Origin of the sequence: Pseudomonas sp. ADAK21 (genome assembly GCF_012935735.1) — a bacterium.
Lineage (GTDB): Bacteria > Pseudomonadota > Gammaproteobacteria > Pseudomonadales > Pseudomonadaceae > Aquipseudomonas > Aquipseudomonas proteolytica.
Genome location: NZ_CP052857.1, coordinates 1,427,065 through 1,541,926, shown reverse-complemented (window position 1 = coordinate 1,541,926; position 114,862 = coordinate 1,427,065). Strand labels below are relative to the sequence as shown.

Annotated in this window: 100 protein-coding genes, 1 tRNA gene and 1 pseudogene (2 of these 102 running past the window's edge); 46 read left to right on the top strand and 56 right to left on the bottom strand. The window is 61.5% G+C overall.

Translation table 11 applies throughout. From position 1 onward, the window contains the following. On the bottom strand, positions 1 to 222 hold the beginning of the coding sequence (locus HKK57_RS07040) for a polysaccharide lyase family 7 protein (RefSeq protein ID WP_029297342.1). The gene continues 444 nt to the left of window position 1, outside the view; 222 of the gene's 666 nt are visible here — the first part of the coding sequence; its start codon is at positions 220 to 222; its stop codon lies off the left edge, out of view. 318 nt (positions 223 to 540) lie between these two features. On the opposite strand from HKK57_RS07040, the gene HKK57_RS07035 reads away from it, so the two are divergent. From HKK57_RS07035 to HKK57_RS07025, 3 genes are read left to right on the top strand one after another with little or no spacing between them, the layout of a single operon-like run. After that, positions 541 to 2,661 (top strand): putative bifunctional diguanylate cyclase/phosphodiesterase, encoded by a 2,121-nt coding sequence (locus HKK57_RS07035; protein WP_029297339.1) that lies wholly within the window; start codon positions 541 to 543, stop codon positions 2,659 to 2,661. A 42-nt stretch (positions 2,662 to 2,703) separates the two neighbouring features. Continuing rightward, positions 2,704 to 3,204, top strand: coding sequence for a M48 metallopeptidase family protein (locus tag HKK57_RS07030; protein ID WP_070993951.1), 501 nt, complete (start codon positions 2,704 to 2,706; stop codon positions 3,202 to 3,204). A 17-nt stretch (positions 3,205 to 3,221) separates the two neighbouring features. Then, a complete protein-coding gene (locus HKK57_RS07025; protein WP_159909040.1) occupies positions 3,222 to 3,518 on the top strand; it encodes a winged helix-turn-helix domain-containing protein in 297 nt (98 codons plus the stop codon). A gap of 96 nt (positions 3,519 to 3,614) precedes the next feature. On the opposite strand, the gene HKK57_RS07020 is transcribed toward HKK57_RS07025, so the two are convergent. Further along, positions 3,615 to 4,067 carry a GNAT family N-acetyltransferase gene (locus HKK57_RS07020; protein ID WP_169389972.1) on the bottom strand — a complete coding sequence of 151 codons (453 nt, stop codon included), beginning with the start codon at positions 4,065 to 4,067 and terminating at the stop codon, positions 3,615 to 3,617. Positions 4,068 to 4,322: 255 nt separating this feature from the next. On the opposite strand from HKK57_RS07020, the gene HKK57_RS07015 reads away from it, so the two are divergent. Further along, positions 4,323 to 5,060 carry a substrate-binding periplasmic protein gene (locus HKK57_RS07015; protein ID WP_029297330.1) on the top strand — a complete coding sequence of 246 codons (738 nt, stop codon included), beginning with the start codon at positions 4,323 to 4,325 and terminating at the stop codon, positions 5,058 to 5,060. Between the two features lie 91 nt (positions 5,061 to 5,151). Here the strand turns inward: HKK57_RS07015 and yccS are convergent, their stop codons facing one another. From yccS to betI, 11 genes are all read right to left on the bottom strand, one after another. Next, entirely contained in the window at positions 5,152 to 7,335 is a 2,184-nt protein-coding gene (yccS, locus tag HKK57_RS07010; RefSeq protein WP_029297327.1) for a YccS family putative transporter, read from the bottom strand. Positions 7,336 to 7,571: 236 nt separating this feature from the next. Further along, positions 7,572 to 8,750 (bottom strand): NAD(P)/FAD-dependent oxidoreductase, encoded by a 1,179-nt coding sequence (locus HKK57_RS07005; protein WP_029297324.1) that lies wholly within the window; start codon positions 8,748 to 8,750, stop codon positions 7,572 to 7,574. A gap of 159 nt (positions 8,751 to 8,909) precedes the next feature. Further along, positions 8,910 to 10,247, bottom strand: a complete 1,338-nt coding sequence (dbpA, locus tag HKK57_RS07000) for an ATP-dependent RNA helicase DbpA (protein ID WP_232545553.1) — start codon at positions 10,245 to 10,247, stop codon at positions 8,910 to 8,912. A 131-nt stretch (positions 10,248 to 10,378) separates the two neighbouring features. Further along, the gene (gene mdtD, locus HKK57_RS06995) at positions 10,379 to 11,806 is read right to left on the bottom strand and encodes a multidrug transporter subunit MdtD (RefSeq protein WP_029297321.1); all 1,428 of its coding nucleotides are present in this window, start codon (positions 11,804 to 11,806) and stop codon (positions 10,379 to 10,381) included. Between the two features lie 36 nt (positions 11,807 to 11,842). Next, the gene (locus tag HKK57_RS06990; RefSeq protein WP_029297319.1) at positions 11,843 to 12,733 is read right to left on the bottom strand and encodes an alpha/beta fold hydrolase; all 891 of its coding nucleotides are present in this window, start codon (positions 12,731 to 12,733) and stop codon (positions 11,843 to 11,845) included. A gap of 399 nt (positions 12,734 to 13,132) precedes the next feature. After that, a complete protein-coding gene (locus HKK57_RS06985) occupies positions 13,133 to 14,449 on the bottom strand; it encodes a TldD/PmbA family protein (protein ID WP_169389971.1) in 1,317 nt (438 codons plus the stop codon). Further along, positions 14,449 to 15,891 (bottom strand): TldD/PmbA family protein, encoded by a 1,443-nt coding sequence (locus tag HKK57_RS06980; RefSeq protein ID WP_169389970.1) that lies wholly within the window; start codon positions 15,889 to 15,891, stop codon positions 14,449 to 14,451. Before HKK57_RS06980 ends, HKK57_RS06985 begins: the two co-directional genes overlap by 1 nt. Positions 15,892 to 16,000: 109 nt before the next feature. Next, positions 16,001 to 16,696, bottom strand: coding sequence for an RraA family protein (locus HKK57_RS06975; protein ID WP_029297314.1), 696 nt, complete (start codon positions 16,694 to 16,696; stop codon positions 16,001 to 16,003). A 217-nt stretch (positions 16,697 to 16,913) separates the two neighbouring features. Then, positions 16,914 to 18,611, bottom strand: coding sequence for a choline dehydrogenase (gene betA / locus HKK57_RS06970; protein ID WP_070994075.1), 1,698 nt, complete (start codon positions 18,609 to 18,611; stop codon positions 16,914 to 16,916). 132 nt (positions 18,612 to 18,743) lie between these two features. Further along, the gene (gene betB, locus HKK57_RS06965) at positions 18,744 to 20,216 is read right to left on the bottom strand and encodes a betaine-aldehyde dehydrogenase (protein WP_029300682.1); all 1,473 of its coding nucleotides are present in this window, start codon (positions 20,214 to 20,216) and stop codon (positions 18,744 to 18,746) included. A 93-nt stretch (positions 20,217 to 20,309) separates the two neighbouring features. Beyond that, positions 20,310 to 20,903 carry a transcriptional regulator BetI gene (gene betI, locus HKK57_RS06960; RefSeq protein ID WP_010207128.1) on the bottom strand — a complete coding sequence of 198 codons (594 nt, stop codon included), beginning with the start codon at positions 20,901 to 20,903 and terminating at the stop codon, positions 20,310 to 20,312. Between the two features lie 378 nt (positions 20,904 to 21,281). Here betI and HKK57_RS06955 point away from each other — a divergent pair, with 378 nt between their 5' ends. Beyond that, a complete protein-coding gene (locus HKK57_RS06955) occupies positions 21,282 to 23,219 on the top strand; it encodes a BCCT family transporter (protein WP_232545555.1) in 1,938 nt (645 codons plus the stop codon). Between the two features lie 184 nt (positions 23,220 to 23,403). Here the strand turns inward: HKK57_RS06955 and choV are convergent, their stop codons facing one another. The 3 genes from choV to HKK57_RS06940 all read right to left on the bottom strand — a co-directional run bounded on the left by choV (position 23,404) and on the right by HKK57_RS06940 (position 26,439). Then, positions 23,404 to 24,582, bottom strand: a complete 1,179-nt coding sequence (gene choV, locus HKK57_RS06950; protein ID WP_029300678.1) for a choline ABC transporter ATP-binding protein — start codon at positions 24,580 to 24,582, stop codon at positions 23,404 to 23,406. Further along, complete coding sequence (gene choW / locus HKK57_RS06945; RefSeq protein ID WP_029300676.1) at positions 24,579 to 25,424, bottom strand: choline ABC transporter permease subunit; 846 nt, start codon at positions 25,422 to 25,424, stop codon at positions 24,579 to 24,581. Before choW ends, choV begins: the two co-directional genes overlap by 4 nt. Before the next feature lie 67 nt (positions 25,425 to 25,491). Next, positions 25,492 to 26,439, bottom strand: coding sequence for a choline ABC transporter substrate-binding protein (locus tag HKK57_RS06940; RefSeq protein WP_029300674.1), 948 nt, complete (start codon positions 26,437 to 26,439; stop codon positions 25,492 to 25,494). Positions 26,440 to 26,866: 427 nt separating this feature from the next. On the opposite strand from HKK57_RS06940, the gene HKK57_RS06935 reads away from it, so the two are divergent. Both HKK57_RS06935 and HKK57_RS06930 read left to right on the top strand, forming a co-directional pair. Beyond that, on the top strand, positions 26,867 to 28,243 hold the full coding sequence (locus HKK57_RS06935; protein ID WP_029300672.1) for an L-serine ammonia-lyase: 1,377 nt from the start codon (positions 26,867 to 26,869) through the stop codon (positions 28,241 to 28,243). A gap of 497 nt (positions 28,244 to 28,740) precedes the next feature. Next, positions 28,741 to 29,844 (top strand): GlxA family transcriptional regulator, encoded by a 1,104-nt coding sequence (locus HKK57_RS06930; protein WP_029300670.1) that lies wholly within the window; start codon positions 28,741 to 28,743, stop codon positions 29,842 to 29,844. Between the two features lie 110 nt (positions 29,845 to 29,954). On the opposite strand, the gene HKK57_RS06925 is transcribed toward HKK57_RS06930, so the two are convergent. The 5 genes from HKK57_RS06925 to HKK57_RS06905 all read right to left on the bottom strand — a co-directional run bounded on the left by HKK57_RS06925 (position 29,955) and on the right by HKK57_RS06905 (position 34,187). Beyond that, on the bottom strand, positions 29,955 to 30,218 hold the full coding sequence (locus HKK57_RS06925) for a hypothetical protein (RefSeq protein ID WP_029300669.1): 264 nt from the start codon (positions 30,216 to 30,218) through the stop codon (positions 29,955 to 29,957). A gap of 365 nt (positions 30,219 to 30,583) precedes the next feature. Continuing rightward, positions 30,584 to 31,057, bottom strand: coding sequence for a thioesterase family protein (locus HKK57_RS06920; protein WP_169389969.1), 474 nt, complete (start codon positions 31,055 to 31,057; stop codon positions 30,584 to 30,586). A 117-nt stretch (positions 31,058 to 31,174) separates the two neighbouring features. Continuing rightward, positions 31,175 to 32,140 (bottom strand): L-carnitine dehydrogenase, encoded by a 966-nt coding sequence (locus HKK57_RS06915; protein ID WP_029300666.1) that lies wholly within the window; start codon positions 32,138 to 32,140, stop codon positions 31,175 to 31,177. A 146-nt stretch (positions 32,141 to 32,286) separates the two neighbouring features. Beyond that, a complete protein-coding gene (locus HKK57_RS06910) occupies positions 32,287 to 33,174 on the bottom strand; it encodes a 3-keto-5-aminohexanoate cleavage protein (protein WP_169389968.1) in 888 nt (295 codons plus the stop codon). A 74-nt stretch (positions 33,175 to 33,248) separates the two neighbouring features. Continuing rightward, entirely contained in the window at positions 33,249 to 34,187 is a 939-nt protein-coding gene (locus tag HKK57_RS06905) for a choline ABC transporter substrate-binding protein (RefSeq protein WP_029300664.1), read from the bottom strand. A gap of 193 nt (positions 34,188 to 34,380) precedes the next feature. Here HKK57_RS06905 and HKK57_RS06900 point away from each other — a divergent pair, with 193 nt between their 5' ends. Beyond that, positions 34,381 to 35,316: a GlxA family transcriptional regulator gene (locus HKK57_RS06900; protein WP_029300663.1), complete on the top strand. Its 936-nt coding sequence runs from the start codon at positions 34,381 to 34,383 to the stop codon at positions 35,314 to 35,316. A 921-nt stretch (positions 35,317 to 36,237) separates the two neighbouring features. Here the strand turns inward: HKK57_RS06900 and HKK57_RS06895 are convergent. Then, positions 36,238 to 36,645: a DUF3010 family protein gene (locus HKK57_RS06895; RefSeq protein WP_104911054.1), complete on the bottom strand. Its 408-nt coding sequence runs from the start codon at positions 36,643 to 36,645 to the stop codon at positions 36,238 to 36,240. A gap of 42 nt (positions 36,646 to 36,687) precedes the next feature. Further along, positions 36,688 to 37,089, bottom strand: a complete 402-nt coding sequence (locus HKK57_RS06890) for a lysozyme inhibitor LprI family protein (protein WP_029296999.1) — start codon at positions 37,087 to 37,089, stop codon at positions 36,688 to 36,690. 220 nt (positions 37,090 to 37,309) lie between these two features. Between HKK57_RS06890 and HKK57_RS06885 the strand changes: the two genes are divergently transcribed. From HKK57_RS06885 to etfB, 6 genes are all read left to right on the top strand, one after another. Next, the gene (locus HKK57_RS06885; RefSeq protein ID WP_169389967.1) at positions 37,310 to 38,287 is read left to right on the top strand and encodes a dipeptidase; all 978 of its coding nucleotides are present in this window, start codon (positions 37,310 to 37,312) and stop codon (positions 38,285 to 38,287) included. Positions 38,288 to 38,356: 69 nt separating this feature from the next. After that, positions 38,357 to 38,887: a DUF5943 domain-containing protein gene (locus HKK57_RS06880; RefSeq protein WP_003194877.1), complete on the top strand. Its 531-nt coding sequence runs from the start codon at positions 38,357 to 38,359 to the stop codon at positions 38,885 to 38,887. A 15-nt stretch (positions 38,888 to 38,902) separates the two neighbouring features. Continuing rightward, the gene (dgcA, locus tag HKK57_RS06875) at positions 38,903 to 40,963 is read left to right on the top strand and encodes a dimethylglycine demethylation protein DgcA (RefSeq protein WP_029296994.1); all 2,061 of its coding nucleotides are present in this window, start codon (positions 38,903 to 38,905) and stop codon (positions 40,961 to 40,963) included. A 155-nt stretch (positions 40,964 to 41,118) separates the two neighbouring features. Beyond that, positions 41,119 to 43,062 (top strand): dimethylglycine demethylation protein DgcB, encoded by a 1,944-nt coding sequence (gene dgcB / locus HKK57_RS06870; protein WP_169389966.1) that lies wholly within the window; start codon positions 41,119 to 41,121, stop codon positions 43,060 to 43,062. Further along, the gene (gene etfA, locus HKK57_RS06865; protein WP_169389965.1) at positions 43,062 to 44,282 is read left to right on the top strand and encodes an electron transfer flavoprotein subunit alpha; all 1,221 of its coding nucleotides are present in this window, start codon (positions 43,062 to 43,064) and stop codon (positions 44,280 to 44,282) included. Before dgcB ends, etfA begins: the two co-directional genes overlap by 1 nt. Positions 44,283 to 44,297: 15 nt before the next feature. Continuing rightward, entirely contained in the window at positions 44,298 to 45,068 is a 771-nt protein-coding gene (gene etfB, locus HKK57_RS06860; RefSeq protein WP_092230994.1) for an electron transfer flavoprotein subunit beta, read from the top strand. A gap of 805 nt (positions 45,069 to 45,873) precedes the next feature. Here the strand turns inward: etfB and gbcA are convergent. Beyond that, positions 45,874 to 47,169 carry a glycine-betaine demethylase subunit GbcA gene (gene gbcA / locus HKK57_RS06855; RefSeq protein ID WP_029296987.1) on the bottom strand — a complete coding sequence of 432 codons (1,296 nt, stop codon included), beginning with the start codon at positions 47,167 to 47,169 and terminating at the stop codon, positions 45,874 to 45,876. 281 nt (positions 47,170 to 47,450) lie between these two features. Here gbcA and gbcB point away from each other — a divergent pair, with 281 nt between their 5' ends. After that, a complete protein-coding gene (gbcB, locus tag HKK57_RS06850) occupies positions 47,451 to 48,551 on the top strand; it encodes a glycine-betaine demethylase subunit GbcB (protein ID WP_029296985.1) in 1,101 nt (366 codons plus the stop codon). A gap of 3 nt (positions 48,552 to 48,554) precedes the next feature. Here gbcB and HKK57_RS06845 read toward each other — a convergent pair whose 3' ends face one another. Then, positions 48,555 to 49,370, bottom strand: a complete 816-nt coding sequence (locus HKK57_RS06845) for a nitrilase-related carbon-nitrogen hydrolase (protein ID WP_169389964.1) — start codon at positions 49,368 to 49,370, stop codon at positions 48,555 to 48,557. Then, on the bottom strand, positions 49,367 to 50,812 hold the full coding sequence (locus tag HKK57_RS06840; RefSeq protein WP_169389963.1) for a purine-cytosine permease family protein: 1,446 nt from the start codon (positions 50,810 to 50,812) through the stop codon (positions 49,367 to 49,369). The genes HKK57_RS06845 and HKK57_RS06840 overlap by 4 nt, the downstream gene beginning before the upstream one ends. Before the next feature lie 264 nt (positions 50,813 to 51,076). On the opposite strand from HKK57_RS06840, the gene HKK57_RS06835 reads away from it, so the two are divergent. After that, positions 51,077 to 52,891, top strand: a complete 1,815-nt coding sequence (locus HKK57_RS06835) for a flavin monoamine oxidase family protein (RefSeq protein ID WP_169389962.1) — start codon at positions 51,077 to 51,079, stop codon at positions 52,889 to 52,891. Between the two features lie 63 nt (positions 52,892 to 52,954). Here HKK57_RS06835 and HKK57_RS06830 read toward each other — a convergent pair whose 3' ends face one another. Continuing rightward, the gene (locus HKK57_RS06830; RefSeq protein WP_029296975.1) at positions 52,955 to 53,995 is read right to left on the bottom strand and encodes a threonine aldolase family protein; all 1,041 of its coding nucleotides are present in this window, start codon (positions 53,993 to 53,995) and stop codon (positions 52,955 to 52,957) included. Between the two features lie 90 nt (positions 53,996 to 54,085). Between HKK57_RS06830 and HKK57_RS06825 the strand changes: the two genes are divergently transcribed. The 9 genes and pseudogenes from HKK57_RS06825 (at position 54,086) to fdhA (ending at position 64,068) form a co-directional block, all read left to right on the top strand. After that, positions 54,086 to 54,814, top strand: coding sequence for a TraX family protein (locus HKK57_RS06825; RefSeq protein ID WP_169389961.1), 729 nt, complete (start codon positions 54,086 to 54,088; stop codon positions 54,812 to 54,814). Positions 54,815 to 54,832: 18 nt separating this feature from the next. Continuing rightward, positions 54,833 to 54,925, top strand: a pseudogene (locus tag HKK57_RS26905) (outer membrane lipoprotein carrier protein LolA); the annotation flags it as partial. 147 nt (positions 54,926 to 55,072) lie between these two features. Then, positions 55,073 to 56,326, top strand: a complete 1,254-nt coding sequence (locus HKK57_RS06820; protein ID WP_169389960.1) for a serine hydroxymethyltransferase — start codon at positions 55,073 to 55,075, stop codon at positions 56,324 to 56,326. 22 nt (positions 56,327 to 56,348) lie between these two features. Continuing rightward, on the top strand, positions 56,349 to 57,599 hold the full coding sequence (locus tag HKK57_RS06815; protein WP_010207084.1) for a sarcosine oxidase subunit beta: 1,251 nt from the start codon (positions 56,349 to 56,351) through the stop codon (positions 57,597 to 57,599). A gap of 15 nt (positions 57,600 to 57,614) precedes the next feature. Continuing rightward, on the top strand, positions 57,615 to 57,917 hold the full coding sequence (locus HKK57_RS06810) for a sarcosine oxidase subunit delta (protein WP_003194855.1): 303 nt from the start codon (positions 57,615 to 57,617) through the stop codon (positions 57,915 to 57,917). Beyond that, on the top strand, positions 57,914 to 60,931 hold the full coding sequence (locus tag HKK57_RS06805; RefSeq protein ID WP_092230973.1) for a sarcosine oxidase subunit alpha: 3,018 nt from the start codon (positions 57,914 to 57,916) through the stop codon (positions 60,929 to 60,931). Before HKK57_RS06810 ends, HKK57_RS06805 begins: the two co-directional genes overlap by 4 nt. Before the next feature lie 123 nt (positions 60,932 to 61,054). After that, complete coding sequence (locus tag HKK57_RS06800; RefSeq protein ID WP_070994478.1) at positions 61,055 to 61,687, top strand: sarcosine oxidase subunit gamma; 633 nt, start codon at positions 61,055 to 61,057, stop codon at positions 61,685 to 61,687. 142 nt (positions 61,688 to 61,829) lie between these two features. Further along, positions 61,830 to 62,687 carry a formyltetrahydrofolate deformylase gene (purU, locus tag HKK57_RS06795; RefSeq protein WP_029296961.1) on the top strand — a complete coding sequence of 286 codons (858 nt, stop codon included), beginning with the start codon at positions 61,830 to 61,832 and terminating at the stop codon, positions 62,685 to 62,687. A 181-nt stretch (positions 62,688 to 62,868) separates the two neighbouring features. Further along, a complete protein-coding gene (fdhA, locus tag HKK57_RS06790; RefSeq protein ID WP_029296959.1) occupies positions 62,869 to 64,068 on the top strand; it encodes a formaldehyde dehydrogenase, glutathione-independent in 1,200 nt (399 codons plus the stop codon). 136 nt (positions 64,069 to 64,204) lie between these two features. Here the strand turns inward: fdhA and HKK57_RS06785 are convergent, their stop codons facing one another. Further along, positions 64,205 to 64,663 (bottom strand): anti-sigma factor domain-containing protein, encoded by a 459-nt coding sequence (locus HKK57_RS06785; RefSeq protein WP_029296957.1) that lies wholly within the window; start codon positions 64,661 to 64,663, stop codon positions 64,205 to 64,207. Between the two features lie 182 nt (positions 64,664 to 64,845). Here HKK57_RS06785 and HKK57_RS06780 point away from each other — a divergent pair, with 182 nt between their 5' ends. Further along, the gene (locus tag HKK57_RS06780) at positions 64,846 to 65,415 is read left to right on the top strand and encodes a DUF2780 domain-containing protein (protein ID WP_029296955.1); all 570 of its coding nucleotides are present in this window, start codon (positions 64,846 to 64,848) and stop codon (positions 65,413 to 65,415) included. On the opposite strand, the gene HKK57_RS06775 is transcribed toward HKK57_RS06780, so the two are convergent. Beyond that, on the bottom strand, positions 65,412 to 66,299 hold the full coding sequence (locus tag HKK57_RS06775; protein ID WP_029296954.1) for an acyltransferase: 888 nt from the start codon (positions 66,297 to 66,299) through the stop codon (positions 65,412 to 65,414). The genes HKK57_RS06780 and HKK57_RS06775 overlap by 4 nt on opposite strands. 175 nt (positions 66,300 to 66,474) lie before the next feature. Between HKK57_RS06775 and rloA2 the strand changes: the two genes are divergently transcribed. The 4 genes from rloA2 to creD are packed head-to-tail and all read left to right on the top strand — an operon-like array spanning position 66,475 to position 70,560. After that, positions 66,475 to 66,975, top strand: a complete 501-nt coding sequence (rloA2, locus tag HKK57_RS06770) for a retropepsin-like aspartic peptidase RloA2 (protein WP_029296952.1) — start codon at positions 66,475 to 66,477, stop codon at positions 66,973 to 66,975. A gap of 58 nt (positions 66,976 to 67,033) precedes the next feature. After that, the gene (creB, locus tag HKK57_RS06765; protein ID WP_029296950.1) at positions 67,034 to 67,711 is read left to right on the top strand and encodes a two-component system response regulator CreB; all 678 of its coding nucleotides are present in this window, start codon (positions 67,034 to 67,036) and stop codon (positions 67,709 to 67,711) included. Next, a complete protein-coding gene (gene creC / locus HKK57_RS06760) occupies positions 67,711 to 69,150 on the top strand; it encodes a two-component system sensor histidine kinase CreC (RefSeq protein WP_169389959.1) in 1,440 nt (479 codons plus the stop codon). The genes creB and creC overlap by 1 nt, the downstream gene beginning before the upstream one ends. Positions 69,151 to 69,201: 51 nt before the next feature. Continuing rightward, positions 69,202 to 70,560, top strand: coding sequence for a cell envelope integrity protein CreD (gene creD, locus HKK57_RS06755; RefSeq protein WP_029296947.1), 1,359 nt, complete (start codon positions 69,202 to 69,204; stop codon positions 70,558 to 70,560). A 150-nt stretch (positions 70,561 to 70,710) separates the two neighbouring features. Here the strand turns inward: creD and HKK57_RS06750 are convergent, their stop codons facing one another. The 8 genes from HKK57_RS06750 to HKK57_RS06715 form a co-directional block, all read right to left on the bottom strand. Further along, on the bottom strand, positions 70,711 to 71,340 hold the full coding sequence (locus HKK57_RS06750; protein WP_029296945.1) for a glutathione S-transferase family protein: 630 nt from the start codon (positions 71,338 to 71,340) through the stop codon (positions 70,711 to 70,713). A gap of 163 nt (positions 71,341 to 71,503) precedes the next feature. Beyond that, positions 71,504 to 71,683, bottom strand: coding sequence for a hypothetical protein (locus tag HKK57_RS26900; protein ID WP_029296943.1), 180 nt, complete (start codon positions 71,681 to 71,683; stop codon positions 71,504 to 71,506). Next, positions 71,680 to 72,783, bottom strand: coding sequence for a PepSY-associated TM helix domain-containing protein (locus tag HKK57_RS06740; RefSeq protein ID WP_029296941.1), 1,104 nt, complete (start codon positions 72,781 to 72,783; stop codon positions 71,680 to 71,682). Before HKK57_RS06740 ends, HKK57_RS26900 begins: the two co-directional genes overlap by 4 nt. Before the next feature lie 63 nt (positions 72,784 to 72,846). Next, positions 72,847 to 75,285, bottom strand: coding sequence for a TonB-dependent siderophore receptor (locus HKK57_RS06735; RefSeq protein WP_169389958.1), 2,439 nt, complete (start codon positions 75,283 to 75,285; stop codon positions 72,847 to 72,849). A 438-nt stretch (positions 75,286 to 75,723) separates the two neighbouring features. Then, the gene (locus HKK57_RS06730; protein WP_070994485.1) at positions 75,724 to 76,704 is read right to left on the bottom strand and encodes a FecR domain-containing protein; all 981 of its coding nucleotides are present in this window, start codon (positions 76,702 to 76,704) and stop codon (positions 75,724 to 75,726) included. Continuing rightward, the gene (locus HKK57_RS06725) at positions 76,701 to 77,219 is read right to left on the bottom strand and encodes an RNA polymerase sigma factor (protein WP_070994528.1); all 519 of its coding nucleotides are present in this window, start codon (positions 77,217 to 77,219) and stop codon (positions 76,701 to 76,703) included. The genes HKK57_RS06730 and HKK57_RS06725 overlap by 4 nt, the downstream gene beginning before the upstream one ends. A 129-nt stretch (positions 77,220 to 77,348) precedes the next feature. Next, positions 77,349 to 78,056, bottom strand: a complete 708-nt coding sequence (locus tag HKK57_RS06720; RefSeq protein ID WP_092230943.1) for a 3'-5' exonuclease — start codon at positions 78,054 to 78,056, stop codon at positions 77,349 to 77,351. Further along, a complete protein-coding gene (locus tag HKK57_RS06715; RefSeq protein ID WP_169389957.1) occupies positions 78,053 to 79,975 on the bottom strand; it encodes a putative nucleotidyltransferase substrate binding domain-containing protein in 1,923 nt (640 codons plus the stop codon). The genes HKK57_RS06720 and HKK57_RS06715 overlap by 4 nt, the downstream gene beginning before the upstream one ends. 245 nt (positions 79,976 to 80,220) lie before the next feature. Here HKK57_RS06715 and HKK57_RS06710 point away from each other — a divergent pair, with 245 nt between their 5' ends. After that, complete coding sequence (locus tag HKK57_RS06710; protein ID WP_070994488.1) at positions 80,221 to 80,667, top strand: response regulator; 447 nt, start codon at positions 80,221 to 80,223, stop codon at positions 80,665 to 80,667. 225 nt (positions 80,668 to 80,892) lie between these two features. Here the strand turns inward: HKK57_RS06710 and HKK57_RS06705 are convergent, their stop codons facing one another. Beyond that, positions 80,893 to 83,070: a malate synthase G gene (locus tag HKK57_RS06705; RefSeq protein ID WP_092230935.1), complete on the bottom strand. Its 2,178-nt coding sequence runs from the start codon at positions 83,068 to 83,070 to the stop codon at positions 80,893 to 80,895. A 431-nt stretch (positions 83,071 to 83,501) separates the two neighbouring features. Here HKK57_RS06705 and HKK57_RS06700 point away from each other — a divergent pair, with 431 nt between their 5' ends. Further along, entirely contained in the window at positions 83,502 to 84,020 is a 519-nt protein-coding gene (locus HKK57_RS06700; RefSeq protein ID WP_070994490.1) for a glycine cleavage system protein R, read from the top strand. Between the two features lie 222 nt (positions 84,021 to 84,242). On the opposite strand, the gene rarD is transcribed toward HKK57_RS06700, so the two are convergent. The 4 genes from rarD to HKK57_RS06680 form a co-directional block, all read right to left on the bottom strand. Further along, positions 84,243 to 85,127, bottom strand: a complete 885-nt coding sequence (rarD, locus tag HKK57_RS06695; RefSeq protein WP_029296920.1) for an EamA family transporter RarD — start codon at positions 85,125 to 85,127, stop codon at positions 84,243 to 84,245. A 207-nt stretch (positions 85,128 to 85,334) separates the two neighbouring features. Then, positions 85,335 to 86,309 carry a serine/threonine protein kinase gene (locus tag HKK57_RS06690; RefSeq protein ID WP_029296919.1) on the bottom strand — a complete coding sequence of 325 codons (975 nt, stop codon included), beginning with the start codon at positions 86,307 to 86,309 and terminating at the stop codon, positions 85,335 to 85,337. A gap of 170 nt (positions 86,310 to 86,479) precedes the next feature. Beyond that, positions 86,480 to 87,244 (bottom strand): TOBE domain-containing protein, encoded by a 765-nt coding sequence (locus tag HKK57_RS06685; protein WP_169389956.1) that lies wholly within the window; start codon positions 87,242 to 87,244, stop codon positions 86,480 to 86,482. A 65-nt stretch (positions 87,245 to 87,309) separates the two neighbouring features. Next, entirely contained in the window at positions 87,310 to 88,047 is a 738-nt protein-coding gene (locus tag HKK57_RS06680; RefSeq protein ID WP_104911035.1) for a ComF family protein, read from the bottom strand. Between the two features lie 92 nt (positions 88,048 to 88,139). Here HKK57_RS06680 and bioB point away from each other — a divergent pair, with 92 nt between their 5' ends. The 10 genes from bioB (at position 88,140) to HKK57_RS06630 (ending at position 100,595) form a co-directional block, all read left to right on the top strand. Beyond that, the gene (gene bioB / locus HKK57_RS06675) at positions 88,140 to 89,195 is read left to right on the top strand and encodes a biotin synthase BioB (RefSeq protein ID WP_029296913.1); all 1,056 of its coding nucleotides are present in this window, start codon (positions 88,140 to 88,142) and stop codon (positions 89,193 to 89,195) included. 145 nt (positions 89,196 to 89,340) lie between these two features. Then, complete coding sequence (gene bioF / locus HKK57_RS06670) at positions 89,341 to 90,519, top strand: 8-amino-7-oxononanoate synthase (protein ID WP_029296912.1); 1,179 nt, start codon at positions 89,341 to 89,343, stop codon at positions 90,517 to 90,519. Beyond that, positions 90,512 to 91,243, top strand: coding sequence for an alpha/beta fold hydrolase (locus HKK57_RS06665; protein ID WP_169389955.1), 732 nt, complete (start codon positions 90,512 to 90,514; stop codon positions 91,241 to 91,243). Before bioF ends, HKK57_RS06665 begins: the two co-directional genes overlap by 8 nt. Next, complete coding sequence (gene bioC, locus HKK57_RS06660; protein ID WP_154907924.1) at positions 91,236 to 92,048, top strand: malonyl-ACP O-methyltransferase BioC; 813 nt, start codon at positions 91,236 to 91,238, stop codon at positions 92,046 to 92,048. Before HKK57_RS06665 ends, bioC begins: the two co-directional genes overlap by 8 nt. Continuing rightward, positions 92,045 to 92,725 carry a dethiobiotin synthase gene (gene bioD, locus HKK57_RS06655; RefSeq protein ID WP_029296906.1) on the top strand — a complete coding sequence of 227 codons (681 nt, stop codon included), beginning with the start codon at positions 92,045 to 92,047 and terminating at the stop codon, positions 92,723 to 92,725. The genes bioC and bioD overlap by 4 nt, the downstream gene beginning before the upstream one ends. A gap of 107 nt (positions 92,726 to 92,832) precedes the next feature. Beyond that, positions 92,833 to 93,114, top strand: coding sequence for a hypothetical protein (locus HKK57_RS06650; protein ID WP_029296904.1), 282 nt, complete (start codon positions 92,833 to 92,835; stop codon positions 93,112 to 93,114). A 388-nt stretch (positions 93,115 to 93,502) separates the two neighbouring features. After that, on the top strand, positions 93,503 to 95,308 hold the full coding sequence (locus HKK57_RS06645; RefSeq protein ID WP_029296902.1) for a phenylacyl-CoA dehydrogenase: 1,806 nt from the start codon (positions 93,503 to 93,505) through the stop codon (positions 95,306 to 95,308). 206 nt (positions 95,309 to 95,514) lie between these two features. After that, on the top strand, positions 95,515 to 96,807 hold the full coding sequence (locus tag HKK57_RS06640) for a GGDEF domain-containing protein (RefSeq protein ID WP_029296900.1): 1,293 nt from the start codon (positions 95,515 to 95,517) through the stop codon (positions 96,805 to 96,807). A gap of 90 nt (positions 96,808 to 96,897) precedes the next feature. After that, complete coding sequence (locus HKK57_RS06635) at positions 96,898 to 98,682, top strand: acyl-CoA dehydrogenase C-terminal domain-containing protein (protein ID WP_169389954.1); 1,785 nt, start codon at positions 96,898 to 96,900, stop codon at positions 98,680 to 98,682. A 134-nt stretch (positions 98,683 to 98,816) separates the two neighbouring features. Then, positions 98,817 to 100,595, top strand: a complete 1,779-nt coding sequence (locus tag HKK57_RS06630) for an acyl-CoA dehydrogenase C-terminal domain-containing protein (RefSeq protein ID WP_029296896.1) — start codon at positions 98,817 to 98,819, stop codon at positions 100,593 to 100,595. A gap of 227 nt (positions 100,596 to 100,822) precedes the next feature. Here the strand turns inward: HKK57_RS06630 and HKK57_RS06625 are convergent, their stop codons facing one another. Further along, positions 100,823 to 101,743, bottom strand: coding sequence for a LysR family transcriptional regulator (locus tag HKK57_RS06625; protein ID WP_159908994.1), 921 nt, complete (start codon positions 101,741 to 101,743; stop codon positions 100,823 to 100,825). A 206-nt stretch (positions 101,744 to 101,949) separates the two neighbouring features. Between HKK57_RS06625 and HKK57_RS06620 the strand changes: the two genes are divergently transcribed. From HKK57_RS06620 to HKK57_RS06605, 4 genes are all read left to right on the top strand, one after another. Further along, positions 101,950 to 103,221 (top strand): aspartate aminotransferase family protein, encoded by a 1,272-nt coding sequence (locus HKK57_RS06620; protein ID WP_169389953.1) that lies wholly within the window; start codon positions 101,950 to 101,952, stop codon positions 103,219 to 103,221. A gap of 235 nt (positions 103,222 to 103,456) precedes the next feature. Continuing rightward, positions 103,457 to 103,822, top strand: a complete 366-nt coding sequence (locus tag HKK57_RS06615) for a type II toxin-antitoxin system RelE/ParE family toxin (protein ID WP_169389952.1) — start codon at positions 103,457 to 103,459, stop codon at positions 103,820 to 103,822. Further along, positions 103,806 to 104,126, top strand: a complete 321-nt coding sequence (locus tag HKK57_RS06610; protein ID WP_029296888.1) for a helix-turn-helix domain-containing protein — start codon at positions 103,806 to 103,808, stop codon at positions 104,124 to 104,126. The genes HKK57_RS06615 and HKK57_RS06610 overlap by 17 nt, the downstream gene beginning before the upstream one ends. A gap of 97 nt (positions 104,127 to 104,223) precedes the next feature. Beyond that, entirely contained in the window at positions 104,224 to 104,382 is a 159-nt protein-coding gene (locus tag HKK57_RS06605; RefSeq protein ID WP_007904205.1) for a YqaE/Pmp3 family membrane protein, read from the top strand. Between the two features lie 4 nt (positions 104,383 to 104,386). Here HKK57_RS06605 and pqqE read toward each other — a convergent pair whose 3' ends face one another. From pqqE to HKK57_RS06540, 13 genes are all read right to left on the bottom strand, one after another. Beyond that, positions 104,387 to 105,517 carry a pyrroloquinoline quinone biosynthesis protein PqqE gene (pqqE, locus tag HKK57_RS06600; protein ID WP_186351872.1) on the bottom strand — a complete coding sequence of 377 codons (1,131 nt, stop codon included), beginning with the start codon at positions 105,515 to 105,517 and terminating at the stop codon, positions 104,387 to 104,389. Further along, the gene (gene pqqD / locus HKK57_RS06595; protein WP_070994502.1) at positions 105,510 to 105,785 is read right to left on the bottom strand and encodes a pyrroloquinoline quinone biosynthesis peptide chaperone PqqD; all 276 of its coding nucleotides are present in this window, start codon (positions 105,783 to 105,785) and stop codon (positions 105,510 to 105,512) included. The genes pqqE and pqqD overlap by 8 nt, the downstream gene beginning before the upstream one ends. Next, positions 105,782 to 106,534, bottom strand: coding sequence for a pyrroloquinoline-quinone synthase PqqC (gene pqqC, locus HKK57_RS06590; RefSeq protein ID WP_029296883.1), 753 nt, complete (start codon positions 106,532 to 106,534; stop codon positions 105,782 to 105,784). The genes pqqD and pqqC overlap by 4 nt, the downstream gene beginning before the upstream one ends. A 10-nt stretch (positions 106,535 to 106,544) precedes the next feature. Continuing rightward, complete coding sequence (pqqB, locus tag HKK57_RS06585) at positions 106,545 to 107,456, bottom strand: pyrroloquinoline quinone biosynthesis protein PqqB (protein ID WP_029296881.1); 912 nt, start codon at positions 107,454 to 107,456, stop codon at positions 106,545 to 106,547. Between the two features lie 75 nt (positions 107,457 to 107,531). Further along, a complete protein-coding gene (gene pqqA, locus HKK57_RS06580; protein ID WP_003194766.1) occupies positions 107,532 to 107,606 on the bottom strand; it encodes a pyrroloquinoline quinone precursor peptide PqqA in 75 nt (24 codons plus the stop codon). Between the two features lie 163 nt (positions 107,607 to 107,769). Next, the gene (gene pqqF / locus HKK57_RS06575) at positions 107,770 to 110,166 is read right to left on the bottom strand and encodes a pyrroloquinoline quinone biosynthesis protein PqqF (protein ID WP_169389951.1); all 2,397 of its coding nucleotides are present in this window, start codon (positions 110,164 to 110,166) and stop codon (positions 107,770 to 107,772) included. 50 nt (positions 110,167 to 110,216) lie between these two features. After that, the gene (locus tag HKK57_RS06570; protein WP_169389950.1) at positions 110,217 to 111,011 is read right to left on the bottom strand and encodes a carbon-nitrogen hydrolase family protein; all 795 of its coding nucleotides are present in this window, start codon (positions 111,009 to 111,011) and stop codon (positions 110,217 to 110,219) included. An 11-nt stretch (positions 111,012 to 111,022) separates the two neighbouring features. Further along, a complete protein-coding gene (locus HKK57_RS06565) occupies positions 111,023 to 112,714 on the bottom strand; it encodes a flavin monoamine oxidase family protein (protein ID WP_169389949.1) in 1,692 nt (563 codons plus the stop codon). Positions 112,715 to 112,859: 145 nt separating this feature from the next. Further along, positions 112,860 to 113,321 (bottom strand): Lrp/AsnC family transcriptional regulator, encoded by a 462-nt coding sequence (locus HKK57_RS06560; RefSeq protein WP_029296872.1) that lies wholly within the window; start codon positions 113,319 to 113,321, stop codon positions 112,860 to 112,862. A gap of 380 nt (positions 113,322 to 113,701) precedes the next feature. Continuing rightward, positions 113,702 to 113,944, bottom strand: coding sequence for a hypothetical protein (locus HKK57_RS06555; RefSeq protein ID WP_070994508.1), 243 nt, complete (start codon positions 113,942 to 113,944; stop codon positions 113,702 to 113,704). A 10-nt stretch (positions 113,945 to 113,954) separates the two neighbouring features. Next, complete coding sequence (locus HKK57_RS06550; RefSeq protein ID WP_070994509.1) at positions 113,955 to 114,455, bottom strand: hypothetical protein; 501 nt, start codon at positions 114,453 to 114,455, stop codon at positions 113,955 to 113,957. Positions 114,456 to 114,698: 243 nt separating this feature from the next. Beyond that, a tRNA-Ile gene (locus HKK57_RS06545) sits at positions 114,699 to 114,775 on the bottom strand. Between the two features lie 15 nt (positions 114,776 to 114,790). After that, on the bottom strand, positions 114,791 to 114,862 hold the end of the coding sequence (locus tag HKK57_RS06540) for a bifunctional diguanylate cyclase/phosphodiesterase (protein WP_070994510.1). It continues 3,672 nt past the right edge of the window; the window shows 72 of its 3,744 coding nt (coding positions 3,673-3,744); its start codon lies beyond the right edge, outside the window; it ends in the stop codon at positions 114,791 to 114,793.

Sequence of the window (114,862 nt, the reverse complement as noted above, 5' to 3'; positions counted from 1 at the left end):
CCAGTTGCGCAGCCGGCCATCGGCATAGGTTTCGCGCAGTTCGCTGCGCGGGTAGATCGCATTTTCGGTGCGGGTACCGGTGACGGGGGACCAGAATTGCACGCTGCTGCCTTCGGCCTGGAAGTACTTGCCCTTGAAGCCGCTGAGCAGTTTAGGGGTGTCGATGGTGGCGGGCGGAGTGCCAACAGGGATGCTCAGGTTCCAGGTGGACAGATCAATCATGGAGTGCGCCTTTGCTGTACGGAAGAAGGGTCAAAAGGCTTTGGCCCATGGGTTGGCGCGTTCTTTATAAGCGGCTGGTAACTGTTTGTTAATAAGTTTTAGGCGGTTTATTGGCGCCAATAGTCTGTCAAAAAGCCATCTTTCCCGTAGTTCGGGGGCTGTAGCGCCTGACCGTTAGTCGGTTGTGTGCTCTTTGGCGCAATGATGGCCCCGTCGTGCCTTCTGCTTTAAATGATCCAAGGCTAGAGTGACTCCACATTAAGTGTCCGGTTTTATCTCAAAATTGACCGGAGTGAACCCTCAAGGAAGAGACGCAGTATGGAATCCGTTCCAACCCTGGCCGAAGGCTCTTCAGTGCTCCTGGTAGTCGATGACTATCCGGAAAACCTGATCAGCATGCGCGCGCTCCTGCAGCGCGAGGATTGGCAGGTGTTGACTGCGGGTTCCGGCGAGGAAGCCCTGGGGCTGCTACTGGCGCGTGATGTCGACCTGGTGCTGCTGGATGTGCGCATGCCGGGCATGGATGGCTTCGAAGTGGCGCGCTTGATGCGCGGCAGCCAGCGCACCCGCATGACACCGATCATCTTCCTGAGTGCCACTGAGCAATCGCCCGCCGCTGTGCTCGAAGGCTATGCCAGTGGCGCCATCGACTATCTGTTCAAACCCTTCGACCCGCATATTCTCAAGCCCAAGGTCCAGGCCTTGCTGGAGCATCAGCGCAACCGCCGCGCCTTGCAGCGTCTGAGTCATGACCTGGAGGCGGCCCGGGCCTTTAATGCCTCGGTGCTCGACAATGCCGCCGAGGGCATTCTGGTGGTGGGCGAGGACGGAGTCGTCAGCTACGCCAATCCGGCCATTTCACGATTGCTCAATGCCACTGTGGACGAGTTGCAAGGCCAGGCGTTCCTGGGCTTCCTGCAAAAACCCCATATGCCTGACTGGTTCAGCTGCGAGCTGTATACCGGCTACCTGCGTGGCGAAACCTGGCGCCTGCATGATGCAATCCTGCGCACCGCACCCGGCCAGCAGTTGCCGGTGGCGATGTCCTGTGCGCCACTGCCCCGGGAGCAGAAGGCCATGGTGGTGACGGTGCAAGACATGTCCCAGGTGCGCCATCTGCATCAGCAACTGGAATCCCAGGCCGTCACCGATCCGCTCACCGGTTTGCTCAACCGGCGTGGTTTCTACCAGACCGTGGAGACGATCCTGCTGCGCAACGAGCGCAGCGAACATTCCACAGTGCTGCTCTACATGGACCTGGACGGTTTCAAGCGGGTCAACGATTCGGTGGGGCACGACGCCGGCGACCGGGTGCTGCGCTGGGTCTCGGAGCAGTTGGAACTGTGCCTGCGCAGTTGTGACATTCTTGGCCGCCTTGGCGGCGATGAGTTCGTCGCGCTGCTGGAGTTGGAATACCCGGAACAGGCCGCCAAGCTCGCCGAACAGTTGATCGAGCGGGTATCGATCTGCCAGCAGGTGGATGGCCTGGAGGTCATGCTGGGGGTCAGTATCGGCATTGCCACCTTCCCCGATTGCGGTCGCGATTTGTCCGGCCTGCTGCGTGCCGCCGATATCGCCATGTACGAAGCCAAGCGGGCAGGGCGTCAGCAATATCGCTATTACGATCAGGAAATGAACGGCCGGGCCCGCTCGCGCCTGATGCTTGAAAGCAGCGTGCGCGAGGCCATCGACAACAAGCAGGTGACGTTGGTGTACCAGCCCCAGGTGTCCCTGCTGGACGGGCACCTACGCGGTGTCGAAGCCTTGTTGCGCTGGCAGCACCCGAGTGTGGGCGATGTGCCGCCGGGGTTGTTCATGCCTCTGTTGGAGGAGGCGCGCCTGATCAGCCAGCTCAGCAGTTGGATTTACCATCAGGTGGCATTGGCGCGCCAGGCCTGGGCCTCGGTCATGAGCGACGACTGGGTGCTCAGCGTGAGCCTGAGCAGCAGCCAGTTCAATATGCCCAACCTGGCGCCTCAACTGCAGCAGGCAATGGAGCGACATGGGCTGCACGGGCGGCAACTGGAGGTGGAAATCGCTGAAGAAAGCCTGATGCACAATATTGAAGAGTCCATCAAGCAACTCAAGCAGCTGCGCCGCCTGGGGGTGCGCATTGCCCTGGATGACTTCGGCTTGGGCAACTGCTCCCTGGCCCATCTGCGTGACCTGGAGTTCGACACCCTCAAGCTCGACCCCGGCCTGGTGGCCCGCGTGCTCGGCTCGCCACGGGAGGCCGCGCTGGCCCGCAGCATTATCGAACTGTGCGGGCACTTCGGCTTGTTGGTGATTGCCGAAGGTGTAGAAACCCTTGAGCAATGCCACTGGCTGCAGGCCAATGGCTGCCAGTTTATCCAGGGGCCGCTGGTGGCCCTGCCCCTGACCGCCGAAGATATTTCCCTGTGGCCGCAGCCTTTCGCGCTGCGCGCAGGCCCCTGCTGAATTCGCTACACTGGCGACCTCACGCCCCTGCCGTTCGAACCCATGACTGCGCTGAAATACCTCCAGGCCTATCCCGCCGCCCTGCAAGAGCAAGTGCGCCAATTGATCGCCAAGGATCAACTGGGTGACTACCTGCACCAGCGTTACCCCGAGCGCCATGCGGTGCAGAGTGACAAGGCGCTGTACAGCTACGCCCAGGCCCTGAAGCAGGAACACCTGCGCAACGCGCCAGCCATCGACAAAGTGCTGTTCGACAACCGCCTGGACCTGACCCACCGCGCCCTGGGCCTGCATACCACGATCTCGCGGGTGCAGGGTGGCAACCTCAAGTCCAAGAAAGAGATCCGCATCGCTGCGTTGTTCAAGGAGGCCGCGCCGCAATTCCTGAAGATGATCGTCGTCCACGAACTAGCGCACTTCAAGGAATCGGACCACAACAAGGCGTTCTATAAACTCTGCGAATACATGATGCCCGGCTACCATCAGGTGGAATTCGACCTGCGGGTGTACCTGACTTATCGCGACTTGCAGGGCAAGTGCTAAACACAAGGCGACCGATCATGGATGTAAGCAAGACCAAGAGCAGTTTCTACCGCCGCCTGTATGTGGCGTACCTGATCGACAGCCAATTGGCCAGCAGCGTCCCGGCGTTGACCGAGGTGACGGGCATGCCCCGGCGCACGGCCCAGGACACCATCGCGGCGTTGGCGGACCTGGATATCGTCTGTGAATTCGAGCAGGAAGATGGCGCCCGCAACCATGCCGGGCACTACCGGATTCGCGACTGGGGGGCGATTGACCGGGGCTGGATCGAGCGCAACCTGATGCAGGTCAAGCAGGTGTTGGGTTACCCGTGAAATTGGGCTGGCAGGTCTGACGCTATCGCGGGCAAGCCCGCTCCCACAGGCCGATAACGATCAAATGTGGGAGCGGGCTTGCCCGCGATAGCGATCTCAAGCGCGCCGCATACCAATATGTGGAATGTCGTCTTCAAGGTAGACCTCACCCTCGACCTTGAACCCATATCTTGCGTAGTACCCCTGCAAATGCGCCTGGGCTGAGAGAAAGATCGGCGTCTGCGGCCAGATATCGTCGATCTGCTTGAGGGTTTCCGCCAGCATCTTGTGGCCCAGGCCGGTGCCTCGCGCGGCCTCGGCCACCAGCACGCGGCCGATGACCACGTCGCCGCCATTCAGCTCCGGGTCCAACAGGCGCAGGTAGGCCACCAGTTGATTGTCCTGCCAGGCCATCAGGTGGTGGGTATCGCCCTCCAGGTCCTGGTCGTCGATGTCCTGGTAGACGCATTTCTGCTCGACCACAAACACCGCTGCCCGCAGACGCAAAATGGCGTAGAGCTGTTCTTTGCCCAGATCATTGTGGTGCTTGCAAACCCAATCGACAGTCATCGTTCCATCTCACATAAAGACCTGACCCGGATAGTAAAGCCCTGGCCGCCGACTGTCTTGAGCGGTAGTGCAAACACCTGGAAAACGCTGTTTTTTGTGAGTGACGTCAATTTGCCATCATTGAGTGCTTTCTCGGCCTGGTTCTTTGTGTAATCTGCGATACACCTCGAGCGATAAGCTACAGTCAGAACCTGGAAGTACTCCCGCCAGCGTCATCGCCCGCAACGAATTGCCCGCTGTGCAAGGACATTAAGCATGCTGCGATTGTCTCGTGCCGTTGCTTTGATCGTATTGCTGTTGCTGGCCCCGACGGTGGCCGCGGAACGCTTGCGCCTGGTGGCGGATGCGTGGCCGCCGTTTACCGATGCGACCCTGATCAATGGTGGCCTGGCCACCGATATCGTCAGCACCGCCCTGGCGCGTGCCGGCTATGCCAGTGATTTCGAGCAGGTGCCATGGGCACGGGCGTTGATGGGGGTGGGGGACGGGCGTTACGACGTGCTGGTCAACGCCTGGTACGACGAGGCGCGCACGCAGTTGGGGCAGTTTTCCGCCGAGTATCTGCTTAACCGCGTGCGGTTTATCAAGCGCCGCGACGATCCCATTGAGTACCAGAACTTGCAGCAACTGCATGCCTATCCCATCGCGGTAGTGCGCGGCTATGCCTATTCGGCGGATTTCGATGCCGATCCCAAACTGCAAAAAGTCCCGGTGCATAACTTCGCCATGGCCGTGCGCATGTTGGCTGCCCAGCGCGTGCGGATGACGGTCGAGGATGAGTATGTCGCGCGCTTTTACCTGGCGCGGGAATCGCCCAGGGTGCGCAATGCCGTGGAGTTCCTGCCCCAGCCCTTGAGTGAGAACAGCCTGCATATCCTGGTCAGCCTGAAAAACCCCAAGCATGAGCAGATTGTTGCCGGGTTTGACCGGGAGATCAGCAGGATGAAGGCGGATGGCAGTTATGCGCGCCTTCTTAAGCAACACGGGATGTAGTGTTCTTAAGGCCGCCATCGCGAGCAAGCCCGCACACATTTTGATCTGCGAATACTTCCAATGTGGGAGCGGGCTTGCTCGCGATAGGGCCCTAAGCCGCGCTGGTTTCCTTGATCAAATGCGCGGCCAATGTGCGCAACGGCCCCAACTGCCGGCAAATCAACGCCAATTGTGTCTGCACCAGCCTTTGCGCCTCATCGATCTCATCGGGCATCTGCTCCAACTCTACCGCCAGCGCCTCCTCGGCATCGCTTTGCACCGCGATCGGCTGTTTGTTCGCCAGCCCCGTGGCAATTTCGTCGATGCTGGTGGCGAGGGTCTTGCCCGCGCCTTCGATCAGGTGTTCGCGCATGTCGGCCGGTAGTTGGGTATCGCGGTGCGCACCGAGGCCCGACAGGTAGCTGAGCAGGGTGTGGGACAGCACCAGGAAGCGGAAGCCCACGTCGGCTTCCTTACGGAAATGCCCCGGCTCCATCAGCATATTGGCCAGGGTGGTGGACAGCGCAGCGTCGGCGTTGTGCGCGTTGCGCCGGGCCAGGCGGTAGGCCAGGTCGTCGCTCTTGCCAGCGGCATATTGCTGCATGATCTGGCGCAGGTAGATGCTGTTGCAGGTCAGGGTGTTGGCCAGCACCTTGTTCAGGCGCCGGCCCTGCCAGTCTGGCAGGAACAGGAACACCGCCAGCCCGGCGATCAGGCTGCCGAGCAGGGTATCGAACAGGCGCGGCAGGAACAGCCCGTAGCCATCGCCCACCTGATTGAAGCAGAACAGCACCATCAGGGTAATGGCGGCGGTGGCTAGGGTGTAGCGGGTGGTGCGGTTGATAAAGAACACCAGCCCGGCGGCGATGGCGAACATCGATTGCACCAGGGGGCTTGGGAACAGATCGAACAGCGCCCAGGCCACCGTCAGGCCGATGGCCGTGCCGATGATCCGCTGGCCGAGCTTGCGCCGCGTCGCGCCGTAGTTGGGCTGGCAGACAAACAGGGTGGTAAGGATGATCCAGTAGCCTTGGGACGGGTGGATCAAATGCACCATGCCGTAGCCCACGCTCAGCGCCAGGGGCAGGCGCAGGGCGTGGCGGAACAGCAGCGAAGTCGGGGTCAGTTGGGTGCGCAGGCGCGTCCACATTTCCTTGAGGTTGCGCGGCGAACGGTCCAGCAGGCTGCTGTCGCTGGCATCGGCCAGGCTGTCGGGGTTGCTGGCGTCACTGAGCAGGCGGTCAAGGGTCGACAGGTTGGCCGCCAGCGCCCGCAGCGAGCGTAACAGGCCGCGCCAGGCCGGGTTGCTCTGGATACGCAGGTGTTCCAGGGATGCATTCAGGTCGCCCAGGGCCTCGGCGAAGCTGGCGTCGTAGACAAACGGCTGGCGCAACTGGATCGACTCGGCGAGGGCCTGGCAGGCCTTGCCTTGCTGGCGCAGCAGGCGCTGGCAGCGGAACAGCACGTCACTGTGGAAGAACGCCTCGGCCAGCGCGTTGTAGGGGTAGTGGGAGGAACTGGCGCGTTCGTGGATGTCCTGGGCCAGGAAGTACAGCTTGAGGTAGCGGCTGACCTTGGACCCCGGCCGGCCATTGCCGACACGGTGCAGGATGATTTCCTTGGCCGCATTGAGCGCCGCCACCACCCGGCCATTTTGTTGGGCCAGTTCCAGGCGCCGCGCTTCTACGTCCAGTTGGCGAATAGGCTCGAACAACGACGACTTGAGCTTGAGGTAACGCCCCAATTCGCGAAACAGCCGGGCCAGGCTCTGCTGCACCGGCTGGTTGGAAAACATCGCCTGCCACAGCACCGACAGCGCGCCATACCAGGCGGCGCCGGCCACCAGCAGCAAGGGTTCGTGCCAGAAATCGGTGACGGCGCCACCGCGCTGATCCACGCCGATCATGGTGTAGACCGACAGAATCAAGGTGGCCGAGGCGATCGCCCCATAGCGCTCGCCGAGGGCGCCGAGCATGGTCAGGCAGAAGCTCGCCAGGGCGATGGCGATGGCGAAAATCCACGGGTAGGGAAACAGCAACTCCACCGACAGCGCCGCCACGCTGAAACACACCAGCGTTACCGCCAGGGCGTTGAGGCGGCCTTGCCAACTGTCATCGGTCTCGGCCAGGGCGCTGGCGATGATCCCCAGGAACAGCGGGATCAGCAGTGACATTTCATCCTGATACCAGCACAGCGCCATGCTGCCGGTGAGGGCGATAAACACCCTTACGCTGTAACTGAACTTATCCAGTGCCCAAAGGCGCCGCATGGACTGCTTGAACGAGGTCGAGGACATGAAGTCTGGGGTCTTCCGGGACGATGCCGCTAAATTGAGCCAGTAATGACGCCACGGCAAGCGCGGCAATCACATTCATAAGCAAAAAATGTTTTTGGCACACCCCAACCAAAATGTGGGAGCGGGCTTGCTCGCGAATGCGGTGTGCCAGCCACCGGATCAGTTGACTGGTACTGCGCATTCGCGAGCAAGCCCGCTCCCACAGTTGATCGCATTACCGTTCTAGAAGGCGGGGTTCAGACGTACTGCGCCGCCGCATAGCCCGACGCCCAGGCCCATTGGAAGTTGAACCCACCCAGGTGCCCGGTCACGTCCAGCACTTCGCCGATAAAGTACAGGCCGGGGCTTTTCAGCGACTCCATGGTCTTGGACGACACTTCCCGGGTATCCACCCCGCCCAGGGTGACTTCGGCGGTGCGGTAGCCTTCGGTACCGGCCGGGACCAACTGCCAGTCGCCCAGCTTGGTGGCGATGTCTGCCAGTTCGGCGTGGGTGTACTGCTTCATCGGCTTGGACACAAACCACGTCTCGGCCAGCAGGTTGGCCATCTTCTTGGTGAAGATCTCGCCCAGCAGGGTCTTGAGCTCGCTGTTGGGGCGCTCGGCCTGTTGCTGTTGCAGCCAGGCGTGGGCGTCGTGGTCGGGCAACAGGTTGATTTGCACGGTGTCGCCAGGTTCCCAGTAAGAGGAAATCTGCAAGATCGCCGGCCCGCTCAGGCCGCGATGGGTAAACAGAATATTCTCGCGAAAGCTCTGGTCGTTACAGCTCACCAGGCAATCGACCGAGGTGCCGGACAACTCGCCACACAAATCCTTGAGCTGATCGGTGATGGTAAACGGCACCAGGCCGGCGCGGGTCGGCAGCAGTTCATGGCCGAATTGCTTGGCCACCTGGTAGCCAAAGCCGGTGGCGCCCAGGGTCGGAATCGACAGGCCGCCGGTGGCAATCACCAACGACTCGCAGCGCAACTCGCCGAGGGTGGTCTGCAACTGATAGCCGCTGTCGAGTTTGCTGATCTGCTGGATCGAGGTGTCCAGGTGCAGGCTCACGCCGGTCTGGATGCACTCGTCGAGCAGCATGCCGAGGATGTCGCTGGATTTGTTATCGCAGAACAGCTGGCCGAGTTTTTTCTCGTGGTACGGCACGCCGTGCTTGGCCACCAAGCCGATGAAATCCCACTGGGTGTAGCGGGCCAGGGCAGATTTGCAGAAGTGTGCGTTGTGCGAGAGGAAGTTGGCAGGCTCGGTGTACATATTGGTGAAGTTACAGCGACCACCGCCGGACATCAGGATCTTCTTGCCGGCCTTGTTTGCATGGTCGATCAACATCACCTTGCGCCCACGCCCGGCGGCGGTCAGCGCGCACATCAAGCCTGCGGCGCCGGCGCCAATGATCACAACTTCGGTCGAGCGCAAAACGGTGTCCTCACAAAATATTGATCTGAAATGCAATCAAAAATGTGGGAGCGGGCTTGCTCGCGAATGCGCACTGCCAGCCAACCGATCTGGCGACTGGTACACCGCATTCGCGAGCAAGCCCGCTCCCACATTGGATCTCCATTGAATCGAAGAGCTTTACAGGATCCGCACGCGCAACGAACGGCCTTTGATCTTGCCATCGTTCAAGCGCTGCAACGCCTGCTTGGCGACGCTGCGCTCCACTGCCACGTAGGCCTGGAAGTCGAAGATCGCAATCTTGCCGACCTGGGCGCCCGGGATCCCGGCTTCACCGGTCAGTGCGCCGAGGATGTCGCCTGGGCGAACCTTGTCTTTACGACCGGCAGCAATGCACAACGTGCTCATCACCGGCAGCAGCGGCGCGCCGCCCTGGGATTTGAGGTTGCTCAGTTGGTCCCAGTTCAGCGGGGCTTTTTGCAGCAGTTCGATGGCCTGGGCGCGGTGCGCTTCGGACGGTGCTACCAGGCTGATGGCGATCCCGGTCTCACCGGCACGACCGGTACGGCCCACGCGGTGGATGTGGATTTCCGAATCGCGGGCCAGTTCGACGTTGATCACCATGTCCAGCGAGTCAATGTCCAAGCCACGGGCCGCCACGTCGGTGGCCACCAGTACCGAAGTACTGCGGTTGGCAAACATTGCCAGCACCTGGTCACGGTCGCGCTGTTCCAGGTCGCCATGCAGGCCGACTGCAGAAATGCCCTTGGCGGTCAGGTGATCCACGGTTTCCTGCACTTGCTGCTTGGTAAAGCAGAAGGCTACGCAGGAGGCCGGACGGAAGTGCGACAGCACCTTGGTCACCGCGTCCATGCGTTCTTCCGGGGAGATTTCGTAGAAACGCTGCTCGATCTGCTCGTCGGAGTGGAACGCTTCGGCTTTGACCTGCTGCGGCGCGCGCATGAATTTGGAGGCCAGTTGCTTGATGCTCACCGGGTAGGTGGCCGAGAACAACAGGGTCTGGCGACGGGCCGGGGTCTTGCTGATGATGTCTTCGATAGCGTCGTAGAAACCCATGTCGAGCATGCGGTCGGCTTCGTCGAGGATCAGTGTGTTCAGGCCGTCCAGCACCAGCGAACCCTTGCGCAGGTGCTGCTGGATGCGGCCGGGGGTGCCGACGATGACGTGGGCGCCATGTTCCAGGGAGGCGATCTGCGGGCCGAGGGACACGCCGCCGCACAGGGTCAGGACCTTGATGTTGTCTTCGGCGCGGGCCAGGCGGCGGATTTCCTTGGCAACCTGGTCAGCCAGCTCGCGGGTCGGGCACATCACCAGGGCCTGGCAACCGAAGTAGCGCGGGTTGATCGGGTTCAACAGGCCGATGCCAAAGGCGGCGGTCTTGCCGCTGCCGGTCTTGGCCTGGGCGATCAGGTCCAGCCCCTTGAGGATCACCGGCAAGCTTTGCGCCTGGATCTGCGTCATCTCGGCATAACCCAGCGAGTCGAGGTTAGCCAGCATGGCGGCGGAGAGCGGCAAAGTATTAAAAGCGGTGGCGATGGTGGTCACGGGACTGGCTCTGCAAAAACAAAATGTCGCGCAGTGTACCAGCCCCGTGGGAATTTCCCTGCAAGTTCTAGACGAGACGCCGCTTAATGCTCGATGTCATGCTCGCGGCTGACCATCCGTTTGCCGTCTTTTGGCGACAATTGCAGGAAGATCGCCGCCGCCAGCATCGCCATGATGCCCACGGTGAGGAACGTCAACTGGAATGCCTCAAGCACGGTATTGACCCCATCGTTACCGGCTTCGGCGGTAAACCCGCCGAGCAGGGCGCCGGCGCAGGCCACCCCCAGGCTCAGGGCCAGTTGCGCCACCACTGACAGCAAACTGTTGCCGCTGCTGGCCTGGGCATCATCGAGGTCGATCAGGGTCACGGTGTTCATCGCGGTAAATTGCAGGGAGTTGATCGCCCCCAGCACCGCGAGCATGGCCAGCAGCAGCGGGTACGGCGTCTGCTCGCTGACCAGGCCCATGCTCGCCAGCATCATGCCCAGTAGCAACGTATTGCCGGTGAGCACGATGCGATAGCCCAGGCGCTCGATCAGCGGCCGGGCGATGGACTTGGCGACCATGGCCGCCGCCGCCAGGGGCAACATGCTCATCCCGGCCTGGGACGGCGAATAGCCCAGGGCGATCTGCAACAGCAAGGGCACGAGGAACGGCAGGGCGCCGCTGCCCAGGCGGGCGAACAGGTTGCCGAGAATGCCCACGGCAAAGGTCCGGGTCTTGAACAGCACCGGCGAGAACAGCGGGTTTTCGATATGCCCGGCGCGCAGCCAGTAGGCCGCCAGGCACGCCATGCCGCCGAACAGCAGCAACATCACGCGCAAGTGCGGCAGGTGCAGCTCACCCAGGCCTTCCATGGCAATGGTGATCAGCACCATCGCCGCGCCAAACAGCAAAAAGCCCAGGCTGTCGAAGCGTGTGCGCTCAGTGCCGCGCAGGTCGGGGATGAATTTCCACACGGCGTAGCAGCCGATCATGCCCACCGGCAGGTTGATCAGGAAAATCCAGTGCCAAGTCAGGTATTGCACCATCCAGCCGCCCATGGTCGGGCCGAGCAGGGGGCCGAGCAGGCCGGGAATGGTGATAAAGCCCATGATCCGCACCAGCTCCGAGCGCGGGTAGGCGCGCAGCACCACCAGCCGGCCGACGGGCAGCATCAGCGCGCCGCCCAGGCCCTGAATCACCCGGGCGCCCACCAGCATGGTCAGGCTGCTGGACAGGGCGCACAGCAGCGAGCCGATGCTGAACAGCATGATCGCGCCGAAGAAAATCTTCTTGGTGCCGAAACGGTCGGCGATCCAGCCCGAGGCCGGGATCAGCAGGGCCACGGTGAGCATGTAGGCGATGATCACGCCCTGCATGCGCAGCGGGTTTTCCGCCAGGTCCTCGGCCATGGCGGGCAGGGCCGTGTTGAGAATCGTGCCGTCGAGCGACTGCATGAAGAAGGCAATCGCTACCACCCATGGCAACCAGCGGGCGGTCTTGGCATCGAGCACGACACGATTCGGCATGAGATCCCTTTTTGTTAGCAGGCTATGTGTTGCCGATTATGCGCCAACCTCGGCCGGTTTTCCCACTGGCGGTTCGTCTATATCGGCGATGGCTACGTGTTTGCCCACCAGGAAATCGATCAGTGCCCGATGCACTGCGAGCGCCGCCTCCCGCGACTCCAGGTCGAGCAAATGGCCGGTGTGTTCGGCACTGGCGAAGCTGCTGCGCCCCACATAGTGCTTGAACAGTTGGGCCTCATTGGCCGGCGTGTACTCATCCAGGGTGCCGTTGAGGAAATGCACCGGCGTCTCGATCTGGCGTAGTTGCGGCAGGTAGTTGCCATCGCCCAGGGCCAGTACCTGATGAATATGAAAGCGTGCCTGGCGGTATTCGGTGGTGGCCATGGTCGACAGGTGCCGATGGTTATTGCGCTTGAGCCGGCTGGAGAGGAATTTGCCGACGGTTTCATTGAGCAGGTGGCCGACGGCGGACTTGTCATCGGCCTCGATCAGCACCCGCACCCGCTCCACATATTCGAGCATCGCCTGGTTGAGGTTGGGCGCCAGGGCCATCACCACCGAGCTTTCGATCGAAGGCGGGTTGCGTGCCAGGGTCAGCAGGGTCGAGATGCCACCCCAGGAGGCCGACACCAGATGGTTGACCTGAAAGCGCGCCACCAGCGCCCGCAGGATCTCGACTTCGTCGTCCTTGGTCACCAGGTCCAGATCGGTGTTGTGCGGGCGCGAATAGCCGGAAAACGGCAGGTCGAACATCAGCACATTGAAATGCTCGGCCAGGCACTTGCTGGTGCGGGCGAATGAGCGGGTGGTGGACAGCGCACCGTTGACCAACAGCACGGTCTTGCGTTGCGGATCGTTACCCAATTGCTCTACGTGAACGTTGTAGTGCTTGAACAACTTATCAATGACAAAACTTCCTTGGTACATGTCAACGCTCCGGCTCGCCCTATCCCGGGCGAGGTCATGCATCGCTTGCGGGCAAGCGGGTTGAAAGGTGGCGGGATGCCACTAACTGTTATAACGAGCTTTTGGAGAGTCGACAACAGCCCGCCAACCAACGGGGCGCTGTCAGGGAAGGTTCATCAGCGTGCGGGGGATTGTCCTGTAGGCGCCGGCCTAAACCGTGGGTAGGGAGCTGGGTGTGGCCAAGGCGGGGCTTGTTGTGGCGAGGGGGCTTGTCCCCCGCTGGGCTGCGCAGCAGCCCCAAAACCAGCCCCCGCGGTCAACCTGACACAACTCGGTGCGCCTTACTGGGGCTGCTTCGCAGCCCAGCGGAGAAGCCCCCTCGCCACAACAAACTTGCCTTCACCACAGCCGGCCCAAGGTTTACAAGGTCAGGGTCAGACGCTTGACCAAAGCGCCGGGCAGCAAGCTCGATGAAGTGTTGCGCGCGCCGTAGGTGCTGGCCGACAGCCGCAGCTCGCGCTCGGCAGTCAGCGCTTCCAACTGCGATCCCAGCAGGTGGTACACGCTGTCGTCAAAACGCATGGTGCTGACCGGCGCCTTGATCTCGCCGTTTTCCACCCAGAACGTGGCGAAGCGGGTCATGCCCGTCAGGCGCGCCGCCGGCTGGTCGGAGTAGTTCAGGTACCACAGGTTGCTGATATACAGCCCGGTGCCCAGTTGCTTGAGGATATCGGCCTGGGCCAGGTTGCCGGCGGCCATCTGCAAGGCGCTGGGGGACTCATCGCCGCTGGCGCCGTTGGTGCTCAAGCCGTATTCGGCGGCGCTGCGTGAGTTGACCAGACGCCCCTGTGCCCGGCCATCGGCGATCAAGGTCACGTCGCTGCGCGGATAACCGTCACGGGAGAACGCCGGGCTCAGGGAGGCCGTGATCTGTTCGCTCATGCCCACCAGCGGGCTCAGGGCCTGGTCACCGGCATACAGGCGTTGCAATGGGCTGCCCTTGCTGGCGATGGCCTGTGCAGAAAAACCGCCCCACGTGAGCATGTCGACGATTTCTTCCAGAGCCGCCGGCGCCAGGTAGGCACGGTATTGGCCGGGAGCCAGGGCGTGCAATGGTCGGCCCAGGAACTCCAGTTGTTCGCGGGCGTGCTGCAAGCGCTGGGCAAACGCCGCGCTGTCCCAGGCATCGCCGGCGTAGCTGGCCTTTACCGCCTCGCCATTGGCATGGAACAGGCTGAAGTCAAAGTTGAAGCTATTGGCCTGGTGCCAGCCAAAGGCCCCCGACGAGCTGGCGAACCCGTGGCTGATCGGCCCGGCGGCATAGATTCCGACCAAGTCCAGGCCTTGGGCGCCGTGGCTGATGTCGGCCAGAACCTGATCGAGGTCTGGCAACGCCTGGGCCTGCTCGCTCCTGTTCTGCCAGGCCGTGTGATTGAGCAGCAGGTAAGGATCCTTGGGCAGCAAGGGCAGGGTTTCGCGCAATTGCTGCAGGCCCTCGGCCAGGCGCTGGCGGTCGACTTCGGGGGATCCGGCCAGGGTGATGCCAAGGTCGGCATGCCGGCCATCATTGATCAGCTTGAGGTTGAGGCTGGCCTGCTGCACCTGGCCGGTCTGGCGTACCTTGGCGTGATTGAAACGCACGAATTCGGACGACTCCGCCGCGTAGCCCAGATGAAACTGTTCCTCGGCGGTGATGGCCTGTTTGAGCCACTCCACCAGTTCCTTGAAAGCATTCATCAGGCATCTCCCCCAAACACATCTACATCGCTGAACACACACGCAGGCGAAGCATGGCCGACGCGGATCACCTGGTTCGGCTCGCCCTTGCCACAGTTGGGCGTGCCCAGCACCTTGAAGGTACTGGCATCGCCCACGGCACTAAGCTTGCGCCAGAACTGCGCGGAAATCGCCCGGTAGTTGGGGTTCTTGACCACGCCCTTGAGCTCGCCGTTCTCGATCAACTGGCCCCATTCGCAACCGAACTGGAACTTGTTGCGCGCATCGTCGATGGACCAGGAACGGTTGGTCGACATCAGGATGCCGTGCTCGATACCGCCGATCAGTTGCGCCAGGCTTTGGTCGCCGGCCTCGATATTGAGGTTGGCCATGCGGTCGATGGGCGCGCGGTTCCAACTGCTGGCGCGGCTGTTGGCCACGCCGCCCAGGCCCGAGCGGTATTGCGACAGCGCCCCGCCCAAGGGTTTGAGCAGCAGGCCATTGCGGATCAGGAACTGCTTGTTGGCGGGCGTGCCGTCATCGTCATGGGCGTAGCTGGCCAGTTGTTCGGGAATGTTGGGGTCGAAGGTCACGTTCAGCAGGTTGGAACCGTATTGCAGGTGGCCGAAGTCGCTGGCCTTGACGAAGCTGGTGCCGGCGTAATTGCGCTCGTCGCCGAGGATGCGGTCCAGCTCCAGCGGGTGGCCGATGGACTCGTGGATCTGCAGGATCATCTGGTCAGGCATCAGCAGCAGGTCGCGCGGGCCTTGGGGCGTGTTGGGGGCCAGCAGCAGTTGCAGAGCCTCGTCGGCAATCCGTGGCGCGGCGCCGACCAGGCCGAAACGGCTGATCACCTCAAAGCCACCTTGCTGGCCAAAGTTGCTGCCGCCCAGGGTGCGGGTCTGGCTGTCGTTGCCGTCGTAGGCCGTGACATCGACACCGGGGAACACAAAACGCTGGGCCTGGCGCAACTCGGCGCCGGCACTGTTGAGGTAGATCTGCTCGACGTCAGTGGTGCCCAGGCTGACCTCCCAGTTCACCAGGCGCTCATCCTTGGGCACGGCGGCCGATTCGGCGCCGAGCAGTTGGTAGCAGTCACTCAGGGACGGGAAGGGTTGGTCGAGTTCTGGCGACAGATAGTCGGCGATGTCGCTGGACACCGGCTGGTCGCGCAGGTCGAGCAGGGCATGGGGCCTGATGCGACGGGCTTGCTGTTCGGCCCGCTCCAGCGCGGTTTGCAGGCCGGCCAGGGAAATATCATGGGTGGCGGCGTAGGCTTCGACACCGTTGAGACGCACGGTGAGCATGGCGCCTTCGTCGCGGCTCAGGTGCGGCGGCTCGGCGACGTTCTTGCGTACCGACAGGTACTGGCCGGACTCGCGCACGTAGCGCAACGAGAAGAACTCGGCGTGGGTGCGCAGGGCGGCGAAGTGTTGTTTGAGTTGCGGGTGTTTGTCGAACATGGGGACCTCCTTGTTGGCCTTGAGGGCCCCATCGCGGGCAAGCCCGCTCCCACATTTGAAATGCATTCTCCTGTGGGAGCTGGCTTGCCTGCGATGCTTTTGCTTTGGGTTAGACCGGGCAACCCTTGGCGCGCAGGATGGCGTCAAAGCGATCAGGGTCCAGGGTGCCGGCTTCGATAGCGGCCAGTGTGGCTTTCTCGCGGGCCAGCAGGTCATGGCAGCGCACCAGCAACTCCGGCAGTTCGCTGCGTGAGGCGGCGACCACGCCGTCGCCATCGCCGATCATCAGGTCGCCAGGGGCTACCAGCATGCCCGCGCACGAGATCGGTACGTTGATCTCGCCGCCACCGTCGGTGCTCGGGCCACGGTGCACGCCGCCGATGGCGTAGGCCGGCAGCTCGCCGGTTTGCCATTCGTCGAGGTCACGCAGGGCGCCGTTGATCACCACGCCGACGATGCCGGCCTTCAGGGCCATGGCACGCATGATGCCGCCGAACACAGCGCGGGTCAGGTCGGCGCTGCCATCGATCACCAGCACATCGCCCGGGCGGGCCATTTGCATGGCTTTGAGAATCATCAGGTTGTCACCGGGGCGCACACGTACGGTCAGCGCGCTGCCGAGCATCGGTGCGTTGCCGTGGAAGGCCTTGAGGCCCAGGCCACCGACGTTACGGCCCAGGCAGTCGCTGACGGCCGCGGCCGGGATCTTGCTGAATTCCTTCAGCCATTTCGGGTCCAGCGGTTCAACGTTTGGATTGATCAGGAAGCCGGTAGGCCATTTGCTCGAAGAAACGACATCAAACATGAGAAAGCCTCGTGGCCAGGCAGAAGCCGGCGTGTCGGTAGGGAGGTGAAACGTTTGCGCGAGGGACTAGATTAGGCCGGCGCGGGGGGTGGGATCAAGGGTGGGGCGCTGTAGGAGGGGTTTTGTACGGGGAGCTTGCACGCGAATGTCGTTAACGATGACGCGGGGCAGTTGGTGCCCCGCGGGGTTCTGAGGTTTTTCGCGAGCAAGCTCGCTCCTACAGGCTAGGACCCACTTCACGCAACGGCTTGCCACGCACTGGCGCATCGCCGGCCACGTAGTAGTCGGCGGTGCTGCGCGGCAACTGGCGGCCACGCATCTTGTCGGCGATTTTCTCGGCGATCATGATGGTTGGCGCGTTCAGGTTGCCGGTGGTGATGATCGGCATGATCGACGCATCGACCACCCGCAGGCCCTGCATGCCATGCACGCGGCCTTCGCCATCGACCACGGCCATTTCGTCGGTGCCCATCTTGCACGAGCAGGATGGGTGGAACGCGGTTTCGGCGTGCTCGCGGATGAACTTGTCCAGTTGCTCGTCGGTTTGCACCTCGATGCCCGGGCTGATTTCGCGGCCACGGTACTGGTCCAGTGCCGGCTGCTGCATGATTTCACGGGTCAGGCGGATGCCATCGCGAAACTCCTGCCAGTCCTGCTCGGTGGCCATGTAGTTGAAGAGGATGCTCGGGTAGTCCCGTGGGTTCTTCGACTTCACTTGCACGCGGCCACGGCTCGGCGAACGCATGGAGCCCATGTGTGCCTGGAAACCGTGCTCTTTCACACCGTTGCTGCCGTTGTAGTTAATCGCGACCGGCAGGAAGTGGTACTGGATGTTCGGCCACTCGAATTCTTCACGGGTACGAATAAAACCGCCCGCTTCGAACTGGTTGCTGGCGCCGATGCCGGTGCCGTTGAACAGCCATTCGGCACCGATCGCCGGCTGGTTGTACCAGAGCAGCGAGGGGTACAGCGAGACTGGCTGGGTGCAGGCGTATTGCAGGTACAGCTCCAGGTGGTCCTGCAGGTTTTCGCCGACGCCTGGCAGGTCGTGGACCACCGGGATGTCGAGGCTTTCCAGCAGTTTGGCCGGGCCGACACCGGAACGTTGCAGCAGTTGTGGCGAGGCGATTGCGCCGCTGCACACCAGCACTTCCTTGCGCGCACGGGCTTCAACACGTTCTTCGGCGGCACCGATCAGGTAACGCACGCCGACCGCACGCTTGCCTTCGAACAACACTTTGTCGGTCAGGGCATGGGTGACGATGGTCAGGGTCGAGCGCTTCTTGGCGGTGTCCAGGTAGCCACGGGCGGTACTGGCGCGACGGCCGTTCGGCGTGACGGTACGGTCCATCGGGCCGAAGCCTTCCTGCTGGTAGCCATTCAAGTCTTCGGTGCGCGGGTAACCGGCCTGCACGCCGGCTTCGACCATGGCGTGGAACAGCGGGTTGTTGCCGGCCTTAGGCGTGGTCACGCTCACCGGGCCTTCGCCACCGTGGTAATCGTTAGGGCCGATGTCGCGGGTTTCGGCCTTGCGGAAATACGGCAGGCAGTCGAGGTAGCTCCAGTTTTCCAGGCCTGGCAGCTTCGCCCAGTTGTCGTAGTCCATGGCGTTGCCACGGATGTAGCACATGCCGTTGATCAGCGAGGAACCACCCAGGCCCTTGCCGCGACCACATTCCATGCGGCGGCCGTCCATGTGTGGCTCTGGATCGGTTTCATAGGCCCAGTTGTAGCGGCGGCCTTGCAGCGGGAACGCCAGGGCAGCGGGCATCTGGGTACGGAAATCGAGACGGTAGTCCGGGCCGCCGGCTTCCAGCAGCAGGACGGTGACGCCTTCGTCTTCGGTCAGACGGGTCGCCAGGGTGTTACCGGCAGAGCCGGCACCCACAATGATGTAGTCGTATTCTTGGGACATAAATGCACCCTCTTTGGAGATGGTCAGGTCGGGCTCCATCGCGGGCAAGCCCGCTCTCACAGGGGAACGCATTCCAATGTGGGAGCTGGCTTGCCTGCGATGGCGGCCTCGCAGGCAATACAGAACTCGGGTTTAGAACACCGAGGCGTAGTCGCCCAGCTCAACCTGTACCGATTTGATGCGGGTGAAGTTGTTCAGCGAGCTGATCCCGTTCTCACGGCCAACACCCGACTGCTTGTAGCCGCCAACCGGCATCTTGGCGTCGGACTCGCCCCAGGCGTTGATCCAGCAGATACCCGCTTCGAGCTGATGAATCACGCGGTGGGCGCGGTTCAGATCCTTGGTGACCAGGCCAGCAGCCAGGCCGAAGTCGGTGTCGTTGGCACGACGGATCACTTCTTCTTCAGTCTCGTAGGTGAGGATGCTCATCACTGGGCCGAAGATCTCTTCACGCACGATGGTCATTTCGTCGGTGCAGTCAGTGAACACAGTCGGTGCCACGAACGCACCCTTGGCGAAGTCGCCAGCGGTCAGACGGTCGCCGCCGCACAGCAGGCGTGCGCCTTCTTCTTTACCTTTGGCGATGTAGCCGAGCACGCTTTCCATGTGGGCGAAGCTGACCAGCGGGCCGAAGTTGGTGTTTTCGTCTTCTGGGTTGCCGACGCGGATGCGCGCAACACGCTCGACGATCTTGGCTTCAAAGGCGGCTTGCAGGTGCTTTGGAATAAACACGCGAGTGCCGTTGGTGCAGACCTGGCCGGAGCTGTAGAAGTTGGCCATCATCGCGGTATCGGCGGCGCGATCCAGGTCGGCGTCGTCGAAAATGATCAGCGGGGATTTGCCGCCCAGTTCCATGGTCACGTCTTTGAGCGAGGAGCTCGAAGCGCTGGCCATGACCTTCTTGCCGGTGTCGGTGCCGCCGGTGAAGGAGATTTTTTCGATGCGCGGGTGCTCGGTCAGCCAGGTGCCGACTTCACGACCGCTGCCGGTCAGGACGTTGAACACGCCATCCGGAACGCCGGCTTCGGTGTAGATCTCGGCCAGTTTCAGGGTGGTCAGCGACGTCACTTCACTTGGCTTGAAGATCATTGCGTTGCCGGCAGCCAGGGCTGGGGCGGACTTCCACAGGGCGATCTGGATCGGGTAGTTCCACGCGCCGATGCCGGCGACCACGCCCAGCGGCTCGCGGCGGGTGTAGACGAAGGAGGTGGTGCGCAGCGGGATCTGCTCGCCTTCGATGGCAGGCACCAGGCCGGCGTAGTATTCCAGCACGTCGGCACCGGTGACGATGTCGACGTACTTGGTTTCGGAGAAGGATTTACCGGTGTCCAGGGTTTCCAGGGCAGCCAGTTCATCGTTGCGCTCGCGCAGGATTTCCACGGCGCGACGCAGGATGCGCGAACGCTCCATGGCGGTCATCGCGGCCCAGATTTTCTGGCCCTTTTCGGCGCTGACCACGGCACGCTCGACGTCTTCGAAAGTGGCGCGTTGCACGTTGGCGAGAACTTCACCGTTAGCCGGGTTGATGGCTTCGAAGGTGGCATCGCTGCCAGCGTCGCTGTAGCCGCCGTCAATGTAGAGTTTTTGCAGTTCGAAACGGGCCATAAAGTCCTCGCAAGTGCATAAGTGGTTGGCGTTAACCACTGAGGGGCGCAGCCCACTCAGTAGCCGTTCAGGGGTTGAGCGTTTATGTGTGCTCTAACTCACCTGCTTGGCCAATTGGAAATCCATGTATTCGTAAGCGATCCGTTGCGCCTGCTCCGTGTCGAAAGCGTCTCCCGACAGGGCGCCGCGCAACCACAAGCCGTCGATCAGGGCCGCCAGGCCTCTGGCTGCTTTGCGTGCGTGCGGCAGCGGTAGCACTCGGCGGAACTGGCAGCACAGGTTGGAATACAGACGTTGATCGTTGATCCGCTGCAACCTGTGCAACGACGGGTGGTGCATGCTGGTGGCCCAGAAGGCCAGCCAGGTTTTCATTGCCGGGCCGTTGACCTGGCTGGCGTCGAAGTTGCCCTCGATGATCACCCGAAGGTGCGCCCGTGGGCTGTCGTCCTTCAGCGCAAGCCTGCGTTCGTGGACGTTCTCGATCAGCACATTCATCAGGTACCGCATCGTTGCGGCGATCAGGCCATTCTTGTCCTGAAAGTAGTGACTGATGATGCCGTTCGAAACGCCGGCCAGACGGGCGATCAGCGCAATGCTGGCATCTCCCATCCCAACCTGATCGATGGCCGTCAATGTGGCTTCGATCAACTGCTGGCGGCGTATGGGTTGCATACCGACCTTGGGCATGTAGCACCTCTCCTTAGGCCTGCCGACGGGCGTAAACGTTCGTCGGCTTGAGGGCCAGTCTATTTTGTTTTGATTGAACGTTCAATCAACAAAGAATAAGATCTGCGACAAATGGTCGCTGCCTACAGGTATTTCCTACATGTCGGCAGGCACATCTGACATCCGTAAAAACCCCTGAAACAGCCCGTCACAGCGCTTCGCTGGGGTTCGGGGTTTTTCGGGATGTCTTTATAACACCCGTCCGTCGACTGCCGAAAAATCGATGGCGCGGGTCAAGCGCTGCCTTGTGTCCTCTCTCGCACTGCCCGGAGCCTCTGTGCCATGAGTTCTGCCTCTCTTATAAAGACCCCACCGGAAAAGGTGCGGGTCAACGGTTGGGTGTTCTACACCTCCACCGCGTTGATCCTGTTGTTGACTGCCGTTCTGATCATCGCCCCGCAAGAGGCCGGCAGAATGCTGGGAGTCGCCCAGACCTGGCTCTCGAAAAGCTTTGGCTGGTACTACATGGTGGTCATCGCCGCCTACCTGGTATTCGTGGTGGGCCTGGCGTTTTCCTCCTACGGCAAATTGAAGCTGGGCAGCAAGGCCGACACTCCAGACTTCAGCTACGGCGCCTGGGCCGGCATGTTGTTCTCTTCGGGCATCGGCATTTCGTTGCTGTACTTCGGCGCGTCCGAGCCGTTGGACCACTACTTCAACCCGCCTGAAGGCGCCGCCGCCACCCATATGGCCGCGCGCCAGGCGTTGCAGTTGACCTTCCTGCACTGGGGCCTGCATGGCTGGGCGATCTACGCGCTGGTCGGCCTGGCCGTGGCGTACTTTGCCTACCGGCATAACCAGCCGCTGGCGCTGCGTTCGGCGCTGTACCCATTGATGGGCGAGCGCTGGGTCAAAGGCGCGGCCGGTCACGCGGTGGACGGCTTCGGCATGTTCGTGACCCTGCTGGGCCTGGTGACGAACCTGGGGATTGGTTCGATGCAAGTGTCGTCCGGGTTGGAAAACCTGTTCGGCATGGAGCACAGCAACACCAACCTGCTGATCGTGATCATCGTGATGAGCACCGTGGCGACCATCGCTGCCGTGTCGGGCGTGGAGAACGGCATTCGCCGCCTGTCCAACCTCAACATTGTGTTGTTCAGCGGCCTGCTGATTTTTGTGCTGCTGTTTGGCCCGACCCTGCACCTGCTCAACGGCTTTGTGCAGAACATCGGCGACTACATGAACGGCCTGGTGCTCAAGACCTTCGACCTGTACGTGTACGAAGGCGATGGCGAGAAATCCGAGCGCTGGATGGGCCTGTGGACCCTGTTCTACTGGGCCTGGTGGATTTCCTGGGCGCCATTCGTGGGCATGTTCATCGCGCGTATTTCCCGTGGCCGTACCGTACGTGAACTGGTGGCGGGCGTACTGCTGATTCCGCTGGGCTTTACCCTGGCGTGGCTGTCGATCTTCGGCAACTCGGCCCTGGACCTGGTGCTCAACCATGGGGCCGTGGAGCTGGGCAAGACCGCGCTGGAGCAACCCTCCATGGCGATCTACCAGTTGCTGGAATACTACCCGGCGTCGAAAGTGGTGATCGGCGTGTCGATCTTTGTCGGCTTTGTGCTGTTCCTGACGCCGGCGGATTCCGGCGCGGTGATGATGGCCAACCTGTCGTGCAAAGGCGGCAACGTGGATGAGGATGCGCCGCACTGGCTGCGGATCTTCTGGTCGGCGGTGATCACCCTGGTGACCATCGGTTTGCTGTTTGCCGGTAACTTCGAAGCCATGCAGACCATGGTGGTGCTGGCGGGCTTGCCGTTCTCGGTGGTGCTGATCTTCTTTATGTTCGGTTTGCACAAGGCCATGCGCCAGGACGTGGCCATCGAACAGGAGCAGGCGCAATTGGCCGAACGCGGCCGTCGTGGTTTCAGCGAGCGCCTGACTGCCCAGGACCTGCAACCGAGCCAGGCTGTGGTGCAGCGTTTCATGGACAAGAAAGTCACCCCGGCGCTGGAAGAAGCGGCCGTGGCGTTGCGCGCCCAGGGGCTGGATGTGCAGACGCTGTTGGGTAAATCCAAGCGCTGCATTGGCGTGCGGATCGAGATGGAAGGCAACCCGTTTGTCTACGAGGTGAGCCTGGATGGCTACCTGGCGGCGCCGAGTGAGTCGATCGAAGCGGACGAGGAGCGTGCGCGCTACTACCGCGCCGAGGTCTACCTGCACAACGGCGGTCAGGAATACGACCTGATGGGCTTCACCCAGGAACAGATCACCCGGGATGTGCTCGATCAGTTTGAAAGCCATCGGCAGCTCCTTGGCCGTGTCTATAGCTGATAAAAGCCGGCGGTGTCGTCACTGACACCGCCTGTTCAAACTTGGCAATGCGGTCAAATGTAGGAGCGAGCTTGCTCGCGAAAAACGTCAACGATAACGCGTGTTTCCTGGAGGAACCCGGTGCCTGTGAGTTTTTCGCGAGCAAGCTCGCTCCTACATTGACCCAGTTCCTTCAGTTGGGTCTTCAGCCCAGGTTCTTGCCCAGCAGGGCGTGGTACAGCTCGCTGTCCCCCAGAATCCCCACCACCTTGTTGTTGTCGTGCAGCACCAGCTTGTTGCCGGTCTGGTAGCGAATCTGCAACGCATCACGCATGCCGATATTCGAATCCACCAAGGTCGGCAACCGCCCCAGGCCTTCCACGGCTTGGCCCGGCGCCCAGTTCTGCAGGTTCATCGCTACGCCATTTTGCCGCGCGCCCTGGATGGTGTTGCCTTCGGCCAGGTCCAGCCACGAGTCGCCGCCCGGATCCAGGCATACCGAACCGTTGACCCGCTTGCAGTTGTCCAGGGTGCGCATCAGGCTGCGGCCGCACAAAACGTTGAGCGGGTTGGTATGGGCGACGAACGTGCGCACATAGTCATCCGCCGGGTTCAGCACGATCTCTTCCGGCACGCTGTACTGGATGATCTTGCCGTCTTTCATGATCGCGATACGGCTGCCCAGCTTGAGTGCCTCGTCGAGGTCGTGGCTGACGAACACGATGGTCTTGCTCAGCTTGCGTTGCAGCTCCAGCAATTCGTCCTGCAGGCCCTGGCGGATCAGCGGGTCGAGGGCCGAGAACGGTTCGTCCATCAGCAGGATATCGGCGTCCATCGCCAGGGCGCGGGCCAGGCCGACGCGCTGTTGCATACCGCCTGAGAGTTCGTCGGGCTTCTTGTTGCGCCATTGGGTCAGGCCGACCAGTTCGAGCTTTTCGTCCACCAGTTTGCGCCGCTCCTTCTCGGGGCGACCCTGCATCTCCAGGCCAAAGCTGATGTTTTCGCGCACAGTCAGCCAGGGCATCAGGGCGAACTTCTGGAACACCATGGCGATGCGCTTGGTGCGCATCATTTTCAGCTCTGCCGGCGTGCACGAAGCGATGTCGATCTGGCGACCTTCATGCTCCACAAACAACTGGCCACGGCTCACGGTGTTAAGGCCGTTGATACAGCGCAACAGGCTCGACTTGCCGGAACCGGACAGGCCCATCAACACGCAGATCTCGCCTTTCTCGATATCCAGGCTGGCTTTTTCCACGCCGACAATCTGCCCGGTCTTTTTCAGGATTTCGTTGCGGTGCATCCCCTCGTCCAACAGCTTGAGGGCTTCGCGTGGGTCTTTGGAGAAGATCACATCGACATTGTCGAATCGGATAATGCTCATGCATCACCCCCTACTTTGGCATCGGGTTGTTTGCAGATACGGTCGAGCATGATGGCCAGCAGCACAATCGCCAGGCCCGCTTCAAAGCCCAGGGAAATGTCGGCGGTGTTCAGCGCGTTGACCACGGGTTTGCCGAGGCCGTCGGCGCCCACCAGGGCCGCGATCACCACCATCGACAACGACAGCATGATGCATTGGGTAATACCGGCAGCAATGCTCGGCATGGCGTGGGGCAGTTCGATGCGCGAGAGCAGTTGGCGGCGCGAGCAGCCAAAGGCCTTGCCGGCATCCATCAGTTCTTGCGGTACATCGCGGATGCCCAGGTAGGTCAGGCGGATTGGCGCGGCGATCGCGAACACCACCGTGGAGATCAGCCCGGGCACCACCCCCAGCCCGAAAAGGGTCAGGGTCGGGATCAGGTAGACGAAGGTCGGCACGGTCTGCATCAGGTCGAGCACCGGGCGCATCATCGTGTAGAACATCGGTTTGTGCGCGGCAACGATGCCCAGCGGCACGCCGATCAACACGCAAACCAGGGTGGCGAACAGCACCTGGGCCAGGGTCTCCATGGTTTCCTGCCAGTACCCCAGGTTGAGGATCAACAGGAAGGAGACGATGACAAAAACAGTCAGCCCCCATTTACGTTGAATGTAGTGTGCAAGCAGCGCAATCAGACCGATCAATGCCAGCGGATTGAACCAGGTCAGCGCGAACGTCACGCCGTGGATCATCGTTTCCAGTGTCGATGCGATCGCGTCGAAATAATCGGCGCCGTTCTGCGTCAACCATTCGACGAAGGCAGCGATGTACTGGCCTAGGGGGATTTTCTGTTCAGTCAGCATGGTAGTGAATGTCCACATGCGAAGAGGGAAAACATCCTGGGCCGGCACGCCGGCCCAGGGTCAGCGATTACTTGTCGAGATAGGCTTTTACGGCGGCAAGTCCTGGTTTGCCATCAAGGGTGGTGACCCCGGCGAGCCAGGTGTCGAGTACTTGTGGGTTTTTCTTCAGCCAGGCCTTGGCGGCGGCATCGGGTTTGATTTTGTCGTCGAGGACGTTACCCATCAGGGTGCTTTCCATGTCCAGGGTGAACACCAGGTTTTTCAGCAACTGGCCCACGTTGCTGCATTCCTCGGAGTAGCCCTTGCGGGTGTTGGTGTAGATGGTGGCCTGGCCGTAGTTGGGGCCGAACGAATCGTCACCCCCGGTCAGGTATTTCATCTTGAAGCGCGTGTTCATCGGATGCGGTTCCCAGCCGAGGAACACGATGGCCTTGTCGCGTTTGCTGGCACGTTCGACCTGGGAAAGCATTCCGGCTTCGCTGGATTCGACGATCTTGAAACCGGCCGATTTCAAGCCAAAGGCGTCCTTGTCGATCAGTGTCTGAATGGTGCGGTTGCCGTCATTGCCAGGCTCGATGCCGTAGATCTTGCCATCCAGCTCGTCCTTGAATTTGGTGATATCGGCGAAGTCTTTCAGGCCCTTGTCGTACAGCGCTTGTGGCACTGCCAGGGTGTACTTGGCGTTTTCCAGGTTGGCGCGCACGGTTTCCACGGTGCCGGCATCACGGTACTGCTTGATGTCGTTCTCCATGGTCGGCATCCAGTTGCCGAGGAAGATATCCATGTTCTTGCCGTCGGCCAGGGACTTGTAGGTCACGGGTACGGAAATCATCGTGGTGCGGGGCTTGTAGCCCAGGCCCTTGAGGATCTCGCTGGTGGTGGCGGTAGTGACGGTGATATCGGTCCAGCCGACATCGGAGAAGTTGACGGTACTGCACTGCTCGGGATCAGCAGCGTGAGCCGCAAGGGGAAGACTCAGCATGGCGGCCAACAACAACGGGGGGGAACCTTTCATGGGTTTGGACTCCTGGTGTTTTTCCGGCGGTGCTTGACCGCGCTTATAAGTGTTGCAGTTGGGGCGTGCGAGCTAGGTGCCGCCTCGGTGCCTTGCAAACGAGTCGAGACTGATCATGTACCAGTGAAAATCTGACGCCTACAGGGTGCGTCGTATCCAGTACAGGGATGGTCGTATCCAGTGTCGGTGACGTCGCTTACAGGTTTTTCCACAGGCAAAACTGCACTTTTTCTCGATCTGCACCGCCAAAAACGGCGATTACGCCCCATTGCGCGGGGACGACGCTGGTGAGCATGGGTATGTCGGTGTGAGACGCCGGACGGCGCAGCGAAAGCTTGATGATGCGGCCATCTGGGCGACTTGAGCGTAGCAGCTCCGCCACCAGGCGTTATTGCGCCTGGACTGTGCTATCGAGGAGTTTCGCGCAATGGCTATCAGCGTTTTCGACCTGTTCAAGATTGGCATCGGGCCGTCCAGTTCCCACACCGTCGGCCCCATGCGTGCCGCGGCGTTGTTTGTGCAAAACCTGCGTGAACGTGCTCTTTTGGAACAGGTGCAGCGCGTCGAAGTTCAGCTGTATGGCTCGCTGTCGGCCACCGGCATTGGCCATGGCAGCGACAACGCGGTGATCATGGGGCTGATGGGCGAATGGCCGGACGCGATTGATCCGTCGCAGATCGGCCTGCGCATCGAGACCCTGCGCCAGACGCAGACGCTGCTGCTGGACAACCGCGTGCCGGTGCCCTTTGTATGGGCGCGGGACATGCGCCTGATCGACGAAAACCTGCCGTTTCATCCCAATGCCATGACCCTGGTGGTCTACGGCGCCCAGACCGAATTGCATCGCGATACCTACTATTCGGTGGGGGGCGGTTTTGTGGTGGATGAAGCCCAGGCGCGCAGCGGCGTGGCCGATATGGACCGCACCGAGTTGCCCTATGATTTTTCCAGCGCGGTGGAGCTGTTGCAGTTGTGTAACACCCACAACCTGCGCGTTGCGCAATTGATGTTGGCCAACGAAAAGGTCTGGCGCTCGGAGGAAGAAATCCGCAGTGGCCTGATGAAGCTCTGGCGCGCCATGCAGGACTGCGTCGAGCAGGGCCTCAAGCACGAAGGCATCCTGCCCGGCGGCCTGAATGTGCGCCGCCGCGCTGCCAAGTTGCACCGCAGCCTGCAGGAATTGGGCAAGCCGAATGTGATCGGCTCGACCTTGAGCGCCATGGAATGGGTCAACCTGTTCGCCCTGGCCGTCAACGAAGAAAATGCCGCCGGTGGGCGCATGGTCACCGCACCGACCAATGGCGCGGCGGGGATCATTCCGGCGGTGCTGCACTACTTCATGAAGTTCAGTGAGCAAGTCACCGAGGCCAACGTGGTGGACTACTTCCTCGGTGCGGCGGCCATCGGCATCCTGTGTAAAAAGAACGCTTCGATCTCCGGTGCCGAAGTGGGTTGCCAGGGTGAAGTCGGCTCGGCCTGCGCCATGGCGGCGGCGGGGCTTGCCGAGATTCTTGGCGCGACCCCGGAGCAGGTGTGCAACGCCGCCGAAATCGGCCTGGAACACAACCTGGGCCTGACCTGCGACCCGGTGGGCGGCCTGGTGCAAGTGCCGTGCATCGAGCGCAACGCGATAGCGGCGGTCAAGGCGATCAACGCGGCGCAGATGGCCTTGCGTGGCGACGGCCAGCACTTTATCTCCCTGGACCGAGTGATCCGCACCATGCGCGATACCGGCGCGGACATGCATGACAAGTACAAGGAAACATCGCGGGGTGGGTTGGCGGTGAGTGCCGTCGAATGCTGAGACCGAGTCGCCTGCATCGCAGGCAAGCCAGCTCCCACAAAAGTGATTTGTGAATACATTCAAATGTGGGAGTGGGCTTGCCCGCGATGGCGGTAGTTCAAGCAACACTGCTCATAAAGTGAACACCCCCGCCAAAAGCGCTGCCTTTTAGCGCGTCGCAAACAGATAAGTAGCTCCCAAACGATATTCCCGCCTGCCACCCGTCGCCCGTGCGTGTGGTGACACCCGTTTCCTACGTCCTGAAAGCGCCTTCCCACAAGTGCTACCGATCTGCTCACAGACCTTGAGCGTAGGCTTTTTCCACGTCATATCCTCACGCCGGGCGGGGGCTTATATAGACACCTCACAGGTCGTTTTTAGGATTTATTGAATGCCTATTCAAGTTTAGGCATGGCATTTGCTCTATCAATCCAAAGCCTCTCTCCTGATGGATGAAGAGTGCAATAACAAGAGCCTCGCCTGAGGCCATCACCCGCTTTGTGTGAGGAGATACCGCGATGACGTCGTTCAACTCCGGGGCCCAACCCCAGAACCGTGCGCCTCAATCCATCGGCTTTTTGCTGCTGGACAATTTCACGCTGATTTCCCTGGCGTCCGCAGTCGAACCGCTGCGCATGGCCAACCAATTGTCCGGCCGCGAGCTGTATCGCTGGACCACCTTGAGCGTCGACGGCAACCAGGTATGGGCCAGCGATGGCCTGCAAATCACCCCCGATTGCTCCATGCACAAAGCCCCAGCCCTGGACACCGTGATTGTTTGCGGTGGCGTGGGTATCCAGCGCACCGTGACCCGCGAACATGTGTCGTGGCTGCAAAGCCAGGCGCGCCAGTCCCGTCGCCTCGGCGCGGTGTGCACCGGTAGCTGGGCCCTGGCCTGCGCCGGCCTGCTCGACGGGTTTGATTGCAGCGTGCACTGGGAATGCCTGGCATCGATGCAGGAAGCCTTCCCACGGGTGTCGATGAGCACGCGCTTGTTTACCCTCGACCGCAATCGCTTCACCAGTTCGGGCGGCACCGCGCCGCTGGACATGATGCTGCACCTGATCAGCCGCGACCACGGTCGTGAGCTGTCGGCGGCGATTTCCGAGATGTTCGTGTACGAGCGCATCCGCAACGAACAGGATCACCAGCGTGTGCCGCTCAAGCACATGCTCGGCACCAACCAGCCGAAGCTGCAGGAAATTGTCGCGCTGATGGAAGCCAACCTGGAGGAGCCGATCGACCTCGATGAACTGGCCGTGTACGTCGCCGTCTCGCGGCGTCAGCTGGAGCGGCTGTTCCAGAAATACCTGCACTGCTCGCCGTCGCGCTACTACCTCAAGCTGCGCCTGATTCGTGCGCGGCAGTTGCTCAAGCAAACGCCGATGTCGATCATCGAAGTGGCCTCGGTGTGCGGGTTTGTGTCCACGCCGCACTTCTCCAAGTGCTACCGCGAATACTTCGGCATTCCGCCACGGGATGAACGCGTAGGTTCCAACACCACCCAGCAAGTGGCGATGATGCCGATCCCGCAGGCGTTGGTGTTGTCACCGTTGGCCGGGCCGATGTCGGCGTTGAGCCAGGCGCGCAATGAGTCGACGTTTGCCAGTGTAAGGCTGTAGACCAGGGCGTCTGCATCGCAGGCAAGTCGAATCGTCGCACCGCAGCTCCCACATTTTGATGTGTGAACACCTTCAAATGTGGGAGCTGGCTTGCCTGCGATAGCGGTGTATCAGGCCCCGGAGTTCTGCTTGAACTGCACCAGGGCCGGCAACAACTGCTTATCAATCGCCTGGCGCACCGCCGGCAGAATCGTCGCGCTGCCGGTGTACATCTGCTCAACCATGCCCTTGAGCGCCTTGGCCCGCGCTTCACTCAAGCCGCGTACCGCGCATTCACAGGCCTGCTCGGCGGTGGCGCCGCTGGACACCTCGAAACCCAGGGAGCGCAGTTGGCTCAACAGGTCATCCTGATCAATCAAATCCGCGTGCATCATGATGTTCATCCTGGTTAAGAAAGACTTCGATCAGGTTTGATTCTGGTGGGCCGCCAGCGGGTCGGCAAGGCCTGAATGCTGCAATGGCTGGGACGACTATGAACAGGTCGTTTTCGGGCCAGTTACCGGGCAGCGTTGCGGGCACACTTAGGTTCAAGCAAGCGGTTTGACGGTTTGGTCACCCTCGGGACGCACGCTCACACAAAGCACTCTGCCTCGATCTTGTCACGGCTTGATCGGGGCTTTTTTATGCCTGCTTTTTTGTAGGAGCGAGCTTGCTCGCGAAAAACTCAAGGACGCCGCGTCTAACCAGGCAGCGCGCGTTATCGTTGACGTTCTTCGCGAGCAAGCTCGCTCCTACAAGGTTAGCGTTGGGGCAGGCCGATGACGCGCCCGAGCAGGGCAGGCCGGGGCAGGTCTGCTTGCTCGGCACTGAGCATCGCCAACCGCTGCGCAACCGCCTCGCTGAACGGTGCCGAGCGTGGCCCGGTCAGGTCGACATGCAGCAGCATCTGTTCATTGCCTGCCAGTTCCCGTGCTTCGCCGACCCGATGCAGGCTGTGATAGAGATGCAGGCGCTTGCTGTCATGGGCGATCAGTTGGGTATGCACTTCAACATCGGCGCCCAGCTTCACTTCGTGCAGGTAATTGAGGTGCAGTTCCAGGGTGAACAACGAATGGCCGCTGGCTTCGCGGTTGTCGCTGTCCAGGCCCAGGGTGTCCATCAACGCATCGGTGGCGTAGCTGAAGATCAGCAGGTAGAACGCATCGCGCAGATGGCCGTTGTAATCGACCCAGTCGGGGATGATTTTGGTGGTGTAGGTGGTCAACGTTGGCATGTCATGAATCCCTGATCCGTACTCGGTCAACTGTGGGAGCTGGCTTGCCTGCGATGGCGATTTTGGATTCACCCCCGCTATCGCAGGCAAGCCAGCTCCCACAGGAATCAACAGCAGTTATTCAGTGAAGCTCATGCCGTGTTTGGCCTTGGTGGTCTTCACCGCTTCCAGTACCGCCAGCAAACAATCATCACGATAGCGCTCCAGCGCTGAAATGCTATGGCTGCCCAACTGCTCGCGGGTGCCATCGACCACATCATCAATCAGTTTGTCCGTCAGTTCCGGTGCCGGCAGGTATGTCCACGGCAGTTGCAGTGCCGGGCCGAATTGCGCCATGAAATGCCGCATGCCGGCATCGCCGCCGGCCAGGGTGTAGGTCAGGAACGTGCCCATGAACGACCAGCGCAAACCGGCGCCAAAGCGGATCGCATCGTCGATCTCGCCGGTGGTCGCCACACCGTCGTTGACCAGGTGCAGCGCCTCGCGCCACAGCGCTTCGAGCAAGCGGTCGGCGATAAACCCCGGCACTTCCTTGCGCACATGCAAGGGGCGCATGCCGAGGGACTCGTAGACTTTGATGGCTGCCTGGATTGCTTCGGGTGCGGTGTGTTTGCCGCCCACAACTTCTACCAGCGGCAGCAGGTATACCGGGTTGAACGGGTGACCGACCACGCAGCGCTGCGGGTGGGTGGCGCTCTCATAAAACTCACTGGGCAGCAGGCCCGAGGTGCTGGAACCGATTAGCGCGTCGGGCTTGGCCGCCGCACTGATCTTGCTGTGCAACTCCAGTTTCAGCTCCAGGCGTTCCGGGGCGCTTTCCTGGATGAAGTCGGCGTCTTGCACGCATTCTTCGATGGTCGCGACAAACCGCAGGCGGTCCTGGCTGGCGCCCGGTGCCAGGCCCTGTTTTTCCAGGGCGTCCCAGGCATTGGCGACACGTTTGCGCAAAGCCGCTTCGGCCCCGGGCGCAGGGTCCCAGGCCACCACATCCAGGCCGTGGGCGAGGGCGCGGGCCACCCAGCCACTGCCGATGACACCGCTGCCCAGGGCGGCGAAGGTTTTGATCTCGGTGATAAAGCTCATTTGGGTAATTTCCAGTGCTAAAGAGGTTCATTGTGAGAGCTGGCTTGCCTGCGATAGCGGTGGGTCAGTGCCATATGTATCAACTGATGCACCGCTATCGCAGGCAAGCCAGCTCCTACATTTTTGAGCGGGTTGCGGCAGGGGGATCAGCTGCGTTTGGTCAGGCCCATTTTTATGCGGCCTTCTGCCGGGGTCAGCACTCGCGCGCCCAGGCGGCTGAGGATTTCCCCAGCGCGCTCCACCAGTTGCCCATTGGTCGCCAGTACACCCTTGTCCAACCACAGGTTGTCTTCCAGCCCGACCCGCACATTGCCGCCCAGCAGCACGGCTTGCGCCGCCATCGGCATCTGCATGCGCCCAATCCCGAAGCCGGCCCACACCGCATCAACCGGCAGGTTGTCGACCATGGCCTTCATGGTGGTGGTGTCGGCCGGGGCGCCCCAGGGGATGCCCAGGCACAGCTGGAACAACGGGTTGTCGAGCAGGCCTTCCTTGATCATCTGCTTGGCGAACCACAGGTGGCCGGTATCGAAAATCTCCAGCTCGGCCTTCACCCCCAGTTCCTGGATACGCTTGGCGCCCGCCCGCAACTGGGCCGGGGTGGAGACGTAAATGGTGTCGCCATCGCCGAAGTTCAGGGTGCCGCAGTCCAGGGTGCAGATTTCCGGCAGCAGTTCTTCGACGTGGGCCAGGCGGGTCAACGGGCCGACCAGGTCGGTGTTGGGGCCGAACTCCATGGGGTTCTCGCCGCCACCGATTTCCAGGTCGCCACCCATGCCGGCGGTGAGGTTGACGATGATGTCGATATCCGCCTCGCGGATGCGCTCCATCACTTCGCGGTACAACGCTACGTCGCGGCTGAATTTGCCGGTTTGCGGGTCGCGCACATGGCAGTGCACCACGGTGGCGCCGGCTTTGGCAGCCTCCACCGCCGCCGCGGCGATTTGCTTGGGCGTGACCGGCACGTGTGGGCTTCTGGCGGTCGTGTCGCCAGCACCGGTGAGTGCGCAGGTGATGATGACGTCGTGGTTCATGGGGCGGGTTCCTTACAGGCGTGAGGGTGCTGTTCGCGGCCGTTGATGGCCGCGAAACGGAGATTCAGGAGAAGTTACTTGCTGGTCAATTGCAGGTTGGCGGCCGCCGGCTTGCCATCGAAGGTCGTCACGCCTTCCAGCCAGCGCTGCTGGTCCTGGGGGTGATCCTTGAGCCACTGTTTGGCGGATTCCAAGGCATCCTTGTGCTCCAGCAGCGGCTGCATCATCCGGCTCTCGTCGGCGGCGGTGAAGGTCAGGTTGGTCAGCAACTTATGCACATTCGGGCACTGCTCGGCGTAGGTCGGCGTGGTGACGGTCCAGACCGTGGCCATGCCTTCGTTGGGGCCCAGGGCGTCCTCGCTGCCCGACAGATAGGTCATCTGCACATTGACGTTCATCGGGTGCGGCGCCCAGCCGAAGAACACCACCGCCTCCTTGCGGCGCACGGCGCGGTCCACGGCGGCGAGCATGCCGGCCTCGCTGGACTCCACCAGCTGGAACTTGCCCAGGCCGAACTGGTTCTTGGCAATCATCGCCTTGATCTGGGTGTTGGCCCCCGAGCCCGGCTCGATCCCGTAGATCTTGCCGCCCAGTTCTTTGTGGAACTTGGCGATGTCGGCGAAGGTTTTCAGGCCCTTGTCGGCCAGGTAGGTCGGCACTGCGAGGGTGGCGCGGGCGTCCTTGAGGCTGGGCGTGTCGAGGACTTTCACTTGGCCGGCGTCGACGAACGGGGTGATGGTCTGGGTCATCAACGGGTTCCAGTAGCCGAGGAACAGGTCCAGGCGCTGGTCGCGAATGCCGGAGAAGATGATTTGCTGGGAGGCACTGGTTTGCTTGGTGGTGTAGCCGAGGCCGTCGAGCAGCACCTGGGTCATGGCGCTGGTGGCGATCACGTCGGTCCAGTTCACTACACCCATGCGCACGTTTTTACAGGAGGCGGCATCGGCGGCCCACAGGCTGGTGCTCAGGACGGCGCTGAGCGCGAGCACGCAGCGGCTGATCAGTCGGTTCATGATGGATCCCTCGGCAGGTCGTTATTGTGGGTTCCGGCGTCTTTGTGCACCGTGTCGCCAAGTTACCCACCTTGATGCCCGGTAAAACGCACGGCGGCGACCCGATCTTGCACTGTGGCGACCTGTGCCCTTGAATGGGCGTTGGAACTGACGTATCACAGTGACCACGCTACCCGTCCCACGAGTGCGCACCATGTCCCAGGATTTCTACTTTCTGCTGATGCCGGGGTTTTCCGCCATCGGCTTTATCTCTGCCATCGAACCGCTGCGCGTGGCCAACCGTTTTCGCGGCGAGCTGTATCGCTGGCACGTATTGAGTGCGGATGGCGGCGCGGTGCTGGCGAGCAATGGCATGTCCGTCAACGCGGACGAGGGGCTGGCGCCACTGAAAAAGGGCGCGACTTTGCTGGTGGTCGCCGGCTTCGAACCGCTGGAATTCGTCACGCCAGCCCTGGAGCACTGGCTGCGCCGCCTCGATCATGACGGCGTGACCCTGGGCGCCATCGACACCGGCAGCTTCGTCCTGGCCCAGGCCGGCCTGCTCGATGGCTACCGTCTGACCCTGCACTGGGAAGCCATCGATGCCTTCAAGGAGTCCTATCCCGCGCTGGCCGTGACCCAGGAACTGTTCGAAATCGACCGTCGGCGCATCACCTGCGCCGGTGGCACCGCCTCCATCGACTTGATGCTTGACCTGATCAGCCAGGCCCACGGCCCGGAACTGGCGATCCAGGTCTCCGAACAGTTTGTGCTGGGCCGCATCCGCCCGCGCAAAGACCACCAGCGCATGCAGATTGCCACTCGCTACGGGATCAACAACCAGAAGCTGGTGCAGGTGATCGGCGAGATGGAACAACACACCGAACCGCCCCTGAGCACCCTGGCGCTGGCGCAGATGATCAAGGTCACACGGCGCCAACTGGAGCGCCTGTTTCGCCTGCACCTGAACGAAACACCGAGCACCTTCTACCTCGGCCTGCGCCTGGAAAAAGCCCGCAAACTGCTGCGCCAGAGCGGCATGAGCGTGCTGGAAGTGAGCATTGCCTGCGGGTTTGAGTCACCGTCGTACTTCACCCGAAGCTACCGGGCGCGGTTTGCCAAGTGCCCGCGGGAAGATCGGCGGCGGTAGGGCATACGCCGACACAAAATGTGGGAGCGGGCTTGCCTGCGATAGCCATGAGTATCTACACAACTCTCTGATACTTCTGGGCTCTGGGTTTTGGGCTGATGTAGGGGGCATATCCATTGCTGCGGTAACGGCGGCCATGGGTTCCGCTTTTACAGCGGCTCACTTTTGAACAGCGCAAAAGTAAGCAAAACGCTCTTGCCCCACCACTCGGTGCCTCGCCTAGGCTCGGCATGCCCGCAGTCAGGCATTGCTCCGTGGGCCCGCCGCGATCGGCCATCCATGGCCGTGTCGCGGCTACCCCGGCATCCTGCCGGGGTGCCCACTGCGCAATACCTGCCTGCGGCCATCGTGGTTTAACGGGGCGCCTAAGATCAAAAGCCAGATCAACAGCAACGCCAGAGCGCGAAGCTGCATTCCCCTGTGGGAGCGGGCTTGCTCGCGAATGCGGTGGGTCAGTGATGGATATATTGACTGATACACCGCATTCGCGAGCAAGCCCGCTCCCACAGGGGTACGCGCACGATTCGACGATCAGGTCGGCTGTCAGGCCGCCTCGCTCTGCTTGTGATTTTGATCTTAGGCGCCCCGTTAAACCACGCTGGCCGTCATCCGATATTGATTTTGGGAGTAAACCGGCAGGACGCCGGTTTAGCCGCGCTGGGCCATGGATGGCCCATCGCGGCGACCCCCAAAATCAATGTCGGATGACGGGCACACCGAGCCTAGGCGAGGTGCCGAGTGGTGGGGCAAGAGCGTTTTGCTTACTTTTGCGCTGTTCAAAAGTGAGCCGCCGTAAGGGCGGAACCCATACCCGCCGCGACCGCGGCAACGGATATGTACACATACCCAGAAGAGCGAGTTGTGTAGATACTCATGGCTATCGCAGGCAAGCCAGCTCCCACATTGGATGTATGGGGTGGCTTATTTTTTTACCAACGCCGAGCACGCGGTTTTAAAGGCTTCATGCTGATATTTGTTCAGCGTCGCCGGCAGTTCGAAGTTGTGCTTCTTGTACTGCGCATTGATGGTCTGCGGCGACAGCAGGGTCACTTCAACGCCGTCCAGCAACTGCAACACGCCTTCGATCTTGAAGGTGGTCGGGCCGCCGGCGAATTCGCCTTTCTTGCTGCGCTTCTTGATCGCGATGCGGGTGATGCCGTTATCGCGCACAAACGCGGCCACTTGGCTGGCGAAGGCTTTGACGTTGGCGGCCTCGTCATCGTCCTCAAGGGCGATTTTCTTGGTGGCCATGGTGACGTGGGTCAGGTCCGGGGCGGCAACGGCGATGATGGCTTCGCTGCCTTTGATTTCGATGCCGCACAGAGTCATGGGTAGCCTTGGTTCAGAGGAAAGGATGCGCGCGATTGTCGCTTATTCCTGGCCAATCGACTCCAAAAACTCCGACCGCTCATCACTCATCCGCGCCAGGCAGTCATTCTGCGCGATGGCGTAGGCCTTGGTGCCGGTCACTGCCGGGAAGGTGTCCACCGCGCAATCGGCATCCCGCAGTTTTTCCCACTTCTGCTGGGCATCCTTCAGACGAGCGGTAATGTCCGCCAGTTTGGTCTTGTCGCTGCCGTAGGTAGAACCCATGCGTTCCAGCAGGCCTTGATAGTTGTCTTTCAACAACTGCTCGGCGGTGGTTTTGTTGTAGGAGGCGCATTCCAGGGTCTGTTTGTCGTTTTCGATGCCATCACACGGGGTGCTGTCGGTGTCTTCGGCCGCGTGGACGCCAGTGGCGAGGAGTGCCAAAGCCAGGAAAATCGGTTTCATTGCGCCTTCTCATATCGGTGGATGGGTCGAATTCTGGCTCAAGCGTAGGCCAAAGAACAGATGCACGACAGACACGTCCGTGCACCCTTTGTCGTGGATTGACGCTTTCGGCAATTCCCCTGTCGTTTTTGCACCCGGCTCGCTCAGTCCCTGGGCATATGCTGGCCCCAAAGCGCCGGCAGACGATTCGGCGCATGAATCGCCAATAAGGGGACGCCTGATGAGCCCAGCCGAACTGCACGCCGACAGCATCGTTATCGACGGGCTGATCATTGCCAAGTGGAACCGCGACCTGTTCGAGGACATGCGCAAGGGTGGCCTGACGGCCGCCAACTGCACGGTGTCGGTGTGGGAAGGCTTTCAGGCCACGATCAATAACATCGTGGCCAGCCAGACCCTGATCCGCGAGAACAGCGACCTGGTGATCCCGGTGAAAACCACCGCCGATATCCGCCGCGCCAAGGAGCAGGGCAAGACCGGCATCATCTTCGGCTTCCAGAATGCCCACGCGTTTGAAGACCAACTCGGCTACGTCGAGATCTTCAAGCAGCTCGGCGTCGGCGTGGTGCAGATGTGCTACAACACCCAGAACCTGGTGGGCACCGGCTGCTATGAGCGCGACGGAGGCCTGTCGGGCTTCGGGCGCGAAATCGTCGGTGAGATGAACCGTGTCGGCGTCATGTGCGACCTGTCCCATGTCGGCTCCAAGACCAGCGAAGAAGTCATCCTCGAATCGAAAAAACCGGTGTGCTACTCCCACTGCCTGCCGTCCGGCCTGAAAGAGCACCCGCGCAACAAGTCCGATGAAGAACTCAAGTTCATTGCCGACCACGGTGGTTTTGTCGGCGTGACCATGTTTGCGCCATTCCTGGCCAAGGGCATCGATTCGACCATCGACGACTACGCCGAAGCCATCGAATACACCATGAACATTGTCGGCGAAGACGCCATCGGCATCGGTACCGACTTCACCCAGGGCCATGGCCAGGATTTCTTCGAAATGCTGACCCATGACAAGGGCTACGCCCGCCGCCTGACCAGCTTCGGCAAGATCATCAACCCGCTGGGCATCCGCACCGTGGGCGAGTTCCCCAACCTGACCGAGACCCTGCTCAAGCGCGGCCACAGCGAGCGCGTAGTACGCAAGATCATGGGCGAGAACTGGGTCAACGTGTTGAAAGACGTCTGGGGCGAATAAGCCACCGTTTTTTCTCCCCCGGCCATTCGTGCCGGGGCATTACCAAGAATTTTCTGGAGTTAAGTTTCCATGGCCAAGATCGCCCCGCAATTGCCAATCGAAGTCGACAGCGAAACCGGTGTCTGGACCTCCGACGCCTTGCCGATGCTGTACGTACCGCGTCATTTCTTCGTCAACAACCACATGGGCATCGAAGAGGTGCTGGGCGCTGATGCCTACGCCGAAATCCTCTACAAGGCCGGCTACAAATCCGCCTGGCACTGGTGTGAAAAAGAAGCCGAATGCCACGGCCTGGAAGGCGTCGCGGTGTTCGAGCACTACATGAAGCGCCTGTCGCAGCGCGGTTGGGGCCTGTTCAAGATCCAGGACATCGACCTGGATAAAGGCACCGCCAGCGTCAAGCTCGAACACTCGGCATTCGTCTACGTGTACGGCAAGGTCGGGCGCAAGGTCGACTACATGTTCACCGGCTGGTTTGCCGGCGCCATGGACCAGATTCTGCAGGCGCGCGGCAGCAATATTCGCACCGTCGCCGAACAAGTCTACGGAGGCTCCGAAGAGGGCCATGACGACGGTCTGTTCACCGTCAAGCCGTTGTAAGCCGAGGACCGTGCCATGGCTTTCGAAGCAATGTTTGCGCCGATCCAGATCGGCAAACTGACCATCCGCAACCGCGTGCTCAGTACCGCCCACGCCGAGGTGTATGCCACCGACGGCGGGATGACCACCGACCGCTATGTGAAGTATTACGAAGAGAAAGCCAAGGGCGGCATTGGCCTGGCGATCTGTGGCGGCTCCTCGGTGGTGGCGATCGACAGCCCGCAGGAGTGGTGGAGTTCGGTGAACCTGTCCACCGACCGCATCATCCCGCACTTCCAGAACCTGGCTGACGCGATGCATAAGCATGGCGCCAAGATCATGATCCAGATTACCCACATGGGTCGTCGCTCGCGTTGGGACGGCTTCAACTGGCCGACCCTGATGTCGCCGTCGGGGGTGCGCGAGCCGGTGCACCGTGCGACGTGCAAGACCATCGAGCCGGAAGAAATCTGGCGGGTGATCGGCAACTACGCCAGCGCTGCAGGCCGGGCCAAGGCCGGTGGCCTGGATGGCGTGGAGCTGTCGGCGGTGCACCAGCACATGATCGACCAGTTCTGGAGCCCGCGGGTCAACAAACGGACCGATGAATGGGGCGGCAGCTTCGAAAACCGTATGCGTTTCGGCCTCGAAGTGCTCAAGGCAGTGCGTGCGGAAGTCGGCCCGGATTTTTGCGTGGGCATCCGTTTGTGCGGGGATGAATTCCATCCGGACGGCCTGTCCCACGAGGACATGAAGCAGATCGCCAAGTACTACGACGACACCGGCATGCTCGACTTTATCGGGGTGGTCGGCTCGGGGTGCGACACCCACAACACCCTGGCCAACGTGATTCCGAACATGAGTTACCCACCGGAGCCGTTCCTGCACTTGGCGGCCGGGATCAAGGAAGTGGTCAAGTCCCCGGTGCTGCACGCGCAGAACATCAAGGACCCGAACCAGGCCACGCGCATCCTCGAAGGCGGCTACGTGGACATGGTCGGCATGACCCGTGCGCACATGGCCGACCCGCACCTGATCGCCAAGATCAAGATGGGCCAGATCGACCAGATCAAACAGTGCGTCGGCGCCAACTATTGCATCGACCGCCAGTACCAGGGCCTGGATGTACTGTGCATCCAGAACGCCGCGACCTCCCGGGAATACATGGGTGTGCCGCACATCATCGAGAAATCCACCGGCCCCAAGCGCAAAGTGGTAGTGGTCGGTGCCGGCCCGGCCGGGATGGAGGCCGCTCGGGTTGCTGCCGAACGCGGCCACGATGTGACCCTGTTCGAGAAAAAAGACTTTATCGGTGGGCAGATCACCACCGCCTCCAAGGCGCCGCAGCGCGACCAGATTGCCGGTATCACCCGTTGGTTCCAACTGGAACTGGCACGGCTCAATGTCGACCTGCGCCTGGGCGTGGCGGCGGATGCCGCAACCATCCTCGACCTGCGTCCCGATGTGGTGGTGCTGGCGGTGGGCGGGCATCCGTTCATCGAGCAGAACGAACACTGGGGCGCGGCAGAAGGCCTGGTGGTCAGCAGTTGGGATGTGCTCGACGGCAAGGTGGCGCCGGGCAAGAACGTGCTGGTGTACGACACCATCTGCGAATTCACCGGCATGTCCGTGGCCGACTTTCTGGCCGACAAGGGTTGCCAGGTCGAGATCGTCACCGACGACATCAAGCCCGGCGTGGCCATCGGCGGTACGTCATTCCCGACTTACTACCGCAGCATGTACCCCAAGGAAGTGATCATGACCGGCGACATGATGCTGGAGAAGGTCTACCGCGAGGGCGACAAGCTGATAGCCGTGCTGGAGAACGAATACACCGGCGCCAAGGAAGAGCGGGTGGTGGACCAGGTGGTGGTGGAAAACGGCGTGCGCCCGGATGAAGAAATCTACTACGCCCTCAAGCAAGGGGCGCGCAACAAGGGGCAGATGGACGTCGAAGCGTTGTTCGCGATCAAGCCGCAACCGTGCCTGAGCGAACCGGGGGAAGGGTACTTGCTGTTCCGCATCGGTGACTGTGTGGCCCAGCGCAATACCCACGCCGCGATCTATGACGCCCTGCGTTTGTGCAAGGATTTCTGACCCAACACCGAACCAATGTGGACTCGGTCAAAAATGTGGGAGCGGGCTTGCTCGCGAAAGCGGTGTGTCAGTCGATACATCCGGTGGCTGATGCACCGCCTTCGCGAGCAAGCCCGCTCCCACATTAGAGCTGTGTGGTCTGTGGGAGCTTCACCATGTTGAACACCCTTCTTCCGATTCTCCTGTTTGCAGCCCTGGGCCTCGCTGTCCTCGGCGCTCTGCGCCGGGTGAACATGTGGCGCCGTGGCCGTGCCGCCAAGGTCGACCTGCTGGGCGGGCTGCTGGCCATGCCCAAGCGCTACATGGTCGACCTGCACCACGTGGTTGCCCGCGACAAATACATCGCCAATACCCACGTGGCCACGGCCCTGGGCTTTGTGTTGTCGGCGTTGCTGGCAATTCTGGTGCACGGTTTCGGCCTGCACAATCGCATCCTCGGCTACGCCTTGCTGCTGGCCTCGGTGCTGATGTTTGTCGGCGCCACCTTCGTCTACCTGCGCCGGCGCAACCCACCCGCGCGCCTGTCCAAGGGGCCCTGGATGCGCCTGCCGAAAAGCCTGATGGCGTTCTCGGTAAGTTTCTTTCTGGTGACCTTGCCGGTGGCCGGGATCCTGCCTGCCGACTTCGGTGGCTGGCTGCTGGCCGCGCTGCTCGGTGTGGGTGTGCTGTGGGGCGTGTCGGAGATGTTCTTCGGCATGACCTGGGGCGGGCCGATGAAGCATGCGTTTGCCGGTGCCCTGCACCTGGCCTGGCACCGCCGCGCCGAACGTTTTGGGGGTGGCCGTTCCACCGGCTTGAAGCCGTTGGACCTGAGTGACAAAAGCGCGCCCCTGGGCGTGGAAAAACCCAAGGACTTCACCTGGAACCAACTGCTCGGTTTCGACGCCTGCGTGCAGTGCGGCAAGTGCGAAGCCGCGTGCCCTGCATTCGCCGCCGGCCAGCCGCTGAACCCGAAAAAACTGATCCAGGACATGGTGGTCGGCCTGGCCGGTGGCACCGATGCCAAGTTCGCCGGCAGCCCGTATCCGGGCAAGGCCATTGGCGAGCACAGCGGCAACCCGCACCAACCGATCGTCAACGGCCTGGTGGACGCCGAGACCTTGTGGTCGTGCACCACCTGCCGTGCCTGCGTCGAAGAATGCCCGATGATGATCGAGCACGTGGATGCCATCGTCGATATGCGCCGCCACTTGACCCTGGAAAAAGGCGCGACGCCGAACAAGGGCGCCGAAGTCCTGGAGAACCTGATCGCCACCGACAACCCTGGCGGTTTTGCCCCGGGCGGGCGGATGAACTGGGCGGCGGACTTGAACCTGCCGCTGCTCGGCGACAAGAAGACAACTGACGTACTGTTCTGGGTTGGCGATGGTGCCTTCGACATGCGTAACCAGCGGACCTTGCGCGCCTTCGTCAAAGTGCTGAAGGCAGCCAAGGTCGATTTCGCCGTGCTGGGCCTGGAAGAGCGCGACAGTGGCGACGTGGCCCGGCGCCTGGGGGATGAGGCGACGTTCCAGCTGCTGGCCGCACGCAATATCCAGACCCTGGCCAAGTACAGTTTCCAGCGCATCGTGACCTGTGACCCTCACAGTTTCCACGTGCTGAAAAACGAATATGGCGCCTTCGACGGCCATTACCTGGTGCAGCACCACAGCACCTACATGGCCGAGCTGATCGACGCCGGCGCGCTGAACCTGGGCCAGCACAAAGGCAACAGCGTGACCTATCACGACCCGTGCTACCTGGGCCGTTACAACGGCGAGTACGAGGCACCGCGCCACGTGCTGCGGGCGCTGGGGATCGAGGTCAAGGAGATGCAGCGTTCGGGCTTCCGTTCCCGTTGCTGTGGCGGCGGGGGCGGCGCGCCGATCACCGATATTCCCGGCAAGCAGCGCATCCCCGACATGCGCATGGAAGACATCCGCGAGACCGGCGCCGAGCTGGTGGCCGTCGGTTGTCCACAGTGCACGGCGATGCTCGAAGGGGTGGTCGAGCCACGCCCCCTGATCAAAGACATTGCCGAACTGGTGGCGGATGCCCTGCTCGAAGAGCCTGCACCGGCCAAGACCCCGAATTTGCGTGAACCTGCGGAGGTGCATTGATGAGCGACATTATCCGCCGCGACCCACGGGCCGAATGGATCGCCCGCAACCGCCTGCACCCGCTGCATGCGGCAATGCAACCGGAGCAGCACAGTTGGATGGGGCCTAACGGCATCATCCGCAAGAATGTGCACGGCATGGGTTTTATCGGCCCCAACGGCATCAAGCGTATCGACCGCAGCGGCGCCCAGCAGGGTGGCGCCACCAAGCGCACGGCAGCGGTGCAAGTGCAGTTGCCGCTGCACCAGGTGCCAGCCCCGGCGTTCTACATCAACGTGGTGCCGGATATGGTCGGCGGCCGCCTGAGCAGCCACGACCGCGACTTGCTGGGCCTGGCGCGGCAACTCGCCGGCAGCGACGGCGCGGTGCTGGCGGTGGTGTTTGGCGAGCACAAGGAAAGCGCGTTCGACACGGCCGGCGTGGACCGCCTGCTGGTGTTGGACGGCCGTGAATTCGACGGTTATTCACCGGAGCAACGGGTCCATGGCCTGCGGGCTGTGGATAACCAGTTCAGCCCGCGTCACTGGCTGCTGCCCGACAGCCGCAGTGGCGGTGGCGAACTGGGGCGGCGCTTTGCCGCGAGCCTCAAGGAACGCCCGGCCACCCGGGTCTGGCAGATCAAGGGCGGCGAGTGTATCGGCCGTGCCGGTGCGGGCCGGGAGGACCTGGCGCGAGCGCTGCCAAGGCTGATCCTGGCCGCGGTGGAATGTGCCGATCCCGTCAGCGATACGCGCCATGAAGTGTTGCCGGTGGAGTTATCCACAGCGCTGGCGCGCAGCTTGCCGCGTATCGAGGATCTGGGCGCGGTGGCGGTGGACCCGGGCGCGATTACCATGGCCGAGGCCGAGTTTATTTTCTCGGGTGGCAACGGGGTCAAGGACTGGGAGCTGTTCCACCAGACCGCTGCCGCCCTGGGGGCTACCGAAGGTGCGTCGCGGGTGGCCGTGGACGATGGCTTCATGGCACGGGACCGGCAGGTTGGCGCCAGTGGTATCTGGGTCACCGCACGGGTGTATGTGGCCGTGGGGATCTCCGGGGCGATCCAGCACCTGCAAGGCATTGGTGCCTGCGACAAAGTTGTGGCGATCAACCTCGATCCTGGTTGCGACATGATCAAGCGCGCCGACCTGTCGGTGATCGGTGACAGCGGCGAAATTCTCCGGGCCTTGATCGCAGCGGTCCAGGCCCACCGCAACGGCGCCAAGCGCGATGCGGCTTAAGCAAAGGATATGGCCATGACGACCCATGTAATCAGCCTGGTCTCCATAGGCGCCCACCCGACCTCCGGCCGCCCCCGTCGCGCCGAACAGGATGCCCGCGCCGTGGAATTGGGGTTGCAACTGGCTGGGGATAACCTGCAAGTGCTGCATGCCGGCGACATCGCCGAACCGACCCTGCGCGCCTACCTGGGCATGGGATTGGCGCAGTTGCATGTACTGGAGCAGCCGGCCGGCGCCGATGCCTTGCCGGTACTCGGTGACTATCTACAGGACGCTGGTGCCCAGGTGGTGCTTACCGGCAGCCAGGCAGAAACCGGCGAAGGCTCGGGCATGCTGCCCTTCCTGTTGGCCGAACACCTGGGCTGGCCGCTGATTGTCGGGCTGGCCCAGGTGGAGTCCATCGACAGCGGTGTGGCCCATGTGCTGCAAGCCTTGCCGCGCGGGCAGCGGCGGCGCCTGAAGGTGCGCCTGCCGTTTGTGGCCACGGTGGATAACGCTGGGCCCAAGCCGCGGCAAAGCGCCTATGGCCCGGCCCAGCGCGGTGTGCTGCAGGAGCACGACGTGCAGGTGGTGGACGATGAGTTATTCACAGGCGCCGTGCTGCAACCGGCCAAGCCTCGACCCAAGCGTCTCAAAGTGATCAAGGCCAAGAGTGGCGCCGACCGCATGAAGGCCGCCACGGCCAAGGCCAGCGGCGGCGGTGGCCAGGTGCTCAAGGGCCTGGGCCCCGAGGCGGGCGCCGAAGCCATTCTCAAGCTGCTGATCGAAGAAGGCGTGGTGCGCTGACCCCCTGTAGGAGCGAGCTTGCTTGCGAAGAACCTGAGCGCGCAGCGTTAAACCAGACACGCTGCGTTACCGTTGGCCTTTTTCGCGAGCAAGCTCGCTCCTACAAGGCGTGTGCGTGGGTGTTTACCCACAATCCCTGTTAACCCACCTGTGGATAACCTGTTCGCGGCTGTCCACACCCCATGTAAATCAAGCGCTACAGCCCTCTGTACGAAAAACAACCAACCTAAGCAACGGTTTTTACTGGGCTTTTTCTGTGGATAAGGAAAAAGCCCGGCCCGGAGTTGCCCCCAAAGTCTGTTGGTGCTTCTGTGGATAAGATGTTCGCTACCCGCTACAGGCCTTATAAATGAAGGCGTGCAGTGGCTTGGTTGAAATATGATCAATGTGGCCGTTTCCGCTTGAATCTTCGCGCAAAGCCTCGATTTTGCTCGGTTGTAGACGGTTTTCCACAGACAGGCCAAAGTTGCCCCCAAAGTCTGTTGGCGCTTCTGTGGATAAGGTGTTTGCGTTCCGCTACAGGCTATATAGAACGTGGCTTGTAGGCTTTAGGTCAAAAAATGATCAATGTTGGATAAAACCCGTTGCTTTGAATAAGTCACGGATTTTCTTGGTTTTATTTCGAGGTAAGAGCGCAGTTGCCCACAATTGCTGTGGGTGGGTTTGTGGATAAGTTGTTGGAGGATGGCTGCGGGGCAGGATAACAGTGGGCTGACGGCCCTATGCTCAATTTTTGACCAGATGCGGACCCAAATGTGGGGGCGAGCAAGCCCGCTCCCACATTTTTTGATCCCGGGTGGGTCAGTTACTCGTGTGCGGCAATGCCCTTGAGGTACGGGGCCGGTGCCGCTCCCAGGTTGTTGAGCATGCGCTCGCTGTACCAGTCCACAAAGTTCACCACGCCGAACTCATAGGTCTTGGAGTAAGGCCCCGGCTGGTAAGCGGTGGAGTTGATCCCGCGCTGGTTCTCTTCGGCCAGGCGCCGGTCCTGGTCATTGGTGGCATCCCACACTTGGCGCATGCGGTCGACGTCGTAGTCCACACCTTCCACGGCGTCCTTGTGCACCAGCCACTTGGTGGTGACCATGGTTTCCTGGGCGCTGATCGGCCATACCGTGAAGACGATGATGTGATCGCCCATGCAGTGGTTCCACGAGTGGGGCAGGTGCAGGATGCGCATCGAGCCCAGGTCGGGGTTCTGGATCCGGCCCATGAGTTTCTTGCAGCCCTGCTTGCCATCCAGGGTCATGGAAACGGTGCCCTTGAGCAGCGGCATGCGCACGATGCGGTTTCGCAGGCCGAAGCTGGCGTGGGCGTAAGGGATCTTCTCGGCGTCCCAGGCAGCGGCGGATGCGGCGACGTGGTCTTTAAACGCCTGGTCGGCCCGTGGGTCGGTGACGTCGTCCCATTCCAGCAGGGTTTTCAGCAACTCGGGGTGCGAGGCGTTGCAGTGGTAGCACTCGCGGTTGTTTTCCAGCACCAGTTTCCAGTTGGCTTTTTCAAACAAGGTGGTCTGGATCGCCACCTTGGTGTTTTCCATGTCGTAGGGTTCCATGTAGTGGTTGAGCGTCGACAGAAAGTCATCGATGGCCGGTGGGTTTTCGGCCAGGCTGATGAAGATGTAGCCGCCGGCGGTCTTCACGTTTACCGGCTTGAGGCCGTACTGCTTCATGTCGAAGTCGGCGCCCATCTCGGTGCCGGCGAACAGTAGGCGCCCGTCCAGTTCGTAGGTCCACTGGTGGTAATGGCAAACCAGTTTGGCGACCTTGCCCTTGTCGCTGGTACACAAGCGCGAACCGCGGTGGCGGCAGACGTTGTGAAAGGCATGCACCACGCCTTCGGCGCCACGGATCACGATGATCGGGTTCTTGCCGATCTGCAGGGTCAGGTAGTTGCCCTTGGTGGGGATTTCGCAGGTCATGCCGGCGATCAACCATTCCTTCTGGAAGATCTCCTGCATGTCGATATCGAACAGCCGCTGGTCAGAGTAAAACGGCTGGGGCAACGAAAAAGTGCGCTCGCGCTCTTGCAACATTTGCGCGGTGGCCTTGCGTGCGGGTTCCAGCGGATCGCCCAAGCTCAAGGTTGCGGTGACGTCCATCGTATGTGTCCTCAAGGCCATTCTGTGTGGCCGCGATAAGTGGCTAATCAGGTTTGCAGCAAGGCGTAAAGAAAGCGTCGTTGTTGGCTGCGAGTGTGGGCCCGGCGCTGCCCGCAACCTTGTCCATTAACGACATGGCCCACTCTGTTCCCGACGCGCAACCCCAGTGGTATGGGGGCTGGTCGCGATAAGTATGCGAATGTCGCAGATAGGTAAATGGCAGGTCGCGGCGTTACGCAGAATCGCCAGCATCAAGCCGAACTACGGCCGTGGAGAACAGCATGTCCAACACCTTCCTGAATCCTGTCACTACCCAGACCTGGGCCAATGGTCGGCACATCGTCCGGTGCGTCAAAGTCATCCAGGAAACCTGGGATGTGCGCACCTTCTGCTTTATGGCCGACCAGCCGATCCTGTTCTTTTTCAAGCCGGGGCAGTTCGTCACCCTGGAGCTGGAAATCGACGGCCAGCCGATCATGCGGTCGTACACCATTTCCAGCTCGCCATCGGTGCCCTACAGCTTCTCGGTGACCATCAAGCGCGTGCCGGGCGGGCGGGTGTCGAACTGGCTGCACGACACCCTGCATGAAGGGCAAGAGTTGGCGGTGCACGGGCCGGTAGGGCTGTTCAACGCCATCGACTTCCCGAGCCCTAAAGTGCTGTACCTGAGCGGCGGCGTGGGGATCACCCCGGTGATGTCCATGGCCCGTTGGTTCTATGACACCAACGCCAATGTCGACATGACCTTTATCCACAGTGCGCGCTCGCCCAAAGACATCATTTACCACCGCGAGCTGGAGCACATGGCCTCGCGCATCGACAACTTCAGCCTGCACCTGATCTGCGAGAAACACGGCCTGGGCGAACCCTGGGCCGGGTATCGCGGCTACCTGAACCACAAGATGCTGGAATTGATGGTGCCGGACTTCCTTGAGCGGGAAGTGTTCTGCTGCGGGCCGACGCCTTATATGAACGCGGTCAAACGCCTGCTCGAAGCGGCGGGCTTCGACATGGCGCGCTACCACGAGGAATCCTTCGGCGCCACGCCAGCGGAAGCCCGCGCCGATGCGGTCGAACAAGCCGAACAAGCCGCCGACGCGCCGCAAATCGACCAGGCGGATTTGCATCAAGTGGAATTCATTGCATCGGGCAAAAGCATCCGCGTGGCACCGGGCGAAACCGTGCATGCCGCCGCCGCCAAGCTCGGCCTGCTGATCCCCAAAGCCTGCGGCATGGGGATTTGTGGCACATGCAAAGTGATGAAGCTGGGCGGGGAGGTCGAGATGGAGCACAACGGCGGCATCACCGAAGAAGACGAAGCCGAAGGCTACATCCTGTCGTGCTGCAGCGTGCCGAAGGGGGATGTGCGGATCGAGTTCTGACGCTCAGTACAACTGCGGCCGCCGATCATGATGCACGTGGTTGTGTGCGCTGATGAACTTATCCCGGGCCTGGGCCAGAGGCAGGTCCGCCACCAGGCACTGTTCTTGCTGATGGGCGGTCGCGCCGGCCTGGGGGTAGCCATCGGCATCGACGATAACTGACCCTCCCACCCAATTGACGCCGCGTTCTTCGCCATGGCGGTCGCAGGCGGCAATGAACAGGCGGTTGACGGCCGCATTGGCCTGGACCCGGACGATTTCTGCCGGCCTTTCGCCGGCGGGGCGCGGGCCATCTGGCCAGTTGACGGGCGCACACAGCAGGTCGGCACCGGCCAGGGCGGCCAGGCGTACCCACTCGGGCAACTCCAGGTCGTAGCAGATCATCACGGCGATGCGGCCGACGGCGGTGTCGACCACCGGCGGGGGCTGGGTGCCGGGGGTGAAGATCAACGTTTCGCGATCCCACAAATGCGCCTTGCGGTACACCGTCAGCCTGCCGTGCGGCTCTATCAGGGCGGCGCTGTTGGCCACCTGCGTTGCCGTCAGCCGCTCACAAAAGCCGGCCACGACAATGATGTTTAGTGAGTTTGCCAGGGTTTTCCACAGGGTCAGTGTCGGGCCATCGAGGGTTTCGGACACCCTGAGGGCTTCCTGCATGTCAGTGAACACATAACCGCTTTGGGTCAACTCCGGCAGCACCACCACCTGCGCGCCCAGCGCCGCTGCACTGCGGATGGCCTCGGCGCTGAGGGTGCGGTTGTACTCGGCGTCGCCGATACGGGGGGCCAGTTGATGACAGACGACACGTACGCTGTTCATGGGGTGTTGCCTTCCAACATGGCTTCGCTGGCGGCAATCGCACGGCGCTCGGCGTTATGGTCAAGGTTGCGGTTCATTGCACAGTAGACGAGCGCGGAAACGGCCAGCCCGATCACAAACGCAATGTCGGCACCGCCCAGTGCCACGGCGACCGGCCCCACGTAGAAGCTCAACGACATGAACGGCACCATCGAGGCCATGCCCAGGCCATAGGCGACCAGGCCCGCTTTGCCCCACTGGCCATAGATGCCGGCGGAGTTGAAGATGTCGCTGATGGCGTATTGGCCTTTGCGCACCAGATAAAAGTCCGCGAGGTTGACGGCGGTCCACGGCACCAGGAAATACAACATCAGCAGCACAAACGTATTGAAGCTGGCCAGGTAGCTGTCAGGAATGCTCAGGGCGATCAGGAAAATCACCACGGCCACCAGGCCGATGCCAATGATCCGGCTCTTGAGGCGCGGCTGGATCTTCACGAAACCGTCGATGGCACTGATGCCAGTCAGCATGGCGCCGTAGCAGTTGACCGCCATGATGCCAATCAACGCCGGCACCGCGATCAGCACGGTGAAGGTGCCGAAGCCGGGGATCACCTGGTTGCCCACGGTGCGCACGCTGGTGATGGCATCCGGCGAAGGCAGCGCCGAAGCGAGGAATGCGCCCAGGGACATCAGCCACAAGGCAGAGCCGGCAGCGCCCAGGTAAGTCCAGAAAATCACCCGGCGCGACGGCGTTTGGTGGGGCAGGTAGCGCGAGTAGTCCGAGACGTACACGGCGTAGCTGATCTGATAACCGGCAGCGGCGCTGAGCTGAATCAGGAACGCCGACCACGAGAAGTGGGCATCGGCCACCGCAGCGTCGGCTGACAGGCTCATCAGGGCGGCGACGGTCAGCAACGCGAATACGCTGATCATCACGTAGGTCAACCAGCGTTGCACCGTGTGCAGCAGGTCATGGCCGATTACGGCGATTACCACCGCGAGGATGATCATCAGCGCATACCACGGCGCGCGGCTGCCCGGCAGGACCGTGTTGATGGCATCGGTGGCGAGAATCACGTTGAACACGTTGAAGCCGATGTACACAAAGATCACCGCGATAAACGGCACGATGGCCCCGCGCAGACCGAACTGGGCACGTGACTGGATCATCTGCGGCAAGCCCATGCGCGGGCCCTGGTTGGCGTGGAACGCCATGGCGAAGGTGCCCAGGCACACACCAATGACAATCGCCAGCACGGCATAGACCAGGCTCAAGCCCAACGCAGCCCCGGTGAAGCCGGTGACCATGGTGGTGAGGACGAAGTTGCCCGTGAACCAGAACGGACCCTGGTGCCAGACTTTGCCGTGGCGTTCGCTACGCGGAACGTAGTCAATGGAGCGGGTCTCGATTTTCAGGCCGGGAGCGGCGCGGGGAGCGGTCTTGTCGGATAGGGCGTTCATAGGTTCACGGCTTGTTTTTATAGGGGCTGAGTGCCGGAGCATCGGGTAACTGGCGGGCCAATTGAATCGTGATCTATAAATAATTACTTCAGACTTTCCTTAAGTAATGCTTTTTCGCGGGCGGCGACGGAACCGCTTTGTCTTATTGCAAAGCGATATAACCAGGGTGCGGTCGGTCTTCTAGTCTGGTTTTTAGTCCCGTCGCAGTCGCCTTTAGCCGTGTCGTAAAGGGTGGACGCTCACCCTATCTGCAAGGAAGCCACCATGTCTGCGATTCCCTCCCGTTCCCAGGGGGCCCAGCGCCTGTTGAACAAAAACGTCACGGCGCTGATTCCTGATTTTCCGTTCCATTACGCCCGCTATCTGTGGCAGGCGGCGATCCTCAAGAAACCCCTGGGCCATGTCGCGGTGCCGCATTATGGCGAGCAGGTGTTGATCGTCGGGGCCGGTGTGTCCGGTCTGGTGGCCGCCTACGAGGCGATGCGCATGGGCCTGCATCCGATTGTGGTGGAAGCCTCCGGGCGCATTGGCGGGCGGCTCTACTCCCAGGTGGTGGGTGATCGCAACGACCCGCACGCCCGGGTGATCTGTGAGCTGGGGGCCATGCGTTTTCCCAAGTCCGGCAAGGCGTTGATGCACTACTTCAATAAGGTCGGGATGGACGCAAACTCGACGGACTTCCCCAACCCCGGCTCGCCCGCCGCCCCCAGTACTGTTGTCGATTACGAGAACGAACAGACGTACTACGAACGCAATGACTTGCCGGAAAAATACAAACGAATCGAAGACATGTTCTTCGGCGACTTCCTCGAGCAGGCTCCGATCCGTTTTACCGACATGGAAAATGCGATGCAGGAAACCGCGGTCGATCAGGGCGAAATCAAGGCAATCTGGAACACGATCCTGAGGGCGGGCTGGGATGACCTGAGTTTCTATGCGGCCATGGTCGAGCAAGCCAGGTGGAGCAGGGAGGACATTGACCTGTTTGGCCAGATCGGCTTCGGCACCGGCGGTTGGAACACCGACTATCCGAACTGTTTCCTGGAAGTGTTGCGGGTGCTTTACACCGGCCTGGATACCAACCACACGTTGATGTATGACGGCTCCAGCGAGCTGCCCCTGCGTTTATGGAGCCGCACGCCGGCTTCGTTCGGCGACACCCAGGTCCATTGGCCAGCGGACGCGACCGTGGAGAGCCTGACGCGGCGGGAGATTGCCGACCCTCTCAATCAGGAAGTCCGGCAGATTCACCGCCTGGCCGATGGCACCTTCGATGTGTACCTGCATGACAACAAACTGGGTCGAGACACCCTGCGCAACTTTAAAAGTGTGGTCTATACGCCTCACGTACGGGTGCTCGACAAGTTCCGCTATATGGATGGCAAAGACCGCTTTACGCCGATGAACAGCTTGTTGCCCCAGGCTACCTGGGAAGCGGTCATGTACACCCATTACATGCAATCGGCGAAGATCTTTGCCAACACTCGACGGCCGTTTTGGAATGATGTCGAGAACGGTCGCTACAAGATGAGTGTGACCTTGTCGGACCGGCTCACCCGAGGCACCTATCTGTTGGACTATGCCCCAGGTGCTGGGGTGAACAAAGGCAGCGGCCTGTTCCTCTCCTATACCTGGAACGATGACAGCCTGAAATTCCTGGGGGACCGTAGTGCGCCGTTGCCGACCCATGTGCAGTTGTGTACGACCTTGCTCGATACGGTGTACGCCGACACACAACTGGACCTGGCGGCCGAGTTCGGCATGGTTGACCCCTTCATCGAAATCAACTGGGAAGATGAGCCGTTTTACTTGTGCGCCTTCAAGATGAACCTGCCGGGGCAGTATGAGTATCAGCGCCTGCTGTTTTCCCAGTTCATGAGTGGTGTAAGGGAAGGGGTGCCGGACGGTTTCATTCTGTCTGGCGATGATATTTCCTGGACCGGGGGCTGGGCCGAAGGCGCTGTGACCACGGCCTTGAATGCGGTGAACAAGCTGGCGGTCACGTTTGGCGGTGGGACGCTCGAACACAATCCCGGGCCGATTGACCAGTGGGATGCGTTACAGCCTCTCCAATTGTAGGAGTTTGCCGGCGGAGGCGACCTCAGGATCGCCATCGCCGGCAAGCCGGCTTCTACAAGGGGATCAGGCGCCCATCACTTCGCGAATATCCGCCGCGAGTTCACGCACCCGTTCTTCCTCGGTATCCCACGCACACATGAAGCGTGCGCCGCCCTTGCCGATAAAGGTGTAGAAGCGCCAGCCCTTGGCCGTCAGTGCGGCGATGGCCGGCTCCGAGAGTTGCAGGAACACGCCGTTGGCCTGCACCGGGAACATCAACTCCACGCCGGGAATATCCGCCACCAGGCTGCTGAGCAACTGCGCGCAGTGGTTGGCGTGGCGTGCGTGTTTGAGCCAGGCGTCGTTTTCCAGCAGGCCGACCCACGGCGCGGACAGGAAGCGCATTTTCGAGGCCAGTTGGCCGGCCTGTTTGCAGCGATAGTCGAAGTCTTCAGCCAGTTTGTGGTTGAAGAACAGGATCGCCTCACCCACCGCCATGCCGTTCTTGGTGCCGCCAAAACACAGGACATCCACCCCGGCTTTCCAGGTCAGGTCGGCCGGCGAGCAGCCGAGGAAGGCGCAGGCGTTGGAGAAGCGTGCGCCGTCCATATGCAGGTTCAGCCCCAGCTCCTTGCAGGTGACGCTGATGGCGCGGATTTCATCCGGGGTGTACACGCTGCCCACTTCGGTGGCCTGGGTCAGGGTCACGACGCGGGGCTTGGGGTAGTGGATATCCTGGCGCTTGAGGGCGATCTCACGGATCGATTCCGGGGTCAGCTTGCCATTCTCGGTGCGCGCGGTGAGCAGTTTGGAGCCATTGGAGAAAAACTCCGGTGCGCCGCATTCGTCGGTCTCGACGTGGGCGGTTTCCGAGCAAATCACGCTATGGTAGCTCTGGCACAGCGAAGACAGGGCCAGGGAGTTGGCCGCTGTACCGTTGAAGGCGAAGAACACTTCACAGTCGGTTTCAAACAGTTTGCGGAAACCGTCGGCGGCGCGGTGGGTCCATTCATCGTCGCCATAGGCGCGTTGATGGCCCTGGTTGGCGAGTTCCATGGCGGCCCAGGCTTCCGGGCAGATACCGGAATAGTTGTCGCTGGCGAATTGTTGGCTCTTGTCGGTCATGGCCCGTTCCTGTGGTCGATGTTGGTGCGCACTTTAACCAAGAATATCCGGCGGGCGCACGCACTGTTAATGCAAAGTCTCTGGGGAATTATGCACGGTACTGAAACGATTCCTGTAAGGCGTGGCCGCGATGGCGCGCTGGACCTGCTCAAATGGCTGGCGCTGCTGAGTATGGTGCTCGATCACCTGCGCTATGTCGGTTTGAGCCTCGATGGCCTGTACGTGCCGGGGCGCCTGGCGTTCCCCTGGTTTTGCCTGGCGATTGCGGCGAACCTGCACCGGGTCAAGGCGGGGCCGGCGGTCTTTCAATGGCGTTACCTGGGCTGGTTGCTGCTGTTCAGTGTGATCAGCGAGGTGCCCTATCGGATGTTTATCGAGGATGCCGATACATTGAATGTGCTGCCGACCCTGGCGCTGGGTTTGCTGGTTGCCAGGGGATGGCAGCAGAAGACGCTTTTTGATCGAGGATTGGCGCTGATTGCCTTGTTGTTGGCGGCGGTATTCTCGTCGAGCCTGATGTTCGGTTTTTTTGGTGTATTGCTGCCGTTGGCGATGCTGTTGGTGTTCAGTCGCCCCTGGTATTTCAGCATTGTGCCGGGGGTGGTGTGCGTGGCTGCCAATCAATGGCAGGTTTTGCTTGATAGCGGCAACCTCGTGGCGCTGCTCGGGTTGGCGACGTGCCTGATTGCGCCATTGGCCGGGCTGGTCTTGTTGCGACAGGCCAAAAACGCCTCGCCCCCGGCCATGCGCCGCTGGGCCTACGCGCTCTACCCCCTGCATTTCCTGCTGCTATTACTCGTGCGCCAGGCCATCGCCTAACCCCCTGTAGGAGCGAGCTTGCTCGCGAAAAACGTCAACGATAACGCGGGCGGCCTGATGGAACGCGGCGCCCTCAGGTTTTTCGCGAGCAAGCTCGCTCCTACAGTTTTCGACCTCCAGTCAGCATTTGCTCAGGCCATGTCGTAAACGCACCTTTGCGTGGCGTGCGTAGGCATTTGACCTGTCTGCGCCAGCCCTACCATCGCATCAAAGGGCCCTGCACGGGCCTCAACAATACGAAAGGCTGGGAGAGACGCGATGTTCAGCAAACAAGACCAGATCCAGGGATATGACGACGCACTGCTGGCGGCCATGAATGCCGAGGAGCAGCGTCAGGAAGATCATATCGAGCTGATCGCGTCGGAGAACTACACCAGCAAGCGTGTGATGGAAGCTCAAGGCAGCGGCCTCACCAACAAATACGCCGAAGGCTATCCGGGCAAACGCTACTACGGCGGCTGCGAGCACGTGGACAAGGTTGAAGCCCTGGCCATCGAACGCGCCAAGCAACTGTTCGGCGCCGATTACGCCAACGTGCAGCCGCACTCCGGTTCGTCCGCCAATAGCGCCGTGTACCTGGCGCTGATCAATGCCGGCGACACCATTCTGGGCATGAGCCTGGCCCACGGCGGTCACTTGACCCACGGCGCAAAAGTGTCGTCCTCGGGCAAGCTGTACAACGCCGTGCAGTACGGCATCAACACCGACACCGGCCTGATCGACTACGACGAAGTCGAGCGCCTGGCCGTGGAGCACAAGCCGAAAATGGTCGTGGCCGGTTTCTCTGCCTACTCCAAGACCCTGGATTTCCCGCGCTTTCGCCAGATCGCCGACAAGGTTGGCGCGCTGCTGTTCGTCGACATGGCCCACGTCGCAGGCTTGGTTGCCGCCGGCCTGTACCCGAACCCGCTGCCGTACGCCGATGTGGTGACCACCACCACCCACAAGACCCTGCGCGGTCCACGGGGTGGCCTGATCCTGGCCAAGTCCAACGAAGAGATTGAGAAAAAACTCAACTCCGCCGTGTTCCCAGGCGCACAGGGCGGCCCGCTGATGCACGTGATCGCGGGCAAGGCTGTGTGCTTCAAGGAGGCGATGGAGCCGGGCTTCAAAGCTTATCAACAGCAGGTGATCGACAACGCCCAGGCCATGGCCAGCGTGTTTATCAAGCGTGGCTACGATGTGGTGTCTGGCGGCACCGATAACCACCTGTTCCTGGTCAGCCTGATCCGCCAGGGCCTCACCGGCAAGGACGCAGACGCTGCCCTCGGTCGTGCCCATATCACCGTCAACAAGAACGCCGTGCCCAATGACCCCCAGTCGCCGTTCGTGACCTCGGGCCTGCGCATCGGCACACCGGCGGTGACCACACGCGGTTTCAAAGTGGCGCAGTGCGTCGAGTTGGCTGGCTGGATCTGCGACATCCTCGACAACCTCGGCGATGCCGATGTCGAGGCCAACGTGGCCAAGCACGTGTCTGCCCTGTGCGCTGATTTCCCGGTTTATCGCTGAGCGCGGTTTTGGAGTAATGACTATGCAACGCTACTCAGGCTTCGGCCTCTTCAAGCACTCACTCAGCCACCACGAAAACTGGCAGAAGATGTGGCGCACGCCGACCCCTAAAAAGGTGTATGACGTGGTCATCGTCGGCGGCGGCGGGCATGGTCTGGCGACCGCTTATTACCTGGCCAAGGAACACGGGATCACCAACGTGGCCGTGGTCGAGAAAGGTTGGCTGGGCGGCGGTAACACCGCGCGCAACACCACCATCGTGCGTTCCAACTACCTGTGGGATGAGTCGGCGCACCTGTACGAACACGCAATGAAGCTGTGGGAAGGTCTGTCCCAGGACTTGAACTACAACGTGATGTTCTCCCAGCGCGGCGTCTACAACCTGTGCCACACCCTGCAGGACATCCGTGATTCCGAGCGTCGCGTGAGTGCCAACCGCCTCAATGGCGTGGACGGCGAGCTGCTCAACGCCAAGCAAGTGGCCGACGAGATCCCGTACCTCGATTGCTCGAAGAACACCCGCTATCCGGTCCTCGGCGCCACCGTGCAACGGCGCGGCGGCGTGGCCCGTCACGATGCCGTGGCCTGGGGCTTTGCCCGCGCCGCCGACGCCCTGGGCGTGGACCTGATCCAGCAGACCGAAGTCATCGGTTTTCGCAAGGAAAACGGCGTGTGCATCGGCGTGGAAACCAACAAAGGCTTTATCGGCGCCAAGCGCGTCGGTGTGGTCACCGCGGGTAATTCCGGGCACATGGCCTCGCTGGCAGGCTTCCGTCTGCCAATTGAATCCCACCCGCTGCAAGCGTTGGTGTCGGAGCCAATCAAGCCAATTATCGACAGCGTAATCATGTCCAACGCGGTACACGGTTACATCAGTCAGTCCGACAAGGGCGACCTGGTGATCGGCGCCGGTATCGACGGCTACAACGGCTACGGCCAGCGCGGCTCGTACCCGGTGATCGAACACACCATCCAGGCCATCGTCGAGATGTTCCCGGTGCTCTCACGCGTGCGCATGAACCGCCAGTGGGGCGGCATCGTCGACACCACGCCGGACGCGTGCCCGATCATCTCCAAGACCCCGGTCCCGAACATGTTCTTCAACTGCGGGTGGGGCACCGGTGGCTTCAAGGCCACGCCGGGCTCAGGCAACGTGTTTGCCGCGAGCCTGGCCAAGGGTGAAATGCACCCGCTGGCCGCACCTTTCTCCATCGACCGTTTCCACAACGGTGCGCTGATCGACGAACACGGCGCTGCGGCCGTCGCCCACTAACAGGAGAAACTCCCTATGTTGCATATCTTCTGTCCTCACTGTGGCGAACTGCGCTCCGAGGAAGAGTTTCACGCCTCCGGCCAAGCGCATATCCCGCGCCCGCTGGACCCCAACGCCTGCACCGACGAACAGTGGGGCGACTACATGTTCTTCCGCGATAACCCACGCGGCCTGCACCACGAACTGTGGATTCACGCTGCCGGTTGCCGCCAGTATTTCAACGCGACCCGCGACACCGTGACCTACGAAATTCTTGAAACCTACAAGATCGGCGAGAAGCCACAATTCACCGCCAAGGCTTCTGGAGAGAAGGTATGAGCCAGATCAATCGCCTGTCCAACGGTGGCCGCATCGACCGTAATAAAGTCCTGACGTTTACCTTCAACGGCCAGAGCTACAAAGGCTTTGAAGGCGACACCCTGGCCGCAGCCTTGCTGGCCAACGGCGTGGATGTCATCGGCCGCAGCTTCAAGTACTCGCGCCCGCGCGGCATCTTTGCCGCTGGCGCCGAAGAGCCGAACGCGGTGCTGCAGATCGGCGCCACCGAAGCCACGCAGATTCCCAACGTGCGCGCCACGCAACAGGCGCTGTACCAGGGCCTGGTCGCCACCAGCACCAACGGCTGGCCGAGCGTGAACAACGACATGATGGGCATCCTCGGCAAGGTCGGCGGCAAGCTGATGCCGCCGGGTTTCTACTACAAAACCTTCATGTACCCGCAATCGTTCTGGATGACCTACGAGAAGTACATCCGCAAGGCCGCAGGGCTGGGTCGCTCGCCGACCGAGAACGATCCGGACACCTACGACTACATGAACCGCCATTGCGACGTGCTGATCGTCGGCGCCGGGCCTGCAGGCCTGTCCGCTGCCCTGGCGGCTGCGCGCAGTGGTGCGCGGGTGATCATCGCCGATGAGCAGGAAGAATTCGGCGGGTCGTTGCTGGACTCCCGTGAAAGCCTGGATGGCAAGCCGGCGGCCGAGTGGGTCGCCAGTGTGATTGCCGAACTCAAGGCCCTGCCGGACGTGGTGCTGCTGCCTCGCGCCACCGTCAACGGCTATCACGACCATAACTTCCTGACCATCCACGAGCGCCTCACCGACCACCTCGGCGACCGCGCGCCGATTGGCGTGGTGCGCCAGCGTATCCACCGTGTGCGGGCCAAGCGCGTAGTGCTGGCGACCGGTGCTTGCGAGCGCCCGCTGGTGTACGGCAATAACGACGTGCCGGGCAACATGCTGGCGGGCGCGGTTTCGACTTACGTGCGCCGTTACGGCGTGGCGCCGGGTAAAAAGCTGCTGCTGTCGACCAACAACGATCACGCCTACCGCGTGGCGCTGGACTGGTTCGACGCCGGCCTTGCAGTCGTAGCGGTAGCCGATGCCCGCCACAACCCACGCGGTGCGCTGGTGGAAGAAGCCCGCGCCAAAGGTATTCGTATCCTCACCGGCAGCGCTGTGATCGAGGCCCGTGGCAGCAAGCACGTGACCGGTGCGCGAGTGGCGGCTATCGATGTCAAAGCCCACACCGTTACCAGCCCCGGCGAATGGCTGGACTGCGACCTGGTGGCCAGTTCCGGCGGCTACAGCCCCGTGGTCCACCTGGCCTCGCACCTGGGCGGCAAGCCGACCTGGCGTGAAGATATCCTCGGTTTTGTACCGGGCGAAGCCCCGCAGAAACGCGTGTGCGTCGGTGGCATCAACGGCGTCTACGGCCTGGGTGACTCACTGGCCGACGGCTTTGAGGGGGGCGTACGTGCCGCCAGCGAAGCCGGGTTTGCCCCGGTGGAAGGTACGCTGCCCAAGGCCCTGACGCGCCTTGAGGAGCCAACCCTGGCGCTGTTCCAGGTGCCGCACGAGAAGGCCACTGCGCGGGCGCCCAAACAATTTGTCGACCTGCAAAACGACGTCACCGCCGCCGCCATCGAACTGGCGACCCGCGAAGGCTTCGAGTCGGTGGAGCACGTCAAGCGCTACACCGCGCTGGGCTTCGGTACCGACCAAGGCAAGCTGGGCAACGTCAACGGCCTGGCCATTGCTGCGCGCTCGCTGAACGTGACCATCCCGCAGATGGGCACCACCATGTTCCGCCCCAACTACACGCCGGTGACTTTCGGCGCCGTGGCGGGCCGGCACTGTGGGCATATCTTCGAGCCGGTGCGCTACACCGCGCTGCAAGCCTGGCACGTCAAAAACGGCGCCGAGTTCGAGGATGTCGGTCAGTGGAAACGCCCGTGGTACTTCCCACGCAACGGTGAAGACCTGCACGCGGCAGTCAAGCGCGAATGCCTGGCCGTGCGCGACAGCGTCGGCCTGCTGGACGCCTCGACCCTGGGCAAGATCGATATCCAGGGCCCGGATGCCCGTGAGTTCCTCAACCGCATCTACAGCAACGCCTGGACCAAGCTCGATGTGGGCAAGGCGCGCTACGGCCTGATGTGCAAGGAAGACGGCATGGTCTTCGACGATGGCGTGACTGCCTGCCTGGCGGACAACCACTTCCTGATGACCACCACCACCGGCGGCGCCGCCCGTGTGCTGCAGTGGCTGGAAATCTACCAGCAGACCGAATGGCCGGACCTGAAGGTGTACTTCACCTCGGTCACCGACCACTGGGCGACCATGACCCTGTCCGGACCCAACAGCCGCAAGCTGTTGAGCGAAGTCACCGACATCGACCTGGACAAGGACGGCTTCCCGTTCATGACCTGGAAAGAAGGCCTGGTGGGCGGCGTGCCGGCACGGGTGTTCCGTATCTCGTTTACTGGTGAGCTGTCGTACGAAGTCAACGTGCAGGCCGACTACGCCATGGGCGTGCTGGAACAGATCGTCGAGGCCGGCAAGCAATACAACCTGACCCCGTACGGCACCGAGACCATGCACGTACTGCGGGCCGAGAAGGGTTTCATCATCGTAGGGCAAGACACCGACGGCTCGATGACCCCGGACGACCTGAACATGGGCTGGTGCGTTGGCCGTACCAAACCGTTCTCGTGGATCGGCTGGCGTGGGATGAACCGCGAAGATTGCGTGCGTGAAGAACGCAAGCAACTGGTGGGCTTGAAGCCGATTGATCCGAAGGTGTGGCTGCCGGAAGGCGCGCAACTGGTGTTTGATCCGAAGCAGACGATCCCGATGAAGATGGTCGGCCACGTTACTTCGAGTTATGCCCATAACTCCCTTGGGTATTCGTTTGCGATGGCGGTGGTCAAGGGCGGCTTGAAGCGTATGGGTGAGCGGGTGTTTTCACCGCAGGCGGATGGCAGTGTGATCGAGGCCGAGATTGTGTCTTCGGTGTTCTTTGATCCGAAGGGTGATCGCCAGAACATCTGATAGACCGAGTCGCCTGCATCGCAGGCAAGCCAGCTCCCACAGGGGAATGCATTCCAAAGGTGGGAGTGGGCTTGCCCGCGATGGCGCCAGTAGATTCACCACAGAATTCAAGAAAGGTGCTTTATGACCGCAGCCAATGTGTACCAACAACGCCCCACCGCCGGCGCCAAGGCCGAGTCGTCGCTGCACCATGCCGACCTCGCCAGCCTGGCCGGCAAGGGCCGCAAGAACGCCGGCGTGACCGTGCGTGAAAAGAAACTCCTTGGCCACCTGACCCTCCGTGGCGATGGCCATGACGCCGCGTTTGCCGCTGGCGTACACAAGGCCCTGGGCATCGAGTTGCCCGGCGCCCTGACAGTGGTCGTCAACGGTGAAACCAGCCTGCAATGGCTCGGCCCGGATGAGTGGCTGCTGGTGGTGCCTAGCGGTGAAGAGTTCGCTGCCGAGCAAAACCTGCGTGCCGCGCTGGGGGATTTGCATATCCAGATCGTCAATGTCAGCGGCGGCCAGCAGATCCTCGAACTCAGCGGCCCGAACGTGCGCGATGTGCTGATGAAGTCCACCAGCTACGACGTGCACCCCGACAACTTCCCGGTGGGCAAGGCGGTGGGCACGGTGTTTGCCAAGTCGCAACTGGTGATCCGGCATACCGCCGAGGACACGTGGGAGCTGCTGATTCGGCGCAGCTTCTCGGATTACTGGTGGTTGTGGTTGCAGGACGCGGCGGCCGAATATGGCCTGAATGTCCAAGCCTGACATGACCCTGTAGGGGCGAGCTTGCTCGCGAAAAACGTCAACGAAAACGCGCGCATCCTGAATGAACGCGGTGCCCTTGGATTTTTCGCGAGCAAGCTCGCTTCTACAGTAAGCAGCATCGCTGTATGAGGAGTTAACTGTAATGAGCCGCGCACCCGATACATGGATTTTGACCGCCGATTGCCCCAGCGTGCTCGGCACGGTGGACGCGGTCACCCGCTATCTGTTCGAGCAGGGCTGCTACGTCACCGAGCACCACTCGTTCGATGACCGCCTCTCGGGGCGCTTTTTTATCCGCGTGGAATTCCGTCAACCCGACGGCTTCGACGAACAGGGTTTTCGCGACGGCCTGGCCACCCGTGGCGAAGCCTTTGGGATGATTTTCGAGCTGACGGCGCCTAATTACCGGCCCAAAGTGGTGATCATGGTCTCCAAGGCCGATCACTGCCTCAACGACCTGCTGTATCGCCAGCGCATCGGCCAGCTGTCGATGGACGTGGTCGCGGTGGTGTCCAACCACCCTGATCTCAAGCCCCTGGCCGACTGGCACCAGATTCCCTACTACCATTTCCCCCTCGACCCCAACGACAAACCGTCCCAGGAGCGTCAGGTGTGGCAGGTGATTGAAGAGGCCGGCGCCGAGCTGGTGATCCTTGCGCGCTACATGCAAGTGCTGTCACCGGAGCTGTGCCGCAAGCTCGATGGCAAGGCGATCAATATCCATCACTCCCTGCTGCCGGGGTTCAAGGGCGCCAAGCCGTATCACCAGGCCTACAACAAAGGGGTGAAGCTGGTCGGCGCCACCGCGCACTACATCAACAACGACCTGGACGAAGGCCCGATCATCGCCCAGGGCGTGGAGGTGGTGGACCACAGTCATTACCCCGAGGATTTGATTGCCAAGGGGCGGGATATCGAAGGGCTGACCTTGGCCCGGGCGGTGGGGTATCACATTGAGCGGCGGGTGTTTTTGAACGCCAATAGGACGGTGGTGCTCTGACGGGCGCCATCGCAGGCAAGCCAGCTCCTACAGTAGGAATGCGTACACCTGTAGGAGCGGGCTTGCCCGCGAAGAGGCCCTTACTAACAACGCAATAACAGCATCTGCAACCCGAGCACTTAAACGCGCAGCCCAACCCAAGGGCTACGCAGTTCCATAAAAACAACAGCGAGGTGAAAGCATGTCTGGTAATCGTGGTGTCGTGTATCTCGGCAACGGTCAGGTCGAAGTACAGAAAATCGACTATCCCAAAATGCAGGACCCCCGTGGCAGGAAGATTGAGCACGGCGTCATCCTGCGCGTGGTCTCCACCAACATCTGCGGCTCCGACCAACACATGGTGCGCGGCCGCACTACCGCCCAGACCGGCCTGGTACTGGGCCATGAAATCACCGGCGAGGTGATCGAGAAGGGCAGTGATGTCGAGAACCTGAAACTCGGCGACCTGGTATCGGTGCCCTTCAACGTTGCTTGCGGGCGCTGCCGTTCCTGCAAGGAGCAACACACCGGCGTATGCCTGACCGTCAACCCGGCCCGTGCCGGTGGTGCCTATGGCTACGTGGACATGGGTGACTGGACCGGCGGCCAGGCCGAGTACGTGCTGGTGCCGTATGCCGATTTCAACCTGCTCAAGCTGCCGGATCGCGACAAGGCCATGGAGAAAATCCGCGACCTGACGTGCCTCTCCGACATCCTGCCGACCGGCTATCACGGTGCAGTCACCGCCGGCGTTGGCCCTGGCAGTACCGTCTACATTGCAGGCGCCGGTCCGGTTGGCCTGGCTGCTGCGGCCTCCGCTCGCCTGCTGGGTGCGGCGGTGGTGATCATTGGTGACGTCAACACCATCCGCCTGGCCCATGCCAAGGCCCAGGGTTTTGAAGTGGTCGACCTGTCCACCGACACCCCGCTGCACGAACAGATTGCCGCGCTGCTCGGCGAGCCGGAAGTGGACTGTGCTGTTGACTGTGTGGGCTTTGAAGCGCGCGGTCATGGGCACGACGGTGTCAAGGCGGAAGCCCCGGCCACGGTACTCAACTCACTGATGGGCGTGGTGCGCGTCGCAGGCAAGATCGGCATCCCCGGCCTGTACGTCACCGAAGATCCAGGCGCGGTGGACGCTGCCGCGAAAATGGGCAGCCTGAGCATTCGCTTCGGCCTGGGCTGGGCCAAGTCCCACAGCTTCCACACCGGCCAGACCCCGGTGATGAAGTACAACCGCCAGTTGATGCAGGCGATCATGTGGGACCGCATCAACATCGCCGAAATCGTGGGCGTACAGGTGATCAGCCTGGACGACGCACCACGCGGTTATGGCGAGTTCGATGCCGGTGTGCCGAAGAAGTTTGTGATTGACCCGCACAAGCTGTTCAGCGCGGCGTAATCAAAGCCACCGATAGCAATGTGGGAGCGGGCTTGCTCGCGAAAGCGGAGTGTCAGTCAGCGAATCTGGCGACTGATACACCGCTTTCGCGAGCAAGCCCGCTCCCACATTGGTTGTGTTGTGTGGCGCCTGAGCGTTAGCGAATTGCCAGCGCGCCCTGGTACACCGTCGGGCCGGTAGGCTGCTTGCTCACCGAGCCACCCTTGGTTTCCGAACTGACCATCAACTCGACCGGCTGGCTGATGGTTTCCTGTTGGCGCGGATTCAGGCCGATGATGCCTTTGCCATCCTCCGGCAACAGGCCCAGGGATACCGGAGTGCCGCCCGCTGGCAGGGCCCACAGCTCGAGGCTGCGGTCCGGCTCCGGCGCAGTGGCCGCAATCGGTTGGACTTCCAGGTAATCCTTGTGCGCCATGATTTGCGCAGCCGGTTGTTGGGTGGTGCTGACCAGGGTCGCGGCGGACTTCACGCTGTCCTGTGTGTAGAGCGCGCCGCCGATACCGGCAACCACCACCACGCAGACGCCGATGAACAGGCGCGGGCGGGTCCAGAATGAGGGCTTGTGCTCGATCACTGGGGGTTGGGACGCAGTCATAAGGCTCTTCCTGACAAGTTTTGTAGTGTGTTGATTGACCCTGTGGCGGGCGATGGGTTCCTAGTGGCAGTTTGATGGTGTGGGGCTTTGGGGCATTTCTGAACAAATCTGTGGTGTGGAACAACCTATTGGATGCTGAGTCCAACGGCTGCTTCAGCTCCTAAATTTACGAGGTTGTCTCGATGAAGATTTCACGCGGTTTTGCCCTGTCCTGCCTTCTGACCGTGGCGGCCAGCCCGGTGTTTGCAGCAGGCTTCAGCCTGGGCGATGTGGCCAACGCCGTCGCCGGTGCCCAGGGTACCAACAAGGCCGCCGCCGCTGCGCCAACGTCTCAGACCGCCGGCCTGTTGGGCGCGTTGACCAAGCAGTTGAATGTCACCCCGGAGCAGGCTGTCGGTGGTACCGGCGCCATGCTGGGCCTGGCCAAGAACCAACTCAGCAGCACTGACTATTCGCAGTTGGGCAAAAGCGTACCGGGCCTGGACAAGCTGTCGGGTAGCAACGCATTGGGCAGCCTGGGCGCCCTGAGCGGCATGCTCGGCCAAACCGGTGGCAGCAAGACCAGCGGCCTCGATGGCCTGCTGGGTAACGTCAAGGACACCAACGACCTGAACACCGCGTTCAGCGCCTTGGGCATGGACAGCGGCATGATCGGCCAGTTTGCCCCGGTGATCCTGCAATACCTGGGCGGTCAGGGTGCCGACAGTTCATTGCTTGGCAAGCTGGCCCAGGCCTGGGGTACCGGCAGCTAAGGCCGTTCGGCGCGCAGTTGGGCGATGCGCGCATCCTTCTCCATCCAGAGCTGGTTGACCCAGTTCTGGACGCTCTGGCGAAACGCCGGATCATTCTCGTAATCCCCCTGCCACAACGCTGGATCCAGCTCGCGGGTGCGGATATCTACGATCACGCGGGGCACCGCGCCGCTGATCAAATCCCAGAACCCCGGAATCTTCTCCTGTGGATACACCACGGTCACGTCGAGGATCGCGTCCAGCTGTTCGCCCATTGCCGCCAGCACAAACGCCACGCCACCGGCCTTGGGCTTGAGCAGGCGGGCGAAAGGTGAGCCCTGTTGGGCACGCTTGGCTTCGGTGAAACGCGTGCCTTCCAGGTAGTTGACCACCGTCACCGGCTGGCGCTTGAACAGCTCGCACGCCTGTTTGGTGATCTTCAGGTCCTGGCCCGCCAGTTCCGGGTGCTTGGCCAGGAACGCCTTGCTGTAGCGCTTCATGAACGGGTAGTCCAGGGCCCACCAGGCCAGGCCCAGGAACGGTACCCAGATCAGTTCCTTTTTCAGGAAGAACTTGAAGAACGGCGTGCGCCGGTTGAGGGTCTGGATCAGCGCCGGGATATCCACCCAGGATTGGTGGTTGCTGATCACCAGGTACGAGGTGTCGCCGCGCAGGCCCGTATCGCCGCGAATATCCCATTGGGTGGGGATGCACCAGGCGAAGATCAGCTTGTCGATCTCGGCCCAGGTCTCGGCGATCCACATCACTGCGGCTGAGGCGTAGTCCCGTGAACGACCGGGGGCCACCAGCTTGAGCAGGGCGAAGACCAGCAGGGGGCCGATCAGGATCAGCGTGTTGAGTAACAGCAGCAGTGTGACGAAACAGCCGGTGAGCAGGCGGCGCATAAGGAACTCTTGCAAGCGGTTGGACGGGCCATGATAAGCAGCTTGAGTCTAGAGGCCAAATCGCAAATGGCCTGACGAATGTTTCACTTTGTGTTGCGTATGCTGAGTAACGATCCAACTTTGGGCTGCGTTTGCAGTCTAGTATTCGCCTACTTACCTCAAGGAATCCTCCTACGTGAAATCTCTCCTTGCCCTATTAGCCGTGGTGGCCCTGCCGGTCATGGCCGCCGAACCGACCCTGTACGGGCGCTACGAATACATCCAACTGCCGGAGATCGGCGAGACCTTCAAGGCCAAGATGGACACCGGCGCGCTGACCGCGTCGCTGTCGGCCCGTGACATCGAGACCTTCACCCGCGATGGCGAGGACTGGGTGCGCTTCCGCCTTAGCGGCAAGGATGTGAGCAACAAGGTCTACGAACACAAAGTGGCGCGCATCAGCAAGATCAAGAACCGCGCCGACGAGGACGAAGACGGCGAAGAAACCAGCGTGGCCAAGCGCCCGGTGGTGGATCTGGAGATGTGCCTGGGCAACGTCAAGCGCACCGTCGAAGTCAACCTCACCGACCGCAGCAGTTTCAACTACCCGCTGTTGATCGGCGCCAAGGCCCTGCGTGAATTCGGCGCCGCCGTGAACCCGGCTCGCCGCTACACCGCCGACAAACCCGACTGCTGATTGACGCCGCATAAGGCATGGGGCACCGTTCACCTTTAGCTCCCAGTGCTCGGACGCCATGCCCCATATTCTGATTGTCGAAGACGAAGCGGCCATTGCCGATACGCTGATTTTTGCCCTGCAAGGCGAAGGCTTCACCACCACCTGGCTGACCCTCGGCCAGGCCGCGCTGGAGCATCAACGGCAGACCCCGGCAGACCTGCTGATCCTCGACATCGGCCTGCCGGACATCAGCGGTTTTGAAACCTGTAAGCAACTGCGCCGTTTCAGCGAAGTGCCGGTGATGTTCCTCAGTGCCCGCGACGGCGAAATCGACCGCGTGGTGGGCCTGGAAATCGGCGCCGATGATTATGTGGTCAAGCCCTTCAGCCCACGGGAAGTGGCGGCGCGGGTCAAGGCGATCCTCAAGCGTGTCGCGCCGGTTGCGGCGCCAGCCAGCGGCGGGCTGTTCCAGGTGGACCACGAGCGCGTGCAGATCCACTATCGCGGGCAGTTGCTGGGCCTGACCCGGCATGAGTTCCGTTTGCTCAACTGCCTGCTGGAGCAGCCCGAGCGGGTGTTCAGCCGCGAGCAACTGCTGGATGCCGTCGGCGTGGCCGCCGATGCCGGCTACGAGCGCAATATCGACAGCCATATCAAAAGCCTGCGCAGCAAGTTGCGGGGCGTGGCCGCCGATGGCGAGCCGATCCAGACCCATCGGGGCCTGGGCTACAGCTACAGCCCGAGCCACGCCTGATGCGCATGGGGCTGCGGATTTTCCTGGTGTATGCGCTGTTCATCGGCCTGACCGGCTACTTTGTGCTCAACACGGTGATGAAGGAAATCCGCCCCGGCGTGCGCCAGTCCACCGAAGAAACCCTGGTGGACACCGCCAACCTGCTCGCGGAAATCCTGCGTGAGGACGTTAAGCACGGCACCCTCGGCCAAAGCCACTGGCCGACCGTGCTCAAGGCCTACGGCGAGCGCCAGCCCGGCGCGACGATCTGGGGGCTGGCGAAGAATCAGGTCAACCACCGTATCTATGTCACCGACGCCAAGGGCGTTGTGCTGCTGGATTCGGCAGGAGTGGCAGTGGGCCAGGACTACTCGAAATGGAACGACGTGTACCTGACTCTGCGCGGCGAATACGGCGCCCGCTCCTCCCGCAGCGATGCCGATGATCCGGCCTCGTCGGTGATGCACGTTGGCGCGCCGATCCGTGATAACGGGCAGATCATCGGCGCGGTCACGGTGGCCAAGCCCAACAGCTCGCTGCAACCTTATGTCGACCGTACCGAGCGCCGCTTGCTGTGGTACGGCGCCGGCCTGGTGGCCCTGGGCCTGTTGCTGGGGGCGCTGTTGTCGTGGTGGCTGAGCGCTGCGCTGCGGCGCCTGACCACCTATGCCCAGGCTGTCAGCGAAGGGCGGCGCGCCGAGTTGCCGCACTATCGCGGCGGTGAGTTGGAGCAGCTGTCCACGGCGGTGGAGCACATGCGCACGCAACTGGAAGGCAAGGCCTATGTCGAGCGTTACGTGCACACCTTGACCCACGAACTGAAAAGCCCCCTGGCCGCGATCCGGGGTGCGGCGGAGTTGTTGCAGGGTGAAATGACTGCGGCCCAGCAGCAGCGCTTTGTCGGCAATATCGCCAGCGAGAGCGCACGTCTGCAGCAGTTGATCGAGCGCCTGTTGAACCTGGCCCAGGTCGAGCAGCGCCAAGGGTTGGAGCAGCAAGCCACGGTGCCTTTGGCCGCGTTGGTGGATGAAGTCCTCAAGGCGCAATGCGCGCGGATCGAACAGGCCGGGTTGCAGGTCGAGCGTCTGATCGAGGCGGATGTAAAGCTCTATGGCGAGCCATTCCTGCTGCGCCAGGCCTTGGGCAACCTGCTGGAAAACGCCCTGGACTTTACCCCGCCCGGCGGCACTCTGCGCTTTAGCGCCCAGGTGCGGCATCACGATGTCGATGTGTGTCTGTTCAACCAGGCCGAGCCGATCCCCGAATACGCCCTGCCGCGCCTGAGCGAGCGTTTCTATTCCCTGCCGCGCCCGGCCAGCGGGCGCAAAAGCACCGGCCTGGGCCTGAACTTTGTCGAAGAGGTGATGAAGCTGCACGGCGGCTCATTGCAGATCGGCAACGTGCCGGGCGGGGTGCAAGTGGTGCTGCATCTCCACACAGTCTCCACATTGCCCTCATAAATCCCCCACAGGCTGGCGCCAGACTCTCCCCATCAAAACAGGGAGATACCCATGAACCGCAGCCTGCTATTCAAACTGGGCGCCATCGCGCTGCTGATCCTGCTATTGCTGATTCCGTTGCTGATGATCAGCGGCATCATCAACGAGCGCCAGGCGCTACGCGACGGCGTATTGATGGACATTGCCCGCAGTTCCAGCTACAGCCAGCAGGTGAGCGGGCCGTTGATGGTGGTGCCGTATCGCAAGACCGTGCGTGAGTGGAAGCTCAATGAAAAGCTCAACAAACGCTATGAAGTGCTCAGCGAAGAGCAAGGCCGCCTGTACTTCCTGCCAGAACATTTCGAGCTCGACGGCAAGGTGCAAACCGAACTGCGGGCACGGGGGATTTACCAGGCGCGGCTGTTCCATGCTGACAACCGTATCAGTGGCCGCTTTGTGCTGCCGGCGCAGATGGGGATCAAGGAAGACTTTGCCGATTACACGTTTGAACAGGCGTTCCTGGCCGTGGGGATCAGCGACATTCGCGGGATCGAAAACGCCCTGAAACTGGAGCTGGGCAGCCAGCGCCTGGAGTTCGCCCCGGGCACCCAAGTGAGTTTCCTTGGCGCCGGGGTGCATGTCCCGCTGCCCGCCCAGGACAGCAAGAACCCTGCGCCGCTGGACTTCGCGTTCGATCTGCGACTGCAAGGTACCGAGCAATTGCAAGTGCTGCCGGTGGGCAAGACCAGTGTGGTCAAGCTGGCGTCCAATTGGCCCCACCCAAGCTTTGTCGGCAACTTCCTGCCGGTGCAGCGCGAGATCAACGACCAAGGGTTCAGCGCCAACTGGCAGACCTCATTTTTCTCCACCAACCTTGAAGAGTCGTTGTACGGCTGCGTGGTCGCCAGTCGCTGCGACGACTTCAACCAGCGCAGCTTCGGCGTGAACTTTATCGACCCGGTGGACCAGTACCTCAAGAGCGACCGTGCGATCAAATATGCGCTGCTGTTTATCGCCCTGACGTTCGCCGGCTTCTTCCTGTTCGAAGTGCTCAAGAGCCTGGCGGTGCACCCGATCCAGTACGCGTTGGTGGGGGTGGCCCTGGCGTTTTTCTACCTGCTGCTGTTGTCGCTGTCCGAGCATATCGGCTTTGCCCTGGCGTACCTGATCTCGGCCAGTGCCTGTGTGTTGTTGATCGGTTTTTATGTGTGCCATGTGCTGCGCAGCGTGGCCCACGGCCTGGGATTCTCGGCGGGGTTGGCGGCGTTGTATGGCTTGCTGTACGGGCTGCTGAGTGCCGAGGATTACGCGCTGTTGATGGGCTCGTTGTTGCTGTTCGGGCTGCTGGGCACGGTGATGGTGCTGACACGCAAACTGGACTGGTATGGCGTGGGCAAGCGCAAGGCGAGTGAGCAGGAGGCGATGCAATGATCGGGCTACGGGAGGACCAGCGGGAGAGGGTGCAACTGGTGGGGAAAATCAACGCACTGTTTGCGCAGTTGCGCGATGGACTTGTGGTGGTTGGAGGGCTTGCTGCGGCTAACAGGCCCGCTCGCCACAACAAGCCTGTAGCTGCAGGCCTCAGGCCGGCGGCTGGGTCGCCAGCATCGAAGGCCGCTGGCTGACTTCGGCGTACCAGGCGGCCAGTTTGGGATTGCTCGAACGCCACTGCAGGTCCGGATGGCGAAAATCCACATAGCCCAAGGCGCAGGCGACACTGATGGCTGCGATGTCGAAATGGCAGGCCAGCTCGGCGATAGCGTCCCGCTCCAGCTCGGCCAGGGTGCGGCGGATTTTGTTGCGCTGTTCTTGCAGCCAGCTTTCCCACTGCTTGTCGGCCGGGCGCAGGGCGGTTTCATAGCGCATCAATACGGCCGCATCCATGATCCCGTCGGCCATCGAGGCCAGGGTCAGGCGCCGCCAGCGGGCCGAGCCGTCACGGGGGATCAGCGGGTTGCCGACGTGCTGGTGGTCGAAGTAGTCGAGGATCACCCGGCTGTCGTGCAACACATTGCCATCGGCCAGGCGCAGGGCCGGGATCTTGCCCACGGGGTTGCCTTCGTTCAGCGCGGGGATCGGGTTGACCGGCGTGACCAACACAGTCTCCAGGGCGACCCGGTCTTGCTGGCCGGTTTCGTGGAGCAGGACCAGGACTTTGCGGACAAACGGCGAAGCGGGGTGCTGGAACAACGTCATGCTGGGCGCGGACATGGGCAATCCTCGGAAAAGGTCGGCCATAGACTAGACAGTTGCGAGGTGACTGGCGAGGGGGATCTGGTTGTTTTTACGGGCCTCATCGCAGGCAAGCCAGCTCCCACAATTTGATTGGTGAACACCGTCAAATGTGGGAGCTGGCTTGCCTGCGCTGGCGTCCTCAAGGCCTGCGCACCAACCCCCACACCCCGACAACTGCCGGTATCCCCAACCCCAGCCAGCTAAGGGAATCCCAAACCCCATTCCCCAACAGCGCCGCAAACAACCCCCCGGCACTGAGCAACCCGATTGCCAGCGGCACCCCGAACACCTTCCAGAAATTCGATTGCCGCGGCCTCATGGCTTGGCCGCCCTGCGCCGCACCAGCCACAGGTACACACCGCTGCCCAGCACGATGATGGTCAGCACATCCAGCACCGCCCAGAGGATTTTCATCGGCATGCCGCCATAGTCGCCAAAGTGCAAGGGCTGGGACATGCCCATGGCGTCCATGTACCACGGCCGCCCGGCCACGGCGGTGACGCTCAGATCGCTGGCGTCGATCAGCACCGGCGTCAGCAGGTGCGAGGTCAGGTGTGTGCTGCCTTTCATAAACACCGCGTAATGGTGCTCGCTGGAAAACCGCGTGCCGGGGAACGCAATAAAGTCCGGGGTCATGCCCGGCGCGACCTGTTCGGCGATTTTCAGCAGGTCAGTGGCCGGCGCCCGCAAGGTCAGCGGCGGTGCGTTCTTGTAGGGTTCGATCATCGCGGTGAGGCTGTCATTGCGCCAGGCGGCGATGATCAGGTCGGCACAGGCGCTGATCACCCCGGTGACGCCCACCACCAGCGCCCAGGTCAGGGTGACGACGCCGATCAGGTTATGCAGGTCCAGCCAGCGCAGGCGCGTGGATTTGTCCTGGCGCACGGTGGCGAACTTCAAGCGCCGCATGAACGGCAGGTACAACACCGTGCCGGAAATGATCGCGACCACAAACAGCACACCCATGAACGCCAGCAGCAACTTGCCCGGCAGCCCGGCGAACATATCCACATGCAGGCGCAGCAGGAACATCGTCAAGCCGCCATTGGCCGAAGGCATCTCCACACTGTCCCCGGTGCGCGCGTCCAGCATGAAGGTGTGCGACGAATTGGGCTCGGTCCCGGCGGTGGCCGCCATGATTGCAATCACGCCGTTCTTGTCGTCTTCGTCCCAGGCCAGGTACTGCATGGCTTCGCCAGGACGATGGGCCTGGGCCTTGGCCACCAGTTGCTCAAGGTTGAGCTGCGGGGTATCGGCCGGCATCTGCTTGAGCTCGGGCTCGTTGCCCAGCAAGTGATCGATCTCATGGTGAAAGATCAACGGCAGGCCGGTCAGCGCCAGCATCAGCAGGAATACGGTGCAGATCAGGCTGGTCCAGGTGTGGATGAAGGACCAGCGGCGGATGGTTGTGCTTTTCATCACGGCTCCAAAAGGCAAAAGGGCCGCAATTGGGCGGCCCTTCATCTGCGGTTTTTAACCGTCTTAGAATTTGTAGTTCACGCTGGCGACGACGTTACGCTGGTCGCCGTAGTAGCAGTAGAAACCGTCACAGGTGGCGAGGTAGTCCTTGTTGAAGATGTTCTTGGCATCGACCGCCACGGTGACACCTTTGAGGGTGCTGCTTACACGGCCCAGATCGTAGTGGACCGAGGCGTCGTATACCGTGTAGGAGCCCACATGGCCCCAATCGGTATTGGCCGCGTTGCCGTAAGTGTCGCCGACATAGCGCACGCCAGCGCCAACGCCAAAGCCGTCGAGCGCACCGCTGTGCCAGGTGTAGTCGGCCCAGACGGTGGCTTGGTTGCGAGGTACCTGATTCATGCGGTTGCCTTTTTCTACGGCGGCGCCCTTGGTGATTTCGCTGTCGTTATAGGTGTACGAACCCACCAGCTTGAGGCTTTCGGTTACGTCGGCGCTGGCTTCCAGTTCCAGGCCACGCACACGTACCTCGCCTACTTGGCGGGTAATGCCGCCCTCGGTAACCGAAGTGTTTGTTTGTGTTAGGTCGAACACGGCAGCGGTCAGCAATGCCTTGGTGCCAGGTGGCTGGTACTTGATCCCAGCTTCGTACTGTCGGCCTTCGGTGGGTTTGAATGCACCCGTGCTGAGCACTTCTGTCCCAGCGCCTGCCTGGAATGATTCGGCGTAGGAAAGGTACGGAGTGACACCATTGTCGAATACGTAGCTTAGTGCTGCGTTGGCGCTGAAGTTTTTGTCACGCTGTGTGTTGGTAGCGTCGTTCTGGTTGTGGAATGTAGTGCCGGTGTGCACCCAATCTTCACGCCCGCCGAGGGTCAGGCGCCAATTGTCGAGAGCCATTTGATCCTGTACGTACAGGCCGGTCTGCTGGGTCTTTTGGGTGTAGTCATACATGGTGAAGTACTGGACTTTGGAGAAGTTCTGCCCATACACCGGTCGATTGAAGTTGATGGTAGGAACCCCAGCGGAACCCCATAGCCAGCGAGCATTGGCATCGGAACGCTGGTGGTCCAGACCTAGCAGCAGGGTGTGGCTTACAGCGCCGGTCTGGAAGTCGGCCTGGAAGTTGTTGTCGACGGCAAACTGCCCGATGTTTTCATCGACTTTGCCGGCTGAGCGGCTCACGTTGCCATCGGCGTCTACCGCTAACTCTGGCCCGTTTGGCCAAAAACTCCCGCCTGCAGTGATGCCCTGGAACGACAAGTCATTTTTGGTGTAACGCAGGTTTTGACGAAACTGCCAAGTATCGTTTAGGCGAGTTTCAAAGGCATAGCCGAGGGCGTAGTAAGTGCGGTCGTAGAATTCCCAGTCCGGATCACCCAGGTTCTTGTGGTGGGATATTTTGCCGGCCGGCGAAGACAACTTGGTGCCTTGCAGCGGCAAAAACTGACCTGTTATACCGGTGTCGTCGCGAGTGAACTGCGAGAGCAGGGTCAGCTTGGTGTCGTCGTTGATGTTCCAAGTCAGGCTGGGCGCGACGTTGTAGCGTTTGTCTGGGATGTGATCGACCGCCGTATCGCTGTCGCGTACGACGCCACCGATGCGGTAGAGGAATTGACCGTCGTCATCGATTTTTCCGGTGCTGTCGAAGTTGATCTGCTTGTGGTTATTGGTGCCGGTCTGTACCTCGACTTCGTTACTGCTTTCAGCTTGTGGGCGACGGCTTACCATATCCAGCAAACCGCCGGGAGGCGTCTGGCCGTAGACGGATGAAGCCGGACCGCGCAGTACGGCGATACGTTCCAGGCTCCAAGTGTCGATTTTTGGCGTGGCATAGTTGCCCTTTGGCAAAGGCAGGCCGTCGAGGAATTGGGTCGGTACAAATCCGCGGACCAGCAACCAATCGCTGCGTGAGTCAGAACCATAGCCGCTGCTCTGCACGCCTGCGGTATAGCGCAGGGCGTCATTGAGGTTGAGAACAGAGCGGTCTTCCATTTGCTTACGGGTGATTACCGTCACGGAGCGCGGCAGTTCGGCAATCGGTGTATCAGTCTTGCTCCCCGCCGCCGTACGCGTAGCGACATAACCTTCCACCGGGCCCCAGGCGCTTTCATAGTTGCCCTGGCCAATGATGCTGGTCTCGGGCAGGGCAACGACACCCTCCGGAACCGGCACCAGACTGAAGGTGCCGGCGCTGCTCTGCTCCAACTGCAAGCCGCTGCCGCGCAAGGCTTCACGCAGGGCGCCCTGGGCGTCGAACTGGCCCTTGACCGGGGCCGAGGTCTTGCCTGCGGCCAGTGCTGGGTTGAGGGTCAATGCCAGGCCGGCCTGGCTGGCGATCTGGTTCAGGGTGCTGGCCAGGGGCGCGGCAGGCAGGTTGTAGGCGCGCACGCTGGACGCCTGTTCGGCGGCGATCAGCGCAGTGCTGGCCAGCGGGGCGCTGAGGGCAATGGCCACGGCTAACAGGCTGGGGCGCAACAAAGTGTCTAGCGTGCGGGACATACGGCGGCTCCTGAATGGAAATATTTCTCAATTGCCTGTGTGCCGAGCGAGAATCAAAAAGTGATAGGGTTGTGGGGAAATATTTTTTGTCTGGGAGGAAATGGGGGCTTCCAGAGCCCTATCGCAGCATAGGTATCTACACAACTTTGCCGCAACGCCTAGATCTAGGCAGATAGCGCAGTTGTGGCGAGCGGGCTTGCCCCGCGCTGGGCTGCGAAGCAGCCCCAACAAGCCCGCCGCGTTTCTTCAGATAAACCGCGATAGGCGGGTTTAGGGCTGCTTCGCAGCCCAGCGCGGGGCAAGCCCGCTCGCCACGGGGGAGTTCGTCAGTTTCTGAAAAGTTGTGTAGATACTTATGCCTATCGCCGGCAAACCAGCTCCCACATTGATGGTATGCACAATTCAAAATGTGGGAGCTGGCTTGCCGGCGATAGGGCCCTAAGGCTTACCCGCGACCTTTGGCACCACCGTCACCCACCACGGCGTACGCTGCTGGATCTGCACTGGCAGGGTTGGCAGCAGCGCATTCAAGGCCAGGTCGGTGTCCTGCAACGGGAAGCTGCCGGTGATGCGCAGGTCGGCCACGTTTTTGTCCACACCCAGGTAGCCGCTGCGGTAGCGGCCGAGTTCCTCGACCACATCCGCCAGCCGTGCGTTGTCTACCACCAGCATGCCGCGGGTCCAGGCGTCGGTGCCGGGGCTGACGGTCAGCAGTGGGCCGAGGCCGTCATGGCGCATCAACACCTGCTGGCCTTCCTTGAACACCTGCTCCTGCTGCAACGCCTCGGGCTGCGCCGCGACGGCCGACTGCAAAACGCTGAGCCGCGTACCGTCGTCCTCGCGTTTGACGATAAACCGCGTGCCCAGGGCGCGCAGGCTGCCGTCGCGGGTCTCGACGATAAAGGGGCGGGCATCGTTGTGGCCGGTCTCGACGAGGATCTCGCCGTCCTGCAACACGATCACCCGGCGTTTTTCGTCAAAGCGCACATCAATGGCGCTGTGGGTATTGAGGTTGATCAGCGTGCCATCCGCCAGTTTCAGCGTGCGTTGTTCGCCGGTGGCGGTGCGTTGGTCGGCCAGCCAATAGTTGATCGGCACGTAGCGCTGGCCGGCGAACAGCACCAGGCCGCAGACCAGCACCACACTGGCCAGGCCGCTGCCGAGCTTGCGCACCCGCTGGCGGATGTTTTCACGCGATTGCAGCAGCGCCGCCCGCGCCGGGCCGCTGGCCACGCTGAAACGCTGATCGAGCATGCCCAGTTGGCGCCAGGCACGGGCGTGCTCATCGTTGCTGGCTAGCCATTTCCTGAATTCTTCATGCTCCACGGCACTGCGCTCCCCGGAATCGAGGGACAGTTGCCAGGCAATCGCAGCATCCAGCACGCGTGCCGAAACCGGTTTGGAACTGATCTGAGTCACAGCGGCTCGCCATACAGTGCGATGTAGCACTGGCGAATGCCCTGGGCCAGGTACTGTCGCACCCGTGGCACGGAAACCCCCAGGCGCTGGGCGATTTCGGCGTGGCCCAGGCCATCGAGGCGGTTATAGAGGAAGGCGGCGCGGGCCTTGCTGGAGAGCTTGCCGAGCAGGCGGTCGATGGCCTTGAGGTCTTCGAGGATCAGATGCTGTTCTTGTGGGGAAGGGTGCTCGCTTTCCGGGATCAGCATCAGTTCGGTGAGGTAGGCCTGTTCCAGCGCCGCGCGGCGGAAATAGTCGAACAGCAAGCCCTTGGCGACGGCCACCAGGAAGGCCCGGGGTTCGCGGGGCTCGCGCAGTTCTTCACGGCCCAGCAGGCGCATGAAGGTGTCCTGGCTCAGGTCCTCGGCACGGCTGGGGCACGCCACGTTGCGCCGCAGCCATGCCAGCAGCCAGCCGCGATGGTCACGGTACAACGTGCCAACAAGCTCACTGTGGGGACTTTGGGCTGACGACAAGGCATCACCAATCGGCAAGTTTAAACTAACGAGAATTATTCGCGATTGTGGCAGAGGCGATGAGGCGGCGCAATTGGCGTTGGTCGGATGATGGCACCACAACCCATTCTAGGAGCCGGGTTGTGGTGTTTAGAAGGACGGGGCTTGCTTGCGACGTTTCCACTGGCTCAGGCGCTGCTGCAACAGTGCCGGGCTGTCCAGCCCTTGCTGGCGGGCGCGACTGAACAGAATCAACATCAACTCGGCGGTGGCCAGGGCATCGGCGCTGGCGTGATGGCGTTCACCGACTTGGAGGTTGAAGTGGGCGATCCAGTCATCCAGGCCCGCTTCGCGAATATGCGCTTGGGGGCACAGCAGCGGCGCCAGGTCTGCCACGTCGAGGAACGGATGGGCCAGGCGATAACCCAGGCTGTCCTTGAGCGCCCGGCCGAGCATGTGTTGGTCGAACGGTGCGTGGAATGCCAGCAGCGGGCTGTCGCCGACAAAATCCATGAAATCCAGCAACGCCTCGGCAGGATCGCAACCGGCGGCGATCGCACTGGGGCCCAGACCATGGATCAATACACTTGGGCTGAGTTTGGTGTGCGCCCGCAGCAAAGTGCGCTCGAACTGCTGGGAAAAGTCGATGGCACCGTCTTCGATCACTACCGCGCCAATCGACAGTACCAGGTCGCGATTGAGGTTCAGGCCGCTGGTTTCCAGGTCCAGGACCACCCAGCGCTGGTCACGCAAGGTATTTTCGCCGAGTGCGCCGGCAGTTGGCAGTTGCGCCAGCCGTACTTGTTGATGCTCATCCAGCCCCGGCCGGTGAGGGCGTAGCCAACTGAACAGGCTCACAGCTGATACCTCAGGGCCAGGCTGCTTTGCAGGCGCTGGGCCTGGCGCAGGGATTCGCGCAGGATGCGCCGGTCCAGGTGGTTGAGGCTGTCAGGGTCGACCCGGTTGGAGTACGGCTGGTTCTCGCGGGTCTGCAGTTGGTGCTGCTGCATGCGGGTTTGCTGGATAAAGTGGTAGGCCTCTTCATAGGCTGCGCCGTCCAGGCGTTCGATCACCTCTTTATCCACCAGTTGGCGCAAGCGTTCCAGGGTGTTGTTGGCGGCGATTCCATTGGCCAGGGCCAACAGGCGGGCACCGTCTACGAACGGTGTCAGGCCCTGCACCTTGAGATCCAGGGTGGCCTTGTCCGAGCCTTTGCGCGTCAACACAAAGTCCCGGAAGCGCCCCACCGGCGGGCGCTGGCGCAAGGCGTTCTCGGCCATCATCCGTTGGAACAGGCGGTTGTCTGCGACCAGGTCAAGAATGCCCTGGCGCAACTGGTCGCAGCCCTGTTCATCGCCCCATACCACGCGCAGATCGAAGTAGATGCTGGATTTGAGCAGGTTCTCCGGCGTCGCCTCGCGGATAAACGCAGCAAAGCGCCGGGCCCACTCGGCGCGGGACAGGCACAGCTCGGGGTTGCCGGCCATGATATTGCCCTTGCACAGGGTAAAGCCGCACAGCGCCAGGCTTTGGTTGATCTGCTGCGCCAGCGGCAACAGCAGGCCGCGGATCTCGGCCGCGTGGGCGGCGTCTCGCGCATCAAACAGGATGCCGTTGTCCTGGTCGGTATGCAGGGTCTGTTCGCGGCGGCCCTCGCTGCCGAAACACAGCCAACTGAACGGTACGCCGGGGTCGCCTTTATCGGCGATGCTCAGTTCGATCACCCGGCACACCGTGTGATCGTTGAGCAGCGTGATGATATGGGTGATCTGGGTCGAGGACGCGCCATGGGCCAGCATGCGTTCCACCAGTTGGCCGATTTCGCCACGCAGCGCCACCAGGTTTTCCACCCGTGGTGCATTGCGGATGGTGCGGGCCAGGTGCACCAGGTCGACCCGTTGCAGGGAAAACAGGTCACGCTCGGACACCACGCCACACAAGCGTCGATCCTTGACTAGGCACACGTGGGCGATGTGCCGTTCGGTCATGGCGATAGCCGCGTCGAAGGCGCTGTGATCCGGGCTGAGAAAGAACGGCGCCTGGGTCATATGGCGTTCGATGGCCTGGGTGAAGTCGCTGGTGCCATCGGCTACTACGTGGCGCAGGTCACGCAGGGTGAAAATTCCCAGGGGCGCCTTGTGTTCATCGACCACCACGATGCTGCCGACCTGCTGCTCATGCATCAGCGTGACCGCCTCACGCAGCGGTGTCAGCGGGCTGCACGTTACCGGGTGGCGCATGGCCAATTCACCCAGGCGGGTATTGAGTGAGTACTGGGTGCCGAGATTTTCTACGGCTTTCTGCTGGACTTGCTGGTTGACCTGATCCAACAGGCTACTGACCCCGCGCAAGGCAAAATCGCGGAACGCCCCGGACAGCGCAAACAGCTTGATAAACGCCGGTTTGTTCAATTGCAGGCAGAAGGTGTCTTCGGCGGCTTTGTGCTCGGTGCGGGTGGCCCGCTCTCCCAGCAGCGCGGCCAGGGGGAAACATTCTCCGGTGGCGATTTCGAAGGTGGTTTCGGCCGAATCCGGGCGCTGCCCGACCACGCGGCCCTGCTTGACGATATAGAAGTGCTCCACGGGGCCCGCCGACGGTTTGAGAATGCTCTCGCCGGGGCCGTAGAAGCGCAATTGGCACTGTTCCACCAGGAACGCCAGGTGGGCGTTTTCCATCTGGTTGAAGGGCGGGAACCGTTGAAGGAATTGCAGGGTGCCGTGAATGTTCTGCAACACCGCAGTTTTCCCTGCCTGGGTGAAAGCATCAGCTTTACTCATAACCATGACCGCAGTTTTTTGTCGTTATCGTCCTTCATGGTCGACCCCCACGCGGCGGGTGCCCATTGGACGTAAGTCTAGGTAGCTATAAGACCTTCGATGACTAAGGAAAAACCCTACATGAATATCGTCCAGACCCGTAGAACGCCCACTAGGAAAACTATCCGACGAAGTGCACATTGTTCGCCCTTCCGGCGATGTCTGACTAGTGTGCTGGGAGATTGAGAAGAACTGCCGAGAGACGTATGCCCGACCTAGATATTCTGAGTGACGCCGAGCGCGAAGCGCTGAGCGCCGTGATGCTGGAGCCTGATTTACCGCCGCAGCGGGTGCTGATCGTCGATGACGATAAAGACGCCCGGGAATTGCTGGCCGAAATCCTGGGGCTGGACGGCATTCGCTGCATGACGGCGGACAGTGGCGAGGCAGCGTGGGAATTGTTGAAGTCCAGCACGTCCATCGGCTTACTGATCACCGACCTGCGCATGGCGCCCAGCAACGGCCTGCAACTTATCCGCCAGGTGCGCGAATCCACCCGCGCGGCATTGCCGATCATCATCATGTCCGGGGACGCCGAAGCGCCGGACGTGATCGATGCAATGCATCTGAGCGTGGTGGACTTTCTGCTCAAGCCGATTGATAGCGTGAAGTTGGCGAAGATGGTCAAGCGCGAGTTGGGGATGGCGCAGTAGTTACCACTCATCGAAACTGTCAATTCTGACAGTCATTCGGCCACAATTTGGCACTGAGTTTGAACATGCTGGCGTACTGCTGAACGTACGTTACGCGAAGAGTGATGGCTCTCCTATTGTGCTCAATGGCACGTTCAATAACTCATCCACCTGATGGTTTTGTTGTTGGAACCACGCATTAAAAAGCCCTGATCTTTCGATCAGGGCTTTTTTACGTGCGGTTACTCAAAGACCATTCTTGGCCTTGAACTCCCTCCGCCGACGATGCAACACCGGCTCGGTATAACCGTTGGGTTGCTTGGTCCCTTCAATCACCAACTCCACCGCTGCCTGGAACGCGATATTGCTGTCGAAGTCCGGGGCCAAGGGACGGTACAGCGCGTCCCCGGCATTCTGCCGATCCACCACTGGCGCCATGCGCTTGAGGCTTTCCATGACCTGGGCTTCGCTGACCACGCCATGGCGCAGCCAGTTGGCGATGTGCTGGCTGGAGATACGCAGGGTGGCGCGGTCTTCCATCAGGCCCACATCGTTGATATCCGGCACTTTCGAGCAACCCACGCCCTGGTCGATCCAGCGCACCACGTAGCCGAGGATGCCCTGGGCGTTGTTGTCCAGCTCGTTGCGGATTTCTTCCTCGGACCAGTCGGTGTTCTGGGCCAGGGGAATAGTCAGGATATCGTCCACCGAAGCGCGCTCGCGCTTGGCCAGTTCGGCCTGGCGGGCAAATACGTCGACCTTGTGGTAATGCAGCGCGTGCAAGGCGGCAGCCGTCGGCGACGGTACCCACGCGGTGTTGGCGCCGGCCAGCGGGTGAGCGATTTTCTGCTCGAGCATGGCGGCCATCAAGTCGGGCATTGCCCACATGCCTTTACCGATTTGCGCACGACCTTGCAGGCCGGTGCTCAAGCCAATATCAACGTTCCAGTTTTCGTAGGCGCCGATCCATTTTTCCGCCTTCATCGCCGCCTTGCGCACCATCGCGCCGGCTTCCATGGAGGTGTGGATTTCGTCGCCGGTGCGGTCGAGGAAGCCGGTGTTGATAAACACCACGCGCTCGCTGGCAGCCTTGATACAGGCCTTGAGGTTGACCGTGGTGCGGCGCTCCTCGTCCATGATGCCGACCTTGAGGGTGTTGCGCGGCAGGTTCAGCACCTCTTCGATGCGCCCGAACAGTTCGTTGGTGAACGCGGCTTCTTCGGGGCCGTGCATCTTCGGTTTAACGATGTACACCGAGCCGGTGCGGCTGTTCTTGCGGCTGTTGTTGCCATTGAGGCTGTGGACCGCTGCCAGGCTGGTGATCAGGCCGTCGAGGATGCCTTCTGGCACTTCATTGCCCTGGGCATCGAGGATGGCGTCGATGGTCATCAGGTGGCCAACGTTGCGCACGAACAGCAGCGAGCGACCATGCAGGGTCACCGCATTGCCGTCGACACCGGTGTAGGTGCGGTCGGCGTTCATGGTACGGGTAAAGGTCTTGCCGCCCTTGGCCACTTCTTCGGCCAGGTCGCCCTTCATCAGGCCGAGCCAGTTGCGGTAGATCACCACTTTGTCGTCGGCATCGACGGCGGCGACGGAGTCTTCGCAGTCCATGATGGTGGTCAGCGCGGCTTCCATCAGGATGTCTTTGATGCCGGCGGCGTCGGTCTGGCCGACCGGGGTGCTGGCGTCGACCTGGATTTCGAAGTGCAGGCCGTTGTGCTTGAACAAGATGGCGATTGGCTGGGCGGCATCGCCCTGGTAGCCGATCAACTGGGCATCACTGCGCAGGCCGCTGTTGCTGCCACCCTTGAGGCTGACCACCAACTTGCCGTCGACGATCTTGTAGCCGGTGGAATCGACATGGCTGCCGGCGGTGAGCGGTGCGGCTTCGTCGAGGAAGGCGCGGGCGAAGGCGATGACCTTGTCACCGCGCACCTTGTTGTAGCCCTGGCCTTTCTCGGCGCCGTCGGCTTCGCTGATGGCGTCGGTGCCATACAGCGCGTCGTACAGCGAGCCCCAACGGGCGTTGGAGGCGTTGAGGGCGAACCGCGCATTCATCACCGGCACCACCAACTGCGGGCCGGCCATACGGGCGATTTCGTCATCGACGTTCTGTGTAGTCGCCTGGAAATCCGCCGCTTCTGGCAGCAGGTAGCCAATGTCTTGCAGGAAGGCTTTGTAGGCCACCGCGTCGTGGGCCTTGCCGGCGTGGGTCTGGTGCCAGGCATCGATCCGCGCTTGGAAATCGTCGCGTTTGGCGAGTAGGGCTTTGTTCTTCGGTGCCAGGTCGTGGATGACCTTGTCGGCGCCGGCCCAGAACTGGTCGGCGGTCAGGCCGGTACCGGGAATGGCTTCGTTGTTCACGAAGTCGAACAGGACTTTGGCGACCTGCAGGCCACCGACTTGAACGTGTTCAGTCATTGCTTGCCTCACTCTGCGGAGCTAATTCGCTTTTCAGCTTTTCAATTTACCAATGAAGCCTCTGGCCATTTAAACCACAAACCCAAGGCACCAGTACATGCCATTAACGGCGGCTGGGTGGTTCCAATCAACGGCGCAAGGCTTGCTGACGGGCTGTTCGGGGTTCTGACGGCGCCTGGGCAGACATCGACCTAACGTTATGTAGTGCGCGCCGAGGCATACTACATGATGAGTTGCGGTTGTGAAAATTAGACTAAATACGTCGTTTAGCGACCCACTTTGGTTGTACGGTCACAGCGGGGTATGGGATGTTCTCAAAAAACCATTGGATTGTTCCATATAAATATAAAAATGGTACACGATTTGTTTTGCGGCTCGCTCCTGCAGGCAGGTGCCTATAATCGAGTATTCATCACCAGAGGGCTGTTGCCATGGACCATCTCGTACTCACCGTCATCGCCGCCGACAAACCCGGCGTGGTCGAGCGTGTAGCCCACTGCATTGCCGAGCGTGGTGGCAACTGGCTGGAAAGTCGCATGGCTCATATGGCCGGGCAATTTGCCGGGATCCTGCGGGTCAGTGTGCCAATGGAAAACCGCAGTGAGCTGGTCAGTGCCCTGGAGGACCTGTCCACCCATGGCATTCGTGTGCTGGTCGGTGAAAGCAGCGGCGCGCAGGCATCGGCGAGCAAGCCGATCCTGATGACCCTGGTGGGCAATGACCGGCCGGGGATCGTGCGTGAAATCACCGCGCTGTTGAGCAAGCAAGGGGTGAACCTGGAGCGCCTGAGTACCGACGTGCGCCCGGCGCCCATGAGCAGCGACCCGTTGTTTCACGCCGAGGCCGCGCTGGCGGTGCCTTCCACCCTGGCGCTGGACACGTTGCAGGCTGCCCTGGAAACCCTGGCCGATGATCTGATGGTGGAGTTGCAGCTGCGCAGTGAGGAATAACCGTCCACAGGGTTGTTCATGGAAATCTTGCATGGGCCTGTGGATAAGCTGTAGAGACTCGGCGCCAGGCCGCGCCGGCCGTGGCTTGCGGCGTGTTGAGCAAAAAACGAGCAATTTCAAAGGCTTGTGCACAAACGCCGGGGATCAGGTTGTGGATAACCTTGGGGTGAAACCCTGCAAGCCAAGCCGGCTGTGGCTTGCAAGGGTTTGTACATTATTTGATCAGCGTTTACGCAGGCTCAGCCATGCGTCGATGCTGTAGACCGCAAGCCCCGCCCAGATAAATACGAACGCGACCAGGCTGGCGGGGCTCATGTGCTCGTCGAACAGCAGCACCGCCTGCAGCAGGACCAGGGTTGGCGCCAAGTACTGCAGGAAACCGAGCGTGGTGTACGGCAAGTGCCGCGCGGCGGCGTTGAAACACACCAGCGGGATCAATGTCACCGGGCCTGCGGCCACCAGCCACCAGGCTTCGGATGTGCTCCAGAACGCCATATTGGCGCTATGGGCAGTGGGGTTGAGCAGCAGCCACGCCAGGGCAATCGGCACCAGCATCCAGGTTTCCACCACCAGGCCCGGCAATGCCTTGACCGGCGCCTGCTTGCGGATCAAGCCGTAGAAACCAAAGGTCAACGCCAGCACCAGCGACACCCACGGCAAACTCCCGACCTGCCATACCTGTTGCGCCACACCCACGGCGGCCAGCCCGACGGCGACCCATTGCAGGCGCCGCAGGCGTTCACCGAGCAGCAGCATGCCCAGCAGCACGTTGACCAGCGGGTTGATGTAGTAACCCAGGCTGGCTTCGAGCATGCGCCCACTGTTGACCGACCATACATAGGTCAGCCAGTTGCCTGCGATCAACGAGCCGCTCAACGCCAGAATCGCCAGGCGCTTGGGGTTGTCCCGCAGTTCGCGCCACCAGCCGGGGTGTTTCCACACCAGCAACAGCAACCCGCCGAACAGCGCCGACCACAGCACGCGGTGGACGATGATTTCGGCGGCCGGCACGCTGGCGATGGCTTTGAAGTAGAGCGGGAACAGGCCCCAGATGACGTAGGCACTCAGGCCCAGGATATACCCGCGACGCGGGTTGGCGGCTTGCATGCAGAATCCTTGCATAGGCAGCTAACAAAGCCGTGATTGTAAGGAAGTTTGTCTATCGATGGGGCGGCTTTTTGTAGGAGCGCGCTTGCTCGCGAAAAACCTGAGGGCGCCGCTGGGTGTCAGGTTTCCCGCGTTATCGCTAACGACCTTCGTCGGCACGCCGCCCGGAAACAAGCTCGCTCCCACATGATGAGCGAGCGTGATTTCCTAAAACAATTTCAGGGGTTCTTCGTTGAGTGCCGACAATTGCTCGCGCAGCGCCAGCACCTGGTCGCCCCAATACCGCTCGCTGCCAAACCACGGGAAGCTGTGGGGGAATGCCGGATCATCCCAGCGCCGTGCCAGCCAGGCGCTGTAGTGCATCAGGCGCAGGGCGCGCAGAGGCTCGATCAGCGCCAGTTCGCGAGGATCGAAATCGTGGAATTCCTGGTAGCCGTCCATCAACTCCGACAACTGCCCCAGGCATTCCTGGCGATCGCCGGCGAGCATCATCCATAAATCCTGGACCGCCGGGCCCATGCGGCAGTCGTCGAGGTCGACGATATGGAACATCTCATCGCGACACATCATGTTGCCGGGGTGGCAGTCGCCATGCATGCGGATGTTCTTGTGCGGCGTGGCGCTGTACACATCCTCCACGCGCTTGAGCAAGTCACGGGCCACGGATTCGTAGGCAGGCAGCAGGCTCTTGGGAATGAAGTTGCCTTCGAGCAACGTGTTCAGGGAGTCATGACCGAAGTTCTTCACCCCCAGGGCTTCGCGGTGTTCGAAGGGGCGGGTGGCGCCCACCGCATGCAAGCGCCCGAGCAACTGCCCAAGGCGGTACAACTGATCGAGATTGCCCGGCTCCGGCGCCCGGCCACCACGGCGAGGGAACAGGGTGAAACGAAAGCCCGCGTGTTCGAACAGGCTTTCGCCGTTATGGATCATCGGGGCGACCACAGGCACTTCGCATTCGGCCAGTTCGAAGGTGAAGCGGTGTTCTTCAAGGATCGCTTCGTTGGTCCAGCGCTGGGGCCGGTAGAACTTGGCGATCAGCGGCTCGCAGTCTTCGATGCCGACTTGATACACCCGGTTTTCGTAGCTGTTGAGCGCCAAAACGCGGGCGTCGCTGAGAAAACCGATGCTTTCGACAGCGTCGAGAACCAGGTCGGGGGTCAATGTTTCAAACGGGTGGGCCATGCGAACTCCTGCGCGCAGCAGGTCGCCGCGTCCGGCCGGGTATGGTAGCGCACCGGGCTGGAGATAGGTGGTGTGTGTACTATCGCCTTCGCGAGCAAGCCCGCTCCCTCACTTGGCCGGTGTACACAGAAACACTGTGGGCTTGCCCGCGATGAGGCCCTGAAGATCACCTAGACCGGCGTGCCCAGCAGCACATTGCTCGGCGCAAACTGCACCTGAACCTGCGTGCCTTCACTTGCTGCCAGCGCCTTGAGCTGCTCGGGCGCCGCCAGTGCACATAGCACCAGGCCATTGGGCAAGGTGATGCGCACCTCACTGGGGCCATCATCGGCATCAAGCATGGCCTCGATCACGCCGCCCATGCAGTTGAATCCAGGCATCGGCGCTTGGTCGGCGGCGATCAGCTCCAGCCAACCAGCCTTGATCAGCGCGACCACTTCAGTGCCGATTTCCAGTTCCAGGCGCAGGGTGCTGTCATGGGTGATTTGCGCATCGAGGATCAAGCCACCGGCCAGCTCCAGGCGCACTCGATCATTGCGGCCATGGCTGTCGATGGCGATCACTTGGCCATGCAATTGGTTACGCGCACTGGTGCGCAGCATCAGGCGGCCCAGCAGGTTGAAATCGCTGGCGTCTTCGGCAGCCTCCAGGACCTGGGCCTGCACGGTCTGCAAGCGCTGATACAGGCGCAACACCCGTTCACCTTCGGCCGAGAGCCGCGCGCCGCCGCCGCCCTTGCCGCCGACGCTGCGTTCAACCAGGGGCTTTTGCGCCAGGTTGTTCAGTTCATCGATGGCATCCCACGCGGCCTTGTAGCTCAAACCGGCGCTTTTCGCGGCACGGGTGATGGAGCCCTGCTCGGCGATATGTTGCAGCAAGGCGATACGCTGGGGGCGACGAACGATGTGTTGGCTCAACAGAGACGGTAAAGGCATGGCGAACGGCTGCACACTGGCTTGGGATACGCGGGACGTTGCGGGCAGGCGTCGCCGGAGTCAAGTCATGTGCCGGGCTTGGGTGTGCGCGCCAGGCAATACACATCGACCTGGCGCGCGCCGGCGTGTAGCAGCAGGCGGGCCAGGCTGTGGGCGGTGGCGCCGGTGGTCAGCACATCGTCCACCAGCGCCAGGTGTTGGCCCTGCACCTGCGCGCCCGGGGCCAGGGCAAAGGCCTTGAGCAGGTTGCGTTGGCGCTGCCTGGCGTCCAGTTGCTGTTGGGCGATGGTGTCCTGGGGGCGCAGCAGCAGTTGTTCATCCACAGGCAGGTCGAGGTCCCGGCCCAGCCAGCGGGCGAGCATGGCGGCCTGGTTGTAGCCGCGCTGGCGCAGGCGTTTGGTGGCCATCGGCACAGGAAGCAGGCGGTCGGGGCGTGCCAGTTCGGCGTTGTCGAAGCGGTCTTGCAGGCATTGCCCCAGCAGGCTTGCCAGTAGATGCCCCAGGGGCCATTTGCCCTGATGTTTGAAGCGGCTGATCAGGCTGTCCAGCGGAAAGCCATAGGTCCAGGGCGCCACGACTTGCTGGAATGCCGGGGGTGAGTGCAGGCATTGGCCGCAGGTCAGGCCGCTGACGGGTAAGGGCAGGGCGCACACCTGGCAGCAATCCGTCAGCCACGGCAGGTCGATTTCGCAGGCATTGCATAGCGTAGCGGGGGAGTCCGTGGCTTCATCGCAGAGCAAACAGGTCTGGTTGCTTTTTAACCAGATGTAAACCTCGTGTTTGTAGTCAGGTTGACAGTGCATGAATCTTCCTTAAATATGCCGAGCATCCGTGTCGTGCCTGTGGGTATTGCCCTTCCCACAGCGCTTGCCCAAGCATAAACAAGGAATCGCCCATGAGCGCCAGCCTCACTGCCACCTTGCGTCACGACTGGTCTTTGGCCGAAGTCAAAGCCCTGTTCGTCCAGCCGTTCAATGACCTGCTGTTCCAGGCGCAGACCGTGCACCGCGCGCATTTCGATGCCAATCGAGTGCAGGTTTCGACCTTGCTGTCGATCAAGACCGGTGCCTGCCCGGAAGATTGCAAATATTGTCCGCAGTCGGGCCACTACAACACCGGCCTGGAAAAAGAAAAGCTGATGGAAGTGCAGAAAGTCCTCGAAGAGGCGGCACGTGCCAAGGCCATCGGTTCGACCCGCTTCTGCATGGGCGCCGCGTGGAAGCATCCATCGGCCAAAGACATGCCCTATGTGTTGCAGATGGTCAAAGGCGTCAAGGCCATGGGCCTGGAAACCTGCATGACCCTGGGTCGTCTGGACCAGGACCAAACCGAGGCCCTGGCCCAGGCGGGCCTGGACTACTACAACCACAACCTGGATACGTCGCCGGAGTTCTACGGCTCGATCATCACCACCCGCACCTACAGCGAACGCCTGCAAACCCTGGCGTATGTACGTGATTCGGGGATGAAGATCTGCTCGGGCGGTATCCTCGGCATGGGCGAATCCCTCGACGACCGCGCCAACCTGCTGATCCAGTTGGCCAACCTGCCGGAGCATCCGGAATCGGTGCCGATCAACATGCTGGTGAAGGTGGCCGGTACGCCCCTGGAGAATGCCGAGGATATCGACCCGTTCGACTTTATCCGCATGCTCGCCGTGGCGCGCATCCTGATGCCGCAATCCCATGTGCGGCTGTCCGCCGGCCGTGAAGCGATGAACGAGCAGATGCAGGCTTTGGCGTTCTTTGCCGGTGCCAACTCGATTTTCTACGGCGACAAGTTGCTGACCACCGCCAACCCGCAGGCCGACAAGGACATGCAGTTGTTCTCACGGCTGGGCATCCTGCCGGAAGCCCGTGAAGAGCACGCCGATGAAGTGCACCAGGCGGCGATTGAGCAGGCGTTGGTCGAGCAGAAAAGCAGCGAGCAGTTCTACAACGCTGTCGTCTGATTGAAATGCCATCCAAATGTGGGAGCGGGCTTGCCCGCGATCAGGGAGGGTCAGTCAAGACATTAGCTGGCTGACACACCGTAATCGCGGGCAAGCCCGCTCCCACATTTTTGATCGAGTTCAATCCCTTGAATATGAGGCCAGCATGTCTTTTGATCTCGCCGCGCGCCTCGCTGCCCGCCGTACAGAACACCTCTATCGCCAGCGCCCGCTGCTGCAAAGTCCCCAGGGCCCGCAGGTGGTGGTGGACGGCCAGCCGTTGTTGGCCTTTTGCAATAACGACTACCTGGGCCTGGCCAATCACCCGCAAGTGATTGAAGCCTGGCAGGCCGGTGCTGCCCGTTGGGGCGTGGGCGGAGGGGCCTCGCACTTGGTCGTCGGCCACAGCACGCCACACCATGAGTTGGAGGAGGCGCTGGCCGAGTTCACCGGGCGCCCGCGTGCGCTGTTGTTCACCACCGGTTATATGGCCAACCTCGGTACCGTCACCGCCTTGGTGGGGCAGGGCGATACGGTACTCGAAGACCGGCTCAACCACGCGTCCCTGCTGGATGCAGGCTTACTGTCCGGCGCGCGGTTCAATCGCTATCTGCATAACGATGCGGTCAGCCTGGCCAAGCGCCTGGAAAGAGCCTGCGGCAATACCCTGGTAGTCACTGACGGCGTGTTCAGCATGGACGGCGACCTTGCGGACCTACCGGCCCTGGCCCGCGAAACCCGGGCCAAGGGCGCCTGGCTGATGGTGGATGATGCCCATGGCTTCGGGCCGTTGGGCGCCACGGGCGGCGGGATCGTCGAGCATTTTGGCCTGAGCCAGGAGGATGTGCCGGTGTTGGTTGGCACCCTGGGCAAAGCCTTCGGGACCGCCGGGGCGTTCGTTGCTGGCAGCGAGGAGTTGATCGAAAGCCTGATCCAATTCGCCCGCCCGTATATCTACACCACCAGCCAACCGCCGGCGCTGGCCTGCGCCACTCTCAAAAGCCTGGAACTGCTGCGCAGCGAGCACTGGCGGCGTGAGCATTTGCACACGCTGATCCGCCAGTTCCGCCAGGGTGCCGAGCAGATCGGCCTGGTGTTGATGGACAGCTTTACCCCGATCCAGCCAATCATGATTGGCGACAGTGCGCGCGCGGTGCGCCTGTCGCAGATGCTGCGAGAGCGCGGCATCATGGTCACGGCCATCCGCCCGCCCACCGTGCCGGCCGGCAGTGCCCGTTTGCGTGTGACCTTGACGGCCGCCCACACTGAGGCGCAGGTGCGACTATTGTTAGACGCATTGGAAGAGTGTTTCCGCTTGTCAGACCCGGAGTCCGACCATGCGTGATCGACTGATACTGCTCCCCGGCTGGGGGCTGGGTGTGTCGCCACTGGAGCCCTTGGCCGCCGCCTTGCGTGGTCTGGATGAGCGCTTGCGGGTGGATATCGAACCGTTGCCGGTGCTCACCAGCAGCGACCCTGATGAATGGCTCGACGAGCTCGATGCCACGTTGCCAGACAACGCCTGGCTGGGCGGTTGGTCCCTGGGCGGAATGCTCGCATCCGAGTTGGCGGCACGGCGCGGCGATCGCTGCTGCGGCTTGCTGACCTTGGCCAGTAACCCCTGTTTTGTGGCGCACGAGGGCTGGCCCAGCGCAATGCCGGCCGAGACGTTCGACGCGTTCCTGGCGGGTTGCCACGCCGATTCGCAAGTCACCCTCAAGCGCTTTGGCCTGTTGTGCGCCAAGGGGACGCAAGACCCACGGGGCATCGCGCGCTTGCTGGTCAGCAGCGCGCCGGCTACGGCGTCCAGTGCGCTGATGAGCGGCCTGGAGCTGCTTGTACAACTGGACACCCGCGAGGCCTTGCAGGCCTTTCGTGGCCCGCAGTTGCACGTGTTCGCCGGCCTGGATGAGTTGGTGCCCTGCGAGGCCGCCACTGAGCTGCTGAAGTTATTGCCTGATGTTGAGGTCGGTCTGATTGAGCAGGCCGGACACGCTTTCCTACTGGACAACCCCCATGGAGTGGCGGCGGCGATCCAGGCTTTTTTGCATGAGTGCGGCGATGACTGATTTGTCCCATCCTCCACTGCCGGGTGCCTTGCCTGACAAACGCCAGGTGGCGGCGTCGTTTTCCAGGGCGGCGGCCAGTTATGACAGCGTTGCAGCGTTGCAGCGTGACGTGGGCAGCGAGTTGCTTGGGCGCTTGCCATCGGCGTTGATGCCCCGGCGCTGGCTGGATCTGGGCTGCGGCACCGGATTTTTCAGCCGCGCATTGAATAGCACGTTCCCGCAGGGCCAAGGCCTGGCGCTGGATATCGCCGAAGGGATGCTCAGCCACGCGCGGCCCTTGGGCGGTGCCGAGCACTTTATCGCCGGGGATGCCGAGCGTTTGCCGCTACAAGAGGGTAGTTGCGGGCTGGTCTTCTCCAGCCTGGCGGTGCAGTGGTGTGCTGACTTCCCGGCGGTACTCAGTGAGGCGCGGCGGGTGTTGCAGCCCGGTGGCGTGCTGGCGTTTGCCAGCCTGTGCGTCGGCACCCTGGATGAGTTGCGCGACAGTTGGCGGGCGGCGGACGCAATGGTTCACGTCAACCGGTTCCGCCCGTTCAGCACGTACCAACAGCAGTGCGCGGCCAGTGGCTTGCGCGTGGTGAGCCTGGAGCAGCGCCCCCACGTGTTGCATTACCCGGATGTACGCAGCCTGACCCACGAACTGAAAGCTTTGGGGGCCCACAATCTCAACCCGGGGCGCCCTGGCGGCTTGACGGGCCGGGCGCGGATTGTCGCCTTGGTGCAGGCCTACGAGCAGTTGCGCCAGGCCCAGGGCCTGCCAGCCACCTATCAAGTCGTGTATGCCGTACTGGAGAAGCCCTTATGAGCGCTGCCTATTTCGTCACGGGCACCGACACCGATGTCGGCAAGACCACCGTCGCCGCAGGCCTGTTGCATGCGGCCCGGCAAGCAGGCAAGAGCACCGCTGCCGGCAAGCCGGTGGCCTCGGGCTGCGAAGTGACCACACGGGGCTTGCGCAACGCCGATGCTCTGGCCTTGCTGGCGGAGTGTTCGTTGCCGCTGGCCTATGCCGAAGTCAATCCACTGGCCTTTGAACCCGCCATCGCGCCGCACCTGGCGGCCCGTGAAGCGGGTGTGGCGCTGACCGTGCAAGCCCTGCTCAAGCCGATGCAGCACATCCTCGACAAACACGCGGACTTCACCCTGATTGAAGGTGCTGGTGGCTGGCGCGTGCCGCTGGCTGATCAGGACAACCTGTCGGATTTGGCCAAGGCCTTGCAGTTACCGGTGATCCTGGTGGTGGGCGTGCGCCTGGGGTGTATCAATCATGCGCTGCTGAGCGCCGAAGCCATCGCCCGGGACGGTTTGCCACTGGCGGGATGGGTGGCCAATATCATCGATCCGAAGACCTCCCGTCTGGAAGAAAACCTCGCCACCTTGGCCGAACGCCTGCCGGCGCCGTGCCTGGGCCGGGTGCCACGGCTCAAGCAACCCACGGCCGAAGCGGTGGCCGAGTACCTGCAACTGGACTTGCTTGATTAGTTTTTCCTAGGGATAAGGCATTATGCCATTAGTGTTATTGACGGGCCTTTTGCCAGATTGTCTGCTTCAATAAGGATTCACGATTTATTGCAAGGCAGGTTTACGCCATGGAAATCTCTGGAAGCAGTGCGTTTTATTCAGGCCTGAGCACTATTCAGGCCGGGCAAAACCGCGTCGACCAGGCCGCCGGCAAAATCGCCAGTGCTGCCACCAGCCAGCCTTCGGATGCGCAGAATGACCGCTTGCAGGCGGTCAATCGCGGCCAGCCGACCAGCTCCGCGAGCAATATGGTGGAACTGGCTGAAGGCAAGCTCCAGGTTGAGCTGGGCGCGAAAGTCGCCAAGGCTTCCGACGAAATGCTCGGCACGTTGATCGACACCTACGCCTGATCCAGCGGGATCATTGTGGCGAGGGGGCTAGTCCCCCGTTGGGCTGCGAAGCAGCCCCAGAATCTGCCACCTCGGTGTATCTGATAAGTCTCGGTGTGTCTTATTGGGGCTGCTTCGCAGCCCAGCGGGGGACAAGCCCCCTCGCCACGACAAGCCTCTAGCCATCCCCGATTTCTTCAACATACCTATCTTCCAATCTTTGACCGGTCATGCGGCATCACGCTGCAGGCCTTGTCGCGCCTGGCGTTGACCTGCGTCATGACAAACGGCATCTGCGGGGCGCTTGACAAGGATTGGGCGTAAACGTATGTTTCAAACAACTGTTTGACCGCTACAACAAATCCACGCGGTTGTTCATTCCAGGATTCATCAGCAGAGGTTTATCGCTATGCCTGACTACAAGGCCCCCTTGCGTGATATTCGCTTCGTTCGTGACGAACTGCTCGGCTACGAAGCGCACTATCAGAGCCTGCCGGCTTGCCAGGACGCTACCCCAGACATGGTTGACGCCATTCTCGAAGAAGGCGCCAAGTTTTGTGAGCAAGTGCTGGCCCCGTTGAACCGCGTCGGTGACATCGAAGGGTGCACCTGGAGCGAGTCAGGCGTTAAAACCCCTACTGGTTTCAAAGAAGCCTACAAACAATTCGTCGAAGGTGGCTGGCCAAGCCTGGCCCACGACGTGGCGCACGGCGGCCAAGGCCTGCCGGAATCCCTGGGCCTGGCCGTCAGCGAGATGGTCGGTGAAGCGAACTGGTCGTGGGGCATGTACCCAGGCCTGTCCCATGGCGCGATGAACACCATTTCCGAGCACGGTACCCCCGAGCAGCAAGATGCCTACCTGACCAAACTGGTCTCGGGCGAGTGGACCGGCACCATGTGCCTGACCGAGCCGCACTGCGGCACCGACCTGGGCATGCTGCGCACCAAGGCCGAACCTCAGGCCGACGGTTCCTACAAAGTCTCCGGGACCAAGATCTTCATCTCGGCCGGTGAACACGACATGGCCGACAACATCGTCCACATCGTACTGGCCCGCCTGCCGGATGCTCCGGCTGGCACCAAAGGCATTTCGCTGTTTATCGTGCCTAAGTTCCTGCCCAACGCCGATGGTTCGGTGGGTGAGCGCAACGCGGTGTCCTGTGGCTCCCTGGAACACAAGATGGGTATCCACGGCAACGCCACCTGCGTGATGAACTTCGACGCGGCCACCGGTTACCTGATCGGCCCGGCGAACAAAGGCCTGAACTGCATGTTCACCTTTATGAACACCGCTCGCCTGGGTACCGCACTGCAAGGCCTATCCCATGCCGAGATCGGTTTCCAGGGTGGCTTGAAATATGCGCGTGACCGCCTGCAAATGCGTTCCCTGACTGGCCCGAAAGCGCCGGACAAGGCCGCTGACCCGATCATCGTCCACCCGGACGTGCGTCGCATGCTGCTGACCATGAAAGCCTTCGCTGAAGGCAACCGTGCGATGGTGTACTTCACCGCCAAGCAAGTGGATATCGTCAAGTACGGCACCGACGACGAAGCCAAGAAACAGGCTGATGGCCTGCTGGCTTTCATGACCCCGATCGCCAAGGCGTTCATGACCGAAGTCGGTTTTGAATCTGCCAACCACGGCGTACAGATCTACGGCGGTCACGGCTTCATCGCCGAGTGGGGCATGGAGCAGAACGTTCGCGACAGCCGCATCTCGATGCTGTACGAAGGCACCACCGGCATCCAGGCGTTGGACCTGCTCGGCCGTAAAGTGCTGATGACCCAGGGCGAAGCGCTCAAGGGCTTCACCAAGATCGTGCACAAGTTCTGCCAGGCCAACGAAGGCAACGCAGCGGTCAGCGAGTTCGTCGCACCGTTGGCGGCACTGAACAAGGAATGGGGCGAGTTGACCATGAAGGTCGGCATGGCTGCCATGAAGGACCGTGAAGAAGTCGGTGCCGCCTCCGTGGACTACCTGATGTACTCCGGTTATGCCTGCCTGGCTTACTTCTGGGCCGACATGGCGCGCCTGGCTGCCGAAAAACTGGCTGCCGGCACCAGTGAAGAAGGCTTCTACACCGCCAAGCTGCAGACTGCGCGCTTCTACTTCCAGCGCATCCTGCCGCGTACCCGTACCCACGTAGCGACCATGCTGTCGGGTGCCAACAACCTGATGGACATGAAAGAAGAGAACTTCGACCTGGGCTACTAAGCCCCGGCGGGTTCACTGCCAGGCCGCCGCTCTTTCGGGAGCGGCGGCTTTTTTATAGGCGGGTGAAAAAACCTGAGTGGCGCGCTCAGGGATTGCCCGTTGCTGCCGTTACAGTGATGGCAATGTGATACGGGTCACATTGAGTGTGCTTAACTGTCAGCAGTGAAGGCATTGTGCCATCTTTTTTGTGGGTCGGAGCTTTACCCTTGTCGCGCGCGTCTGCTGTACGTTTCAGTCATTTCCTACCATCGTTGCTGTTATTGCTGGCGGGGTTGTCGGCTGCTTACGTCAAGGACCTCAACGTCTTCTTCACCTCGCTGTTCAACGTGCTGCCGACCCTGGTGTTGCTGCTGGGCGGTGCCTATTGCGCGGTGTACCGCCGCCAGCGTGAGCTGTTCCTGATGGCGACGGTGTACGTCGCTTACTTCCTCCTGGATACCCAGACCGATTTCTATCGCGACCATGGCCGCGTGCGCGAAGACGCTGCCGTGGTGTTTCATCTGGTGTGCCTGCTGTTGCCGATGTTGTTCAGTATCTATGCCCTCTGGCAGGAGAAAACCCACCTGTTCCGCGACTTTGTCGCACGTTGCGCGGTGCTGCTCGCCGTGGGCAGCGTAGCCCTTGGCCTGGAGCAGAGTTACCCGGGACCGTTGCTCAACTGGTTGGCGGAGATTCGCTGGCCGGCGTTGCATGGCGCGTGGATGAGCTTGGTCCAACTGTCGTACCCGATGTTCCTGCTGGGTTTTGTCGCCCTGGCAGCCCAGTACTGGCGCGAGCCGCGGCCGTTGCATGCGGCGCAGTTGGTGGGGTTGCTGGGGATGTTCTGGATGTTGCCGCAGACCTTTATTCTGCCGTTCACCCTGAACATCATGTGCAGCCAGGTGATGTTGATGATCGCTGCGGGTGTGTCCCATGAGGCCTATCAAATGGCCTTTCGCGATGAGCTCACCGGCCTGCCGGGGCGTCGCGCCCTCAACGAGCGCATGCAGCGCCTGGGGCGCAACTATGTACTGGCGATGAGCGACGTCGACCACTTCAAGCGCTTCAACGACACCCACGGTCACGACGTCGGCGACCAGGTGCTGCGGTTGGTCGCCAGTAAACTGTCGAAAGTCAGCGGCGGCGGTCGGGCCTATCGGTATGGCGGCGAAGAATTTGCCGTAGTGTTCGCCGGCAAGACCCTGGATGAGTGCCTGCCGCACCTGGAAGCAATCCGCGAGGTTATTGCCAACTACCACATCAAGTTGCGCAACCAGGACAGTCGCCCCCAGGACGATCACCAGGGGCGTCAGCGCCGTTCGGGTGGCGGCGACTCCAGCGTGTCGGTGACCGTCAGCATCGGCGTCGCCGAGCGCCAGGTCGAGCAGCGCACCCCGGAAGAAGTGCTCAAGTCTGCTGACCAGGCGCTGTACAACGCCAAGGGTGCCGGGCGTAACTGTGTAGTGGCGGCCGGCCAGAACCGCCGTGGCGCGGTGCGCATGCAGGGCGCTGCCGGTTGAGTGATGGTGGTGTATTCAGCGCCTGTACAGTGATTGTCCGGGGGCACCTACGGCAGTAGGTTGCAGTCATCTGCCGCCGGAGACATCACCATGCCTGCCTATAAAGCTCCCCTGCGCGACATGCGCTTTCTGATCGATCACGTGTTTGATTTCCCTGCTCACTACGCGGCCCTGGGCGCCACCGAGGCCAGCCCGGACATGGTCAGCGCGATCCTCGAAGAAGGCGCCAGGTTCTGCGAAAACGTGCTGGCACCGTTGAATCGCCCGGGTGATGAAGAGGGCTGCCATTTTGATAATGGCGTGGTGACCACACCCAAAGGCTTCAAGGAAGCCTTTGCGCAATATGTCGAAGGCGGCTGGCACGGCCTGGCGGCGGATCCGGCCTACGGCGGCCAAGGCTTGCCGTCTTCCCTGGGGTTGGTGCTCAGCGAGATGATCGGCTCCAGCAACACTTCCTGGGGCATGTACCCCGGCCTGACCCACGGCGCCATGTCGGCGATCCACGCCCACGGCACTGCCGAGCAGAAAGACACCTACCTGACCAAACTCACCGCCGGCCAGTGGACGGGCACCATGTGCCTGACCGAAGCCCACTGCGGCACCGACCTTGGCATCATCAAGACCCGCGCCGTGCCCCAGGCCAACGGCAGCTATGCGGTAACCGGCAGCAAGATTTTCATCTCCGCCGGTGAACACGATATGAGCGAAAACATCATCCACCTGGTGCTGGCCAAGTTGCCGGACGCGCCGGCCGGCACCAAGGGCATTTCGCTGTTTATCGTGCCCAAGTTCCTCGCCGGTTCCGGCGCGCGCAATGGGGTCAGTTGCGGCTCCATCGAACACAAGATGGGGATCAAGGCCTCGGCCACCTGCGTGCTGAACTTCGATGGTGCCGAGGGCTATCTGATCGGCGAGGCCAACAAGGGCCTGAACTGCATGTTCACCATGATGAACCATGCGCGCCTGGGCACGGGCATGCAGGGGCTGTGCCTGGGTGAAGCGAGCTTCCAGGGCGCGATCCAGTACGCCAACGACCGTCTGCAGATGCGCGCCCTGACCGGCGCCAAGGCCCCCGATAAGCCGGCAGATCCGATCATCGTGCATCCCGATGTGCGGCGCATGCTGCTGACCATGAAAGCCTTCAACGAAGGCAACCGCGCCCTGACTTATTTCACCGCGCAACTGCTGGACACCGCACACCTGAGCGACGACCCGCAGCAGCGCCAGCAGGCCGAAGACCTGTTGGCGTTCCTCACGCCGATCTGCAAAGCCTTTATGACCGAAACCGGGCTAGAGGTGACCAACCACGGCATGCAGGTGTTTGGCGGCCACGGTTTTATCCGCGAGTGGGGCATGGAACAGTTGGTGCGCGACTGCCGGATCGCGCCGATCTACGAAGGCACCAATGGGATCCAGGCCCTGGATTTGCTGGGGCGCAAGGTGTTGGGCAGCCAGGGCAAGTTGCTACGCGGCTTTACCAAAATCGTGCATAAGTTTTGCGCGGCGAATGCCGAGCATCCACAACTCAAGGCCCAAGTCGCGCAGCTCAATGAGCTGAACCAACAATGGGGCGAGTTGACGACCAAAGTCGGCATGGCCGCGATGAAAAATCCCGATGAAGTCGGCGCGGCGGCCCTGGATTACTTGATGTACAGCGGTTACATCATCCATGCCTACCTGTGGCTGCGCATGGCGCTGGTGGCCCAGGCGCAGTTGGATGCAGGCCAAGGCGATGCGGACTACGCCCGTGGCAAGTTGGCGACCTGCGAGTTTTACTTCAAGCGTCTGTTGCCGCGCACCAATGCACATCGGGCGGCGGTGGAGGCGGGCAGTGATTGCTTGATGAGCCTGCCTGCCGAGCTGTTCGCCTTGTAGGAATCGGTGGTGTGACTGTGAAATACCAATTGGTCACAAGCAGACCCTATGTGTCACAAAAGTTGTTCGGTTACACTCCGGGTCTGTGAAACCGATCCTACCGAATCACTTTTAACGTTCCTACGAGGTTTGCCATGGCTGACTACAAAGCGCCGCTGCGCGATATGCGCTTCGTCCTCAACGAAGTATTCGAGGTTGCCAAGCTGTGGGCGCAATTGCCGGCACTGGCCGAGACCGTCGACGCCCAAACCGTCGAGGCAATCCTTGAAGAGGCTGGCAAAGTCACCGCCAAGACCATCGCCCCGTTGAGCCGCAGCGGCGACGAGGAAGGTTGCCGCTGGGACAATGGCGTAGTCACCACGCCGGCCGGTTTTCCCGAAGCCTACAAAACCTATGCCGAAGGCGGCTGGGTGGGCGTAGGTGGCGACCCGGCCTACGGTGGCATGGGCATGCCCAAGGCCGTGTCGGCCCAGGTCGAAGAAATGATCAACTCCTCGGGCCTGGCGTTTGGCCTGTACCCGATGCTGACGTCCGGCGCCTGCGTGTCGATCAACACCCACGCCAGTGAAGAACTGAAAGCCACTTACCTGCCGAATATGTACGCGGGCGTGTGGGCCGGTTCCATGTGCCTGACCGAACCCCATGCCGGCACCGATCTGGGGATTATTCGTACCAAGGCTGAGCCCCAGGCAGACGGTTCCTACAAGGTCAGCGGGACCAAGATCTTCATCACCGGTGGCGAACACGACCTCACCGAAAACATCATCCACCTGGTGCTGGCCAAGTTGCCGGACGCTCCGGCCGGTCCCAAGGGCATCTCGCTGTTCCTGGTGCCCAAGTTCATGGTCAATGCCGATGGCAGCCTGGGCGCACGCAACCCGGTGACCTGTGGTTCGATCGAACACAAGATGGGCATCCAGGCTTCCGCCACTTGTGTGATGAACTTCGACGACGCCGTTGGCTACCTGGTCGGCGAGCCGAACCGTGGCCTGGCGGCGATGTTCACCATGATGAACTACGAGCGCCTGGGCGTCGGCATCCAGGGCCTGGCGACCGGCGAGCGTTCTTACCAGAACGCTGTGGAATACGCGCGTGACCGTCTGCAAAGCCGTTCGCCGACTGGCCCCAAGGCCAAGGACAAGATCGCCGACCCGATCATCAACCACCCTGACGTGCGCCGCATGTTGCTGACCATGAAGGCGGCGAACGAAGGCGGCCGTGCGTTTTCCACTTATGTGGCGATGCAACTGGACACCGCCAAGTTCAGCGAAGACGCCGCGACCCGCAAGCGCGCGGATGACCTGGTGGCGCTGCTGACCCCGGTATCCAAGGCCTTCCTCACCGACCTGGGCCTGGAAACCACCGTGCACGGCCAGCAGATCTTCGGCGGCCATGGTTATATCCGTGAGTGGGGCCAGGAGCAGTTGGTGCGTGACGTGCGTATCACGCAGATCTACGAAGGCACCAACGGCATCCAGGCGCTGGACTTGATGGGGCGCAAGATCGTTGGCAGCGGCGGGGCGTTCTACACCCTGTTTGCCGATGAGATCCGCCACTTCATCGCCACGGCCAGCAGCGACCTGGCTGAGTTCACCCAGCCCCTGAGCGCCGCGGTGGACGAACTCGACACCTTGACTGCCTGGGTGCTGGATCGCGCCAAGACCAACCCGAATGAAATCGGCGCGGCCTCGGTGGAATATCTGCATGCCTTCGGCTACATGGCCTATGCCTATATGTGGGCATTGATGGCCAAGGCGGCTTTGGGCAAGGAGACCGAGGAAGACTTCTATGCCAGCAAACTGGGGACGGCGCGCTTCTACTTCGCTCGTCTGCTGCCGCGTATTCACTCCCTGAGTGCCTCCGTGAAGGCCGGCAGTGAATCGCTGTTCTTGCTGGACGAAGCGCAGTTCTAATCGGGGGAGGTCATGTAAGCATTCTCTTACATGACGTACTGCTAATCGTCCTCTATCGCCAGATTGGATCCACAGCTAATCTACTTCACATGGACGTCGCGCAGGAAGCGCAAAGCAACAACAGGGACACGTAGGATTCTGCCAGGGTGGCGGAGTGAAATGGATGTCAGGGAAACAGTCTGCAAAGCCCCGCTTCGGCGGGGTTTTCTTATTGCCCGCGAAAAAGTTCAGGCCAGCCCGTCTACCGTGCTTGCCGGCCCATGTGGCCCATTCATCACGTCTTCGAGCAAGGTGCGCAGCAACTCCAGCGTGGCTTGCTGACGTTGTACATCTCGGCACACCAAACCCACTTTCAGCGGCACCCGTGGCTCACTCAAGGGCTTCCACAATAGCGCGTGGCTGCTGTGTTCATCCTGTGATCGGCCAGGTAGTACTGTCGCCAGCCGCGTATGAGGCAGGCTGTCGAGAATCCCCACCATAGTGTTCAGCTCGGCCTGGACCTGCGGCCGGCGCCCCAGGTTCGCCAGTTGCGCCTGCCAGATCTGCCTGATCTGGAACTCTTCCCCGAGCAACAGCATGGGCAGTTCCGCTGCTTGTTTGAGGGAGACCTTCTTGAATTCACGCAAAGGATGGTCGGCAGGGATGACTACTTTCAGTTCATCTTCATACAGCATTACGCCGTGCAAGCCCGGTTGGCGTGCCGGTAGGTAGCTGATGCCAATGTCCAGCGAGCCATTGAGCAGGCGACGTTCGATCTCCAGGCCCGTCAGCTCATAGATCTGCACCACCAGGTGTGGCTGGGCTTTGCGCACGCGTTCGAGCATCTGTGGCACCAGGCTGGTGTGCACGGTTTGCAGCACACCGATAGCCAGGGTCCGCAGCGCCTGGCCCTTGAAATGCCGCAGGGCCTCGACGGCTTGCTGCATGCCATCGAGCAGCGGCAGGGCATGGTTGTACAAGGTGTGGGCAGCCAGGGTCGGCAACAGGCGTTTACTGCTGCGTTCGAACAAGCTGACATCGAGGTGCTGCTCCAGCTGGCGGATCTGCTGCGACAGCGCTGGCTGGGAAATCGACAGGCGCTCTGCGGCCCGGCCCACATGGCCCTCTTCGTACACCGCGACGAAATAACGCAGTTGCTTGAAATCCATAAGTAATGCTTATCGAAAATGCTGGAAAATCGAAATGGCTGTACGCCCCCAAGGCGCCTAGTCTAGCGCCTATTCATAGGGCTTACAGGGCCAAGACGCGAGATGAATACCGTTTACAGCGATGGTGTTTACATAGGCAAGGCAAAAAACGAATTGCCGGGCTTCCGCCAATCCAGGGTTGCCAACAACCCGTGGGGTGTGCAGGCATGAACCTGTTCAACTTGCGCCGTCCGGCGCCGAGCCTGGACGATCTGTTACTGGACGCGAAAACCCCGATGCTGCGTGATGAGCTTTCCACTCAATCCCTGATGCCCACAGTGGCCCGCCCTCCGCAGGTTTTCGTACGCGGCCAGGGTTCGTGGCTATGGGACAGTGAAGACCGTGCCTACCTCGACTTTACCCAGGGTGGTGCGGCCAACAGCCTTGGCCACAGCCCTTCAGTACTGGTGCGCGCGTTGGCCGACCAAGCGCAAGCGCTGATCAACCCCGGCAACGGGCTGCACAACCGCAGCCAACTGAACCTGGTGGACCGCTTGTGTCACAGCACCGGCAGCGACCAGGCCTACCTGCTCAACAGCGGTACGGAAGCCTGCGAGGCGGCGATCAAGCTGGCGCGCAAGTGGGGCCAGCTACACCGTGGTGGCGCCTATCGCATTATTACCGCTGGCAACGCCAGCCACGGGCGCAGCCTGGCGACGCTGGCGGCCTCTGGCGACAATCGTTTCGAGCCACAACTGCCAGGCTTCTGCCACGTACCGTTCAATGACCTGCCCGCCCTGCATGCCGCGGTCGACGCACAAACCGTCGCGATCATGCTGGAACCGATCCAGGGCGAAGCCGGCGTCATCCCGGCCACCGAGCATTACCTCAAGGGTGTGGAGCGGTTGTGCCGGGAGTTGGGCATTCTGCTGATTCTTGATGAAGTACAGACGGGGATGGGCCGTTGCGGCACCTTGCTGGCCGAACAGCGCTACGGCGTGCGCGCCGATATCGTCGCCTTGGGTAAAGGCCTGGGTGGCGGAGTGCCATTGGCTGCGCTGCTGGCTCGCGGCAAAGCCTGCTGCTTTGAAATCGGTGAGTTGGAAGGCACCCATCACGGCAATGCCCTGATGGCGGCCGCCGGCGTCGCTGTGCTCGATAGCGTGCTGGGGCACGGCTTTCTCGAACACGTACGTGATACCAGCCAGTACCTGGGCGAAGGCCTGGCGCGGCTTGCCCACCGCTATGGCCAGGGCGAACTGCGGGGCCAGGGCCTGTTGTTGGGCCTGAGCTTGTCAGATGATTCGGCAGATGCGGTGGTAAAAGCGGCGCTTTACGAGGGCCTGATCCTCAATGCCCCACAACCCGACTGCCTGCGCTTTACCCCGGCGTTGACGGTAAGCAAGAGCAATATCGACGAAATGCTACTGCGCCTGGCCCGTGCGTTTTCCCGTGTGCACACCGCCCAACTGCAATGCCGCAAGGGCATCGCTGTTTAACCCCCTATTCCTGAACCGTCTCGCGGTATACGCAGCGCCTCCAGCTTGATTCTTTTGGCTGGGGGCGTTTTTTTTGTGTGTAATTTCTGGATTGAAAAGGACGCTTGAGGCTCATCGAGAAAAATGGCTTTTTAGCGGGCACCGGCAGGGAGTGCCGGAAGGGCGCAAAGATTTTTTGTGACCCCTATTTTTAATCTGTACCACCAGGTGGTATGTTTATGAGGAAGGGATGCCTATGAAGCTGCGACTGTTCAAAAGCCGGCATTTTGCTGATGCAGCCAGCAAGGCCTGGATCTGCGATTCGCAATTAAGAGAGGCATTTGGTGAGATGCTCAGGGGCCAGGCGGACAATCTGGGTGGTGGAGTCTGGAAGAAACGCCTCAATCACAACCGGCATCGCTCCATCGTCCTGGCGAAGGGCAGGGATTACTGGGTTTATCAGTTTCTGTTCGCCAAGCAAGATCAAAGCAATATCAGTCACAAGGAATTGACTGGGTTTCGGGCGTTGGCAAAGGCCTATGAAGGCTTAAACGAAATACAGATCCAGCAGTTGCTGGATTTCAGGGAGTTTGTGGAGATACATCATGACCAAAAAATATGAAAGCCAAGCGCTGGAGTCCATTCACCAATCGGCCAGCGCGCTGCATTCGATTGGCGCCATCAGCAAGACCACCCTTCGTGAATTTGATGAGCTGTGCATTGCGCCTGTGCCGGCACAGATACCTGCCGACCAGATCAAGCAACTGCGCGAGCGCAGTCATGTCAGCCAACCGGTGTTCGCCCGCTACCTGAACACCAGTGCGTCGACAATCAAGCAATGGGAGTCCGGCGAGAAGCAACCCAGCGGCATGGCGCTCAAGCTGCTGAGCATCGTGCAAAAGCACGGATTGGAGATCCTTGCCTGAGGAGGATGGCCCGGTGCCAGATTCCACTGAACCCTCACGCGCGGTCAGGGTCGATTAGCTGTACGGCTCACACGAGCCGATTATTCGGAGCTGACCCATGGATTTCATTCGTATCATCATCGCCATTCTGCTGCCGCCACTGGGTGTGTTCCTGCAAGTGGGTTTCGCCGGCGCGTTCTGGCTGAATATCCTGTTGACCCTGTGCGGCTACATCCCTGGCATCGTGCATGCGGTGTACATCATCGCCAAGCGTTGATCGGTCAGCCTTTGGCGATCAGCCTGGAGTTTCGCTCATTGCGAAAAGCCAGTTGCTCGATGGTCTGCGTAGCGTGCTCGGCTTCGAGCCGGGCATTGAGGATGATGCCGTGATCGGCGGATTTACTGCACACCGGGTCAGCATTGCTGGCATCCCCTGTGAGCATGAACGCCTGGCAGCGGCAGCCGCCGAAGTCCTTTTCCTTCTCGTCGCACGAGCGGCATGGCTCTGGCATCCAGTCGTAACCACGAAAGCGGTTGAAGCCAAACGAGTCGTACCAGATGTGCTGCATGCTGTGGTCGCGCACATTGGGAAACTGCACCGGCATCTGTCGGGCGCCGTGACAAGGTAGGGCAGTGCCGTCTGGTGTCACTGTCAGAAAGATACTGCCCCAGCCATTCATACAGGCCTTAGGGCGTTCCTCGTAGTAGTCCGGCGTGACAAAAATCAGCTTACACGGATGCCCTTCGGCTTCCAGCTTGGCGCGGTATTCGTTGGTGATGCGCTCGGCACGGGTCAGTTGTTCCTGGGTCGGCAGCAGGCCAACACGGTTGAGCTGGGCCCAGCCATAGAACTGGCAGGTGGCGAGTTCGACAAAGTCTGCCTCCAGCGCAATGCACAGTTCGATGATGCGGTCGATCTTGTCGATATTGTGCCGATGGGTTACGAAGTTCAGCACCATCGGATAGCCATGGGCTTTGACCGCCCGGGCCATTTCCAGCTTCTGCGCGAAAGCCTTTTTGGAGCCGGCCAGCAGGTTGTTCACCTGTTCATCGCTGGCCTGGAAGCTGATCTGGATATGGTCCAGGCCGGCTTTCTTGAAGTCGCTGATCTTCTGCTCGGTCAAGCCGATGCCGGAGGTGATCAGGTTGGTATAGAACCCCAGCTGGCGCGCCTCGGCGATCAGCTCGGCGAGATCCTGGCGCACCAGTGGCTCACCGCCGGAAAACCCCAGTTGTGCCGCGCCCATTTCCCGGGCTTCGCGAAACACCTTGATCCATTGCTCGGTACTCAACTCCTTGCCCTGCTCGGCGAAATCCAGCGGGTTGGAGCAGTACGGGCACTGGAGCGGGCAGCGATAGGTCAGCTCGGCGAGCAACCATAGCGGCAGGCCGATCTCGGGCTTTTCAGGCAAGTTCGATCCAGTGCTGTGCACGCGCCACCTCCATGAATTGCTCGATGTCTTCACCGAGTTCGGGTACGCCGGGGAATTGCTGCTCCAGCTCGCCAATGATGGCCGCCACACTGCGCTCGCCGTCGATCAAACCGCCAATCAAGGCGGCGCTGTCGTTGAGCTTGATCATGCCTTCGGGGTATAGCAACACATGGCCCTTCTGCGCTGGCTCGTACTGGTAGCGGTAACCCTGGCGCCAGGTCGGCTTTTTGCTGCGGTCGAAACTCATAGCGTGATCCCTTTATGCCAGACCCGTTGCGCGGTCACGCTGTGATAAGGCGGGCGGTTCAGTTCGTAGGCCATGCTCATGGCATCGAGCATGCTCCAAAGGATGTCGAGTTTGAACTGGAGAATCTCCAGCATCCGCTCCTGACCGGCGCGGCTGGTGTAGTGCGCAAGCGTGATCGCCAGCCCGTGCTCGACATCACGCCGGGCCTGGCCCAGGCGGGTACGGAAATACTCGTAGCCGGCAGGGTCGATCCATGGGTAATGCTGGGGCCAGCTGTCGAGGCGCGACTGGTGGATGTGCGGGGCGAACAACTCGGTCAGCGAGCTGCTGGCGGCTTCCTGCCAACTGGCCCGGCGGGCGAAATTGACGTAGGCATCCACGGCAAACCGCACGCCGGGCAACACCAGCTCCTGGGAGCGCAGTTGATCCGGGTCCAGGCCCACCGCCTGGCCCAGGCGCAGCCAGGCTTCGATGCCGCCGTCTTCGCCGGGTGCGCCGTCATGATCGAGCAGGCGCTGGATCCACTCGCGACGGATTTCCCGGTCCGGGCAGTTGGCCAGGATCGCGGCGTCCTTCAGCGGGATGTTCACCTGGTAGTAGAACCGGTTGGCGACCCAGCCCTGGATCTGCTCGCGGGTGGCCCGGCCTTCATACATCGCCACGTGGTACGGGTGATGGATATGGTAGAACGCGCCCTTGGCCCGCAAGGCCTGTTCAAATTCGGCGGGGGTCAGCGGTGTCTCGGTCATTGGGGCTCTCCTACAATTCAATGCTCATGCCGTCGTAGGCTACTTCTACATTGCGCCGCGCCAACTCGGCCCGTTCAGGCGAGTCTTCGTCGAGGATCGGGTTGGTGTTGTTGATATGGATAAGTACCTTGCGCTGCTTGGGCAATTGCTCCAGTACTTGCAGCATGCCGCCGGGGCCGTTCTGCGCCAGGTGGCCCATTTCGCGGCCCGTGCGGGTGCCGACGCCACGGCGCTGCATTTCGTCGTCATCCCACATCGTGCCGTCCACCAGCAGGCAGTCGCTTCGCGCCATGATTTGAAGCAGCGGCGCGTCGACTTTGCCCAGCCCGGGGGCGTAGAACAGTTTGCCGCCGGTGCGCAGGTCTTCGACGATCAAGCCGATATTGTCACCCGGGTGCGGGTCGAACCGATGGGGCGAGTAGGGCGGCGCGGCGCTGCGCAGGGGCAACGGGGTAAAGCGCAGGTTGGGGCAGGCAGGAATGCTGAAACTGGCGTCCAGCTCGATACGGTTCCACGCCAGGCCGCCATTCCAGTGGGTCAACATGGTGAACAGCGGGAAGCCGGTGCTCAGGTCTTCATGGACCATGTCGGTGCACCACACCTGGTGCGGGCAGCCCTCGCGCAGGCTGAGCAGGCCGGTGGTGTGGTCGATCTGGCTGTCCATCAGGATGATTGCGCTGATACCGGTATCGCGTAGCGCGCGGCCAGGTTGCATCGGCGCAAAATTTTGCAGTTGGGCGCGGATATCCGGCGAGGCGTTGCACAGCACCCAGTTCACGCCATCGTCGGAGAGGGCGATGGACGATTGGGTGCGCGCCTGGGCCCGCAGGCTGCCGTCGCGAAAGCCGGCGCAGTTCACGCAGTTGCAGTTCCACTGCGGGAAACCGCCACCGGCCGCCGAACCTAGAATCTGGACGAACATCGCTGCTCCTTTACACAAGACTCAAAATAAAAACGCCCCGGCGAGCCGAGGCGTTGCATTGCAATACAAAAGCAATCAGCGGCTGGCGAAGTACATGGTGACTTCAAAACCAATACGCAGATCAGTGTAAGCAGGTTTGGACCAGGTCATATTCATACTCCTACGAAGGGATGGGACGTTTACTACCAAGTAATACATATAGTCCACCTCCAGTCGGAGATGTTCAGATGCGTGGCGCGATTTTACTCATTTCTGGTCAAGCTAGCGCTGTCTTGGTGGAAAAAGCCTGTTGCAGCATCGGCAACGATCAACGTCATATCTGCCAGTGATCGCCCGCTGGTGCGCCATTGGCCAGGCAGCGCCAGCCGCCTGCGGCTTGGCTGAGTTGCGCCGCCGCCTCCACCAGATGCTGGCGTGTACGGGTCTGGATCAACTCGCGTAATTGTTCAAGATAGTTCGCGCCATGCCCGGCCAACCTGGCCTGCCAGAGCAGCTCGGCGGCTTGGGATGTGGGCAGCGCCTGCGGCGAAAATTGCCGGGCCAGGGCCGCGTTGCCCAGCTCGTCGCTCCCATTGATCAAGGCCGGCAATTGCTTGATGAAGGCCTGGATGTGATCGAGCAGGTCCGCCAGCGCCACATCGGGCGACTGCACGCCAAACAACAGACCGGTTTGCCCGTTGAACTGTCGGATACCGCTGAATACGGCGTAGCCCACCTGCAATTCGCCCCGTAGACGCTGGTAGAACGGGGTCTGGGCCAAGTGAGCGAGCAATCGCCAGTCGGCCTCGTCGGCCAGGGATTGGCTCGGGGCCGGGCACAGCAGCAGCAAGGCGGCTTCGGTGGAAGCGGTGTCTAGCTGATGCCAGCGATACAGTCCATTGATGGGGTGAGCGATGCGTGGAGTCTCGGCACATTGTCCGGGCAGGCGTGCCGCCGCATGTTTGATCGCCGTTTCGCACGCAGCCGGCAGGCCCATGCCCAGGCCTTGCCACGTGGCAGTGGTCCATCTGTTGGGCAATGGATGGAGGTGCCCAGTGGAGGCAATGTCGGCAGCGCAGGCTGGCAATGCCTTGAGCAGTTCGCGGATGGCCATCTGTGGCGTCGGGCTGGCGGGCGCGTCTTGTTCAAGGTTGGCGTCGGCCTGGGTCAGTTCGCGAGCCAGTTGCTCGACGATAGCGGGCATGGGGTCATGCAGCCCGCTCATTTTCAGCAGCCAACAATTGCCTACAGCTTCGCAGGACATTTCCACGCCGGCCTGGCGGGCGTTAGTCTGCAAAGTTTGCAGGCTGTTACCTATGCCATGGGCGGTCGAATCCAGTTGCCAGCACAGGTAAAGGGCGCCCTCATCGTGATCGGCGGGCAACGCTTGGCTGAATGAAAGGCCTGGCAGTTCGCGCCGGCCACGGGAGCGATCCTGGGCGAAGGTGCGCAAGCCACGATGGGCGCTGGTCTGGCCGCGAATCAGTCCGGGGCGTGGTTCCAGGGTTTGCGGTCGCAAGAATGGGTTGCCCGGCGGCAACTGCCAGGCCTGTTGCGCAGGAGCCGATTGCAGCAGGTTCAGCAGGGTCTTGAGCGCTTGGCAATGCTGCTCTGACAACAGCGCTTCGCGGTTCTCACTGTCATGGCGGGCCAGGGCCAAGGCGCCACTGATCTGCTGTTGGCGGTTGATCAGCAGCGCGTACTCTTCGCGCAACGCAGTCCAATCGCTGTGGGCGAAAAAGCTCAACCAGTCGTTCAACAGGGCTTCGATTGCCAGGGACTGTTGTGAGCCCTGTGGCCCCAGGGTGAATTCGATATCCAGCAGCGCCTGCCCGGCGAACGAGTACAGCACACTGGCGTGCAGCGCGCTTGCCCAGCCCCGGGTTTTCAATTCGGCCAGCAGACCACCGGGTGCCGTGGCATTCAGCCAGGTGCAGAGGAAATCCAGGGCTTCGCGGGGCGCGTTACAGGCGATGAGGTGATGCAGGTGCTGGTTGTTGAGGTATTGATAGCGATATTTATCGCCGTCCATCAAGGCCGGTGGTGGCTGCTGCGGGCGTAGCGGGCCCGGGCGCAGGCACTCGCCAAAGCGCTCGGCCAAGGCTTGCAGTTCTTCCAGCGATTGCGGGCCGGCAAGGCTCAAGGTCAGCTGTCCTGCTTGATAGAAGTCTTGATAAAACCCCAGCAAGCCTTGTTGGAAATCCTCCTGTGGCACCGGCAGGCTATCGCGGTTGCCCGCATGAAAACCCCGCAGCGGATGCCCGGCAGCGAGGCCTTCAAGGATCGCGACTTGATGCTGTGCCTCGGCATCCTGGGACCAGGCGATAAACTCGGCCTGCAGCACTTCGCGCTCGCGTAGTTGATCGTCCATGGCCAGGCGCGGATGAGCGAGCATATCGGCCAGGCGCTGCAGTGCGCCGTCAAACACCGGGGCAGGTACTTCAAAAAAGAAGTCGGTGGTGCGCTCACGGGTGCTGGCGTTGACCTGCCCACCGTGGCGCTGCACGTAGGCCATCAAACCGTCCGGTGCAGGAAAAGCCTCGGTGCCAAGAAACAGCAGGTGTTCCAGAAAGTGCGCCAGCCCCGGCCAGGCCAACGGCACGTCATGGCTGCCCGCCGCTACCCGCAGGACAGCTGCACAGCGCTTGAGACGTGGGGCATGACACAGGGAAACCCGCAGGCCATTGGCCAGGGTCAGTTGCAGGTGATGAGGGTGGGCCGGCACAGGCATGAGCACTTCCAGAACGTAGGAAGTGCCTATGCTAGCGCAAAGCGCAGTGGTCAGTGTTTATGCAGCGCGGCATAGAGTTCGGGGCGACGGTCCGCCAGGTAGTGGTTGGCCGCTTGCGCGGCGTGTATCACCTGGCGGTCGAGGGTGGCGACGATCAGCGCCTCATCCAGCCCCGCCAGGGCGACGCGTTGCCCATCCGGCGCTGCGATGCTGCTTTGCCCGCAATAGTGGATCTGGTCTTCATGCCCGCAATAGTTGGCGTAGGCCACATAGCACTGGTTTTCAAAGGCCCGTGCGCGCACGGTGACGTCCGCGACGAAGTCGAAGGGCACCATGTTGGCCGTCGGTACCAGGATCAACTCGGCACCTGCCAGGGCCAGGCGTCGAGTGTTTTCCGGGAACTCCAGGTCGTAGCAGATGAGAAACCCCAGCTTCCAGCCGTTCAGCTCGACGACAGGGAACTCGTCACCACCGGGGCTGAACATCGAGTGATCGAGGTCGCCGAACAGGTGGGTCTTGCGGTAGTTGCACAGGCGCTGGCCATTGGCGTCGATCAGCTGCACGGCATTGTAGATCTGGCCGTCCTTGGCCCGTTCCGGATAGCCGTAGAGAATCGCCAGGCCCGTGTTGCGCGCCAGTTCGGCAATGGTCTGGGCCGACGGCCCGTCCTGCGCTTCGGCCAGGGCGCCGACTGCTTCAGCACCGATGTTGTAGCCGGTGAGGAACATCTCCGGCAGCACCAGCACGTCGGCATCGCATGCTTCATGCGCAACGCTGTGCAGACGCTTGAGATTGCCAGCGACATCCAGCGGCAATGGTGGGCATTGGTACAGGGCAACACGCATGGCTTGGCTCCTTATTCGGCCAGGGCGATAGGGCCGATCTCGTCGAACACATCCCCCGGCCCCGGGTTTTGTGGGTGGGTACTGCCACCGAAGTGGGTCATGATGCCCCAAACCGCGTTCAACGAGGTCTGCACTGCGCCTTCGACCCAGGCTGGGGTCCAGGACACATCGTCGCCGGCGATGAAAATCCCGCGCTGCTCGGCCGGCATATCCTTTTGCATGAAGTGCGCGTACATGCGCTGGTTGTAGCGGTAGTGGCCCGGCAACGCGCCCTTGAACGCGCCGAGGAAGTGCGGATCGGCTTCCCAGGAAACGGTGATCGGGTCGCCAATGATGCGCGCCTTGATATCGACTTTCGGGTAGATTTTTTTCAGCGCATCGAGGGCCAGCTTCACCCGTTTATCGATGGGCTGCGGGAGCATTTTCAGGGCGTCGCTCATCCACGAGTAAGACAGGCAAATAACCCCCGGCTTGTCGTCGCCATTGTCGAACAGGTAGGTGCCACGGGTCAGGCGATCAGTGAGGGTCATGCTCATCAGGTCGCGGCCGGTTTCCGGGTCCTTGTCCTTCCAGAAAGGCCGGTCGACCATGACAAAGGTTTTCGACGACTGCATATAGCGCGTGCGGTCCAGGGCCATCCACATTTTTTGCGAGAACAGGCTTTCGTCGCATTCGATCTGGGTGGTCAGCAGCCAGCTCTGGCAAGTGGTCAGCACAGCGGCGTATTCCCGGGTGTCGCCATAGTTGTCGGTTACCGCAAAACGCCCATCGGCGGCATGGGCAATGCGCTTGACCCCTGCCCGTGGCGCGCCGTGATGCAGGGAGCTGAGGCTGGTGCCGGCCGGCCAATGGGCGCATCGCTCTGGCACATGGCGCCAGATCCCCATGGGCACTTGCGCCACGCCACCGACCACCAGGTGTTGGTGATCGTCGCAGTTGGTCATCACTACGCGGAAGATTTCCAGCATCGAGTTGGGGAAGTCCGAGTCCCAGCCACCGGTGCCGAAACCTACTTGGCCAAACACTTCGCGGTGATGGAACGACAACTTGGCGAATGCCTTGGACGTGGCGACGAAGTCGTAGAACGTGCGGTCGTCCCACAGCGGCACCAGCTTGTTCCACAGCTCCTTGAGCCGTGGCACGTCACGGTCGCGAATCGCTTGCTGGATATCACCGAACTGCGAACCGGCCTCCAGGGCATCGGCCCAGGCGTCAGCCACTTCCTGGAATAGTGCAGGAAGGTCGGAGATTTTCTGTGCGTAGTGAGTCTGGCCTTCCAGGTCGATCACAGTGCTACCCGAGGCTGGTGTCAGCGGGTTGGGGAACGGCTTGGTTTCAAGGCCCAGCTTGTCCACATAGTGGTAGAACGCCGTCGATGACACCGGGAAGCGCATCCCGCCCAGCTCGGCGATGATGCCTTCGGCCCCTTCAAATGCCTGGGAGCGCAGGCGCCCGCCCATTTTCGAGGCTTCGTACACCACCGGCTTGAGGCCCAGCTTCATCAACTCGTAGGCGGCCACCAGGCCGGCGATACCCGCACCGACAATCGCCACTTCGGCGCCATGGTTGGCGGTGGGAATACTACCCAGCCCGGCGGGGTGTTCGATCCAGTCATCAAAGGCGAACGGAAAGTCCGGGCCAAAGATAGTGATGGGTTTTTTACCGTCTGCAGGGTGGCGATTGTTCTTGTAGGTGGCGTTCATGGCTGACCTTGCTGGCACTCGACGGGGCACGCCCCGTGAAGTATAGGAAAAGATGGCAGCCATTCTAGGGAGCGTAGCGCTCGTTAATAAGACGCAATGTGTCGTCGTATTGAATTGTTTTTAGTCGAAGTGACGAGATTGGTGGTCAGATTGGTTGGCCGCGATCCAATTTGTTACTGAGGATGATCGAGGTGGTGGTCTTTTCTACCCCGTCGACACTGCCGATCTGGTCCAGCAGTTGATCCAACTGCTCCGGCGAATCGGTACGCAGCCAGGCCACATAATCAAACTCACCACTGACCGCACACAACTGCTGAACCTGGGCCATGGCGCTGAGGCGACGCAGCACTTCCTTGCCGGAGCGCGCTTGCACGGTAATCCCCACATACGCCTGCAACCCACCATCCACCACACGCTGGCCAAGGCGCACGCCATAGCCGGTAATCACCTGGGTCTTTTCCAGGCGCGCCAGGCGCGAGGTCACGGTGGTGCGGGCAATCCCCAGCTGGCGAGCGAGCATGGCCACGCTTTCACGGGCATTGATCTGCAAGGCCGCAATCAACTGGCGGTCGATCTCATCGAGAACGGGAGGGCGGGGGGCGGACAAGATGGGCTCCGGCGTGGGTGGCAATGGGGGAGCATGTTACAGGCTCGTGTTCGCGGGTGGCGATTGCGGTGACCTTTCATGTGCGCTAGATCCGGACTGCCTAGGATCAGAATTAGGCCGCGCCCGCAGAGTTGGCGAGGCTGGCCAATGTGGCATTACACATTTGCGATGCACCTGGCCTGCGTGACAGCCGCCACCCATCATTTAGCAGTGATTTTGGCGGCATCTAACCTACGTTAGGCGTTACCAGTATGTTCAAAGTAACCCCCCAGTCCGCCGGCAAGGTCCAACGCTAAGATCATCGATCAACGCGCTGTTGATCGACTGTTGTCCCATCTGATTTTGGGGCAGAGACGGCACCGAGAAATCGTGCCAGGGCTTCAGTCCCCCTCCGTGAACCGCCGCCGCGTCAGGAAAAGTACCACGCCCAGCGGCACGGCCAGCAGTGCTAGCAGCTCCAGGTCAAAGCCCAGCACCTGCTGCTCACCCACCTTGAAGAGGCTGACCAAGCCCGTTGCCAGCAGCGCCAAACCCAGCCACTTGCGCAGCGGGTATGGTTTCAGAAACTGAACGAGAATCGCGCCCAGCACCAGAAGGACGACAGTTTGCATGATGTAGGGCATGTGCAGTTCCTCAGACCTTGATGACCAGCGTCACGACAGAGCGCTGTGGGCCAATCCCGCCATGGACCTCTCCCTCGATGCTGACCAGCACGTCACCTGCATGCAGGGTCGGCAGGGCTCCTTTGAGGTACCAGTTGACACCTGTCGTCACGACTGCACCTGAAGCCCAGCCAATGAGCGGCCCGCCCAACGCACCTACCCTCCCGGCAACACCACCTGAGGCCGCAGCAATTCCCTTGGCGACGTTGCCACGCATAGTGTTGATAGCATCGGCCTGCTGACGGGTGAGGGGATTGGAAATGCAGACTGTCAGCAGGCATGGCAGGTTTCGAGCCTGCATTCGGTCGTACATATCGACGACCATGCTGTTGACTTGGTAATGGGCGCGTTTCGCTTCGCCAAAGTGCAGCTCGCGCAGGCGACCTCGGTCGCTTTCCATGAGGGTGATTTGAGACAGATTGAAGACGATCCCCTCCTCGGACCTGTACTGCGTGGTCTTCTCGAACTTCATGCGCGTATCCATTCGTGCAAAAAGACGACGATTTTCTACAAGCGGTGACTAAGATGCAAACAGTCTTTGATGTGAGGCCCCGGGGAATTTGACGTCTGCATGGGTCTCATCGCCAGCAAGCCAACTCCCCGATAACAACACATCGAGTGCGTCGGTTTTGGAGACGTTAGGCCGAGGCGCCTCCGTGTATCTGCGGTGGTCCATCCAGAAACACGAAAGCCGCGCAATGCGCGGCTTTGAGTATGGTGGGCCCAGTAGGACTCGAACCTACGACCAAGGGATTATGAGTCCCCTGCTCTAACCAACTGAGCTATAGGCCCTCAGTAGGTCGCGGATTATAACGATGGTTTCTCCACTGTGCTATCCGAAAAATCTGAATGGGTCATGTGAAGGAAGGTCGCGGCGAA

Coding starts and splice junctions, on each gene's coding strand:
- HKK57_RS06615 (WP_169389952.1), top strand. CDS start 103,457: ATGAAGCTGCGACTGTTCAAAAGCCGGCATTTTGCTGATGCAGCCAGC.
- gbcA (WP_029296987.1), bottom strand. CDS start 47,169: ATGGACGTCACCGCAACCTTGAGCTTGGGCGATCCGCTGGAACCCGCA.
- HKK57_RS06975 (WP_029297314.1), bottom strand. CDS start 16,696: ATGTTTGATGTCGTTTCTTCGAGCAAATGGCCTACCGGCTTCCTGATC.
- HKK57_RS06905 (WP_029300664.1), bottom strand. CDS start 34,187: ATGAACCGACTGATCAGCCGCTGCGTGCTCGCGCTCAGCGCCGTCCTG.
- HKK57_RS06980 (WP_169389970.1), bottom strand. CDS start 15,891: ATGTTCGACAAACACCCGCAACTCAAACAACACTTCGCCGCCCTGCGC.
- HKK57_RS26900 (WP_029296943.1), bottom strand. CDS start 71,683: ATGAGGCCGCGGCAATCGAATTTCTGGAAGGTGTTCGGGGTGCCGCTG.
- creB (WP_029296950.1), top strand. CDS start 67,034: ATGCCCCATATTCTGATTGTCGAAGACGAAGCGGCCATTGCCGATACG.
- betB (WP_029300682.1), bottom strand. CDS start 20,216: ATGGCCCGTTTCGAACTGCAAAAACTCTACATTGACGGCGGCTACAGC.
- HKK57_RS06925 (WP_029300669.1), bottom strand. CDS start 30,218: ATGATGCACGCGGATTTGATTGATCAGGATGACCTGTTGAGCCAACTG.
- HKK57_RS07015 (WP_029297330.1), top strand. CDS start 4,323: ATGCTGCGATTGTCTCGTGCCGTTGCTTTGATCGTATTGCTGTTGCTG.
- HKK57_RS06565 (WP_169389949.1), bottom strand. CDS start 112,714: ATGAACGCCACCTACAAGAACAATCGCCACCCTGCAGACGGTAAAAAA.
- HKK57_RS06705 (WP_092230935.1), bottom strand. CDS start 83,070: ATGACTGAACACGTTCAAGTCGGTGGCCTGCAGGTCGCCAAAGTCCTG.
- HKK57_RS06700 (WP_070994490.1), top strand. CDS start 83,502: ATGGACCATCTCGTACTCACCGTCATCGCCGCCGACAAACCCGGCGTG.
- HKK57_RS06785 (WP_029296957.1), bottom strand. CDS start 64,663: ATGACTGCGTCCCAACCCCCAGTGATCGAGCACAAGCCCTCATTCTGG.
- HKK57_RS07020 (WP_169389972.1), bottom strand. CDS start 4,067: ATGACTGTCGATTGGGTTTGCAAGCACCACAATGATCTGGGCAAAGAA.
- HKK57_RS06715 (WP_169389957.1), bottom strand. CDS start 79,975: ATGAGTAAAGCTGATGCTTTCACCCAGGCAGGGAAAACTGCGGTGTTG.
- HKK57_RS06885 (WP_169389967.1), top strand. CDS start 37,310: ATGAGCCCAGCCGAACTGCACGCCGACAGCATCGTTATCGACGGGCTG.
- HKK57_RS06650 (WP_029296904.1), top strand. CDS start 92,833: ATGGAAATCTCTGGAAGCAGTGCGTTTTATTCAGGCCTGAGCACTATT.
- creC (WP_169389959.1), top strand. CDS start 67,711: ATGCGCATGGGGCTGCGGATTTTCCTGGTGTATGCGCTGTTCATCGGC.
- HKK57_RS06625 (WP_159908994.1), bottom strand. CDS start 101,743: ATGGATTTCAAGCAACTGCGTTATTTCGTCGCGGTGTACGAAGAGGGC.
- HKK57_RS06910 (WP_169389968.1), bottom strand. CDS start 33,174: ATGAACCACGACGTCATCATCACCTGCGCACTCACCGGTGCTGGCGAC.
- bioD (WP_029296906.1), top strand. CDS start 92,045: ATGAGCGCTGCCTATTTCGTCACGGGCACCGACACCGATGTCGGCAAG.
- bioF (WP_029296912.1), top strand. CDS start 89,341: ATGTCTTTTGATCTCGCCGCGCGCCTCGCTGCCCGCCGTACAGAACAC.
- bioC (WP_154907924.1), top strand. CDS start 91,236: ATGACTGATTTGTCCCATCCTCCACTGCCGGGTGCCTTGCCTGACAAA.
- fdhA (WP_029296959.1), top strand. CDS start 62,869: ATGTCTGGTAATCGTGGTGTCGTGTATCTCGGCAACGGTCAGGTCGAA.
- purU (WP_029296961.1), top strand. CDS start 61,830: ATGAGCCGCGCACCCGATACATGGATTTTGACCGCCGATTGCCCCAGC.
- bioB (WP_029296913.1), top strand. CDS start 88,140: ATGAGCGCCAGCCTCACTGCCACCTTGCGTCACGACTGGTCTTTGGCC.
- pqqC (WP_029296883.1), bottom strand. CDS start 106,534: ATGACCGAGACACCGCTGACCCCCGCCGAATTTGAACAGGCCTTGCGG.
- rarD (WP_029296920.1), bottom strand. CDS start 85,127: ATGCAAGCCGCCAACCCGCGTCGCGGGTATATCCTGGGCCTGAGTGCC.
- HKK57_RS07035 (WP_029297339.1), top strand. CDS start 541: ATGGAATCCGTTCCAACCCTGGCCGAAGGCTCTTCAGTGCTCCTGGTA.
- HKK57_RS06635 (WP_169389954.1), top strand. CDS start 96,898: ATGCCTGCCTATAAAGCTCCCCTGCGCGACATGCGCTTTCTGATCGAT.
- HKK57_RS06550 (WP_070994509.1), bottom strand. CDS start 114,455: ATGAAGTTCGAGAAGACCACGCAGTACAGGTCCGAGGAGGGGATCGTC.
- choV (WP_029300678.1), bottom strand. CDS start 24,582: ATGAGCATTATCCGATTCGACAATGTCGATGTGATCTTCTCCAAAGAC.
- etfA (WP_169389965.1), top strand. CDS start 43,062: ATGAGCGACATTATCCGCCGCGACCCACGGGCCGAATGGATCGCCCGC.
- HKK57_RS06780 (WP_029296955.1), top strand. CDS start 64,846: ATGAAGATTTCACGCGGTTTTGCCCTGTCCTGCCTTCTGACCGTGGCG.
- HKK57_RS06815 (WP_010207084.1), top strand. CDS start 56,349: ATGCAACGCTACTCAGGCTTCGGCCTCTTCAAGCACTCACTCAGCCAC.
- HKK57_RS06930 (WP_029300670.1), top strand. CDS start 28,741: ATGACGTCGTTCAACTCCGGGGCCCAACCCCAGAACCGTGCGCCTCAA.
- HKK57_RS06920 (WP_169389969.1), bottom strand. CDS start 31,057: ATGCCAACGTTGACCACCTACACCACCAAAATCATCCCCGACTGGGTC.
- HKK57_RS06830 (WP_029296975.1), bottom strand. CDS start 53,995: ATGACCGACAAGAGCCAACAATTCGCCAGCGACAACTATTCCGGTATC.
- choW (WP_029300676.1), bottom strand. CDS start 25,424: ATGCTGACTGAACAGAAAATCCCCCTAGGCCAGTACATCGCTGCCTTC.
- HKK57_RS06800 (WP_070994478.1), top strand. CDS start 61,055: ATGACCGCAGCCAATGTGTACCAACAACGCCCCACCGCCGGCGCCAAG.
- HKK57_RS06890 (WP_029296999.1), bottom strand. CDS start 37,089: ATGAAACCGATTTTCCTGGCTTTGGCACTCCTCGCCACTGGCGTCCAC.
- HKK57_RS06630 (WP_029296896.1), top strand. CDS start 98,817: ATGGCTGACTACAAAGCGCCGCTGCGCGATATGCGCTTCGTCCTCAAC.
- HKK57_RS07025 (WP_159909040.1), top strand. CDS start 3,222: ATGGATGTAAGCAAGACCAAGAGCAGTTTCTACCGCCGCCTGTATGTG.
- HKK57_RS07030 (WP_070993951.1), top strand. CDS start 2,704: ATGACTGCGCTGAAATACCTCCAGGCCTATCCCGCCGCCCTGCAAGAG.
- dgcA (WP_029296994.1), top strand. CDS start 38,903: ATGGCTTTCGAAGCAATGTTTGCGCCGATCCAGATCGGCAAACTGACC.
- HKK57_RS06605 (WP_007904205.1), top strand. CDS start 104,224: ATGGATTTCATTCGTATCATCATCGCCATTCTGCTGCCGCCACTGGGT.
- mdtD (WP_029297321.1), bottom strand. CDS start 11,806: ATGCCGAATCGTGTCGTGCTCGATGCCAAGACCGCCCGCTGGTTGCCA.
- HKK57_RS06750 (WP_029296945.1), bottom strand. CDS start 71,340: ATGTCCGCGCCCAGCATGACGTTGTTCCAGCACCCCGCTTCGCCGTTT.
- HKK57_RS06895 (WP_104911054.1), bottom strand. CDS start 36,645: ATGACTCTGTGCGGCATCGAAATCAAAGGCAGCGAAGCCATCATCGCC.
- HKK57_RS06840 (WP_169389963.1), bottom strand. CDS start 50,812: ATGAACGCCCTATCCGACAAGACCGCTCCCCGCGCCGCTCCCGGCCTG.
- pqqB (WP_029296881.1), bottom strand. CDS start 107,456: ATGTTCGTCCAGATTCTAGGTTCGGCGGCCGGTGGCGGTTTCCCGCAG.
- HKK57_RS06620 (WP_169389953.1), top strand. CDS start 101,950: ATGAACCTGTTCAACTTGCGCCGTCCGGCGCCGAGCCTGGACGATCTG.
- dbpA (WP_232545553.1), bottom strand. CDS start 10,247: ATGCTGGCTAACCTCGACTCGCTGGGTTATGCCGAGATGACGCAGATC.
- HKK57_RS06900 (WP_029300663.1), top strand. CDS start 34,381: ATGTCCCAGGATTTCTACTTTCTGCTGATGCCGGGGTTTTCCGCCATC.
- gbcB (WP_029296985.1), top strand. CDS start 47,451: ATGTCCAACACCTTCCTGAATCCTGTCACTACCCAGACCTGGGCCAAT.
- HKK57_RS06645 (WP_029296902.1), top strand. CDS start 93,503: ATGCCTGACTACAAGGCCCCCTTGCGTGATATTCGCTTCGTTCGTGAC.
- creD (WP_029296947.1), top strand. CDS start 69,202: ATGAACCGCAGCCTGCTATTCAAACTGGGCGCCATCGCGCTGCTGATC.
- HKK57_RS06985 (WP_169389971.1), bottom strand. CDS start 14,449: ATGAATGCTTTCAAGGAACTGGTGGAGTGGCTCAAACAGGCCATCACC.
- dgcB (WP_169389966.1), top strand. CDS start 41,119: ATGTTGAACACCCTTCTTCCGATTCTCCTGTTTGCAGCCCTGGGCCTC.
- HKK57_RS06820 (WP_169389960.1), top strand. CDS start 55,073: ATGTTCAGCAAACAAGACCAGATCCAGGGATATGACGACGCACTGCTG.
- yccS (WP_029297327.1), bottom strand. CDS start 7,335: ATGTCCTCGACCTCGTTCAAGCAGTCCATGCGGCGCCTTTGGGCACTG.
- HKK57_RS06570 (WP_169389950.1), bottom strand. CDS start 111,011: ATGCGTGTTGCCCTGTACCAATGCCCACCATTGCCGCTGGATGTCGCT.
- HKK57_RS06685 (WP_169389956.1), bottom strand. CDS start 87,244: ATGCCTTTACCGTCTCTGTTGAGCCAACACATCGTTCGTCGCCCCCAG.
- etfB (WP_092230994.1), top strand. CDS start 44,298: ATGACGACCCATGTAATCAGCCTGGTCTCCATAGGCGCCCACCCGACC.
- HKK57_RS06825 (WP_169389961.1), top strand. CDS start 54,086: ATGCACGGTACTGAAACGATTCCTGTAAGGCGTGGCCGCGATGGCGCG.
- HKK57_RS06690 (WP_029296919.1), bottom strand. CDS start 86,309: ATGGCCCACCCGTTTGAAACATTGACCCCCGACCTGGTTCTCGACGCT.
- HKK57_RS06940 (WP_029300674.1), bottom strand. CDS start 26,439: ATGAAAGGTTCCCCCCCGTTGTTGTTGGCCGCCATGCTGAGTCTTCCC.
- HKK57_RS06810 (WP_003194855.1), top strand. CDS start 57,615: ATGTTGCATATCTTCTGTCCTCACTGTGGCGAACTGCGCTCCGAGGAA.
- HKK57_RS06845 (WP_169389964.1), bottom strand. CDS start 49,370: ATGAACAGCGTACGTGTCGTCTGTCATCAACTGGCCCCCCGTATCGGC.
- HKK57_RS06665 (WP_169389955.1), top strand. CDS start 90,512: ATGCGTGATCGACTGATACTGCTCCCCGGCTGGGGGCTGGGTGTGTCG.
- HKK57_RS06610 (WP_029296888.1), top strand. CDS start 103,806: ATGACCAAAAAATATGAAAGCCAAGCGCTGGAGTCCATTCACCAATCG.
- HKK57_RS06915 (WP_029300666.1), bottom strand. CDS start 32,140: ATGAGCTTTATCACCGAGATCAAAACCTTCGCCGCCCTGGGCAGCGGT.
- pqqD (WP_070994502.1), bottom strand. CDS start 105,785: ATGAGTTTCGACCGCAGCAAAAAGCCGACCTGGCGCCAGGGTTACCGC.
- HKK57_RS06775 (WP_029296954.1), bottom strand. CDS start 66,299: ATGCGCCGCCTGCTCACCGGCTGTTTCGTCACACTGCTGCTGTTACTC.
- betI (WP_010207128.1), bottom strand. CDS start 20,903: ATGCCCAAGGTCGGTATGCAACCCATACGCCGCCAGCAGTTGATCGAA.
- HKK57_RS06805 (WP_092230973.1), top strand. CDS start 57,914: ATGAGCCAGATCAATCGCCTGTCCAACGGTGGCCGCATCGACCGTAAT.
- HKK57_RS06710 (WP_070994488.1), top strand. CDS start 80,221: ATGCCCGACCTAGATATTCTGAGTGACGCCGAGCGCGAAGCGCTGAGC.
- pqqF (WP_169389951.1), bottom strand. CDS start 110,166: ATGCCTGTGCCGGCCCACCCTCATCACCTGCAACTGACCCTGGCCAAT.
- HKK57_RS06680 (WP_104911035.1), bottom strand. CDS start 88,047: ATGCACTGTCAACCTGACTACAAACACGAGGTTTACATCTGGTTAAAA.
- betA (WP_070994075.1), bottom strand. CDS start 18,611: ATGTCCCAAGAATACGACTACATCATTGTGGGTGCCGGCTCTGCCGGT.
- HKK57_RS06835 (WP_169389962.1), top strand. CDS start 51,077: ATGTCTGCGATTCCCTCCCGTTCCCAGGGGGCCCAGCGCCTGTTGAAC.
- HKK57_RS06990 (WP_029297319.1), bottom strand. CDS start 12,733: ATGTACCAAGGAAGTTTTGTCATTGATAAGTTGTTCAAGCACTACAAC.
- HKK57_RS06740 (WP_029296941.1), bottom strand. CDS start 72,783: ATGAAAAGCACAACCATCCGCCGCTGGTCCTTCATCCACACCTGGACC.
- HKK57_RS06880 (WP_003194877.1), top strand. CDS start 38,357: ATGGCCAAGATCGCCCCGCAATTGCCAATCGAAGTCGACAGCGAAACC.
- HKK57_RS06935 (WP_029300672.1), top strand. CDS start 26,867: ATGGCTATCAGCGTTTTCGACCTGTTCAAGATTGGCATCGGGCCGTCC.
- HKK57_RS06555 (WP_070994508.1), bottom strand. CDS start 113,944: ATGCCCTACATCATGCAAACTGTCGTCCTTCTGGTGCTGGGCGCGATT.
- HKK57_RS06735 (WP_169389958.1), bottom strand. CDS start 75,285: ATGTCCCGCACGCTAGACACTTTGTTGCGCCCCAGCCTGTTAGCCGTG.